The 115,343-nt window shown below is 64.7% G+C and carries 100 protein-coding genes, 1 tRNA gene and 2 pseudogenes (2 of these 103 only partly in view); 50 read left to right on the top strand and 53 right to left on the bottom strand.

Features of this window, described 5'->3' with window-relative positions:
- From LRC39_RS08735 to LRC39_RS08710, 6 genes are all read left to right on the top strand, one after another.
- On the top strand, positions 1 to 569 hold the 3' portion of the coding sequence (locus LRC39_RS08735) for an ABC transporter substrate-binding protein (protein ID WP_234822401.1). The gene continues 646 nt to the left of window position 1, outside the view; the window shows 569 of its 1,215 coding nt (coding positions 647-1,215); the start codon falls outside the window, past its left edge; the stop codon is at positions 567 to 569.
- 207 nt (positions 570 to 776) lie between these two features.
- Positions 777 to 1,652 (top strand): branched-chain amino acid ABC transporter permease, encoded by an 876-nt coding sequence (locus LRC39_RS08730; protein WP_346296969.1) that lies wholly within the window; start codon positions 777 to 779, stop codon positions 1,650 to 1,652.
- 1 nt (position 1,653) lies between these two features.
- On the top strand, positions 1,654 to 2,577 hold the full coding sequence (locus tag LRC39_RS08725) for a branched-chain amino acid ABC transporter permease (RefSeq protein WP_107354908.1): 924 nt from the start codon (positions 1,654 to 1,656) through the stop codon (positions 2,575 to 2,577).
- Positions 2,577 to 4,061 (top strand): ATP-binding cassette domain-containing protein, encoded by a 1,485-nt coding sequence (locus LRC39_RS08720; protein WP_346296968.1) that lies wholly within the window; start codon positions 2,577 to 2,579, stop codon positions 4,059 to 4,061. The genes LRC39_RS08725 and LRC39_RS08720 overlap by 1 nt, the downstream gene beginning before the upstream one ends.
- Before the next feature lie 42 nt (positions 4,062 to 4,103).
- Complete coding sequence (locus tag LRC39_RS08715) at positions 4,104 to 4,883, top strand: SDR family oxidoreductase (protein ID WP_346296967.1); 780 nt, start codon at positions 4,104 to 4,106, stop codon at positions 4,881 to 4,883.
- Between the two features lie 184 nt (positions 4,884 to 5,067).
- Complete coding sequence (locus tag LRC39_RS08710) at positions 5,068 to 6,444, top strand: GH1 family beta-glucosidase (protein WP_346296966.1); 1,377 nt, start codon at positions 5,068 to 5,070, stop codon at positions 6,442 to 6,444.
- 17 nt (positions 6,445 to 6,461) lie between these two features.
- Here LRC39_RS08710 and LRC39_RS08705 read toward each other — a convergent pair whose 3' ends face one another.
- A complete protein-coding gene (locus LRC39_RS08705; RefSeq protein WP_346297486.1) occupies positions 6,462 to 7,574 on the bottom strand; it encodes an SbmA/BacA-like family transporter in 1,113 nt (370 codons plus the stop codon).
- A gap of 137 nt (positions 7,575 to 7,711) precedes the next feature.
- Here LRC39_RS08705 and LRC39_RS08700 point away from each other — a divergent pair, with 137 nt between their 5' ends.
- The 6 genes and pseudogenes from LRC39_RS08700 (at position 7,712) to LRC39_RS08675 (ending at position 13,844) form a co-directional block, all read left to right on the top strand.
- Positions 7,712 to 9,145: an amidase gene (locus LRC39_RS08700; RefSeq protein WP_346296965.1), complete on the top strand. Its 1,434-nt coding sequence runs from the start codon at positions 7,712 to 7,714 to the stop codon at positions 9,143 to 9,145.
- 99 nt (positions 9,146 to 9,244) lie between these two features.
- Complete coding sequence (locus LRC39_RS08695; RefSeq protein ID WP_107343710.1) at positions 9,245 to 9,472, top strand: ferredoxin; 228 nt, start codon at positions 9,245 to 9,247, stop codon at positions 9,470 to 9,472.
- Positions 9,473 to 9,541: 69 nt separating this feature from the next.
- Positions 9,542 to 10,741: a cytochrome P450 gene (locus LRC39_RS08690; RefSeq protein WP_346296964.1), complete on the top strand. Its 1,200-nt coding sequence runs from the start codon at positions 9,542 to 9,544 to the stop codon at positions 10,739 to 10,741.
- Positions 10,742 to 10,763: 22 nt separating this feature from the next.
- Positions 10,764 to 11,429 carry a sulfite oxidase-like oxidoreductase gene (locus tag LRC39_RS08685; RefSeq protein ID WP_346296963.1) on the top strand — a complete coding sequence of 222 codons (666 nt, stop codon included), beginning with the start codon at positions 10,764 to 10,766 and terminating at the stop codon, positions 11,427 to 11,429.
- A gap of 175 nt (positions 11,430 to 11,604) precedes the next feature.
- Entirely contained in the window at positions 11,605 to 12,828 is a 1,224-nt protein-coding gene (locus LRC39_RS08680) for a bifunctional alpha/beta hydrolase/OsmC family protein (protein ID WP_346296962.1), read from the top strand.
- Between the two features lie 53 nt (positions 12,829 to 12,881).
- Positions 12,882 to 13,844: pseudogene (locus LRC39_RS08675) on the top strand (fatty acid desaturase family protein).
- 373 nt (positions 13,845 to 14,217) lie between these two features.
- Here the strand turns inward: LRC39_RS08675 and LRC39_RS08670 are convergent.
- A complete protein-coding gene (locus LRC39_RS08670; protein ID WP_346296961.1) occupies positions 14,218 to 14,955 on the bottom strand; it encodes a hypothetical protein in 738 nt (245 codons plus the stop codon).
- 242 nt (positions 14,956 to 15,197) lie between these two features.
- Positions 15,198 to 16,213: pseudogene (locus LRC39_RS08665) on the bottom strand (quinone oxidoreductase family protein).
- Here LRC39_RS08665 and LRC39_RS08660 point away from each other — a divergent pair.
- Positions 16,116 to 16,325, top strand: coding sequence for a hypothetical protein (locus tag LRC39_RS08660; RefSeq protein WP_346297566.1), 210 nt, complete (start codon positions 16,116 to 16,118; stop codon positions 16,323 to 16,325). The pseudogene LRC39_RS08665 and the gene LRC39_RS08660 overlap by 98 nt on opposite strands.
- Here the strand turns inward: LRC39_RS08660 and paaZ are convergent.
- Positions 16,286 to 18,325, bottom strand: a complete 2,040-nt coding sequence (gene paaZ / locus LRC39_RS08655) for a phenylacetic acid degradation bifunctional protein PaaZ (protein WP_346296960.1) — start codon at positions 18,323 to 18,325, stop codon at positions 16,286 to 16,288. The genes LRC39_RS08660 and paaZ overlap by 40 nt on opposite strands.
- Positions 18,326 to 18,622: 297 nt before the next feature.
- On the opposite strand from paaZ, the gene paaI reads away from it, so the two are divergent.
- Both paaI and paaK read left to right on the top strand, forming a co-directional pair.
- Positions 18,623 to 19,024, top strand: coding sequence for a hydroxyphenylacetyl-CoA thioesterase PaaI (gene paaI, locus LRC39_RS08650; RefSeq protein ID WP_199851826.1), 402 nt, complete (start codon positions 18,623 to 18,625; stop codon positions 19,022 to 19,024).
- A 14-nt stretch (positions 19,025 to 19,038) separates the two neighbouring features.
- On the top strand, positions 19,039 to 20,370 hold the full coding sequence (gene paaK, locus LRC39_RS08645) for a phenylacetate--CoA ligase PaaK (RefSeq protein ID WP_346296959.1): 1,332 nt from the start codon (positions 19,039 to 19,041) through the stop codon (positions 20,368 to 20,370).
- A 6-nt stretch (positions 20,371 to 20,376) separates the two neighbouring features.
- On the opposite strand, the gene alkB is transcribed toward paaK, so the two are convergent.
- Both alkB and LRC39_RS08635 read right to left on the bottom strand, forming a co-directional pair.
- Entirely contained in the window at positions 20,377 to 21,027 is a 651-nt protein-coding gene (alkB, locus tag LRC39_RS08640; protein ID WP_346296958.1) for a DNA oxidative demethylase AlkB, read from the bottom strand.
- Complete coding sequence (locus tag LRC39_RS08635; RefSeq protein ID WP_346296957.1) at positions 21,024 to 21,941, bottom strand: LysR family transcriptional regulator; 918 nt, start codon at positions 21,939 to 21,941, stop codon at positions 21,024 to 21,026. The genes alkB and LRC39_RS08635 overlap by 4 nt, the downstream gene beginning before the upstream one ends.
- 101 nt (positions 21,942 to 22,042) lie before the next feature.
- On the opposite strand from LRC39_RS08635, the gene LRC39_RS08630 reads away from it, so the two are divergent.
- Both LRC39_RS08630 and LRC39_RS08625 read left to right on the top strand, forming a co-directional pair.
- On the top strand, positions 22,043 to 22,663 hold the full coding sequence (locus LRC39_RS08630; protein ID WP_346296956.1) for a pyridoxamine 5'-phosphate oxidase family protein: 621 nt from the start codon (positions 22,043 to 22,045) through the stop codon (positions 22,661 to 22,663).
- A gap of 62 nt (positions 22,664 to 22,725) precedes the next feature.
- Positions 22,726 to 23,058 (top strand): YkgJ family cysteine cluster protein, encoded by a 333-nt coding sequence (locus tag LRC39_RS08625; protein ID WP_346296955.1) that lies wholly within the window; start codon positions 22,726 to 22,728, stop codon positions 23,056 to 23,058.
- Between the two features lie 6 nt (positions 23,059 to 23,064).
- On the opposite strand, the gene LRC39_RS08620 is transcribed toward LRC39_RS08625, so the two are convergent.
- Positions 23,065 to 23,472 (bottom strand): hypothetical protein, encoded by a 408-nt coding sequence (locus LRC39_RS08620; RefSeq protein WP_107343697.1) that lies wholly within the window; start codon positions 23,470 to 23,472, stop codon positions 23,065 to 23,067.
- Positions 23,473 to 23,721: 249 nt separating this feature from the next.
- On the opposite strand from LRC39_RS08620, the gene LRC39_RS08615 reads away from it, so the two are divergent.
- Positions 23,722 to 24,102: a hypothetical protein gene (locus LRC39_RS08615; RefSeq protein ID WP_107343696.1), complete on the top strand. Its 381-nt coding sequence runs from the start codon at positions 23,722 to 23,724 to the stop codon at positions 24,100 to 24,102.
- A gap of 120 nt (positions 24,103 to 24,222) precedes the next feature.
- Here LRC39_RS08615 and LRC39_RS08610 read toward each other — a convergent pair whose 3' ends face one another.
- The 4 genes from LRC39_RS08610 to LRC39_RS08595 form a co-directional block, all read right to left on the bottom strand.
- On the bottom strand, positions 24,223 to 26,433 hold the full coding sequence (locus LRC39_RS08610) for a sensor domain-containing diguanylate cyclase (protein WP_346296954.1): 2,211 nt from the start codon (positions 26,431 to 26,433) through the stop codon (positions 24,223 to 24,225).
- A 271-nt stretch (positions 26,434 to 26,704) separates the two neighbouring features.
- Complete coding sequence (locus LRC39_RS08605; protein ID WP_346296953.1) at positions 26,705 to 27,109, bottom strand: DUF3307 domain-containing protein; 405 nt, start codon at positions 27,107 to 27,109, stop codon at positions 26,705 to 26,707.
- Between the two features lie 250 nt (positions 27,110 to 27,359).
- Positions 27,360 to 28,244: a DUF6537 domain-containing protein gene (locus tag LRC39_RS08600; RefSeq protein ID WP_346296952.1), complete on the bottom strand. Its 885-nt coding sequence runs from the start codon at positions 28,242 to 28,244 to the stop codon at positions 27,360 to 27,362.
- 10 nt (positions 28,245 to 28,254) lie between these two features.
- A complete protein-coding gene (locus LRC39_RS08595; RefSeq protein ID WP_107354885.1) occupies positions 28,255 to 28,929 on the bottom strand; it encodes a Crp/Fnr family transcriptional regulator in 675 nt (224 codons plus the stop codon).
- A 307-nt stretch (positions 28,930 to 29,236) separates the two neighbouring features.
- On the opposite strand from LRC39_RS08595, the gene LRC39_RS08590 reads away from it, so the two are divergent.
- Positions 29,237 to 30,019, top strand: a complete 783-nt coding sequence (locus LRC39_RS08590) for an enoyl-CoA hydratase/isomerase family protein (protein ID WP_346296951.1) — start codon at positions 29,237 to 29,239, stop codon at positions 30,017 to 30,019.
- A 228-nt stretch (positions 30,020 to 30,247) separates the two neighbouring features.
- Here LRC39_RS08590 and LRC39_RS08585 read toward each other — a convergent pair whose 3' ends face one another.
- From LRC39_RS08585 to LRC39_RS08550, 8 genes are all read right to left on the bottom strand, one after another.
- On the bottom strand, positions 30,248 to 30,946 hold the full coding sequence (locus LRC39_RS08585) for a nitroreductase (RefSeq protein ID WP_346296950.1): 699 nt from the start codon (positions 30,944 to 30,946) through the stop codon (positions 30,248 to 30,250).
- 147 nt (positions 30,947 to 31,093) lie between these two features.
- On the bottom strand, positions 31,094 to 32,338 hold the full coding sequence (locus LRC39_RS08580; protein WP_346296949.1) for an acyl-CoA dehydrogenase: 1,245 nt from the start codon (positions 32,336 to 32,338) through the stop codon (positions 31,094 to 31,096).
- Positions 32,339 to 32,466: 128 nt separating this feature from the next.
- On the bottom strand, positions 32,467 to 33,714 hold the full coding sequence (locus LRC39_RS08575) for an acyl-CoA dehydrogenase (protein WP_263991162.1): 1,248 nt from the start codon (positions 33,712 to 33,714) through the stop codon (positions 32,467 to 32,469).
- Between the two features lie 115 nt (positions 33,715 to 33,829).
- Complete coding sequence (locus tag LRC39_RS08570; RefSeq protein WP_107343688.1) at positions 33,830 to 34,957, bottom strand: acyl-CoA dehydrogenase family protein; 1,128 nt, start codon at positions 34,955 to 34,957, stop codon at positions 33,830 to 33,832.
- Between the two features lie 146 nt (positions 34,958 to 35,103).
- Positions 35,104 to 36,978: an AMP-binding protein gene (locus LRC39_RS08565; RefSeq protein WP_346296948.1), complete on the bottom strand. Its 1,875-nt coding sequence runs from the start codon at positions 36,976 to 36,978 to the stop codon at positions 35,104 to 35,106.
- Positions 36,979 to 37,028: 50 nt separating this feature from the next.
- Positions 37,029 to 37,835, bottom strand: a complete 807-nt coding sequence (locus LRC39_RS08560) for an enoyl-CoA hydratase/isomerase family protein (protein ID WP_107354879.1) — start codon at positions 37,833 to 37,835, stop codon at positions 37,029 to 37,031.
- A 220-nt stretch (positions 37,836 to 38,055) separates the two neighbouring features.
- Positions 38,056 to 38,814, bottom strand: a complete 759-nt coding sequence (locus tag LRC39_RS08555; protein WP_013503496.1) for an SDR family NAD(P)-dependent oxidoreductase — start codon at positions 38,812 to 38,814, stop codon at positions 38,056 to 38,058.
- 458 nt (positions 38,815 to 39,272) lie between these two features.
- Complete coding sequence (locus LRC39_RS08550; protein WP_107343685.1) at positions 39,273 to 39,950, bottom strand: TetR family transcriptional regulator; 678 nt, start codon at positions 39,948 to 39,950, stop codon at positions 39,273 to 39,275.
- Positions 39,951 to 40,081: 131 nt separating this feature from the next.
- Here LRC39_RS08550 and LRC39_RS08545 point away from each other — a divergent pair, with 131 nt between their 5' ends.
- The 3 genes from LRC39_RS08545 (at position 40,082) to LRC39_RS08535 (ending at position 44,000) form a co-directional block, all read left to right on the top strand.
- Positions 40,082 to 41,257 carry an acetyl-CoA C-acetyltransferase gene (locus LRC39_RS08545; protein ID WP_107343684.1) on the top strand — a complete coding sequence of 392 codons (1,176 nt, stop codon included), beginning with the start codon at positions 40,082 to 40,084 and terminating at the stop codon, positions 41,255 to 41,257.
- Positions 41,258 to 41,481: 224 nt separating this feature from the next.
- The gene (locus LRC39_RS08540) at positions 41,482 to 43,038 is read left to right on the top strand and encodes an acyl-CoA synthetase (RefSeq protein WP_346296947.1); all 1,557 of its coding nucleotides are present in this window, start codon (positions 41,482 to 41,484) and stop codon (positions 43,036 to 43,038) included.
- Between the two features lie 104 nt (positions 43,039 to 43,142).
- Positions 43,143 to 44,000, top strand: a complete 858-nt coding sequence (locus LRC39_RS08535; RefSeq protein WP_346297485.1) for a hypothetical protein — start codon at positions 43,143 to 43,145, stop codon at positions 43,998 to 44,000.
- A gap of 236 nt (positions 44,001 to 44,236) precedes the next feature.
- On the opposite strand, the gene LRC39_RS08530 is transcribed toward LRC39_RS08535, so the two are convergent.
- Together LRC39_RS08530 and LRC39_RS08525 are read right to left on the bottom strand one after the other, a co-directional pair.
- Positions 44,237 to 45,805 carry a cytochrome C gene (locus LRC39_RS08530; RefSeq protein WP_346296946.1) on the bottom strand — a complete coding sequence of 523 codons (1,569 nt, stop codon included), beginning with the start codon at positions 45,803 to 45,805 and terminating at the stop codon, positions 44,237 to 44,239.
- 197 nt (positions 45,806 to 46,002) lie between these two features.
- The gene (locus LRC39_RS08525; RefSeq protein WP_234820213.1) at positions 46,003 to 46,158 is read right to left on the bottom strand and encodes a high-potential iron-sulfur protein; all 156 of its coding nucleotides are present in this window, start codon (positions 46,156 to 46,158) and stop codon (positions 46,003 to 46,005) included.
- 489 nt (positions 46,159 to 46,647) lie between these two features.
- On the opposite strand from LRC39_RS08525, the gene LRC39_RS08520 reads away from it, so the two are divergent.
- Entirely contained in the window at positions 46,648 to 48,120 is a 1,473-nt protein-coding gene (locus LRC39_RS08520; protein WP_346296945.1) for an amidase, read from the top strand.
- A 121-nt stretch (positions 48,121 to 48,241) separates the two neighbouring features.
- On the opposite strand, the gene LRC39_RS08515 is transcribed toward LRC39_RS08520, so the two are convergent.
- Entirely contained in the window at positions 48,242 to 50,029 is a 1,788-nt protein-coding gene (locus tag LRC39_RS08515) for an acyl-CoA dehydrogenase family protein (RefSeq protein WP_346296944.1), read from the bottom strand.
- Positions 50,030 to 50,174: 145 nt separating this feature from the next.
- Between LRC39_RS08515 and LRC39_RS08510 the strand changes: the two genes are divergently transcribed.
- Both LRC39_RS08510 and LRC39_RS08505 read left to right on the top strand, forming a co-directional pair.
- A complete protein-coding gene (locus LRC39_RS08510; protein WP_346296943.1) occupies positions 50,175 to 50,915 on the top strand; it encodes a sulfite exporter TauE/SafE family protein in 741 nt (246 codons plus the stop codon).
- Between the two features lie 121 nt (positions 50,916 to 51,036).
- Positions 51,037 to 51,519 carry a CinA family protein gene (locus LRC39_RS08505; RefSeq protein ID WP_164572594.1) on the top strand — a complete coding sequence of 161 codons (483 nt, stop codon included), beginning with the start codon at positions 51,037 to 51,039 and terminating at the stop codon, positions 51,517 to 51,519.
- Between the two features lie 100 nt (positions 51,520 to 51,619).
- On the opposite strand, the gene crcB is transcribed toward LRC39_RS08505, so the two are convergent.
- Both crcB and LRC39_RS08495 read right to left on the bottom strand, forming a co-directional pair.
- The gene (gene crcB, locus LRC39_RS08500; protein WP_346296942.1) at positions 51,620 to 51,994 is read right to left on the bottom strand and encodes a fluoride efflux transporter CrcB; all 375 of its coding nucleotides are present in this window, start codon (positions 51,992 to 51,994) and stop codon (positions 51,620 to 51,622) included.
- Between the two features lie 154 nt (positions 51,995 to 52,148).
- Positions 52,149 to 52,745, bottom strand: coding sequence for a superoxide dismutase (locus tag LRC39_RS08495; RefSeq protein WP_107343674.1), 597 nt, complete (start codon positions 52,743 to 52,745; stop codon positions 52,149 to 52,151).
- Between the two features lie 263 nt (positions 52,746 to 53,008).
- Here LRC39_RS08495 and LRC39_RS08490 point away from each other — a divergent pair.
- Positions 53,009 to 53,957, top strand: a protein-coding gene (locus LRC39_RS08490) for an IS630 family transposase (protein WP_346297470.1) whose coding sequence is annotated in 2 segments (ribosomal slippage) — positions 53,009 to 53,344 and positions 53,346 to 53,957 — 948 coding nt in all. Because the reading frame shifts where the segments join, the coding sequence is not laid out codon by codon here.
- 36 nt (positions 53,958 to 53,993) lie between these two features.
- Here LRC39_RS08490 and LRC39_RS08485 read toward each other — a convergent pair.
- Positions 53,994 to 55,229 (bottom strand): MFS transporter, encoded by a 1,236-nt coding sequence (locus tag LRC39_RS08485; RefSeq protein WP_164639413.1) that lies wholly within the window; start codon positions 55,227 to 55,229, stop codon positions 53,994 to 53,996.
- Between the two features lie 272 nt (positions 55,230 to 55,501).
- Between LRC39_RS08485 and LRC39_RS08480 the strand changes: the two genes are divergently transcribed.
- Both LRC39_RS08480 and LRC39_RS08475 read left to right on the top strand, forming a co-directional pair.
- Positions 55,502 to 56,875: an MATE family efflux transporter gene (locus LRC39_RS08480; protein WP_346296941.1), complete on the top strand. Its 1,374-nt coding sequence runs from the start codon at positions 55,502 to 55,504 to the stop codon at positions 56,873 to 56,875.
- Between the two features lie 131 nt (positions 56,876 to 57,006).
- Positions 57,007 to 57,450 carry a DUF2147 domain-containing protein gene (locus tag LRC39_RS08475; RefSeq protein ID WP_107354866.1) on the top strand — a complete coding sequence of 148 codons (444 nt, stop codon included), beginning with the start codon at positions 57,007 to 57,009 and terminating at the stop codon, positions 57,448 to 57,450.
- Here LRC39_RS08475 and LRC39_RS08470 read toward each other — a convergent pair.
- The 3 genes from LRC39_RS08470 to LRC39_RS08460 all read right to left on the bottom strand — a co-directional run bounded on the left by LRC39_RS08470 (position 57,447) and on the right by LRC39_RS08460 (position 59,046).
- Positions 57,447 to 58,610: a DUF3095 domain-containing protein gene (locus LRC39_RS08470; RefSeq protein WP_346296940.1), complete on the bottom strand. Its 1,164-nt coding sequence runs from the start codon at positions 58,608 to 58,610 to the stop codon at positions 57,447 to 57,449. The two genes, LRC39_RS08475 and LRC39_RS08470, sit on opposite strands and share 4 nt — an antisense overlap.
- Positions 58,611 to 58,681: 71 nt before the next feature.
- On the bottom strand, positions 58,682 to 58,816 hold the full coding sequence (locus tag LRC39_RS08465; RefSeq protein WP_013503510.1) for a hypothetical protein: 135 nt from the start codon (positions 58,814 to 58,816) through the stop codon (positions 58,682 to 58,684).
- 153 nt (positions 58,817 to 58,969) lie between these two features.
- Positions 58,970 to 59,046: transfer RNA gene (locus LRC39_RS08460), tRNA-Met, on the bottom strand.
- 288 nt (positions 59,047 to 59,334) lie between these two features.
- On the opposite strand from LRC39_RS08460, the gene LRC39_RS08455 reads away from it, so the two are divergent.
- Positions 59,335 to 60,768, top strand: a complete 1,434-nt coding sequence (locus LRC39_RS08455; RefSeq protein ID WP_346296939.1) for a coniferyl aldehyde dehydrogenase — start codon at positions 59,335 to 59,337, stop codon at positions 60,766 to 60,768.
- 70 nt (positions 60,769 to 60,838) lie between these two features.
- Complete coding sequence (locus LRC39_RS08450; protein ID WP_346296938.1) at positions 60,839 to 62,443, top strand: GMC family oxidoreductase; 1,605 nt, start codon at positions 60,839 to 60,841, stop codon at positions 62,441 to 62,443.
- A 154-nt stretch (positions 62,444 to 62,597) separates the two neighbouring features.
- Here the strand turns inward: LRC39_RS08450 and LRC39_RS08445 are convergent, their stop codons facing one another.
- Positions 62,598 to 66,722 (bottom strand): autotransporter-associated beta strand repeat-containing protein, encoded by a 4,125-nt coding sequence (locus LRC39_RS08445; protein WP_346296937.1) that lies wholly within the window; start codon positions 66,720 to 66,722, stop codon positions 62,598 to 62,600.
- A gap of 470 nt (positions 66,723 to 67,192) precedes the next feature.
- Positions 67,193 to 67,954: an SDR family oxidoreductase gene (locus LRC39_RS08440; RefSeq protein WP_346296936.1), complete on the bottom strand. Its 762-nt coding sequence runs from the start codon at positions 67,952 to 67,954 to the stop codon at positions 67,193 to 67,195.
- Between the two features lie 108 nt (positions 67,955 to 68,062).
- Between LRC39_RS08440 and LRC39_RS08435 the strand changes: the two genes are divergently transcribed.
- Positions 68,063 to 68,845 (top strand): SDR family oxidoreductase, encoded by a 783-nt coding sequence (locus LRC39_RS08435; protein WP_012495252.1) that lies wholly within the window; start codon positions 68,063 to 68,065, stop codon positions 68,843 to 68,845.
- A gap of 47 nt (positions 68,846 to 68,892) precedes the next feature.
- On the opposite strand, the gene LRC39_RS08430 is transcribed toward LRC39_RS08435, so the two are convergent.
- The gene (locus LRC39_RS08430) at positions 68,893 to 69,519 is read right to left on the bottom strand and encodes a response regulator transcription factor (protein ID WP_107354860.1); all 627 of its coding nucleotides are present in this window, start codon (positions 69,517 to 69,519) and stop codon (positions 68,893 to 68,895) included.
- A 422-nt stretch (positions 69,520 to 69,941) separates the two neighbouring features.
- Between LRC39_RS08430 and LRC39_RS08425 the strand changes: the two genes are divergently transcribed.
- Complete coding sequence (locus tag LRC39_RS08425; RefSeq protein ID WP_346296935.1) at positions 69,942 to 72,533, top strand: hybrid sensor histidine kinase/response regulator; 2,592 nt, start codon at positions 69,942 to 69,944, stop codon at positions 72,531 to 72,533.
- A gap of 33 nt (positions 72,534 to 72,566) precedes the next feature.
- Here LRC39_RS08425 and LRC39_RS08420 read toward each other — a convergent pair whose 3' ends face one another.
- The 8 genes from LRC39_RS08420 to LRC39_RS08385 all read right to left on the bottom strand — a co-directional run bounded on the left by LRC39_RS08420 (position 72,567) and on the right by LRC39_RS08385 (position 84,636).
- A complete protein-coding gene (locus LRC39_RS08420) occupies positions 72,567 to 73,817 on the bottom strand; it encodes an EAL domain-containing response regulator (protein WP_346296934.1) in 1,251 nt (416 codons plus the stop codon).
- Positions 73,818 to 74,047: 230 nt separating this feature from the next.
- Positions 74,048 to 74,362 (bottom strand): pilus assembly protein PilZ, encoded by a 315-nt coding sequence (locus LRC39_RS08415; protein WP_107343662.1) that lies wholly within the window; start codon positions 74,360 to 74,362, stop codon positions 74,048 to 74,050.
- Between the two features lie 11 nt (positions 74,363 to 74,373).
- Complete coding sequence (locus LRC39_RS08410; protein ID WP_346296933.1) at positions 74,374 to 75,249, bottom strand: CheR family methyltransferase; 876 nt, start codon at positions 75,247 to 75,249, stop codon at positions 74,374 to 74,376.
- Between the two features lie 53 nt (positions 75,250 to 75,302).
- Positions 75,303 to 75,773 carry a chemotaxis protein CheW gene (locus tag LRC39_RS08405; RefSeq protein ID WP_174270123.1) on the bottom strand — a complete coding sequence of 157 codons (471 nt, stop codon included), beginning with the start codon at positions 75,771 to 75,773 and terminating at the stop codon, positions 75,303 to 75,305.
- Positions 75,774 to 75,799: 26 nt separating this feature from the next.
- Positions 75,800 to 78,622, bottom strand: coding sequence for a hybrid sensor histidine kinase/response regulator (locus tag LRC39_RS08400; protein ID WP_346296932.1), 2,823 nt, complete (start codon positions 78,620 to 78,622; stop codon positions 75,800 to 75,802).
- A 180-nt stretch (positions 78,623 to 78,802) separates the two neighbouring features.
- Positions 78,803 to 80,953, bottom strand: a complete 2,151-nt coding sequence (locus LRC39_RS08395) for a methyl-accepting chemotaxis protein (protein ID WP_346296931.1) — start codon at positions 80,951 to 80,953, stop codon at positions 78,803 to 78,805.
- A gap of 647 nt (positions 80,954 to 81,600) precedes the next feature.
- Positions 81,601 to 82,104: a response regulator gene (locus tag LRC39_RS08390; protein WP_107354853.1), complete on the bottom strand. Its 504-nt coding sequence runs from the start codon at positions 82,102 to 82,104 to the stop codon at positions 81,601 to 81,603.
- A 180-nt stretch (positions 82,105 to 82,284) separates the two neighbouring features.
- Positions 82,285 to 84,636 carry a phosphoketolase family protein gene (locus tag LRC39_RS08385; RefSeq protein ID WP_346296930.1) on the bottom strand — a complete coding sequence of 784 codons (2,352 nt, stop codon included), beginning with the start codon at positions 84,634 to 84,636 and terminating at the stop codon, positions 82,285 to 82,287.
- A 384-nt stretch (positions 84,637 to 85,020) separates the two neighbouring features.
- On the opposite strand from LRC39_RS08385, the gene LRC39_RS08380 reads away from it, so the two are divergent.
- On the top strand, positions 85,021 to 85,671 hold the full coding sequence (locus LRC39_RS08380; RefSeq protein WP_107346508.1) for a BON domain-containing protein: 651 nt from the start codon (positions 85,021 to 85,023) through the stop codon (positions 85,669 to 85,671).
- Between the two features lie 46 nt (positions 85,672 to 85,717).
- Here the strand turns inward: LRC39_RS08380 and LRC39_RS08375 are convergent, their stop codons facing one another.
- Both LRC39_RS08375 and LRC39_RS08370 read right to left on the bottom strand, forming a co-directional pair.
- Positions 85,718 to 87,157 carry a serine/threonine protein kinase gene (locus LRC39_RS08375; protein ID WP_346296929.1) on the bottom strand — a complete coding sequence of 480 codons (1,440 nt, stop codon included), beginning with the start codon at positions 87,155 to 87,157 and terminating at the stop codon, positions 85,718 to 85,720.
- A gap of 3 nt (positions 87,158 to 87,160) precedes the next feature.
- The gene (locus tag LRC39_RS08370; protein ID WP_346296928.1) at positions 87,161 to 87,901 is read right to left on the bottom strand and encodes a metallophosphoesterase family protein; all 741 of its coding nucleotides are present in this window, start codon (positions 87,899 to 87,901) and stop codon (positions 87,161 to 87,163) included.
- Positions 87,902 to 88,122: 221 nt separating this feature from the next.
- On the opposite strand from LRC39_RS08370, the gene LRC39_RS08365 reads away from it, so the two are divergent.
- From LRC39_RS08365 to LRC39_RS08330, 8 genes are all read left to right on the top strand, one after another.
- Positions 88,123 to 88,551: a hypothetical protein gene (locus tag LRC39_RS08365; protein WP_164572331.1), complete on the top strand. Its 429-nt coding sequence runs from the start codon at positions 88,123 to 88,125 to the stop codon at positions 88,549 to 88,551.
- A 156-nt stretch (positions 88,552 to 88,707) separates the two neighbouring features.
- On the top strand, positions 88,708 to 90,405 hold the full coding sequence (bchE, locus tag LRC39_RS08360) for a magnesium-protoporphyrin IX monomethyl ester anaerobic oxidative cyclase (RefSeq protein ID WP_107343654.1): 1,698 nt from the start codon (positions 88,708 to 88,710) through the stop codon (positions 90,403 to 90,405).
- Positions 90,377 to 91,087 carry a bacteriochlorophyll 4-vinyl reductase gene (gene bchJ, locus LRC39_RS08355; RefSeq protein WP_264076039.1) on the top strand — a complete coding sequence of 237 codons (711 nt, stop codon included), beginning with the start codon at positions 90,377 to 90,379 and terminating at the stop codon, positions 91,085 to 91,087. The genes bchE and bchJ overlap by 29 nt, the downstream gene beginning before the upstream one ends.
- A gap of 28 nt (positions 91,088 to 91,115) precedes the next feature.
- A complete protein-coding gene (gene hemN / locus LRC39_RS08350; RefSeq protein ID WP_264076038.1) occupies positions 91,116 to 92,465 on the top strand; it encodes an oxygen-independent coproporphyrinogen III oxidase in 1,350 nt (449 codons plus the stop codon).
- A 255-nt stretch (positions 92,466 to 92,720) separates the two neighbouring features.
- Positions 92,721 to 93,023: a preprotein translocase subunit YajC gene (locus tag LRC39_RS08345; RefSeq protein ID WP_107354848.1), complete on the top strand. Its 303-nt coding sequence runs from the start codon at positions 92,721 to 92,723 to the stop codon at positions 93,021 to 93,023.
- 156 nt (positions 93,024 to 93,179) lie between these two features.
- A complete protein-coding gene (locus tag LRC39_RS08340) occupies positions 93,180 to 93,722 on the top strand; it encodes a VOC family protein (RefSeq protein ID WP_346296927.1) in 543 nt (180 codons plus the stop codon).
- Between the two features lie 26 nt (positions 93,723 to 93,748).
- On the top strand, positions 93,749 to 94,600 hold the full coding sequence (gene hpaD, locus LRC39_RS08335; RefSeq protein WP_346296926.1) for a 3,4-dihydroxyphenylacetate 2,3-dioxygenase: 852 nt from the start codon (positions 93,749 to 93,751) through the stop codon (positions 94,598 to 94,600).
- A gap of 106 nt (positions 94,601 to 94,706) precedes the next feature.
- On the top strand, positions 94,707 to 95,390 hold the full coding sequence (locus tag LRC39_RS08330; protein WP_346296925.1) for a hypothetical protein: 684 nt from the start codon (positions 94,707 to 94,709) through the stop codon (positions 95,388 to 95,390).
- Between the two features lie 30 nt (positions 95,391 to 95,420).
- On the opposite strand, the gene LRC39_RS08325 is transcribed toward LRC39_RS08330, so the two are convergent.
- Positions 95,421 to 95,696 (bottom strand): metal-sensitive transcriptional regulator, encoded by a 276-nt coding sequence (locus LRC39_RS08325; RefSeq protein ID WP_011157220.1) that lies wholly within the window; start codon positions 95,694 to 95,696, stop codon positions 95,421 to 95,423.
- A gap of 51 nt (positions 95,697 to 95,747) precedes the next feature.
- Between LRC39_RS08325 and LRC39_RS08320 the strand changes: the two genes are divergently transcribed.
- Both LRC39_RS08320 and LRC39_RS08315 read left to right on the top strand, forming a co-directional pair.
- The gene (locus LRC39_RS08320; protein ID WP_346296924.1) at positions 95,748 to 98,660 is read left to right on the top strand and encodes a heavy metal translocating P-type ATPase; all 2,913 of its coding nucleotides are present in this window, start codon (positions 95,748 to 95,750) and stop codon (positions 98,658 to 98,660) included.
- A gap of 141 nt (positions 98,661 to 98,801) precedes the next feature.
- Positions 98,802 to 99,392 (top strand): hemerythrin domain-containing protein, encoded by a 591-nt coding sequence (locus LRC39_RS08315; RefSeq protein ID WP_264054857.1) that lies wholly within the window; start codon positions 98,802 to 98,804, stop codon positions 99,390 to 99,392.
- Positions 99,393 to 99,458: 66 nt separating this feature from the next.
- Here LRC39_RS08315 and queD read toward each other — a convergent pair whose 3' ends face one another.
- Together queD and LRC39_RS08305 are read right to left on the bottom strand one after the other, a co-directional pair.
- A complete protein-coding gene (queD, locus tag LRC39_RS08310; protein WP_011157217.1) occupies positions 99,459 to 99,821 on the bottom strand; it encodes a 6-carboxytetrahydropterin synthase QueD in 363 nt (120 codons plus the stop codon).
- Positions 99,822 to 100,031: 210 nt separating this feature from the next.
- A complete protein-coding gene (locus LRC39_RS08305; protein WP_107343646.1) occupies positions 100,032 to 100,220 on the bottom strand; it encodes a histone in 189 nt (62 codons plus the stop codon).
- 17 nt (positions 100,221 to 100,237) lie between these two features.
- On the opposite strand from LRC39_RS08305, the gene LRC39_RS08300 reads away from it, so the two are divergent.
- Positions 100,238 to 100,531: a hypothetical protein gene (locus LRC39_RS08300; RefSeq protein WP_264054855.1), complete on the top strand. Its 294-nt coding sequence runs from the start codon at positions 100,238 to 100,240 to the stop codon at positions 100,529 to 100,531.
- A 61-nt stretch (positions 100,532 to 100,592) separates the two neighbouring features.
- Positions 100,593 to 101,807 carry a GGDEF domain-containing protein gene (locus LRC39_RS08295; protein ID WP_346296923.1) on the top strand — a complete coding sequence of 405 codons (1,215 nt, stop codon included), beginning with the start codon at positions 100,593 to 100,595 and terminating at the stop codon, positions 101,805 to 101,807.
- Between the two features lie 29 nt (positions 101,808 to 101,836).
- Here the strand turns inward: LRC39_RS08295 and LRC39_RS08290 are convergent, their stop codons facing one another.
- Positions 101,837 to 102,532, bottom strand: a complete 696-nt coding sequence (locus LRC39_RS08290; protein WP_346296922.1) for a sulfite exporter TauE/SafE family protein — start codon at positions 102,530 to 102,532, stop codon at positions 101,837 to 101,839.
- Between the two features lie 102 nt (positions 102,533 to 102,634).
- Between LRC39_RS08290 and LRC39_RS08285 the strand changes: the two genes are divergently transcribed.
- The gene (locus LRC39_RS08285) at positions 102,635 to 103,843 is read left to right on the top strand and encodes an ABC transporter substrate-binding protein (RefSeq protein ID WP_346296921.1); all 1,209 of its coding nucleotides are present in this window, start codon (positions 102,635 to 102,637) and stop codon (positions 103,841 to 103,843) included.
- 46 nt (positions 103,844 to 103,889) lie between these two features.
- On the opposite strand, the gene LRC39_RS08280 is transcribed toward LRC39_RS08285, so the two are convergent.
- Positions 103,890 to 104,048, bottom strand: a complete 159-nt coding sequence (locus LRC39_RS08280) for a hypothetical protein (protein WP_346296920.1) — start codon at positions 104,046 to 104,048, stop codon at positions 103,890 to 103,892.
- Between LRC39_RS08280 and LRC39_RS08275 the strand changes: the two genes are divergently transcribed.
- Entirely contained in the window at positions 104,047 to 105,060 is a 1,014-nt protein-coding gene (locus LRC39_RS08275; protein ID WP_346296919.1) for an aldo/keto reductase, read from the top strand. The genes LRC39_RS08280 and LRC39_RS08275 overlap by 2 nt on opposite strands.
- A 133-nt stretch (positions 105,061 to 105,193) precedes the next feature.
- Entirely contained in the window at positions 105,194 to 105,592 is a 399-nt protein-coding gene (locus LRC39_RS08270) for a translational machinery protein (RefSeq protein WP_107354839.1), read from the top strand.
- Between the two features lie 67 nt (positions 105,593 to 105,659).
- Here LRC39_RS08270 and LRC39_RS08265 read toward each other — a convergent pair whose 3' ends face one another.
- The 3 genes from LRC39_RS08265 to LRC39_RS08255 form a co-directional block, all read right to left on the bottom strand.
- Positions 105,660 to 106,046 carry a protein rhiC gene (locus LRC39_RS08265; protein ID WP_263991126.1) on the bottom strand — a complete coding sequence of 129 codons (387 nt, stop codon included), beginning with the start codon at positions 106,044 to 106,046 and terminating at the stop codon, positions 105,660 to 105,662.
- A 93-nt stretch (positions 106,047 to 106,139) separates the two neighbouring features.
- Positions 106,140 to 108,173 (bottom strand): tyrosyl-tRNA deacylase, encoded by a 2,034-nt coding sequence (locus LRC39_RS08260; RefSeq protein ID WP_346296918.1) that lies wholly within the window; start codon positions 108,171 to 108,173, stop codon positions 106,140 to 106,142.
- Positions 108,070 to 109,035, bottom strand: a complete 966-nt coding sequence (locus tag LRC39_RS08255; RefSeq protein ID WP_346296917.1) for a hypothetical protein — start codon at positions 109,033 to 109,035, stop codon at positions 108,070 to 108,072. The genes LRC39_RS08260 and LRC39_RS08255 overlap by 104 nt, the downstream gene beginning before the upstream one ends.
- A gap of 177 nt (positions 109,036 to 109,212) precedes the next feature.
- Here LRC39_RS08255 and LRC39_RS08250 point away from each other — a divergent pair, with 177 nt between their 5' ends.
- A complete protein-coding gene (locus LRC39_RS08250) occupies positions 109,213 to 110,073 on the top strand; it encodes a hypothetical protein (protein WP_346296916.1) in 861 nt (286 codons plus the stop codon).
- 165 nt (positions 110,074 to 110,238) lie between these two features.
- Here LRC39_RS08250 and LRC39_RS08245 read toward each other — a convergent pair whose 3' ends face one another.
- Positions 110,239 to 111,129: a flagellar hook basal-body protein gene (locus LRC39_RS08245; RefSeq protein WP_346296915.1), complete on the bottom strand. Its 891-nt coding sequence runs from the start codon at positions 111,127 to 111,129 to the stop codon at positions 110,239 to 110,241.
- Positions 111,130 to 111,664: 535 nt separating this feature from the next.
- On the opposite strand from LRC39_RS08245, the gene LRC39_RS08240 reads away from it, so the two are divergent.
- Complete coding sequence (locus tag LRC39_RS08240; RefSeq protein ID WP_346296914.1) at positions 111,665 to 112,882, top strand: ABC transporter substrate-binding protein; 1,218 nt, start codon at positions 111,665 to 111,667, stop codon at positions 112,880 to 112,882.
- Positions 112,883 to 112,972: 90 nt separating this feature from the next.
- Here the strand turns inward: LRC39_RS08240 and LRC39_RS08235 are convergent, their stop codons facing one another.
- The 3 genes in view from LRC39_RS08235 to LRC39_RS08225 are tightly spaced (each overlapping or abutting the next) and all read right to left on the bottom strand, a layout consistent with a single transcriptional unit that may run on beyond the window.
- Complete coding sequence (locus LRC39_RS08235; protein ID WP_107354832.1) at positions 112,973 to 113,653, bottom strand: ABC transporter ATP-binding protein; 681 nt, start codon at positions 113,651 to 113,653, stop codon at positions 112,973 to 112,975.
- Positions 113,646 to 114,872: an ABC transporter permease gene (locus tag LRC39_RS08230; RefSeq protein WP_346296913.1), complete on the bottom strand. Its 1,227-nt coding sequence runs from the start codon at positions 114,870 to 114,872 to the stop codon at positions 113,646 to 113,648. Before LRC39_RS08230 ends, LRC39_RS08235 begins: the two co-directional genes overlap by 8 nt.
- Positions 114,869 to 115,343, bottom strand: the final stretch of a protein-coding gene (locus LRC39_RS08225; RefSeq protein WP_346296912.1) for an efflux RND transporter periplasmic adaptor subunit. The gene runs 788 nt beyond the window's last position; 475 of the gene's 1,263 nt are visible here — the last part of the coding sequence; the start codon falls outside the window, past its right edge; its stop codon occupies positions 114,869 to 114,871. Before LRC39_RS08225 ends, LRC39_RS08230 begins: the two co-directional genes overlap by 4 nt.

Here is a 115,343-nt window from a genome sequence, read left to right as displayed (position 1 = left end):
AGATCGAAGGCTCGAAGCCGGACGTGATCATCACCGGCATCTCGCATGTCGGCGTCCAGCCGACGGTGCAGTGGAAGAACCAGCAGGTGCCGATCCCGATGTTCGGCATCGCCTCGCAGGCCACCAACGAAACCTTCGGCAAGGACACCAACAACGCGTCCGACGGCGTGCTGTATCAGGGCGTGTCGGGCCCCGGCGTCGCGGTGACGTCGAAGTCGGTGCCGTTCGCCGAGAACTTCAAGAAGAAGTACGGCAACTATCCGTCCTACGCCGGTTACACCGCCTATGACGAGGTCTATTACATCGCCGAAGCGGTGAAGCGCGCCGGCTCCACCGACGGCGAGAAGCTGGTCGAGGCGCTGGAAAAGACCGATTACGAAGGCACGATCGGCCGCGTCCAGTTCTACGGCAAGGACGAGCCGTTCACCCACGGCCTGAAATACGGCAAGGGCCTGCTCACCGGTCTGATGCTGCAATGGCAGGACGGCAAGCAGGTCGCGGTGTGGCCGCCGGAAGTGGCCAAAGCCAAGATCAAGTTCCCGGCCTTCATCAAGGCTGCCGCGAACTGACGATGAACCCAATGCTCCCGGACGGAAACGCCGGGAGCATTTTTGCATCAACGTCCTCCTCCTCACGTTTGTCATTCCGGGGCGCGGGCGCAGCCCGCGAACCCGGAATCCATAACCACCGCTGGGGTTATGGATTCCGGGCCCGCGCCAAAAGGCGCGTCCCGGAATGACGAACGTGAGATCAGACAGACTGGACATGAATCCGTAATGCTCGCCCTGCAAATCCTGATCGACGGTTTCGCCATCAGCGCGCTGTATGCGCTGGGCGCGACCGGGTTCACGTTGATCTTCGGCGTCTCCGGCGTGCTCAACCTGTCGCATGGCGCCATCATGGTCGCCGCCGCGGTTGCGGCCTGGGCAGCGTCGAGCACGTTCGGCGTCGGCAGCTACGCCGGCGCGCTGATCGGCATCGCCACCGCGCTGGTGATCGCGCTGCTCACCTATTTCGCGGTGGTGCAGCCGATCCAGCGCTCGCGGCGGATCGCCAATGAGGAGAAGGAAATCTTCGTCCTCACCGGCACCCTGCTGTGGGGCATCATGATCCAGGAGGCGATCGCTTACTTCTTCACCAACAACGCCAAGACCGTGCTGCCGATCGTCAACGGCGTGGTCGAGATCTTCGGCGTCCGCACCCCGCGCAACGAGATCTTCACCGCGGTGGTTTGCTGCCTGGTGATCGCGCTGCTGTGGCTCTTGGTGAACCGCACCAAGATCGGCAAGGCGGTGCTGGCAGCATCGATGAACCCGCGCGGCGTCACCCTGCTCGGGCTCGAACTCACCAACATCTATGTCGTGGTGTGGATCATCTACGGCGTGCTCGCCGGCATCGCCGGCGTGCTGCTCGGCATGTTCCTCGGGGTGTCGTCCTACAGTGTCGGACCGCTGACCGCGAGTGCGTTTTCGATCGTGGTGCTCGGCGGGCTCGGCAGCGTCTCCGGCTCGCTGATCGCCGCCTTCGTGGTCGGTTATCTCGAAACCTTCACCGCCTACATGATTTCGCCGGCCTACCGCACCATCCCGGCGCTGCTGCTGTTGGTCACGGTGATGTATCTGCGGCCTCAGGGCCTGCTCGGGAGGCGCTGAGATGGGGTTCTTCACGTCACGATTGTTCTGGATCGCGCTGCTGGTGGTCGCAGTCGCCTCGACACTGCCGCTCTATGTCTCGGGCTACATTCTCGGCCTGCTGACGGTGGCGTTTTATTTCGGCGTATTCGCGATGGCCTGGGACCTGTTGTTCGGCTTCGCCGGCGAGGTCAATTTCGGCCCCACCTTCCTGATCGGCGTCGGCGCCTACACCGCCGGCATCATCAACAATCAATACGGCCTGTCGCCGTATTTCTGCATTTTCATCGGCGCGATGGCCTCGGTGGTCGCCGGCTTCATCCTGGCGCTGCCGGCGCTAAGGGTGCGCGGGCCGTATTTCGGCCTGACCACCCTGGTCGCGGTGCTGATGTTGCAGAACTTCATCGTGGTGTTTGCCGACCTCACCGGTGGTGAGATCGGACTGACCATTCCGGACGTCATCACCATCAACGCCGGCGCCAATTACTGGATCGCGCTCGGCTTCATGACGGTGAGCGGCGCGATCCTCTACGGCCTGTCGCAATCGCCGATCGGCCTGGTGTTGCAGGCCTCGGGCCAGGATCCGGTCCAGGCCGGCGCACTCGGCTTCAACATTGTCAAGCACAAGCTGTTCGCGTTCGTGGTCAGCGCCTTCTTCTCCGGCCTGTCCGGCGCGCTCTTGGTGTTCTACTTCGGCACCGCCTCGGTCGGCACGGTGGTGGACGTCGCAGTCGGCGTGAACGTGATTGTCGCCGCCGTGCTCGGCGGGCGACGCACCGTGATCGGCGCTGCGCTCGGCGCGGTGTTTCTGATCGTCGCCGGCGAATTCCTGCGCCCGACCGGCGAACTCGCCACCTTCATCGTCTCGGCGATCGCTCTGCTCGTCGTGCTGTTCTTCCCCGGCGGCTTCCTCGGAGCGGCCATGTCGCGTGAGGCCAGGACTTGATGGACGCCGTCTCCAGCAACTTCGCTCCCACCCTCGAAGTCCGCGGTCTGACCAAACGGTTCGGCGGCCTGACCGCAGTCAAGAACCTGTCGTTCGACCTGCGCGCCGGCGAGATCTTCGGCCTGATCGGACCGAACGGGTCGGGCAAATCCACCGCGATGAAATCGATCATGGGGATCGAACGCCCGACCTCTGGTGAGGTCGTGTTTCAGGGCGAGAACGTCGCCGGCCTGCCGGCGCACAAGATCGCCCGCAAGGGCTTCGGCATGGTGTTTCAGCATTCCCGGCCGCTGAACCGGCAGACCGTGCTGGAAAACATCATGGTGGCGCTGCTGCCGGACAGCCTGCTGGCGCTGTTTCATGATCGCGCGCTGGTCGAACGCGCCGAGGCGATTGCCGAACGCGTCGGCCTCGGCGCGGTGATGCGGCGGAAGCCGCCGACGCTGCCGTTCGCCGACCTGCGCCGCCTCGAATTGGCCAAAGCGATCGCGCGCGATCCCAAGGTGGTGCTGGTCGACGAGCCGTTCGCCGGCCTGACGCTGGCAGAGGTCGGCACTTTCTCCGAACTGATCGCCGGCTTCCGCGATGAAGGCCGCGCGGTGCTGCTGGTGGACCACAACGTCAAGAGCGTCGCCGCGCTGGTCGACCGCGTGCTGGCGATGTATCTCGGCGAAGAGATCTGCACCGGCGCCGCCGGCGAGGTGATGAAGAACGAGACGGTGCGCCGGGTGTATCTCGGTGGCGCGATCGAGACCTCGGCACGGCCGGAGACCAGTTTCCACGACAAGGTGCCGCTGCTGCAGGTCGAGAACGTCAACGTGTTCTACGGCAAAGCCCAGGCGCTGGAGAACGTCTCGATCCACGTCCACGAGGGCGAGTTCGTCTCGGTAGTCGGCCTCAACGGCGCCGGCAAGACCACGCTGTTCAACACCATCTCCGGGCTGCTGCCCTACACCGGCGCGATCAAGCGCGGCGGCGAAGTCCTGCGCGGCACCTCGGCGGCCAAGATCGCCCGCGACGGCATCGTGCAGTGCCCGGAATCCCGCGAATTGTTCGGCGAAATGACGGTGCGCGAAAATCTCGATCTCGGCGGCTATCACCTCGCCGACGACGTCCGCGACAATCAGATCGAATGGCTGTTCGATCTGTTTCCGATCCTGCGGGAACGCCATGGCCAGCTCGCCCAGACCTTATCCGGTGGCGAGCAGCAGATGCTGGCGATCGGCCGCGCGCTGATGATGCAGCCGAAGATCCTGATCCTGGACGAGCCGACGCTCGGGCTCGCGCCGGTGATCCTTGAGCAGCTGTCGAAGGCGCTGGAGAAGCTGCGCCAGACCTCGTCGATCACCGTGCTGCTCGGCGAACAGAACGTCACCTTCGCGCTGCCGCACGCGGACCGTGTTTATATGCTCGAACATGCCCGCATCGTCTGGGAAGGCGATCCGGCGCGCTTTGCCGCCGAGGCCGGAGAGGGCTATCTGTAACGGCGGCGTCCGGCCGAACCGGACCTCACCGAAGGGCACTCGATGGACCTGCATCTGCGCGGCAAGCGCGTCCTTATCACCGGCGCGTCGAAGGGCATCGGCGCCGCCGCGGCCGAAGCTTTCGCCGAGGAAGGCTGTCACCTGCGGCTAGCCGCCCGCAACAAGGATGCGCTGGAAGCCCTCGCCGCCCGGCTCCGCGACCAGCACGGCGTTGGCGTCGCAGTCCACGTCGCCGACCTGCGCAACAAGACGGACCTGTCGCAGCTCGCCGCTCAGGCGGCGGATATCGACATCCTGGTCAACAACGCGGGCGATATTCCGCGCGGCACGATCGACGCGATCGACGATGCGACCTGGCGCCATGCGTGGGATCTGAAGGTGTTCGGCTTCATCGATCTCACCCGCTTGGTGTACGCGCAGATGAAGGCGCGCGGCGGCGGCGTCATCATCAACGACATCGGCGCGGCCGGCGAACGGCTCGACGCCGGTTATATCTGCGGCTCTGCCGGCAACGCTGCGCTGATGGCGTTTACCCGGGCGCTCGGCAGCCGCAGCCTCGCCGACAACATCCGCGTCGTCGGCATCAACCCCGGCCCGGTCGGTACCGATCGCTATCTGGGGCGGATGAAGGGCCGCGCCAAGGCCGAGCTCGGCGACGAGAGCCGCTACCTCGAATTGCAGAAAAACCTTCCGCTCGGCCGCCCGGCGCAGCCGCGCGAGATCGCCGACCTGATGGCCTATCTGGCCTCCGACCGGTCCGGCTACACCACCGGTGCGATCTTCTCGGTCGATGGCGGTCTCAGCGCCGGCTGGCCGGCCTGAACCACAACGGCCGCGCCGGCTGCAACGCAGCCATGACGGTGCTGCCGCGCAGGCCTTTCACCACAGCCGCGCCGCAACCGATCGTCAACCGCACGGGCGTCACAACGTCGCTGTTTGATTCAACGCAAGCGGCGCCGTCAGCGGCGCGGCGTATCAAATGACACCTGCAATCGGAGATTTCGCCATGGCCTCGTCGCTCACCCCTCCCGCATCTGAGCCCATGCCCGGTTTGCCGATGCTGTCACACATCCGCAAAGACTTCATCTGGGGCGTGTCGACGGCGAGCTTCCAGATCGAAGGCGCCGCCAACGAAGACGGCCGCGGCCAGAGCATCTGGGACGTGTACTGCCGCGCCGGCTACGTCGCCAACAACGACACCGGCGACGTCGCCTGCGATCACTATCATCGCTACCAGGAAGACGTCGCGCTGATGAAGGCGCTCGGGATTCAGGTGTATCGGTTTTCGATCGCCTGGCCGCGGATCTTCCCGCAAGGCACCGGCGCGATCAACGAGCCCGGCCTCGCCTTCTATGATCGCCTGATCGACGCGCTGGAAGCTGCCGGCATCGAGCCGTGGATCTGTCTGTATCACTGGGATCTGCCGCAAGCGCTGGAAGAGCGCGGCGGCTGGATGAACCGCGAGATCGTCGGCTGGTTCGCCGACTATGCCCGGGTGATCGGCGAGCGCTACGGCAAGCGGGTGAAGCACTTCGCGACCTTCAACGAGCCCGGAATCTTCAGCCTGTTCAGCCGCTCATTCGGCGCGCGCGACCGCAGCGCAGATGAGAAGCTGCATCGCTGGATTCATCACGTCAATCTGGCGCACGGCGCCGCCGTCGACATGCTGCGCGAGACCGTCCCCGACGCCAAGATCGGATTGGTCACCAACTATCAGCCGGTGTACCCGTCGAGCGACAAGCCGGAAGACGTCGCCGAGGCCAAGCTGATCAGCGACTATTGGAATCGCGCCTTCGCCGATCCGCAATATCGCGGCGAGTACCCCGACCTGATCCGTGACGCCATCAAGCCGTTTATCCAGCCGGGCGACATGGAGCGCATCCACCGGCCGCTCGACTGGTTCGGCCTGAACCACTACAGCCCCGTCTATATCAACTCAGATCCGAACGCGATCGTCGGACTCGGCTGGGGCCCGAAGCCGGAAGGCATTCCGCGCTCGCCGATCGACTGGACGATCGAGCCGGACGCCTTCCGCGATACGCTGATCGAGATCAGCCGCCGCTACGGCAAGCCGGTCTACGTCACCGAGAACGGCTACGGCAGCAATATCGAGAAACCCGACGCCAACGGCGAGGTGATCGACCCCGGCCGGATCGCCTTCCTGCGCGACTACATCACCGCGCTCGACCAGGCGGTCGCCGCCGGCGCCGACGTCCGCGGCTACATGGTCTGGTCGCTGCTCGACAATTTCGAATGGGAATCCGGCTACAGCGTCCGCTTCGGGCTGATCTACATCGACTATGCGACGCTGCGCCGGATCCCGAAGGCGTCGTTCAACTGGTTCGCCGACGTGATCCGTCACGCCCGCGGCGCGAGCGCCTGAACCAGCAGGCAGGGCTCTTACGACGACGCCAATTCGCGCGACGCCTCGGCTGGCGTCGCCGGCGAGCGGTCCGGCATCGCATCGATCGCGGCCAGCAGAGCCGCGACACGGTTCGCGGACGAGCGCCAGTCCGCCAGCCGCTGATAATTGTCGACCAGCCAGTTCACCGCGCCCTGCACGGTAACGAACGCCGCCGCGCTCTGCGTCACCTCGCCGAGCGTCATCGCGCCGGCGAGATATTTCGGAAAGCACAGGAAATACGCGGCGACCGGCGCGAACAGAAAGTTGCTGTGCGACACCAGCGTCATGTCGACGAGCTGCCAGCACAACTCACGCCACGACCGCAGCACCTCCTGCAGACGCCGCGCCAGCTTCGCCATCCAGGCCTTCTCGTCGGCCTCGCTGGCGGGACGCCCGCCGCGCATCACCTCGGCTGCGGCCCGGAATTCCGCTTCGTTCTGGTTGCGACGCTCGCTGATGCTGGTCATGCGCCGGCCGAACCACAGCATCAGCGCGGTCATCAGGGTGGAATATCCGACGACGCCGACGACGAGGTAACCCGGGATCTCGGCGCGATGACCGAACACGCTGATGTCGATGCTGCCGCCGACGCTCCACAGCACGCTAAAGAAGGTCAGCGCCGTGAGCACCGACGACAGAAACGCCAGGATCAGATCGACCGGTGAGTCGGTGGCGATCCGGACATCCTCGGCGAGGCGATATTCCGGGTTTTCGGCGCCGTGATCTGTACCATCGATTGGGACGTTGTGGTCCTTTCGCGACCAGCGCGCCAGGATTTCACATGTCATGGACTCGCGCCATTTGCGCTGCCCGGTCATGCGGCCCCACACCGAGGTCGCCGCGACCAGCACGCTCGTGGCGGCCAGCATCACGAATATCCCGGTCTGCGTCCACAAGGCGCCGGCATCACGTCGTTCGAGCGCATCGAAGAAATGCCGATTCCACAAATTGAGATAAAACTGAACCAGCAGTTGTGCGAGCACCACGCCGATCAGCACCACGATCAGGCCCGTGACGCGCGGCTTGCCGCTCAGCCAAAATCTGCGGGACAGCAGCCAGAACCCGGTCAGGTTGTGGCCGTTCGAGTCGTTATGTGAGAAGAGTCCCATGACGCGATATAAGGCCCGGACCGGCAGGTTGTGAAGCGGTCCGGGGTACCCATTGCGTCTAGTCTTGGTATCCGGTCCAAAAGCGCTGACGGTGATGTACTGATACCGCCGCGCGATCAACTCAGGGGAGTTACAGGGTGGCGGCAGATCAGGCGCTGGTAAAGGAAACCGCTTGTGCAGTGGTCGACAAGCTCAAGTCCGGCGAGGTGACGCCGATCGAGGTTCTCGACGTGCTCGAAGAGCGGATTGCCGAAGTCGACGGCGCCGTCAATGCTCTCCCCACGCTGTGCTTCGATCGCGCCCGCGCTCACGCCGCCGAGCTGATGAAAAGACCGCCGGCGGAGCGCGGTCTTTTGGCGGGTCTGCCGGTGCCGATCAAGGATCTCACCGCGGTCGCAGGCGTGCTCACCACCCAGGGCTCGCCGATTTACAAGGACAATGTCCCGGCGCGCTCCGACCTGATTGTCGAGCATCTCGAAGGCAATGGCGGCGTGGTGTACGCCAAGTCGAACACGCCGGAATTCGGCGCCGGCGCCAATACGTTCAACGAAGTGTTTGGCGCGACGCGTAACCCGTGGGATCTGTCGCGCTCGGCGGCGGGCTCGTCCGGCGGCGCCGCGGCGGCCCTTGCGTCGGGCACCGCATGGCTGGCCCACGGCTCGGACATGGGCGGCTCGCTGCGCAATCCGGCGAGCTTCTGCGGCATCGTCGGTTTGCGCCCGAGCTTCGGCCGAGTCGCGCACACGCCGGCGGCAAAGATCGACCGCAATCTCGGCGTCCAGGGCCCGATGGCCCGCAATGTCGAGGACGTCGCGCTGCTGCTCGACGCGATGAGCGGTGAATACGCCGCCGACCCACTATCGATCCCCTCGCCCGCCACCTCGTTCCTCGCTGCAGCGCGGTCGCGGCAGAAGCCGCTGCGCGTGGCGTATTCGCCCGATCTTGGCATCACGCCGGTCGATCCGGAAGTCGCCGCCGTCACCCGCAAGGCGGCCGAACGTTTCGCCGAAGCCGGCGTGATCGTCGAACAGGCGCAGCCGGATTTGTCCGAAGCGCATGAGTGCTTCCAGGCACTGCGCGCGTTCGACTTTGCGATCAGCAAGGCCGACCTGCTGCGCACCAAGCGCGATTTGCTCAAGCCCGAAGTGATCTGGAATATCGAACAAGGCCTGAAGCTCAGCGTCGACGATCTCGCCAAGGCCGAGGCGCAGCGGGTGGCGATGGCGGCGCGGGCGATCGAGTTCTTCAAGACCTACGATCTGCTGCTGTGCCCGGCAACGATCACCGCGCCGTTCCCGGTCGAGCAGCGCTACCTCGCCGAATGCAACGGCCACACCTTCGGCAACTATGTCGAATGGCTCGGCATCGTCTATGCGATCACGCTGGTGTGCTGCCCGGCCCTGTCGCTGCCTTGCGGCTTCACCGCAACCGGGCTGCCGATCGGCCTGCAGATGGTGGCAAAACCGCGCAACGAAGCCGGCCTGCTCGCCGGCGCCGCACTGCTCGAGGATATCCTCGGCCTGAAGAGCACCACCCCGATCGACCCGCGCCCGGCGCCTGCCAGCCTGTAGGCGCCCTCGGGACTGGCGGTTGCAACAGGCTGTGCTACTCTCCGGCGTGTTGCAACACCGATAGATCCGCCGACAAAGGCGGACGATAGGGAAACGCCAATGTCCGATCATCTGAGAGCGTCCGAGACGCTGAAAATCCACGTCGACCAGGACAAGTGTCAGGGTCATGCGCGCTGCAAGGCGCTGGCTCCTGAATTGTTCGAGCTCGACGACTACGGAAATGCCCACGAAACCGGCGACGGCACGGTGCCCACCGCGCTGATCGACCAGGCATGGCTGGCCAAGTCCAACTGCCCCGAGAACGCGATCGTCATCGACGAAGCTTGATCACTCCGCCTTCTCCCCGTTCGAGCGGCGCCAAGACCGCACCGACATTCAGCAGAGGAAACGCCAGACATGAGCGAACGCGCACCCGTCACCGACTGGGTCAATGACTTCGACCACACCGATCCGCGCTGGACCGAAAACCCTTATCCAATCTGGGACGAGCTGCGCTCGGCCAGTCCGCTGGTTCACACCGACCGGTTTCTCGGCTGCTACATGCCGACCACGTTTGCGGCGGTGAAAGAAATCTCCTACGACACCGATCACTTCTCGTCGCGGCGGATCATCGTCCGCAACGTCCGCTCGGCATCGCCGCCGCCGGCACCGCCAATCACCTCCGATCCGCCCGAGCACAAACCAGCCAAGCGACTGCTGTTGCCGCCGTTCACGCCCGATGCGGTCGCCAAGCTCGAGCCGCGGGTGCGCGCGATCTGCAATGAACTGATCGATGCCTTCATCGAGGACGACGGCTGTGACGCCGCCACCGCCTACACCAAGCACATTCCGGTGAAGACCATCTGCCACATGCTCGGCATTCCGGAAGACGACAGCGACATCTTCATCCGCTGGATTCATGAAATCCTCGAACTCGGCATCAACGACGACGCCATCCTGATGAAGGCGGTGTTCGAAATGAGCGCCTACTTCCACGGCCATATCGAGCACCGCAAGCAAAGGCCGACCGACGACCTGATCACCACGCTGATGAACGCCCGCGACGACAAGGGCCAGCCGCTGTCGGACGCGCATGTGCTCGGCTCGCTGCGGCTGCTACTGATCGCCGGCATCGACACCACCTGGAGCGCGATCGGCGCAGCGCTGTGGCATCTCGCCACGCATCCGGCCGATCGTGAGCGGCTGCTGGCCGAGCCGGAGCTGATGCCGACCGCGATCGAAGAGTTCCTGCGCGCCTACTCGCCGGTGACGATGGCCCGCGAGGTGATGAAGGAAACCTCGATCGCCGGCTGCCCGGTGAAGCCGGGCAACATGGTGCTGCTCTCGTTCCCCGCCGCTAACCGCGATCCATCGGTGTTTCCCGAGGCCGACCGCGTGATGATCGACCGCAAGGAGAATCCGCATGTTGCGTTCGGCCTCGGCATCCATCGCTGCGTCGGTTCCAATCTGGCGCGGATGGAGATGACGGTTGCGATCGAGGAGTGGCTGAAGCGGATTGCTTCGTTTAGGCTCGACCCGTCACAAAAAGTGCGCTGGTCGGAGGGCACAGTCCGGGGCCCGCGCAGCCTGCCGCTGCTGTTCGGCAAGCCGAGCTGAGTTCACGCCCGAAAGGTTGCCGATGTCCGACGATGCCGAACTGCCGCCGGAGTCTAAACTCACCCGCAGCAAGCAGCGCTGGGCGGCAGAAGGCAAATTTCTCACCGGCCGGCACGTCCGGCCGGATGAGCAACGGCTGCCGCCGGGCCAGCATCTGGTGAAAGACTGGCCGGTGCTCGATCTCGGCCTGACGCCGCAGATCGGCCGCGACCGCTGGCGGCTCGACGTCTATGGCTCGGTGGCGCAGCTGGTGTTTTGGGATTGGGCGCAGTTCATGGCCCAGCCGCAGGCCGACATCGTCTCCGATATCCATTGCGTGACCACCTGGTCGCGCTACGACAATCGCTGGCAGGGGCTCGCGACACGAACGCTGCTCGACGCCTGCCAGCCGACCGATGCCGCCCGCTTCGTCGTGCTGCACAGCTACGACGGCTACACCACTAATCTCACGATCGAAGACTTCGCCGCCGCGGATGCGCTGATCGCCCACAGCTGGTCTGGCACGCCGCTCGATCAGGAGCACGGCGGCCCGGTGCGTCTCGTCGTGCCGCATCTGTATTTCTGGAAGAGCGCGAAGTGGCTGCAGGCCATCGAATTCCGCGACGACGACGCGCCCGGCTATTGGGAAGTCCGCGGCTATCACAACCGCGGCGATCCATGGCAAGAGCAGCGCTATTCGAGCGATTGACGCCGCGCGGGTCATTCCGGGGCGCGCCGACAGGCGCGAACCCGGAATGACGATCTGTGACGAAGAGAGTCCACCCGTCATTGCGAGCGAAGCGAAGCAATCCAGCCTCGTGCACTGAAGTGGATTGCTTCGTCGCTTCGCTCCTCGCAATGACGCGAAACTAGGAGCACGCACAATGCCCACCGAACGTTTCCAGTTTCCAGGCAGCGGCGGGAATCAGCTTGCGGCGGCGCTTGATCTGCCGGATGCGCAGCCGCTCGCCTATGCACTGTTCGCGCATTGCTTCACCTGCAGCAAGGACAACCTCGCGGCACGGCGCATTTCGGCGGCGCTGGCGGCGCGCGGCATCGCTGTCCTTCGCTTCGACTTCACCGGATTGGGCGCCAGCGAGGGAGAGTTCGAGAACGCGACGTTTTCGTCCAATGTCGCCGACCTCGTGCTGGCCGCCGATCATCTGCGGTCGTCGCATCGGGCGCCGTCGCTGCTGATCGGCCACAGCCTCGGCGGCGCTGCGGTGCTGGCGGCCGCGGCGCAGATCCCGGAGGCCAAGGCGGTCGCCACCATTGCGGCGCCGTCCGATCCGTCGCACGTCACCGGACTGTTTGCCGGTCAGGTCGAGACGATCCGCGCTGAAGGACAGGTCGATGTTTCGCTTGCCGGACGGCCGTTCACGATCAAGCGCGAGTTTCTCGACGACATCGCCGATCACAATCTGATGGCCGAGATCGCCAACCTGCACAAAGCCCTGCTGATCCTGCACGCGCCGACCGACGACACCGTCGGCATCGACAACGCCACCAAGATCTTCCTCGCGGCGAGGCATCCGAAGAGCTTCGTCTCGCTCGATCATGCCGACCATCTGCTGAGCGATCGCCGTGATGCGACCTACGCGGCGAGCGTGATCGCCGCATGGGCGCAGCGCTACATCGATGCCGATCCGCCGGCCCCGACCGCCGGCGCCCCCGAAGTGCCGCGCCTCGTCACCGCGCAGGAGACCGGCGACGGCAAGTTCCAGCAGCAGATCAGCGTCGGACCGCATCGGCTGCTGGCCGACGAGCCGGCCAGCGTCGGCGGCCGCGACAGCGGTCCGGGGCCGTACGACCTGCTGCTGTCCGCGCTCGGCGCCTGCACCGCGATGACGATGCGGCTCTATGCCGAACGCAAGGAGCTGCCGCTCGATCGCGTCACGGTGACACTGAGCCACACCAAGATCCACGCCGAGGATTGCGTCGAATGCGAAACCAAGGTCGGGCTGCTCGACCGTATCGAACGGGTGATCGGCATCGAGGGCGATCTCTCCGCCGAGCAGCGCGCCAAGCTGATCGAGATCGCCGACAAGTGCCCGGTGCACCGCACCCTCACCTCGGAAGTCAGTATCGTCACGCGCACCGCCGATTGACGCTGCCGGCCGCTTCCCCGACACTACCAAAAAACAACATCAGGGAGGCGGCGATGCCGGCAGTGGCGCGGATCGATCCGAAGACGATTTTCTCTGCCGACGAATGGGCGCGGCTGACGCATCGCAGCTCGGCTCGCGGCCTGTGGTTGGTGGCGCATGCCTGGGGCTGTATCGCCCTCGCCGTCGCGCTGGTGACGATCTGGCCGAACCCGCTGACCTGGCTGATCGCGGTGATGATCGTCGGCACCAGGCAGCTCGGCCTCGCCATCCTGATGCACGAGGCGGCGCATGGCGGCCTGCATCGCAATCCGAAGCTTAACGAGTGGATCGGGCAATGGCTGTGCGCGGTGCCGGTCGGCGCCGATCTGCCGGCGTATCGCCGCTATCATCTGTAGCATCACAAATACACCCAGCAGCCCGAAGATCCCGATCTGGTGCTGTCGGCGCCGTTCCCGATCAGCAAGGACAGCTTCGCCCGCAAGGCGATCCGCGATCTCACCGGGCAAACGTTCGTCAAGCAGCGGTTGCCGGCGTTGAAGGCGCTGTTCGCGCCGGCGGACAGCGGCGCGCCGAAGCACGACAGCTTCGTCGCCAGCGGCAAGGCGCGCACCCAGCGCTTCCTCGCGGCCAACGCCGTCTTGCTGATGCTGTTCTGGCTGGCCGGCGCCGGCATTTGGTACGTCGGCGTCTGGCTGGTGGCGATGGCGACCTGGCTGCCGCTGGTGACGCGGGTGCGCAACATCGCCGAACACGCCTGCACCTCGACCGGCGCCGATCCGTTCAGCCAGGCCCGCACCACGCTGGCCAATCCGCTGGAGCGCGCGCTGATCGCGCCGTACTGGGTCAATTACCACGCCGAGCATCACCTGTTCATGTACCTGCCCTGCTACAACCTTCCCGAAGCGCATCGGCTGCTGCAGCAAAAGGGCCTGCTCGACCGCGTCACCGTAGCGCCGTCGTATCGCGACGTACTGAAGCTGGCGACGACGCGGCCACGCGCGGTCGCGGCGGAGTAGCTCGCGCGCGGCTGCTCCTCGGATCAGCGCCGGACGCCTCGTCGTCGTCATCCCTCGCCTCCTTCATCACCCTTTCTCCGTCGTCATCCCCCGCGCATGCGGGGGATCTAGTATTGCAGACTGCCCGTGGTGCAACTTTCGCACGGTGCAACGGAAGCTCTGGGATACTGGGTCGTCCGGACAAGCCGGACGATGACGGTGATGGCTGGAGCGAGCGCTCCGCTCTGCCCTGCCGCGACCATAGATTCAAATCCCCAACAGCCATGCCTGCGCGGTCTCGCGGCGCCGACGGCGCCCGAGTTGTGCGCCCCGTCGCTATCGCAGCGAGGGGCGGATCATCGCGTGGTCGCGCGACGAGACGGTCGCCGGCGCTTCAACGCCGCCGGACTCCGATCGTGTAGGACGGCCGCTGTGTGGCTTCGCGCTGGCTTCGGATCAGGCGCAGATCGTCGTCGAGGTAGATGTTCTGCATCATCGGCTTGGCCTGGAACGACTTCGCCAGCCGCTTCGCTGATGCCGCGTCGAGGCGGCTAAGGTCGGGAGCGCCGAGGGTGACGTTCGGAGCTTCGGCGCGATCGAGCTTCTGCTCCAGCACCGCATCGAACCAGGCTTCGGCGTCGTCGATGCTGAGGCCCTTGTCGCGACGGCCGCGCGCGACTTCGATGCCGATGTTCTCGATCAGCCACCGCCCGCCGGTGACCTCGAACCGCTGCACCAGCATCAGATTGCAGGCGAGGCCGAGCGGCGTCAGCCTGTGCAGCAGTGCGTTCTGGTGCCCCGGCGCATGGTGCGCGACGTTGGCGTAGAAGCCGCGGTCACGGAAGATCTGGTAGGACTGCGAGGGAATCCGGCCCGGCAGCGCATGGTGAAACGGGATGGTCGACCATACCGGCGTCCACACCCCGATCACGGCCGCGACCTGATCCTCGGCGCGCGGATGCGGATTGCGCCGCGTCAGCTCGTCGACATAGGGCGCGAGCGGACCGTCCAGCAGTGCGAGCTTTTCGCTCAGCCGCTTGTCGTCCTGCCCGTCGACCAGCTGCAGCAGCCGGGTCTTGAGGGCCTGCGTACTCAGCGTCGCGAGATCGGCGCCGTTCACCTTGTCCAGCATCGGCAGGGGTCTCCGGTCATGAGCGAACGTCGCACTTGCACGACGGACCTCTCTTGCCGGTCCGCCAGGGTGGCCGGGCGCCGCTCGATCGGGGCAGCCGGCGGACCTTCAACCCTCGCCGGAGTAGCGAGGTTCCTGTTTGGAAACAGGTATAATAAGCGGGTGAACCGTGCGGGCGACGTGATGAGTTGGCCGGCGGCGAAACGTCTGGCGGCTTCGACGTGCTACCGAGTCGAAAAGAACTAATCGGGCCTGATGATCACCCGGTCGCGCGACGAGCCTGCCACTGCACGATACGCGACCTGCGCCTGATCGAGCGGGTAGATCGCCCCATCCACGATCGGGAACGACTTGAGATGGCCGCCGGCGAAGCCGTCGCCGAGCGAGCGCAGCACCTCGCCGGTCGCGATCGAGGAGAACGCCAGCGTGTCGATGCCGACGTAAGTGTGCTGACCGCGATAGAAGGCAAGGATATCGAACTCGACGATCCGATGCACGGCAGCGATCAGGATCTGCCGGCCGCGCAGCGCCAGGCACTGGTTCGTCGCCTTGAAGTACGGATCGCCGACGGTGTTGAACACCACGTCGGCGCCCTTGCCGCCGGTGAGCTCACGCACCTTGGCGGCGACGTCCGTGGACGATGAGTCGATGATCTCCACCGGCGCACTGGCATGGCCCGCATAGGGCTCCGCTTTGCGCACCACGCCAATCACCCGCGCGCCGCGCCAGCTCGCGATCTGCGCCGCCGCCTGCCCGACCTTGCCGTTGATGCCCATGATCACCAGCGTCTCGCCGGCCGCGAGCGCAGCGCGGCGCAGGCCTTCGGTCGCGGTGACAAACGGCACGCCGATGCCGGCCGCCTCTTCCCACGACACGCTCGCCGGCTTCTCGACCAGCGCGTCGGCCTCCACGATCAAGTGGCTCGCATGGGTGCCGTCGCGGCGGATGCCGAGATCGCCGGACGAGCCGAACACATCGCGGCCGATCCATTCAGCCGGGCCGTCGATCACCCGGCCGGCGAAATCGCGGCCGGGCGTGCGCGGAAACACCGCGTAAGGCATCAGCCCGGTCGCGGCCTTGACGTCGGACGGATTGACCGCCGCCGCCTTCACCTCGATCAGCACCTCCGAAGCGGCCCCCGCGACAGCCGCAGGGGCTCGATGACCGGCTCGATCGCCGCGACATCAGCGGCCTTGTGGTGCAGGCGAACGCAACGTGCCTCGATCGACATCGCAGCGGTAACAGAGGAATCGGTCATGGTGACGGTCTCGGCAGGAAACGGCGCCGCGCGCGAGCGGCACCGCGTTGTGCCAGATTCCGCCGCGGCGGGCTATGCGGCGGGCCGGGAGCTCATCGTCAACAGATCATAGCGCGCCACCGGTTCGCCATTCTGGTTGACGACCTCGACGTCCCAGCGCACCTCGCCATATTCCGGCCGCCGCGCTGGCGACTTCTGCTTCACGGTGAGCTTCACCTTGATGCTGTCGTCGGGCGAGACGGGTTTCAGGAAGCGCAGATTATCGAGCCCGTAATTGGCGAGAAGCGGGCCCGGCGCAGGATCAACGAACAGGCCGGCGGCGAACGCCAGGATCAGATAGCCGTGGGCGACACGGCCGGGGAAGAATGGATTCGCCTTGGCGGCCGCCTCGTCCATGTGGGCGTAGAAGGTGTCCCCGGTGAAATGCGCGAAGTGCTCGATATCGTCGAGCGTGATCGGCCGGCTCGCGGTCTCGATGCTTTGGCCAATCGCGAGCTGATTGTAGTTCAGCCTAAACGGATGCACCTCGGCGGCCGGCGCCGGAGCGCCGCGGGTCCAGGTGCCGGTGAGGCGCGCCAGACGGCGCGGCGAGCATTGGATCGCGGTGCGCTGCATGTAGTGATGCACGCTGCGCAAGCCACCGAGTTCTTCGCCACCACCGGCGCGGCCGGGCCCGCCGTGCAACAGCGCCGGCAGCGGCGTGCCGTGGCCGGTGGATTCTGCCGCATCGTCGCGATCGACGATCAGCAGGCGGCCGTGGAACGGCGCCAGGCCGAGGATCATCTGCTCGGCGATCGTATCGTCATAAGTGAAGAGCGACGCCACCAGGCTGCCCTCGCCGCGACGGACCAACTCGATCGCCTGGGCGACATCGTCATAGGCCAGCACGGTGGCGACCGGGCCGAACGCCTCGGTGGCGTGAACGCGGCTGGCCTGCATCGGGTCGCGCGCGCGCAGCAACACCGGCGACAGATAAGCGCCAGCCTGTGTATCGATGCCCTCACCTTCGCAAACGTTCGGATCACCGAACACGATCTCGGCCTCGCTCTGCAGCGTCGCGATCGCGGCTCGCACCGCCTCGCGCTGGCCGCGGCTGACCAAGGGGCCCATTGCCTTGTCGTCGCGGCGCGGATCGCCGAGCCTAACCTCGGCGAGCTTCGCCTTCAGCGCCGCGATGACCGCGGCCTCCTGCGCGTGCGGCACCAGCACACGGCGGATCGCGGTGCACTTCTGTCCGGCCTTCGCGGTCATCTCGCGGACGATCTCGCGGACGAACAGATCGAACTCCGGTTCGGCCGGCGTGATATCGGGGCTTAGCACCGCGGCGTTCAGCGAGTCGCGCTCGGCGATGAAGCGGATCGAATGCCGCGCGACGTTCGGATGCGCGCGCAGCTTCTCCGAGGTCTGCAGCGAGCCGGTAAAGGCGATCACGTCCTGGCCGTTCAAATGATCGAGCAGATCGCCAAGGCCGCCGCAGACGAGCTGCAACGCGCCTTGCGGCAGCAGCTTCGACTCGTCGATCAGTCTGACCAGCGCCTCAGCCACATAGGCCGTCGCCGTCGCCGGCTTGGCAATCACCGGCACGCCCGCCAGCAACGCCGGCGCGAGCTTTTCCAAGAGGCCCCAGCACGGGAAGTTGAACGCATTGATATGCACCGCAACGCCGTGCAGCGGGATGAGGATATGCTGACCGACGAAGCTGCCGCGCTTCGACAAAGCCTCGACCTCGCCCTCGGTGATGAAACTCGCATCCGGCAATTCGCGGCGGCCGCGCGACGCGAAAGCCGCGAGCGTGACGAGACCGCCGTCGATGTCGATCGCGTTGTCGCGGCGGTTGGCCCCGGTGTCGGCGGCGAGGGCGTAGAGCTGTTCCTTGCGCTCGCCCAAGTAAGCGCCGAGCGCCTTCAGCATATCGGCGCGCTGGTGAAACGTCATCGCCCGCAGCTTCGGCCCGCCGACCTCGCGGGCATGGCGGACGATGGCCGCGAAATCGAGGCCGGCACTGCACACACGCGCCACCACGCGGCCGTCGATCGCGCTCGGAATATCGACAAGCCCGGCCGCCGGCGTCTCCCAGCGATCGCAGGCGAGGCTTTGCAGGATGGCGGTCATGGCGTCTCTCCCCGACGTGTGGTCCGCGATCGCGGCGCGGTTTGACGTCCGCGCCGGCCGTTGACACGATGATTGCTTGGGCTAATAATTGACTGACCGATCGTTCAATTCAAGAGGCTTTGCGAAAGCCCGCGACGTGAGGGAGAGAAACGTGACCGACCTGATCGCCGATCAGGCGTCGTGGCTTTGCGCCATGTCGCTGTCTTGCGCTTGCAGGAGCCCGCAGTGACCGTGGCGGCTCCGCAGATTCAGGCCGACCTATCGCCGGACCAACTGGCGCGAGCCTGCGCCGACGCGATGTGGACCAACGATCACGCCAGCAAGGCGCTCGGCATGGAGATCGTCGAGATCGGCGCCGGCTTCGCGACGCTGGCGATGACGGTGACCACCGACATGGTCAATGGCCACGGCATCGCCCATGGCGGCTTCATCTTCACCCTCGCCGACTCGGCCTTCGCCTACGCCTGCAACTCCTACAACGACTCGACCGTCGCGGCGCAGGGCGCGATCACCTTCATCCGCCCCGGCAAACTCGGCGCCCGGCTGGTCGCCGCGGCGCGCGAAGTGTCGCGCTCCGGCCGCAGCGGCATCTACGACGTCCGCGTCACCTCGGGTTCGACGGTGATCGCCGAATTCCGCGGCCATTCGCGCTCGATCGGCGGCACGCTGGTGCCCCCGCAACAACCAGACCCACGCTGAGGGAGGAGACGGCGATGGCCGCAACCGTGCACCAGATCAAGCCGGGCAACTACAATCCCGAACTCGACGACGCCGAACGCGCCTCGCGCGATGAGATCGTCGCGCTGCAGACCAAGCGGCTGGCCTGGTCGCTGAAGCACGCCTACGACAACGTCGCGCACTACAAAGCCGCGTTCGACCGCAAGGGCGTGCATCCGTCAGACTTCCGCCAGCTCTTCGATCTGTCGAAGTTTCCGTTCACGGTGAAGACCGATCTGCGCGACAACTACCCGTTCGCGATGTTCGCGGTGCCGCGCGAAAACCTGGTGCGCGTCCACGCCTCGTCGGGCACCACCGGCAAGCCGATCGTGGTCGGCTACACGCAAAAGGACATCGACACCTGGGCCACCGTGATGGCGCGCTCACTGCGCGCCGCCGGCGCGCGGCGAGGCATGATCATTCACAATTCCTACGGCTACGGCCTGTTCACCGGCGGCCTCGGCGCGCACTACGGCGGCGAAAAGCTCGGCTGCACCGTGGTGCCGGTGTCCGGTGGCATGACCGAACGGCAGGTGCAGCTGATCAACGACTTCCGCCCCGACGTCATCACTGTAACGCCGAGCTACATGCTGGCGATCCTCGATGAATTCAAACGCCAGGGCCTCGACCCGCGGCAGTCCTCGCTGAAATACGGCGTGTTCGGCGCCGAGCCGTGGACCAACGCGATGCGCGCCGAGATCGAGCAGGCGTTCGACATGGACGCGACCGATATCTACGGGCTATCGGAAGTAATCGGCCCCGGCGTCGCGCAGGAATGCGTCGAGACCAAGGACGGCTTGCACATCTGGGAGGATCAATTCTATCCGGAAGTGATCGATCCCGAAACCGGCGACGTGCTGCCCGATGGTGAGAAAGGCGAACTGGTGTTCACCTCGCTGACCAAGGAAGCGTTCCCGGTGATCCGCTATCGCACCCGCGACCTGACGCGGCTGCTGCCGGGCACCGCGCGGCCCGGGATGCGGCGGATGGAGAAGATCACCGGCCGCTCCGACGACATGATCATTCTGCGCGGCGTCAACGTGTTTCCGACCCAGATCGAGGAAGTGCTGCTCGGCACCGACTGGTGCGGCGGACACTTCATCATCGAGCTGACGCGCGAAGGCCGGATGGACGAGATGACAGTGCTGGCCGAAGCGCGGCCCGAAAGCTGGGACGGCACCGGCCTGGTGCCGCACGCCGAACGCGTCGCGCACCTGATCAAGAACACCATCGGGATTTCGACCACCATCAAAGTGGTGCCGCCCGACACGCTGGAGCGCTCACTCGGCAAAGCCCGGCGGGTGTTCGACAAACGGCCGAAGGGCTAGCGCGCGCTACAGCGCTTTGCGAAAGGTGAGATTGATCCGCTGCCGGCCGAGCAGCGGATGCTCGCCGTCCTTCAGCGTCAGCACGCCGTGATACACCAGCCGCGACGGGCCGCCCCATACCAGCACATCGCCGTGGCGCAGCTCGTAGCGTCGCGGCTTGTCGCTGCGGGCCATGCCGCCGAATTGAAACACTGCAGGCAGGCCGAGCGACACCGACACGATCGGTGCCGAAAAATCGGTTTCGTCCTTATCCTGATGCAGCGCCATCTTGGCGCCGGGCACGTAGCGATTGATCAGGCAGGCGTCCGGATCGAAGCGGGCGAATCCGACGTCGGCGGCGGCCCGTTGCGCTAGATCGCGGAGCACCGCAGGCATCTCCGGCCACGGCGTCGCGCTGTCCGGATCGGTCGGCGAGTAGCGATAACCGCGGCGGTCGGTGACCCAGCCAACCGAGCCGCAACTCGTCATCGCCACGCTCATCGTGTGACCGCCCGGCGTCATCATGTGCCGGAATGGTGCGCGCTCCACCACCGCGTCGATCGCGGCAAGCAGGTCGCGCTCATTGGCACAGGCGAAGCCGCTTAGTAACGCTGCACCCGGCGCGATGTCGTCTCGCCGCGGTGCGTCGTCGAGACCGTCGAACAGATCCGCCGTCACGCTCCGTCCCTCTTTCCGTCGCCGCCGAAGCGCCAGTCGCTCGTCTCCGCCGCAAGGTCGATAAAGGCCCGGACCTTCGCCGACAACAGGCGCGAGGTTGGATACACGATCGCAATCGGCAGCGGCGGCACTTCGTAGTCCGCCAGCACGATCTGCAGCCGACCCGCGGCGATCGCGTCCGCCGCCTGATAGGCCAGCACGCGGGTCAGGCCGCCGCCCCGCTCGGCATCCAGGATCGCGACGTCGGCGACATTGCTGATAAGGCGCGGTGTGCAGGCGATGCGGACATCGCGACCATCGACGACGAAGTGCCAGCCGACCGGCGCGCCGGTCTGCCCGAAATGGATGACATCGTGCGCCGTGATCTCTGCCGGCGTCGCCGGAATGCCGCGCGCCGCCAGATAGTCCGGGGACGCCACCACAATTCGCCGCATCGCCCCGAGCTGCCGCGCCACCAGACTGGAATCCGACAGATGCCCGATCCGGACCGCGCAATCGACGCCGTCTTCGACCAGACTGATCATCAGGTCGGACAGCCGCAGTTCGCCGGTCACCTCCGGATAACGCCGCAGATAGTCCGACAGAAGCGGCGCGACATGACGCCGGCCGAAACCGACCGGAGCCGAAACCACCAGCCTGCCGGATGGCGTGACGCGCTCGGCCGCGGCCGAGGCATCGGCCTCTTCGAGATCGGCGAGAATCCGCCGCACCCGCTCCAGATAGCGCGCGCCGGTGTCGGTGAGCGCGACCGAGCGGGTGGTCCGCTGCAACAGCCGGGTGCCGAGACGTTCTTCCAGCGCCGCGACCATCCGGGTCACCGCCGAGGGCGACAACCCGAGCTTTCGCGCAGCCGGCGCGAAGCCTTGAAAGTCTGCGACCGCAACGAACGCCGTCATCGTGTCCAATCGGTCCATGCCACCATTTCAGGACGCGCAACAATGAAGTGTCAAATCAACTGATTGTTCTGGCTAGGGGGAAGAACGATCTGTTCGGGGACATCAAGCAGGAGGGTCACATGGCCGAAGCCCAGCACGTCTCCAGCGACATCGCGTTCACACCGACCGTCAAGGCGATCCAGGCACGCAAGGGATCGCGCGACGCCTATGCCCGCGTCGAACGCAACGGCGGCTGGGCGACCACGATCGACGAGAATCTGGCCGCCTTCCTCAGCGCCCAGACCAGCGTGCTGCTCGCCACCGCCAGCGCCGATGGGCAGCCCTACATCCAGCATCGTGGCGGGCCGTCCGGCTTCCTTCACGTGCTCGACGAGCACAGCATCGGTTTCGCCGACTTCAAGGGCAATCAGCAGTTCATCACCCAAGGCAATCTGGCCGAGAACCCGAAGGCCTATCTGTTCGTGATCGACTATGCGCACCGCCGCCGCATCAAGATTTGGGGTCGCGCCAAGGTGGTCGAGGACGATCCCGAGCTGATCGCTCGGCTGATGCCGAAGGGCTACAAGGCAAGGCCCGAACAGGCGATCCTGTTCGAGGTCGCGGCCTGGGACAGCAATTGCCCGCAGCACATCCCGCAGAAGTTCGATGCGGCGGACGTCGCCGCGGCGATCACATCGCGCGACATCCGCATCGCCGAACTGGAGGCGCTGCTCGCGGCGGCCACGAAGGCCCGGGAATAATGCAGGGGCGATCCACCCAAGCGGCGGTTTCCCGCCCGGCCGTGGCGGGATAAAGAGGGGCGATGAGCGCCCCTCCCCCGATCGAAGCCGATAACCCTTGCCAGAGCTGCGGCGCCTGCTGCGGCTATTCGGAAAACTGGCCGCGCTTTACGATCGAGGACGACGCCGCGCTGGACGCGATTCCGGCGTCGCTGGTCAACGAGCGGCTATCGGGAATGCGCTGCGAGGACAATCGCTGTACCGCGCTGAACGGAACCATCGGCCAGGCAACCGCCTGTACGATCTACGCACTGCGGCCCGAGGTCTGCCGCGATTGCCAGCCCGGCGATCCAGAATGCCTGATGGCGCGGCGGAAGTTCCGTCTCCCGCCGCTTCCCGTTGCGATCGTTGGCTGAAGTCGATCAGTTAGGGGCGTCCGGCACCGGCTGATCGTCGAGTTCCACGTCCGCTTCCTGATCGAGTGGCGCGAAACTGGCGAGCGGCGCAGTCGAGAGCGTGATCGATTTGCGCTGCGAGTAGCTGCTGATCGCCGGACGACGCTTTTCGTGCGCCAGGGCATAGAGAACGGAACCTGCTCGGCCACCGGCCTGGATCAGGTCGCGTTCGTCGCAGGTCGCTGCAACGGCCAGCGCCAACGGCTGCAAATGAGCGCGGCGATAGCAAAACAGCGCCAACATCGCCCGAACATCGCCGGATACGCTGTCGACGAGCTGCGACAGCCCGTTCTCATTGGCTCGGTACATCTGGCCCAGCAATTCCTCACGGACCGGGCAAGCGTCGTTCTCGAAAGCTTCACGGCTGGACCACATCGGCCTTCTCCCGAACAGGTTGCGATCGCGAGGATGCGGCCGATTTTGTTAAGGACCTCTTAACTACACAACCTGATACCACTACCAGCCGTTGCACCAGACGCATGGAACTAAACGTCGATCACGATTTGCGACCATCTGCAGTTTCGTCGTGACGCCGCCATCTAATTGGTTAACTATTTCGCTGCCGCGCTTAAAAGCGGCTTTTCGGTTCAGTGAGTTCGTTCATCTTCACGATGGAGAGTACCCATGGCTGATCCGGTCTCGTTGTTCCCCAACCTGTTACAGCCCGCCGCCAAGACCTACGCCCCGATGGGCATCAAGTTCTGGGAAGGCGAAGCAACCGTCCTCGACAGCATGAAAGAGTTTGCCGACGGCTGGTTCGAGCGCCGGCGAATTGGAACCCGCGCCGCTCTCGAAGCGGCCCGGAGGATCGGCGAAGCGACAACGCCGCTCGATGCCTTCCGCGAGTATCAGGACTGGCTCAGCGGCGCGGCGGCTCGCCTGCTCGAAGACGGCATGGCCTGGCAGCATCAATTCATGAAGGCCAACGCCAAGCTCGCCCCGCATCTGCCACCGCAGGATTCGCCGAGCGAGAGTTCGGCGTCGGAGACGCGCCTGAGCGCATAAGCCCGCTGTCATGAGAAGACCTGGATGGCCGGGACAGCCGGCCATCGTCAGTCTGGCAACCAGAGCTGCTTACGAAATCCTGCTAATCCAGGATGAAGCGCTTCTGTGCGCAGCTGGTGCCTACGCCGTCGGTGAAAGCTCGACGACTTCGATCACCGGCAGGCTGAGCTCGACCCGGTTGCGGCCGTTCAACTTGGCCCGATACAGCGCGTTGTCGGCGCGAGCCACCAACGTGTCGGCATGATCGCCGGGCATAACCTGGGCGACGCCGAAGCTCGCGGTGATCGTGCCGACATGCTCGAAGATGGTATGCGCCACCAGCAGGCGCAGCTTCTTGGCTGTCTCATAGGCCGCCGCCGCCTCGGTGTCGGCCAGCAGGATCACAAATTCTTCGCCACCCCAGCGGGCCAGCAGATCACTCTGGCGGACACTCGCTCCGACCGTTCGCGACAGCCGGACCAGCACTTGGTCGCCGACAGGATGGCCGTAGATATCGTTGACTTCCTTGAAGTGATCGATGTCGAAGATGATCAGCGAGAATAGTCTTCCGCTGCGCTGCGACCGCGCCAGTTCCTCATTCAGGCGGGCATCGAACTTCATCCGGTTGGCCAAGCCGGTCAGCGGATCCGTGGCAGCCTGGCGCGCCAGATCTTCGGTCTGTGACAGCAACTCTTCGCGGAGCTTGCGTTCGAAACGGTCTCGCACGCCACGATCCATGCCGAAGAAATAGAACAGCACAGCGATCGCGACCTGAAGCGTGATGATGATGCCGAGCAGCCGGCTGGCAAAGATCCCCTTCACCGGGATGACGAGGACCAGCGACATCTGAGTGCTGTCGATCGGCTGCCTGAGCACGTAGCTGCGTCGCCCGCCGAACTCCACCCAGTCGCCGCCGAAGATCTCGCGGGCCAACATGGTGCGCCCCGATGCCCCGAACTGTTCGGCGATCTGAAGACGCGGCAGATCCGGCCGCGGCCACAGCGTTCGGAACAGCTCGTCCCTGCGGTTCGTGATGATCACCAGCCCACGAGCATCGACGACGAAGAACGCCTGATCGAAGCGGGTCATCAACTCCGCGAGCGTCTCCAGCGAGATCTCGAGCATCGCGATGCCTTGAATCTCTCCTTGCGCATCGCGGATCGGGGACGCGGTCAGATAGGTCCGCACGCGCTGGGGCGGATCGACCCTAATCTGGTGCACCGGCCGGCCGGCGATCGCCTGCTCGAACCAATCCACCGAGCGCAGGTTCGGCATGCCCAGCCAGCTCTGGTCCGACGAATCTGACGATCCGACGATGTCTCCGGCGCGATTGACGATCAGGCCACGCATCGCGTGGATCACTCCGGCGTCGATCTCGAGCATCGACAGATTGGTCACGCGGCCGCTTTCCCTGTCACCGAGCAGCAGTTGAACCGATGGAGACGCCGCGATCGCCTTCACCATCGCGTCGGCGATGGTGGTTTCGCGCTCCAGACCGCTGACCAGCAGAGCAACGTCGCCGGCAGCTTCGCTTTCGACGTCGTCACGATGGATCTCGCCGAGATAGTCGGTCAGCGCCCAGCCCAGCGCTAAGACCAGCAGCAATGTCGTCAGCACACCGACGAACTGCCGTTTCAGGTGCAGCGAATAGCCGGGGTAGTCGAGCGTTTCCATCACCCGGCGGCCCCAGGCCGCCCAGATCAGCGCCGCCAGTGCCACTGCGATCAGCCCGCGCACGAGTTGAATTGGTACGCCGGTGACGCGCTGGAACATCTCCTGATTGAAAGTCCTGGCCGGCCAGAACGGCGCGGTTTCGACAATCATGCCAGCCGCCACCGCGTAAAGTGCGAAGGCGATCGCCACGCCCGCCATCAGCGAGCGGTTCATATGGAGATCGTGATGTCGGCCGGTGAACACCGTGAAGGCCACCAGGATCGCGCCCGGCGCGGCGAGCAGATAGCGGGTCGCCGCCTTCGCGGATTCGATGCCGTCGACGAAGCCGATCGCGCCGATTGCAACCAGGATCGGGATGTAGATCCAAGGTCCAGGCATGGCCAGGTCGCGTGTGATCCCGCCGTTTCGTCCCGCCTCCGCCAGCAGGACGAACGACGCGGTCAGGACGGCCGCGCGCACCACCAAGAATTCACTACTATCGCCCGCGATCAGCGCGAGCATGTCCAGCCATTCATTGGCGCCATGGACGCAGCCGAACAGTCCGATCAAGCGGATCGTTGTTCCACGATCGTCTTCACGGCCGCGCGCCAGCACAAGGCACAGGGCGCCGAGCAGGATGAACGACAGCCCATAGAAAAAGAAGATGAAGTCGAGCTGCGATTCCAAATGGCGGGCCATTGCGCTGAAACTTTGGGTTATCCGCCACGACACCGCGTGCGGTCAGCACCCCTGCTGATCGCATTGACGCTAATCACTCGCAGGTCATGCAGCAGTTAACGTCGTCCTGCGTACAACTACGTGGATCTACCTCGAATCCGCGCATTCCCGCGGATTGAACGGCGCGATTGAGTCTGATCGTGAGTTTTCCGTGCACACCGCGCCGACAAATTGACGGAGTGCGGAACCGGCGGTGCGATATCGGCGTGCTCTCAACTCGCGCTTCAGCGGATCACGGATTTGCCGCGAGGACGATGGCGAGGCCGAAGCCGGTGAGATGATGCAGCGCCTGATCGGTGCCGATCAGCCACCAGAACCAGCGATCCTGATTAGTCACGTCGTAGGTAGCGACGAGGAAGCCCTTGAGACGATCGATCGCGAGATGAATCAGGAAATCGATCACGCCGATGTACCAGTATTGCGGCGCAAGGATCAGCATCAGCAGCGTCGTCATCACCAGATGCACGCTGCAATGCGCCAGCAGCGGCAGCGCCCACCCGGTCTTGGCGTCCTTGCCCATCGCCATCCACTTGTTCTGGAAGATGAAGTCCGCGAACACGTGTTTGATGGTGAGGAGCAGCATCCAATAGATCAGTGCGCCCACCGCAATCGACGACGACAAATCGGGAAGGATCAAGCTCGCACCTTCGCTTGGGCCTTGGGGGCAGTGATGGCGACCGCTGTCGGGGCTCGACAGTCCGATCGCATACCCTCCCGCGCAGAGGCTTCGCATCGCAGCCGGTCGGCATCGACCAGCGCAGTTTTATGACATTTCTCGCGACTGAATGCACGTGGCTGCCAGCGTACGGCCTTCATATGGCTGTGCAATTCACGCCGCGCACGCATCGCACATAAACGGTACCCGGGTGGCACGATCGGCATGGCGATCACGAGGCCGCGGCCTGGATCGGCATCGCATCGCACCTCGCTCGGATGGCCTCGATCGCGCGCTTTAGGCTGGTCTGCTTGCGATCCGGCAGCGCGGCAGCGCGCGCCTCCGCAATCGCCTGCGCCAGATCCGGCAGCGGCAGCGTGCCGTTCACCGCCGGCTTCACCAGCGCGTCGATGATCAACGTCCAATTCGCCATGCCGTAGCGATAGCCATCGCCATAGCCGCGAACCATGGTGGCGCTTTCGAGCACGGCCGTCGCGGCTTCAGGTCGGGCGGCGAGGCAGCGGTCGATCATGTGCAGCCAGCGCTCGACCCATTTGCGCTCGTTGGCGTAGCGAATCGACAGCAACCGCCAACGCCGCAACCAGGAGATGATCCGCAGCTTGCGAATGCCGAGCCAGCCACTGCCGTTGAAGCGCATCTTCACCGGCATGTGCAGCCAGCCGAGATAGTTCAGCACTTTGAGCGTCGGATCGGCCACCACCACGGGCAGCGCCGCCACCACCTCGTCGATTCGAAACCGGCATCTACGGTCGATCCGCGGCATCGAACGGCCTGAGGGCGCGTTCGCCGCTTCCTGCTGCGTGAGCTGGGCAATCCGGATTGGGTCTTCATAGGCCATCCGCATCGCAAGCAGCTCGGCGATCCGCAACACCATCGCGTCGTCGACTTCGCGGCGCCCGACGAATCGGCTGATCCGATCGAGATACAGCCGCGCATAGCGGTGCCCCTGATAATGCACGAGCCGGGCGGCCGCATCCTCCAGAGCCTGCGCAATCGGCGGCGACGCTGCGGCCGGCGCGTTCAGCACGACAATGCGGTCATTCTCGCCGAGCATTTCGGCGAGCGTGAAACGCAGCGCGTCGATGTAGCCGGCCAAGGTCGCAGCCTCAGGCGGGCCGGCCGACAGCGTCGGTCCGCTGCGGCGGCGTAACCGCGGCCAATCGCGCCTGCAGCGATTCAATGTTCTCGAACAGCCGGGCACTGGCCAGGCGCAAGAAATAGAACCCGAATTCCGGATTCTGCACGTACAGCTCCTCGACCTGACGATAGCTGACGCCGAGCACGGTCCCGGCCTCGACGCATTCCAGCGTCTGCGTCCGTGTGTGGGTCGGCGACAGCATGCCGAGCTCACCGACAATGGCGCCCACCGGCAGTTCGATCCCGGATTCGACCAGACGGAAGCGGCCGCTGACGATGTAGAACATCTCTTCGGCGCGCTCGTCCTTGTAGAACAGCTCCTCGCCGGCGGCGCATTTGCGCGCCGTCATAAACGGCTTCAGCCAATCCATCGACAGATCGCTGTTCACCGACTTCCTCACGTCGCGCACCAGCTGCAGCATCTGGTGCAGCCGCCAGGCGTTGAGCGGCAGCAGCACTGCATGCAGCGCCAGCGTCGGATAGTTGTGGGTTGGGATCGACACCGCGATCAGCAGCAGGTTGGTCAGGATGCCGAACACCCGCAGTGGAATCATCGTCCGCATTGTAGCGGTCGCGAGCACGAAGATCGTCGCGAACACGCTGCTCACCATGCCGGCATTCTGGGCGATGAGGGACATATCCATGTGGGACCCACCGTTGTCTTGCAATCGAAGGCGCCGAAGCCGGCGGAAGCGATCTGAGAGATGGCCGCGGGTGTTCGGACCGCAGTTCTCCCTACACGCTGGTGCGGACGGAATTATAAACCAGCGGGCATAGGTTACGCGAGCGGTGGCCGAGGCCCCTCCCGCTTCCCCGCGAGTTGACGGACGCCCGGCCGGCGGGCAGTTTGCCCGGCCCATTTCCCCCGTCCGCCGCGGCGCTGTCCGCGGTCCTTGCAGGGCCCGGCGCCGTTTCGGCAGCCGCCCCGCTTCCGATCAGGAGACCTTATCGATGTCCGATAGCCACACTGCCAGCGCACCGGTGCTGACCATCGACGGCCCGCGCGCCACCATCCGGCTGAACCGGCCCCAGCATCTCAACCGGCTGCAGCCGGACGACCTCGCCACGCTGCTCGATCAGTTCGCGCGGCTCGACGCCGATCCGGCGGTGCGGGTGCTGGTGCTCACCGGCACCGGCCGGGCATTTTCGGCCGGATTCGATCTCGGCGAAGTCGCCGAACGCGCCACTGCGGAGGTCGAGGCCGAATCCCCCGGCTCGGCGTTCGAGGTGGTGGTCAACCGGCTCGAGGATCTGCGGGTGCCGACGATCTGCCGGCTCAACGGTGGCGTCTATGGCGGCTCGACCGATCTGGCGCTCGCCTGTGATTTTCGCATCGGGGTCGATACCGCTGAGATGTTCATGCCTGCCGCCAGGCTGGGACTGCATTACTATCCAGGCGGTATCAAGCGCTACGTCTCCCGTCTCGGCATCGACAACGCCAAGCGGCTGTTCCTGACCGCGCAGCGGATCGACGCCGCCGAGATGCTGCGGATCGGCTATCTCACCGCGATGGTGCCGATGGACCGGCTCGACCGCGAGGTTGATGCGCTGGCGACGACGCTGGCGGGCAACGCCCCGAACGCGGTCGCCGGCATGAAGCGCGCCATCAACGAATTCGCCCGCGCCGCCTTCGACGAACAAGCCGCCGACACCCGCGCCCGCGCCTCGATGCGTAGCGACGAAATCAAAGAAGGCATCGCGGCGTTCACAGAGAAACGCGCGCCGAGGTTTTGAGCGGACGGACAAGCTGCAGCTCCAACTGGCAATGCGCCGCCCCAACACAGAACCTCTCGGTTGTCATTCCGGGGCACGAGCGTGAGCTCGCGAGCCCGGAATCCATATGCCCTGCGCTGTCGATGAGGCCAAGCGCTGGCAACGCTCGCGCAAATAGCAACGTCGGTGGTTATGGATTCCGGGCTCGCGCTACACGCGCCCCGGAATGACGGGTGGAAACTCCGTGCCCTAGGCGTCCACGAACGTCGCGACCTCACCCAACGCAGCGCGGTTGGTGCGATAGCTGTTCGCCTTGTGGTCGGGATCCGCATAGCCGAACGAGATGCCGCAGACGACGCGGCGGTCGTCGCCGAGGCCGAAGTGGTTGCGGACCACACCGGCGTGGAACGCCAGCGCGGCCTGCGGCACCGTGGCGACGCCGAGCGCCTGGGCGGCGAGCATGAACGAGGTGACGTAGCCGCCGCAATCGACCGCGCCATAGACGCCGAGCGCCTCGTCGGTGGTGATGATCGCCACATGCGGCGCGCCGAAGAAGTTGAAATTCTGCAGCGCCTGCTGGGCGGCCGCGGCCTTGTCGCCACGGGCGATGCCGACGGCATTGTAGAGCTGAAAGCCACTCTCGCGGCGGCGGTCGAGATAGACGCCGCGATACTCGCGCGGAAACTCGAAATCGCCCGACATCGGCGCGCCGCTGGCGGCAGCCGGATAGATCACCTCGCGAAACTTCGCCGTCGCCTCGCCCGAGGTGATCACCACCTGCCACGGCTGGCTGTTGCACCACGACGCGGTCTTCTGCGCCGCCCCCAGGATCCGCTCGATGGTTTCGCGCGGCACCGGATCGGCTTTGAACGCCCGGCACGAGTAGCGCGCCGCCATCAGCTGTTCAAGGACGTCGATCGGAGCGGTGGTCGCAGCGGCGTCGGTCATGATGGCCTCATCTCCAGGAACATTCGTCATTCCGGGGCGCGCGTAGCGCGAGCCCGGAATCCATACTCACGACAGGGGTTATGGATTCCGGGCCTGCGCGCAAGGGCGCGCATCCCGGAATGACAGAACCGTGAGGTGGGTGCGCCCTCACCTTCCCTTGGTCGGGATCTTGTTGAACGGCACGTCCTTGTCGACCCGGATATCGCCGGGCAGGCCGAGGACGCGTTCGGCGATGATGTTGCGCAGGATCTCGTCGGTGCCGCCGGCAATGCGCATCGACGGCGAGCCGAGCAGCATCGCCTGGAAGCTGCCGCCGGCTTCGGCCTCGGCCGGATCGGTGAACACGCCCGCGGCGCCTTCGAGATCCATCGCGAACGCGGCGATTTCCTGCAGCATCGGGCCGGCGACCAGCTTGCCGATCGAGTTCTCAGGACCCGGGCGCTGGCCCTTGGACAGCGCCGAGATCGAGCGATACGAGGTGTACTTCAAGCCGCTGGCCTTCACCGCCCAGTTCGCCAGCTTGCTGCGCACCGCCGGATCGTCGATCGCCGGGCCGTTCTCCGTCACCAGATCGTTGCAGAACGCGAAGATCTCCGGGAAGCCGGTGGCGAGCCGCGCGCCGATCGACATGCGCTCGTTCATCAGCGTGGTCAGCGACACGTTCCAGCCGTCGCCGACCGCGCCGAGACGCTGGCTGTCCGGAATCCGCACGTTGGTGAAGAACACCTCGTTGAATTCCTGCATGCCGTTGGCCTGCTTGATCGGCTTCACCTCGACGCCGAGGCTCTTCATGTCCAGGAAGAACATGGTGAGGCCCTTGTGCTTGGGCACATTCGGGTCGGTGCGGGTGATGAGCAGGCCGTAATCCGAGTAGTGCGCGCCGGAGGTCCAGATCTTCTGGCCGTTGATGATCCAGTCGTCGCCATCCTTTTCCGCGCGGGTGCGCAGACCCGCGACGTCGGAGCCGCCGGCCGGCTCGGAGAACAGCTGGCACCAGATCTCTTCGCCGGACGCGAGCTTCGGCAAGTAACGGCGCTTATGCTCCTCGACACCGTAAGCCATCACGGTCGGGCCGCACATGCCCTCGCCGATCTGGAACGGCTGCGTCAGCTTGCCGTAAACGCCCTCTTCCTGCTGCCAGATCACCTTCTCGATCGGCGTGGCGCCGCGGCCGCCATATTCGCTCGGCCAGGTCAGGCAGGCCCAGCCGCCCTCGGCCTTCTTCTTCTGCCACGCCTTGCCGACTTCGACGATGTCGGCGTTCTTCAGGCTGATGCGGCCGAGGCCCGACTTGGTCAGTTCCTCTTCGTACTGCTTCGGCGCGTTGGCATCGATCCACGCGCGAGCCTTGGCGCGGAACTCGGCTTCCTGCGGGGTATCGTCGAAATTCATGGTCGATCTTTCGCTTCAGTTCAGGATGGATTCGTCATTGCGAGCGAAGCGAAGCAATCCAGGGCCACAATAGAAGACTGGATTGCTTCGTCGCTCAGCTCCTCGCAATGACGAAGATGATGTGAGCACTACGCCCGCCCCTTGGTCGGGATCTGGTTGAACGGCACGTCCTTATCGACGCGGATGTCGCCGGGCAGGCCGAGCACGCGCTCGGCGATGATGTTGCGCAGGATCTCGTCGGTGCCGCCTTCGACGCGGGTCGCCGGCGAACGCAGCAGCATCGCCTGGAAACGGCCGGCGACTTCGGCATCCTCCGGCCCGCTCAGCACGCCGGCGGCGCCCTGCAGATCGAGCGCGTACATCGCGACTTCCTGGATCATCGAGCCGGCGACCAGCTTGCCGATCGAGTTCTCCGGACCGGGACGCTGCCCCTTCGACAGCGCCGAGATCGAGCGGAACGAGGTGTAGCGCAGGCCGCTGGCCTTCACCGCCCAGTTCGCCAGCTTGCTGCGCACCGCGCGATCATCGAGCGCCGGCGCGCCGTCGAGCGTCAGCGACGAGCAATAGTCGAACAGCTCCGGGAAGCCGGTCGCGACGTTGGCGCCGATCGACATGCGCTCGTTCATCAGCGTCGTCAGCGACACATTCCAGCCGTCGCCGACCGCGCCGAGGCGCTGGCTGTCCGGAATCCGCACGTTGGTGAAGTACACCTCGTTGAAGTCGGAATTGCCGTTGGCCTGCTTGATCGGCCGCACCTCGACGCCGGGGCTCTTCATGTCGAGGAAGAACATCGTCAGCCCCTTGTGCTTGGGCACGGTCGGGTCTGTGCGGGTGATCAGGATGCCGTAGTCCGAGTAGTGCGCGCCCGAGGTCCAGATCTTCTGGCCGTTGATCACCCAGTCGTCGCCATCCTTCTCGGCGCGCGTGCGCAGACCCGCGACGTCGGAGCCGCCGGCCGGCTCGGAGAACAGCTGGCACCACACCTTCTCGCCGGAGCCGAGCGGCGGCAGGTAGTGCCGCTTCTGTTCTTCCGACGCGTAGGCCATCATGGTCGGTCCGCACATGCCCTGACCGATGATGAACATCGCCGTCAGCTTGCCGAACACGCCTTCTTCCTGCTGCCAGATCACGCGCTCGATCGGCGAGGCGCCGCGGCCGCCATATTCCTTCGGCCAATGCGGAACGGCCCAGCCGGCATCCGCCTTCTTCTTCTGCCAGGCCTTGGCGACCTCGAGAATATTGGCGCCCTTCAGCACCACCCGGCCGAGCGACGCCTTGCGCAGCTCGTCCTCGTATTGCTTCGGCGCGTTGGCGTCGATCCAGGCGCGCGCCTTGGCACGGAATTCGGCTTCCTGCGGGGTATCGTCGAAGTTCATAACTTCATCCTCGAAATCGTCTTCGTAGGATGGGTTGAGCGCAGCGAAACCCATCATTCGACGCGAAAGAGAAGATGGGTTTCGCTGACGCTCAACCCATCCTACGGAGCCGTTGTTACGCCGCGTTCTTCTGGCGCATCCGGTCGATCAGCTGATCTTCCCAATACGACTGGCTGCCGAGGCTGAGCGCCAGCGCGTTGGAGCGGCGATAGTACAGGTGGCAGTCGAACTCCCAGGTGAAGCCCATGCCGCCGTGCACCTGGATGTTCTGCTTGGCGCAGTGCTGGAACGCCTGCGTGGCACTGATCCGCGCCGCAGCAGCGGCCTCAGGCAGCTCGGCCGCGTCGGTCGAGAGCGCCCAGGCGCCGTAGTAGGAATTCGAACGCGCCAGCGTCGCCGAGACATACATGTCGGCCAGGATGTGCTTGATCGCCTGGAACGAGCCGATCGGCCGGCCAAACGCGATGCGGTCGAGCGCGTAGTCGCGGCCCATTTCCAGCGCGCGGTCGGCGCCGCCGACCTGTTCGAACGCGATCAGCACCGCGGCGCGGTCCATCACGCGCGACAGAATGCTCCAGCCTTCATTGGCCGCACCGAGCGGCTCGGCTTTGGCGCCGGCGAAGGTCAGCTCGGCCTGCTGGCGCGACGGATCGACGTTCTGCAGCGGCTTGGCGGTGACGCCACCAGCCTTGAGATCGACCAGGAACAGCGACACATCGGTCTCGCGGCCGCTGTTGCCGGTGCGCGCCGCGACGATGGCGAAATCGGCGATCGCGCCGTCGGCGACCGGCTTCTTGGTGCCGGTCAGCGTGCCGTTCGACACCGCCAGCTTGACGGCGGCCGGCGACGGATTGCCGGTGCCTTCGAACAGCGCCAGCGTGCCGATCGCCTCACCCGACGAGATCTTCGGCAGCCACTTCTGCTTCTGCTCTTCCGAACCCGCCAGCAGCAGCGCTTCGGCGGCGAGATACACGGTCGACGAGAACGGCACCGGGGCGAGCGCGCGGCCGAGTTCCTCGGCGATCACGCAGAGCTCGAGATGGCCCGCACCGGTCCCGCCGTATTCCTCGGGAATCGCGACGCCAAGGAAGCCCATCTCGGCGAGGCCCTTCCACAGGTCACGGTCGTAGTCGGCCTTGCCTTCGAGCACGGCACGCACCGCCTTCGGCGAGCACTTCTCGGCAAGAAACCGCCGCGCCTGATCGCGCAATTGCTTCTGGTCGTCGGAGAAATCGAAATTCATGGCGAGGTCTCGTTGTTGTTAGTTGTTAGTCTTGAATGTCTTCACCGTCATTCCGGGGCTCGCCGGCAGGCGAGAACCCGGAATCTCGAGATTCCGGGTTCGCGCTGCGCGCGCCCCGGAATGACGGAGGGTTAAGTTCGCACCGCTCACTGCAGCACCATCACATCCGAATCCGGATGCTCGGCATACAGACGCTCGACCAGGGCGGCGCGGCGTTCGAGGCCGGCGCGCTGGTTGATGTAGCCCTTGTCGGTGAGTTCGTTGCCGTCAATCGATGGCGGCTCGACCATCAGCATCGCGCGGGCGATCCGCATCGAGCTGGCGCCTTCGACTTCGCGGTTGTGCTTCTGCAGCCCGGCGCGCAGCGCCGCGAGCACGTCGGGATGCTTCACGACGTCCTCGAAGCTCGCATTCGGATCGCCGATCATCACCCGGCAGGCGTTGAGGTTCGGCCAGGCCAGCAGGCCGATATAGGCGCGGTCCTGTCCCGCCACCAAGGCGTCCTGGATCACCGGGCTGGCCGCGGCGATCGCATCCGTGCGCACGGTGCTGACATGCACGAAGGTGCCGGTCATCAGCTTGAAGTCTTCGGCGACGCGACCGGCGAAGATGATGCCCTTCACCGGATCGTTCGGATCGACGAACACGCCGGCGTCGCCGATCTTGTAGAAGCCCTCTTCGTCGAACGCCTTCTCGGTGAGATCCGGCTGGCCGTAGTAACCGGGCATCACGTTGACGCCGCGTAGCCGCAATTCGTACTTGTCGCCGATCGGCAGCATCTTGAGTTCGACGCCCGGGAACGGCAGGCCGATCAGGCCGACGCGCTCGGTGTCCCAATAGGTGCCGGTCGAAGTCGGCGAGGTCTCGGTCGAGCCCCAGCCGGTGTAGAACACCAGCCGATGCCCGGTCGCGCGCACCGCCAGCGCCTGCATCCGCTCGTACAGATCGTCCGGCAGCCGGGCGCCGCCATAGGCCATCAGCTGCATGTCCTTGAAGAACGACCGGCACAGCGCGTCGTCCTTCTCCATCGCGCTCGCCAACGCCGCGTAGCCGGCCGGCACGTTGGCGTAGTAGGTCGGCGAGATTTCGCGCAGGTTGCGCAGCGTCTCTTCGATCTGCCCAGGCACCGGGCGACCGTCGTCGATGTACAGCGTGCCGCCTTCGATCAACAGAGGATTGAACGCCGCGTTGCCGCCCATGGTGTGATTCCACGGCATCCAGTCGAGCTGCACCGGCGGCGGGCCGTTCGGATCGCGCGGCCGCACCTGCATCATCATCGCAGCATTGGCGCACATCATCCGCTGGGTGTTGATCACCGCCTTCGGCATCCCGGTCGAGCCGGAGGTGAACAGGAACTTGGCGACGGTGTCGGGCGAGATCTGCGCGATCGACTGCGCCACCTGGTCGGTCACCGGGGTCGCCACCATGTCGTCGAACGCGATGCTGGCGATGCCGTCGGCCGGATTGGCGACGTGGATCACCTGGACGTCCTTCAGATCGAGCGCGTGCAGCGCCTTGGTGAAGGGAGTGCCTTCCTGCACCATCACCGCAGCCGGTTTCACCAGATCGAACAGGTACTTCAGCTTGAGATGATCGTGGCTCATCAGCGAATAGGCCGGCGAAACCGGCGCGGTCGGAATCCGCGCCTGCATCGCGGCCATCATGATCAGCGCGTGCTCGATCGAATTACCCGACAGCACCGTCAGCGGCCGGCCTTCCGGCAGCTTGAGGTCGAGCAGCGCCTGGGTAAGACCATCGACGATGCGCTTGGCCTCGGCGTAGCTGACCTTGCGCCACTGCCGATCCGGCCCCTTACGCTGCGCCAGCCAGATATGATCCGGCCGCTGCTTGGCCCACTTCGCCAGCGCCATCGGCAGGTTGGGATCGTGATCCATCAGCGGGAAGCGCGACTTCATCACGATGACGCCGTCCTCGCGGCGATCGACGTCGATCTCGCGCGGCAGCCAGTTCACCTTGCGAAACGGCGGCTTGGTCATCACTGCGGCTGCGCTGGCAGTCATCTGGTGTTCTCCCGTTTTCTCGGCCTCTTGCCGGGCCAACGTTGAATTGGTCAGCGGTTGCCGTAGACCGGCTTGCGCTTCTCGAGGAACGCGGCGACGCCTTCCTTGAAATCCTCCGAGCGCGAACACAGCACCTGGTTGCGATCCTCCATCGCGATCACCTGCTCGATCGAGCCGGCGTCCACCGCCATGTTGAGACACTCCTTCGACAGCCGCAAACCGACCGGCGAAGCCGCCATCATCGCATCCACGAACGGCTGCGCCGCGGCTTCGAGCTGATCATCTTCCACCAGTTCGGAAACGAGCCCGGTCATCAGTGCGCGCTCGGCGCCGATGAAGCGGCCGGTGAGGATCAGTTCGGACGCCACCGAGACGCCAACGAGGCGCGGCAAAAAGTAGCTGGTGCCGATGTCGCAGCCGCCAAGACCGAGCTTGATGAAGGCACAGTTCATCCGCGCGCTGCGTCCGGCGATGCGGACGTCGGAAGCCAGCGCCAGCGCAAAGCCGCCGCCGGCCGCGGCACCGCGGATCAGCGAGATGATCGGCTGCGGGCAGCGGCGCATCAGCATCACGATGTCGGCGATCCGGCGCTGCGAATCCAGAGACTCGGTGACGCCGGGCGTGGCGTTCTCACCGGCGCGGCGCGCCATCGCATGTTTGAGGTCGAGGCCGGCGCAGAAATTGGCGCCCGCGCCTTTCAGCACGACGACGCGCGTCGTCCGATCGCGCTGCAGACGGCCAAAATACGCGTTGAGCGCGTCGATCAGGCTGGGATCGAGAGCATTGAGGCTATCCGGCCGATTGAGCGTGACCCAATCGACCCCGTCACGATGATCGACCAGCAAGGCCTCGGTCACGCCATCACTCCCGTCAGTTCTTGTTCTTATACGCCGCTGCTGCGACGTTTAGTCGGATCGCCGTTCGGGCGATAGTCGCTCCCCTCCCAAATACAGGGAAAGAAACAATCCCGCGCTTCGAATTCCGCCGCGCGAGAGATCGTCACTATGTGACGAACTACACGCGGCGGAGATCGAAGGCTCACCCTCTCCCGAAACGGAAAGGGTGAGAAGTGCGCGTTTAGCGCGGCGCCATGCGGATGGCGCCGTCGAGACGGATGGTCTCGCCGTTCAGCATCGGGTTCTCGACGATCTGCACCGCGAGCGACGCATATTCCGACGGATCGCCGAGGCGGGCCGGATGCGGCACCTGGGCGCCGAGGCTCTTGCGGGCGTCTTCCGACAGACCCATCAGCAGCGGCGTGAGGAACAGGCCCGGCGCGATGGTCATGACGCGGATGTTCATCGACGCGAGGTCGCGCGCCACCGGCAGGGTCATGCCGACGATGCCGCCCTTCGACGCGGAGTAAGCAGCCTGCCCGATCTGACCGTCGAACGCCGCCACCGAGGCGGTGTTGATGCAGACGCCGCGCTCTTCGCCGATGGTCGGCGCGCTCTGCATGCGCTCGGCGACAAGCCGGATGCAGTTGAAGCTGCCGATCAGGTTGACGTTGATGATGCGCGAGAAGTGGTCGAGCGGATAGGCGCCGTTCTTGCTGACGGTCTTCACCGCGCCGCCGATGCCGGCACAGTTCACCAGCACGCGGACGATGCCGTGCGCGGCTTCAGCCTTGGCGATCGCCTCCTTGACCGGCGCTTCCTGCGAGACGTCGCCGACGCAGGCAACGCCACCGATCTCGGCGGCGACCTTCTCGGCGTTGTCCTTATTCATGTCGAGCACGGCGACCTTGGCGCCCTTGGCGGCCATCGCCCGCGCGGTCGCGGCGCCGAGCCCCGAACCACCGCCGGTGATGAGAACGGAGACGTCTTTCAACTGCATTGGATATCCCTTTCCTTGGGCGCTTTCTTGAAGCTTGATCTCGGACGACACCGCTCGCCGCCTTTTAAGAGCGGTCGGGCCGACGCGTCCCGCGTGGTTATTGCGCTGTTGGTCCGGGCCTTCAACAGCCCCTTGGGCGTTTCCCCGATCGTTGAGGCCGGCAAAAGGTCGCGACTTGGTCCGCTACCGATCCGGCTCGAGGTCTCTCCTTGGGTGGCGTTTCGTTGAGCTCGCGTTCCGACAGATTGCTTGGGCGTTTCCTGGCGTTTTCTTCTTATAGAGACACGAACAATTTCCCGGGGCTGCCTGAAGCTCCATTCCGCCTACCTTCTTGCGGGCAGGTTCCGTGAACTGGTCCTTGGGCGTTATTGGTTTTTGTTCGGATTTTCCTTGGCTTGTCCCGGTCTTGATTGAAAGGTCTCTGTAGTTGGGTGGGGTCGTTTCTTCTTTTTGTTAGCTCAGGATCCGGCGGCGGAAGGCTGACGCGCTCTGTTCGACAGCAACCCACCGAGGACGATCTTTTCGATATGCGCCACATAGGCGCGGCAGACTTCTTCGGTCACCGGACCGACGCCGGCCGCACGCATCATGGTCTGCCGACCGAAAAACAGATGGTCGCAGGCGCCGATCAGCGTGGTGTAGAACAGCACCGGATCGACTTCGCGGAAGTCGCCGGTGGCGACACCCTCCGCCAGCAGCCGGCGATGAAAATCGAGCAGCGGCCCGACGAAGAACTTGGTGACCTCGTCGGCGGCTTCGCGATTCGAACCGTGCAGCAAGTAGTGGATCAGCCGGTTCAGATACGGAAACTGGTGATACGCCTTGATGATGCCGGCGATGTGCAGCTTCATCTTGGTGGTCGGCGACAGCGGCTGCGTCAGCAGGAAATCGAGATGAGTCATTTCGTTCGACGCATCGCGCTCGAGCAGCGCCAAAAGCAGACCGTCCTTGTTACCGAAGTGGTACTTCACCAGCGCGGCGTTGACGCCGGACTTCTGCGCGATATCGGCCAGCGAGATCTCGACCGAGTTACGCTCGATCATCAGTTCGCCGGCGGCAACCAACAGCTTCTCGGCGGTGGAGTTTTTCGCCGCCGGTACTTTAGTAGCCGCAGAATGGTTGAGATGCGCTGCCATTGCTGTCGGGCTTACAGCATCGTTTGACATGGCTCAAGCGTTAATTGATCGATTGACTAAATCCTTCCCCACCACTTAAATCGCGGCGGTCCGAGACCCGTACCCAACAACCATTTTCAGGGAGAGAACACATGGCCGAGGCCTATATCGTCGCCGCCGCTCGCACTGCCGGCGGCCGCAAGGGAGGCCGTCTGGCCGGCTGGCATCCGGTCGATCTCGCCGCCTCCGTCATCAATGCGCTGGTCGACCGTTCGGGCGCCGCGCCGGATCAGATTGAAGACGTGATCATGGGCTGCGTCGGCCAGGGCGGCGAACAGGCCGTCAATATCGGCCGCAACGCGGTGCTGGCCTCGAAGCTGCCGGAAAGCGTGCCGGGCACGTCGGTCGACCGGCAGTGCGGCTCGTCGCAGCAGGCGCTGCATTTCGCCGCACAGGCGGTGATGGCCGGCACCATGGATATCGTGATCGCCGCCGGCGTCGAATCGATGACCCGCGTGCCGATGGGCTCGCCGAGCATCCTCGCCGCCAAGGCCGGGCTCGGTAACTACAAGAGCCCGAAGATGGAAGAGCGCTACCCGAACATCCAGTTCAGCCAGTTCGTCGGCGCCGAAATGGTGGCGAACAAGTACAACCTGTCGAAAGACGAGCTCGACGAGTTCGCGTTCAACAGCCACCAGCGCGCGATCGCCGCGACTCAGGCCGGCAAGTTCAAGGACGAGATCATCCCGCTAGAGATCACCCGCGCCGACGGCTCGACCGATATCCACCACATCGACGAAGGCATCCGCTTCGACGCCACGCTCGACGGCATCAAGGGCGTCAAGCTGATCAACGAGAACGGCGGCAAGCTGACCGCGGCGACCGCCAGCCAGATCTGCGACGGTGCTTCCGGCGTGGTGGTGGTCAACGAGAAGGGCCTGAAGCAGCTCGGCGTGCAGCCGCTGGCGCGCGTCCACCACATGACGATGCGTGGCGGCGATCCGGTGATCATGCTGGAAGCCCCGCTGCCCGCCACCGAATACGCGCTGAAGAAGGCCGGGATGAAGATCGACGACATCGATCTGTTCGAGGTCAACGAAGCGTTCGCCTCAATCCCGACCGCGTGGCTGAAGGCGACCGGCGCCGATCCGGCGCGGCTCAACGTCAACGGCGGCGCGATCGCGCTCGGCCATCCGCTCGGCGGCTCCGGCACCAAGCTGATGACCACGCTGATCCATGCGCTGAAGCAGAACAACAAGCGCTACGGCCTGCAGACGATGTGCGAAGGCGGCGGCATGGCCAACGTCACCATCGTCGAGCGGCTGTAAGGCCCGACTCCGACGCAGGGACGGAGTCCCCGTCGCACTTCGTCCCTGATCCGCAGCGCCTGACAATCGTCAGTCGCCGAAACGAGAGACTTTCGCCGTCATTGCGAGCGAAGCGAAGCAATCCAGGCCCTTGCACCGGACTCTGGATTGCTTCGTCGCTTCGCTCCTCGCAATGACGAAGTAGAGCGGAGCCAATCCGCCGCATCACCAAAGAGGAAACTGCCATGACCCATCCGTCCATTCACGCCAAGACCAATCCCGACAAAGTCGCCTACCGGATGGCTTCGACCGGCCAGGCCATCACCTATCGGCAGCTCGATGAGCGCTCCAATCAGGGCGCGCATCTGTTCCGGTCGCTGGGGCTGAAGGCCGGCGATCACATCGCACTGCTGATGGAAAACCGGCTGGCGTTCATGGAGATCTGCTGGGCGGCACAGCGCGCGGGCCTGTATTACACCGCGATCAGCCGTTACCTGACCAAGGACGAGATCGGCTACATCGTGCAGGACTGCGGCGCCAAGGTGGTGATCACCTCGGCCCAGGGCAGCGAGACGATGAAGTCGCTGCTGTCGGACGCGCCGGGCGCACCGCTGTACTACATGGTCGATCCGCCGATCACCGGCTTCCGCTCGTGGGAGCAGGAAACCGCGGCACAGCCGACCACGCCGATCGCCGACGAAGTCGCCGGTTACGACATGCTTTATTCCTCCGGCACCACCGGCCGGCCGAAGGGCATCAAGCGCGAATTCGAAGGCAACGCCATCGACGTGCCGAGCCCGTTCCTGCGCCTATTGTGCGAGAAGATGTGCGGCATGAACGCCGAGAGCATCTATCTGTCGCCGGCGCCGCTGTATCACGCCGCTCCCCTGCGCTTCAACATGATGGCGACCACACTCGGCGGCACCTCGATCATCATGGAGCATTTCGACGCCGAGCAGTTCCTGGCGCTGGTCGAGAAGTACAAGGTCACGCAGTCGCAGCTGGTGCCGACGATGTTCGTGCGCATGCTGAAGCTGCCCGACGAGGTCCGCAGCCGCTATGACGTGTCGACGCTGAAGGGCGCGATCCACGCCGCGGCGCCCTGCCCGGTCGACGTCAAAGCCAAAATGATCGAATGGTGGGGACCGATCCTGATCGAGTACTACGCCGGCTCCGAAGGCAACGGCGTCACGGTCTCGACCTCGCAGCAGTGGCTGGCGCATCGCGGCACGGTCGGTAAGGCGGTGGTCGGCACCATCAAGATCCTGGACGATGAAGGCGACGAGCAGCCGATCGGCGAGATCGGCACCGTGTACTTCGCCGACGCGCCGTCGTTCAGCTATCATAACGATCCGGACAAGACCAAGAAGGCCTACAACGAGAAAGGCTGGTCGACGCTCGGCGACGTCGGTTATCTCGACGACGAGGGCTTCCTGTATCTCACCGACCGCAAGAGCTACATGATCATCTCGGGCGGCGTGAACATCTACCCGCAGGAGACCGAGGACGTGCTGCTGACCCATCCGGACGTCGCCGACGTCGCGGTGTTCGGCGTGCCGAACGCAGAGATGGGCGAAGAGGTCAAGGCGGTGGTGCAGCTCCGCGACGGCGCCGCTCCGAGCAGCGAGCGGGCGGCCGAGCTGATCGCTTTCTGCCGCGAGCGGCTGTCGCCGATCAAGTGCCCGCGCTCGGTCGACTTCGAGGCCGAGTTGCCGCGCACCCCGACCGGCAAGCTGGTCAAGCGCCACCTCAAGGACCGCTACTGGCCGTCGCAGCCGAAGGCCGCCGCCGCGACGGCCTGAGCCGCTCCGACCTTCCCACACCTCCGCCGCCTGCCGGCGGGGGTGTGACCTCTGATCCACCACGGGCCGCCAAGAACGACTCCGCTCCGTCGTCCTGCCGCGCTATGCTGGCGGCGATGCGGCCCGGTTCTGATCCCACCTCGTCATCCACCTCGCACCGGGCCGGCGCCGCCGTCTCGGTGCTGGCGCATGTGGTGCTGGTCGGTACGGTCCTGCTGCTCGCCGAGGTTCGCCCGTTCGCCGAAGTGCCGGAGCAGCGGATCGAGGTCGAGGTGGTGACCGCCGACGAAGCCCCGCCGCCGGTCCCGGAGAAAGACCCCGAGCCGAAGCCGGTCGAGCAGCCGACGCCGAATTTCGAGGTGTCGCAACCGCAGACCGAGGAGCCCAAGCCGCAGCAGCAGGCCCCCGCGAAACATCAGCCGGCCGAGACCAAGCCTCCGGCTTCCGCCCCTCAGCCTCCGCAGCAGAGCACCCAAGCGCAGCCGCCGCCGCAACCCCAGCCCGCGCCGCAGCCTCAGCCGGCCCCACAGGCAGCGGCGGCTGCGCCCTATCCGCCGGCGATTCCGCAGGAGCCAGATATCACCGTGAAATACTCCGTGGCGCTCGGGCTGCCGGCCGAAGGCGGCTTCGACGCGCCGGCCGAGACCGTCGCCAATATCAGCGCCGATGCGGTGGCAGCCCTGCGCAAGCGGCTGAAAGCCTGTGCGGCGCTGCCGGCGGGCCTGTCGCCGTCCGACAACGTCAAGATCGTGATCCGGGTGGGCCTGACGCCGGACGGTCGGCTCGCGCAGGAGCCGTTCCTGATCGAGGCCAGCGCCTCGGCCAAAGGCCCAGCGCTGATGAAGGGCGCCATCGCCGCCCTCGAAGCGTGCCAGCCCTACACCATGCTGCCAGCCGACAAGTACCGCGAATGGCGCATCCTCGACATCGGCTTCACGCCGCAGGATTTCCGGGGCGGTTAGCGGTTAGGCCGCTTCGACTTTATATCCTTCAGATGAAGCTCTGGCAGCGGTTCGGGGCACACCGCCGCACTTGCTACGCGTCGCACCAAGATGACGGCCACCAAAAACAAAGGAAGCCCCGGAACCGCCGGAGCTTCAGTCAAGGGAGACTCTACCCGACGTGCCATCCAGCCCAGATGCCGCGCCAACCCGATGCAAGTCACCTGTAGCCGGTCAGTGTCCCGACCAGCGCACCCTCAGAACAAAATCGTCGAGTAGACGATGAAGGTGTTCTTGTCGTGCGACGTGACGGTGTCGCCGCTGTATTTAGTGTAGTAAAAATACTGCAGGCCGATGCGGGTGTTGAACCAGGGCCAGTACGGCGCACGGCTCGAGCCGAACGGCAGGTAGGCAAGCTCCGCCATGAAGCCTGTGGTGTCCGGCACGCTGTCCTGATTTCCCTGGTAAAGATTGGCGTCGGGCGATCCCCAGGTCCGGAAGTATTGGCCGGTCGCAACCACCCGATTGTCGTTACCGATCGCGACGGTCGAGCTGGCCCGCAAAGTGTTCAGCGAGTTGGTCAGGTTCGCCGGAACGATCCCGCCGATATAGCCGGCATCATAGCGCTGCTCCTCGCGGATATACGCGCCCTTCAAGATCACCCAGTAATTGTCGCCGCGATACTGATACTGCGTGTCGAAACCGAAATCGGTGTACTTGTTGGTTGCTCCATATGGCACGTCGGCGAGATTGCCCGTGGTGTCGAGCGGCACAGGGACGCCGCTGACCGACCAGGGCGCGATCTCGAACCGGCTAGCGAAGCCGCCGACCATCAGATTGTGGTCGCCGAACCGCTGTTCCCAGGCAACTCGGCCATAAGGGGCGACGCCGGCGATCTGGCCGAGGCTGGCGAGCGGATCGGCACCGAGCCGGGTCTGCGCCACGACGCCGAGGGTCTTGTAGCCGGTGGCCTCGAGATAGAGCTGATCATTGATGAACAGATAGCCGCCGAGGCCGGCGACGCGTTGCGAATACGCGCCGTCGATCACCGTCGAAGTCGCCGGCCCGGTGAAGCCGAGCTGAGTTGTGAAGTACGGATGCGTCCAGGCCGGCGCGGTGTTCCATACGTCCTGCACGGTCGGATTGTTGTGCGCAGTGATACCGAACAGCACATCGACGCCGCCGACCTGGCCTGACTGCGCATAGCGGACATCGACATTGTCCCAACCCCACTTGCCCGACGCATCCGCGATCGCCGGGAAACTGTAAGTCAGCTGCGCGAACACGCCGACATTGTCGCTCATGGCACCGCCGCCGAACAGGCTCGCCTGCGCCAGACCGGTATTGTCGTTGGCGTTCCAGTGATTGACGCCGGGCATCCAATTCGGATCTGGCGCTTGTGTGTGGGTGTAGCCGCCGAGCAGCATCACGGCCAGCGGCGGAAACCAGCCGGGCTCCTCCTCCGGCTTCTGCACCGCCGCGAACGCATCGGTGATCGCCTGCTCGGGCGTTGCGGCCGGCTTGGCCAGCTTCGCGTCAGACGTTGTCTGCTGGGCATAAGAGCGAAGCTGGGCGACAGCATCCTGAGATGCTGTCCCGGGCACAAGGACCGACTTGAGTTCATCCGCCGTCGGAAACACCTTGCCGGAAGGCGGGATCGGAAACAGCGTCTTGCGGAATGGCCCGCCACCGAGCGTGTAGCCGCCGATTTTGAAGCGACGGCCGAATGGCGTGAGACCGAGAACATCGGTGTGGCAGTTACCACAGGGTTGACCGGTCTGACGGGCGAAGATCGGCAGCGCTTGCGCCGTCGGTGGGGTGACCACCAACGTTACGCCAGTGATGACCGCGCCGCCGGTAAAGGCAACTACACCGTCAAGGAATCGTGTCGCTCGATCGCTGGATCTTCTCAAAGCCCGTCCCCAAACAATCAAATTCTGTTCAAATCCGGACGCAGCCAACGCGGCTGCGTCCGCTCGATGTGTAACGCCTTTCGCCAAGCGTACTCGGCACAACAAACAGATCAGCCTTTCGTGACGAACAGCGAGCACCAGCCGTTCGCACTCACAGGGCCGTCAACGACCTTGCAGCTACTGGAAGCCGCAATGTAGTTTTGACACTTTCCGCAAGACTGCCCGCTGTGCGGCGAAGCTTGATACTGCGCCGCAGATTTGGCCATCTTGTCCGAAGCGAGTGCTTCGCTGGCAGCGAGCCCCACAATGGCGACCGCCCCGGCCGCCCCCGCCGCAACTCGAAGTATGTTGCGGCGCGACAATTCCACTAGACACACGTCACGCGTTGTTTTTGTCACGGTTTCCTCCCGATCAATGTTCAGCTTTTGGGATGCAAGGTTGTTATTGGACGAGCGACGCCAGCTCGATAGGAATAATTAGCAACAACAAATTTCGCGCCGCCGTCGACACGGCTTAGATTACTAAAAGAATCCATAACCGCATACTTGGTAATTAGATCACTTGTTAGTATCCGAATCCGTTGACGCCGATCAAACTAATTTTTCATCACGGGAAATTGTGCCCACAACCACACTTGCTGTCAGCTGCACGTCAGCATTCTTGTCTGCCTCGAAATTTATCGCCATTGAAAACCATTGGCGTATAATGGGGCGCTACGTCAGCAAACTAATTGTCAGCCAACGGAGTTGCACGCCTTGCCCGCCTCGCCCTGGAGCTTTGCCACCGTCACCGATCTTTCCGCCGCCCTGAGGGCCAAGCAGGTTTCTGCCGTCGAACTGGCGCAGGATGCGATCGGCCGGATCGAGCGGTACGACGACAAGGTCAACGCGGTGTGCGTCCGCGACTTCGACCGCGCCCTGCAGAGCGCACGGGCGGCCGATCTGGCGTTCTCGCGCGGCGGACGCGAGCCGCTGCTCGGCATTCCGATGACCGTCAAGGAGAGTTTCAACGTCGCCGGCCTGCCGACCACCTGGGGCTTCGTCCAGCACAAGAACTTCGTCGCCGCCGCCGATGCGCTGGCGGTCGAGCGGGTCAAGGCCGCGGGCGGCGTGGTCCTCGGCAAAACCAATGTGCCGGTCGCACTGGGGGACTGGCAAAGCTACAACGAGATCTACGGCACCACCGGCAATCCGTATGATCTGGGCCGCACGCCGGGCGGATCGTCCGGCGGCTCCTCCGCCGCGCTGGCGGCCGGCTTCGGCGCGCTATCGCTCGGCTCGGATATCGGCGGCTCGCTGCGGGTGCCGGCGCATTACTGCGGCGTCTACGCCCATAAGCCGACCTTCGGCCTATGCCCGGCGCGCGGCCACACCCCGCCGCCGTTTCCGCCGCTGCCCTCCAATCGCGATCTGTCGGTGATCGGCCCGATGGCGCGCTCGGCCGCCGATCTCGCGCTGCTGCTCGACGTCATAGCCGGCACCGATCCGATCTTCGACGGCATCGCATATCAGCTCGATCTACCTGCGGCACGGCACACCGCGCTGCAGGACTTCCGCGTGCTGCTGCTGGATACCCATCCGTTGCTGCCGACCGGCTCCGCGGTGCACGGCGCATTGCAAACGCTGGCGGACGGCCTGACCAAGGCCGGCGTCAGCGTCACCCGCTCCTCGCCGCTGCTGCCTGATCTTGCCGAGACCTCGCGGGTCTATATGCGGATGCTGCTGTCGTTCCTCGCCGCCGGCTTCCCGCCCGACCTCTACGCCGGCGCGCAGGCGATGGCAGCCGGGCTCAGCGCCAGCGACGACAGCCTTGCCGCCGAGCGGCTGCGCGGCATCGTGCTCAGCCACCGCGACTGGGTCGCCGCCGACAGCCGCCGCACCGGCCTGCGCGCGCAGTGGCGCGAGCTATTCAAATCGTTCGATGCGGTGATCTGCCCGGTGATGCCGACCCCGGCCTATCCGCACGATCACCACGAGCCACAGGAAGAGCGCCGCATCGAGATCGACGGCAAGCAGCATCCTTACGTCGACCAACTGGTGTGGCCCGGCATCGCCACCCTGCCCGGCCTGCCGTCAACCGCCCTGCCGATCGCGATGTCGGACGACGGCCTGCCGATCGGCGTGCAGATCGTCGGCCCCTGGCTGGAAGATCGCACGCCGCTGAAGCTCGCCGAACTGATCGAGCGCGAATTCGGCGGCTTCAGACCGCCGAAGGCATTCGTGGATTAATTAGCGACGAACGCCCCCCGTCATTGCGAACGAAGCGAAGCAATCCAGCTCCGAACGCTGGGCTGGATTGCTTCGTCGCTTCGCTCCTCGCAATGACGGGAGAGATTGTGTCGCTCGCATACTACGCCGTCAGCAGCGGCGCGATCTCGTCTATGCCCGCGGCCTGCTCACCCAACAGATGGTCGGCAATCGCGAGCTCGAGCTTGCCGTCCTGATGCGCGAACGGATCAGGCTGGTACAGGCGATGCTCAACCACGAGGCGCGACAGCAGCACGCGCCGGGCATCGCCGCGCATCGCTTCGGTCTTCGCGCCCTCCCAGGCGAGCGCCACCGCGCTGGCAACGTGATACAGCGTGCTGGTCGCGCGGCGAGCATCGGCTTCGTTGTCGGAGTTCTGAGCGACCTCACGCGCAAAGCCGATCGATTTGTCGATCAGCCCGCGCAGCCGGTCGCGCCAGGCCTGCGGCACGCGCGCCGCATCGTCGAGCCGCGCATGCAGATCGGCCCCCAGCGCCGACTCCGCGCCATGCCTGCCGATCGCGCGCTTCAGCGCATCGATCGCCACGATGTTGCCGGTGCCTTCCCAGATCGAGCCGAGATGCGCGTCGCGGAGCAGCCGCGCGGTGGCGAACTCCTCGACGTAGCCGATGCCACCGCGCATCTCGAGCGCATCACCGCAGACCTTGCGCGCGTCGCGGGTCGCGCGGAATTTCAGCGTGGGCGTGAGGATACGCAGCAGCGCAGCCGCGTCCTGGCTGCCGCCTTCGGCGCGGTCGAGCGCATCGGCGGTGAGGAAGCTGACCGACATCCCCTGCTCGGTCGGAACCAGGATCTTCAGGAGCTGCCGGCGCGCCAGCGGCAGATCGACGATGCGGCTGCCGAACACGACGCGGTTCTTCGCCACCGTGATCGCATCGTGCCAGGCGCGCCGCATCAGCGCGGTGGACTTCACGCCGTTGGAGAGCCGCGATGAGTTCACCATCTCGGCCATCTGCACGAAGCCGCGATCAAGCTTGCCGACCGCATAGGCGATCGCACCTTCCAGCTTGATCTCGCCCGACGCCATCGAGCGGGTACCGAGTTTGTCCTTCAGCCGCACGATCCGGTAGTGATTGGGCGAGCCATCGTCGAGGAACCGCGGCATCAGGAACAGGCCGACGCCGCGCGTACCGGGACCGGCGCCTTCGGGACGCGCCAGCAGCATCACCACCTTGGCGTCGGCGTTGGAGCAGAACCACTTCTCGCCATACAGCCGCCAATGATCGCCTTCGGGAACGGCAGTCGACGTCAGCGTGCCGACGTCGGAGCCGCCTTCCTTCTCGGTCATGAACTGGCCGCCTTGCGTCAGCTTGCTCATGTCGGTCTGGGTCAGGCCGTCGAGATACTTGGCCTTCAACGTCTCGTCGCCGAACTTCGACAGCAGCTTGGCGCAGCCGTCGGTGACGTTGATCGGGCAGCCCATGCCGAATTCGGTTTCGTTGAATAAGAGCGTAAAGGCGTGCTTGGCGGTGACCGGATAGACGTCCGGCCAGCCCATGATGCCCTTGCGGTGCGACAGCGCGTGAATGCCGAACTCGCCGAACGCGGCAGCCTCCAGTTCGCGATAGGCCGGGTGATACTCGACATATTGCGCGTCGCGGCCAAAGCGGTCGCGCTGATGCAGGATCGGCGTGTGGCGATCGGCGAGCCGCGCGCACTCGTCGAGCCGGCCGCCGGCCAACGCGCCGAGCCGGTCGAGATGCGGCTCGATGTGATCGACCAGGGATTTCGGCAGATGAATCCGCAAAAGATCGGCGAGCGACGGATCGGCGCGATAGAAGTTCAGCCCCGTGGTGTCGGGCGCGATCAGGTTCGCGGCGTTGCCGGGCTTCGCCGCAGGCGCGGCGTCTCGTTTGTTTCCTGCCAACATCTGCAACTCTTGTTTTGGTTTTCGGAGCCTTGTCCGATGCTATAAGCCCGATCGGCTGGCGGCACAAAGCAAGCTTGCGCCAACACTCCCTCACGGACGCGCGACGGCTTCCGCCCGACGGAATTGAGCAGGCGCATCGAGGCCGATGGAACTAACAACTCTCATCATCCTGATCGCCGGCGCGCTGTGTGGCGGATTCGTTTCCGGCCTGTCCGGCTTCGGTCTGGCGCTGGTGTCGCTCGGGTTCTGGCTCTACGTCTTCCCGCCGACCGTCGCTGTGCCGCTGGTGCTGCTGTGCTCAATGGTCTCTCAGGCGACGATGCGGATGGTGTGGCAGCATATCGATTTCAAACTGGTGACGCCGTTCCTGATCGGCGGACTCGCCGGCGTGATCCCGGGCAGCGTGCTTGTGGCGTATGCCGATCCGTGGGGCTTCAAACTGTTCGTCGGCCTCTTTCTGCTGATCTTCCCGCCCGCGCTTTATTTCACCCCGCCGATGGCGCTGACCTTCGGCGGCCGCTGGATGGATGGCGTGATCGGCTGGATCGGCGGCGTGATGGGCGGCTTCGCCGGATTGTCCGGCCCTCCACCAATTCTATGGGCGAGCGTCCGTGGCTGGGACAAGCATCAGCGCCGCGGCGTGTTTCAAGCATTCAACTCCACCGTGCTGATTGCTGCACTGGCGCTGCAGACCGCGCACGGTCTCGTGACGCGTGAAGTTCTCTCCGCGGCCTTGCTGGCGCTGCCAGCCATCCTGCTGGGTGCCTGGCTCGGCGCGCGGACCTACCACGCGCTGAGCGACCGCTCGTTTCGCAACGTGGTGCTGGCGCTGCTGTTTCTGTCCGGGCTCAGCCTGGTGTGGAGCAGCTTCGCTGGACTGCGCTGAGCGGCCGGGCCCGCTCACATTCGGTTTGCCCGCCGGCACGGCTTCCGATCAAGTACAGCCGATCAAGTGTCGATTCGTCCCGCCAGAGGCGATGTGACAGGCAGCACAGAGGAGATCGGTGATGCGGGAATTGCTGCCAGTGGCCGAAAAGGTCGCGCTCAGGCTGATCGCGCAGAAGCAGACCATCGCAGTCGCAGAATCCTCGGCCGGCGGATTGATCGCGTCCGCGCTGCTCGCCGTGCCTGGCGCCTCGGCGTACTTTCTCGGCTCGGCGGTGGTGTACACCCGCGAAGCGCGGCGCGTGCTGATGGACATTCCGGATCCCGACATGAAAGGACTGCGGTCCTCGTCGGAGCCCTATGCCGAATTGCTGGCGAAGCAGATCCGCTCCCGGCTCGGCGCCGACTGGGCGCTGTCGGAAACCGGTGCCGCCGGCCCCTCGGGCAATCGCTATGGCGACGCTGCAGGCCACACCTGCATCGCGGTGGCCGGGCCGCGGCAGGCAGTGATGACGCTGGAGACGGAAAACGCCGACCGCGTCGACAACATGCACGTGTTCGCCGCGACCGCGCTGACGTTTCTGCTGCACACGATGTCGACCTGAGCGAGGCCTGAGGCCTCGCCCAAACGTCAGCGAATGATGGCGCTCCACATCGCTACGAGGAGCGCGGCGACGAAGCAGTCGAGCGCAATGACGGCGGGTCTTATGTGACGGCGCGGATCAGCGCCATCCCGCCGAACAGGCCGGCGATCGCCAGCACCACCGAGCCGAGCACGTACACCACCGCAAGCCCGATCGCGCCGCGCTCATACAGCAGCGCCGCATCGAGCGAGAACGCCGAGAACGTGGTGTAGCCGCCCAAGATGCCGGTCATCAGGAACAGCCGGAAATGCTGCGACGAGCCGCCCTTGAACGCCAGATAGCCGGCGATCAGCCCCATCACGATCGAGCCGGTCACGTTGATGAAGAAGGTGTGATACGGAAACGCGGTGCCGAGCAGGCGGCCGCTCAGCGTGTTGATGAAGTGGCGAAACATCGCCCCGAGCCCGCCGCCCACGAACACCAGAAGATAGGCCATCCGACAATTGCTCCGTCTGCGAACGTCGCCCCCGCCGTCGTTCTTGCAGCAGGAGAGGTGCGACCGCAAGCCGCATGGTCGGGCTCGATGCCAAAAGAAAAGGCGGCCGCACTGCGACCGCCTTTCCGATTCGATTACGAGCTTGCCGCCCTGATCAGGCCTTGGAGTACAGCTCCTCGACATACTCCCAGTTGATCAGGCTATCGACGAACGCCTTCAGGTAGTCCGGGCGACGGTTGCGATAATCGATGTAGTAGGAGTGCTCCCAAACGTCGACGCCGAGGATCGGCGTGGCGCCGTGCACCAGCGGGTTCTCGCCGTTCGGGGTCTTGGAGATTTCCAGCTTGCCGTTCTTGACCGAGAGCCAGGCCCAGCCCGAGCCGAACTGGCCGGCGCCGGCCGCAGCGAAATCGGCCTTGAACTTCTCGAAGCCGCCGAGGTCTTCGTTGATCTTCTTTTCCAGCGCGCCGGGCAGCTTGCTGCCGCCGCCGTTCGGCTTCATCCACTTCCAGAAGTGGATGTGGTTGTAGTGCTGGGCGGCGTTATTGAACAACGGGGCGTTCTTGTTGAACGAGCCCTTGACCACCTCCTCGAGCGATTTGCCCTCGAATTCGGTGCCCTTCAGCAGGTTGTTGCCGTTGGTGACATACGCCTGATGATGCTTGTCGTGGTGATATTCCAGGGTCTCCTTCGACATGTACGGCTGCAACGCGTCGTAGGCATACGGCAATTCGGGTAGCGTGAAGGTCATGATGCATTTCCACGGTGGTGGGAGACGTCGTCTTTAACGGGAACCCTTATAAAAGGTTCCCCGGCGGGACCCAATATCTATTCTAACTTGCAACAGCATGTCGCAACGGCTCGGCCGAAGCGAATACCGTTGCAACATGAATAGCTTACCGCCAGCGCCCGATCGTACCGTTAGAGCGGTTCATCGCTTGATTGAATCGAGAGGGATTCCGGCGGGCGGGGTTTTGTGATTCAAGATGCTGGCTGGATCGGAGGCCAGCATCGATGGTCCGACCTCTTTCCAATGATCTTCGTGAACGAGCCGTGGCGGCAGTTGAGGCCGGCGAGAGCTGTCATGCTGTAGCGGCCCGGTTTGCTGTCGCGGTGTCGTCCGTCGTGAAGTGGTGCCAGCGTTATCGCGAGACGGGATCGGTGGCGCCGGGCAAGATGGGTGGACACCGCAAGCCTATACTGGAGCCGCATCGCGCGTTCATCGTGGAGCGGATCAGGCAGATGCCACATCTGACGCTGCATGGGCTGAAGGACGAACTCGCCGCGCGAGGCGTGAAGGTGTCCCACAATGCGGTGTGGACCTTCATGAAGCGAGAGGGGCTCAGCTTCAAAAAAAACACTGTTCGCTCTTGAACAGGGCCGTGCCGATGTCGCGTGGCGGCGACAGCGCTGGCGCAGCTTTCAGGACCGCCTCGACCCTGGTCGGCTGGTTTTCCTCGACGAGACCTGGATCAAGACCAACATGGCCCCACTACGCGGCTGGGGACCGAAGGGCGAGCGGGTGCGCAGCTTTGCGCCACACGGCCATTGGCGCACGCTGACTTTTCTCGGCGCCCTGCGCTGCGACCGCCTCACGGCGCCTTGCGTGTTCGACGGCCCGATCAACGGCGAGAGCTTCCGTGCCTATGTCGAACAGCAACTCGTTGGGGTGCTCAAACCCGGCGACATCGTCGTCATGGATAATCTCGGAAGCCACAAGTCTCCAACCGTCCGCCAGATGATCAGAGGAGCCGGCGCCAGGCTGTGGTACCTGCCGCCGTACTCTCCCGACCTCAACCCGATCGAGCAGGTCTTCGCCAAGATCAAGCACTGGATGCGCGTCGCCCAGAAGCGCACCATCGACGCCGCCTGCGACTACATCGGCCACCTCGTGGGCACGATTCCCGCCGCCGAATGCAGCAATTACTTCAACAACGCTGGATACGCTTCCATCAAAACGTGAAACGCTCTAGGCTCGATCGGCCCTTCCCGCTCCGGGTCAGGCGGTTGCGGGGACCGCCAATTCGTCCCGGCGGCGCGGCGGCCGGACGTTCATCAGCATCTGGGCACAACCGGCGATCAGGCCGATCAGCACCGCGGCCTGCCAGGCGCGATCATAGCTGCCGAGATGGTCGTAGATCACGCCGCCACCCCAGGCCCCGAGGAACGAGCCGACCTGGTGGCTGAGGAAGGCGATGCCGGTCAGCGTCGCCATGTAGCGCAGCCCGAACAGCTGGGCGACGAGGCCGTTCACCAGCGGGATCACCCCGAGCCACAGCGATCCCATGATCGCGGCAAACACGATCGTCGAAGTGGCCGACGCCGGGAAATAGAAATATGCCGCCACCGTCAGTGACCGCACGATGTAGATGCCGCCGAGCAAGTACTGCTTCGGAAACCTGCCGCCGAGCCAGCCGAACGCATAAGAGCCGAACACGTTGAACAGCCCGATCACCGCCAGCGCCGAGGCGCCGAGTGACGGATCGAGCCCGCAGATCGCCAGATAGTTCGGCAGATGCGTGGTGATGAACACGAGCTGAAGACCGCAGACGAAGAACGCGATCGCCATCACCAGGAAGCCGGAATGGCCGAGCGCGGTCTGCACCACCTCGCCGGCCGACTGCTGCACGTCGTCCGACTTGTCGATATCGAGCTTGTCGGCACGGCCGGCGAACAGGGCCGACGGCAGCATCGCCGCGGCGAGGCCAAGGAAGCCGATCAGCGCCATCTGCCAGCCGGCGGTCGAGATCAACGTCTGCGCCAGCGGCGAAGCCAGCACCAGGCCGAGCGACCCGGCAGCCGAGACCGCTCCCATCGCAACGCTGCGCTTGGCCGGCGACACCGTGCGCGAGGTCACCGTCATGGTCATGCTGGAGGCGGTGCACGACAGCGCAATGCCGACGCAGACGCCGCAGCCGAGCGTGAACATCAAGGCCGAGTCGGCGACCATCATGAGAACGAGACCGGCCGCATAGACCACGACGCCACCGGCCATCACCCAGCGGGTGCCGTAGCGGTCGGCGATCAGTCCCACCATCGGCTGCGTGACGCCCCAGATGATGTTCTGCAGTGCTGTCGCGAAGGAGAAGTCGGCGCTGGTGATGCCGACGTCGCGGATCACCGAGGGCTGAAACAGCCCGAAGCTCTGCCGCATGCCCATGGCCAGGCTGAGCAGCACCGAAGCGCCGATCAGGATCGACCAGCGCTGAAACGCGCTGAGCTGAGCTGCCTTCATAGGCGGTTTCCTCTCCCGGAGAATATTTATCCCTCTTCATGCTCTGGTTTGGGGGATTTGACCATCCATCCCAGCGGTATTCTGGTTCTGCGCCGAATGCAGGGGTGCCGCGGCCAGGCCGCCGCTCCGGAGCCCTGCACGAAACGCCGTCGCGCCCGCGTACCCTGCAATGCCCCGCCGCTTGTGCCGGACAGCACCTTCCGCTTATTGTATGTTAATCATCATACAAAAGACCGCCATCAATCGCGAGGCGGCATCCGGGGAGCGACCGCATGACCATCGAGGCACCAGCCGACACGCCACTGTCCGCTCCGCCACCGAACCGGCTGCTGACCGCTCCGATCCTGCCGACGCTGGTGCGGCTGGCGATCCCCAACACCATTGCGATGCTCGGCACGGCGTTGGTGGCTGTGGCCGAGACGTCTTATATCGGCCGGCTCGGCACCGAACCTCTGGCGGCGATCGCTTTGGTGTTTCCGTTCGCGATGCTGACGCAGATGATGTCGGCCGGCGCCATGGGCGGCGGTATCTCATCAGCGATCAGCCGCGCCCTCGGCGCCGGTGATACACACCGGGCCGGCGTGCTGGCGCTCCACGCGATCCTGATCGGGATCGGCGGCGGACTGTTGTTCACGCTGGTGATGCAGCTGTTCGGCCGATCCCTGTTCGCGCTGCTCGGCGGACGCGGCGAGGTGCTGGAGCAGGCCTGCAGCTACTCGGTCGTTCTGTTCTCAGGTGCCGTATCGATCTGGCTGGTGAATACCCTCGCCTCGATCCTGCGCGGCACTGGCGACATGGTCCTGCCGGCGGGCGCCCTGCTCGGCGTCGCGGCTTTGCAGGTGGTGATCGGCGGCGCGCTCGGCCTTGGTCTGTTCGGAATGCCGCGGCTCGGCATGCCTGGCGTCGCCTCCGGCCAAGCGATCGCTTTCACGATCGGCGCGCTGTTCCTGCTGATCTATCTCGCCAGCGGCCGCAGTCGGCTGCGGCTGCAACTGCGCGCATTCAGCTTCCAACGCCCGATCTTCGTCGACATCCTGAAGGTCGGCGCGCTCGCCTGTCTCGCGCCGCTGCAGTCGGTGTTGACGATCCTGATCTTCACGAAGGTGCTGGCCAGCTACGGCACCACCACGCTCGCCGGCTATGGCATCGGCTCGCGCTTGGAATTCCTGCTGATCCCGATCGCGTTCGCGGTTGGCGTCGCCTCGATCCCGATGGTCGGGATGGCGATCGGCGCCGGTGATATCGCCCGGGCGCGGCGGGTGGCGTGGACTGCAGGGGTCGTATCCGCTCTGATCGTCGGACTGGTCGGCGTCGTGCTGGCGATCTGGCCGGCGCTCTGGGTGTCGCTGTTCACAGCCGACCCGGCCGTCACCGACGCTGCGCATACCTACTTCCGCTTCGCCGGCCCGGGCTTCGGCTTCTTCGGCCTCGGCGTGACGCTGTATTTCGCTAGCCAGGGTGCCGCCAAGGTTGGCGGACCGGTGCTCGCCGCGACGGGTAGACTGGTGCTGGTGGCCCTCGGCGGATGGGCGCTGGTCGCCTTCGGGGCGCCGGCATCGGCGATGTTCGCGATGGTGGCTCTGGCGATGGTGGTGTACGGCCTCGGCAGCGCCGCCGCGATCTACCTGACACGCTGGGTCAAATGAATCGGAATTATCCCCAGCGTGCAGCAAGGGTCACACGATTGCACGAATCGGACGCTCTGCTATCCAACCGCCCGCCGCACTGCTTCTGAATGCTGTTCGCGGCTCCCGCGAGTATCGTTTGGAGGTATGGAATGGCCGTTCGGTCCGGTTTCGTCGCTGCTGCCCTGGTTGCCCTGGTGTCGCTGTCCCCCGCAGGGGCGATCGCCCAATCGGCCGGGCCGCAGGGCACCTGGTTGACTCAGGCGGGCGACGCCAAGGTCCGGATCAAGAGCTGCGGCAACGCGCTGTGCGGGAGCATCGTCTGGCTGAAGACACCGATCGATCCGAACACCGGCAAGCCCCAGGTCGACGACAAGAACGCCGATCCGCAGCTCGCCTCGCGGCCGATCATCGGCCTGCAGATCTTCGGCGACATGCGCCCGGTGTCGCAGGGCAAATGGAGCGGCCACATCTACAATGCCGACGACGGCAAGACCTATGAGAGCAGCATCTCGCACACCGGCCCGAGCAGCCTGCGGGTCGAAGGCTGCGTCGGCACCCTGTGCGGCGGCGAAACCTGGACGCTGACGCGCTAAGCGATCGCCTTTTCGGGCATCCCCTTCAAAGCCAGGGCGGCGGACGCATAGCCCCCGCCCGCCCCGTCGATGAAGTGGACGTGATCGCTGCGCGTCACCGACGGCGTAAAACACGTCACCATCGCCGACTGCTGCCGCGACACGCCATAGCGCGCAACACCTGCGGCCGCCGCCGTGGCCAGCTTCTGCTCCAGCGCGTCGGCGAGCTCCGGCGCGCAGTCGACCACCATGCGCAGTCCGTCGTCGTATTTACGGAAGTCTGAGTTCTCGACCAGCTCGGTCAAGTAAGCGCGCGGCACGAAACCGTGCACGTTGATGCCGAGCCGCATGATCAGATAGCTGAACAGCGTCTGAACCAACAGCGCCGCGCGGCGCAGCGTCAGCGATCCGCCGCGCTCGGCGCGCGCTTCCAGCTCGAAGCCCTGCGGCGGCCAGCGCAGCCGCGGGCCCTCACTCGGCACCGGCCTGCCCGCCTCCGGGCTGCGCTCGATCAGCGACACGATGTCTTCGATCAAAATGCGGAATGCCGCTGGATCGGCCTGCGCCGTCGGCATGATCAGCACCGACAGAATCAAGCCGCGCCGCGCCGGCATTTCCTCGAACCGGCACGACAGGCCGGAGAGGTCCGGCGCGGTGCCGGGCGGCGCCGGCGGAATCGAAAACTCGCCGCGCTTCATCGCAGCTTCCGCCCAGCCGAGACCGCCACCGGCGAACATCGCGTAGCTGACGTGCGGCGATGGCGCGAAACGGGCGACGCGAACCTCGAGCCCCTTGGCGCGGATCGCCGCGACCGGCACCAGCGCGATCCGCATCGTCAGGCCGAGTTCGTCGCGCACCCAGGCAGCGGTCGCGGCCAGCGCATCGCGGGCGGCGGACAAATCAGCCGGTGCCACCGCAAATCCGGCGCCATCGCCGCCGAACACGAACGGGAATTCGCGCTCTTGAAGCGCGTTGGTCACCGCAGCGATCACGGCCGCGCCAGCCATGTTGACCGACTTGTAGCGCCGCTCGGCGATCGCGCGGGTGGAATCGACGATGTCGGCGACGCCGACGGTCCAATCGTCCGGCAGCGGCGCGTAGAGAGCAGGATCCATCAGGCTGCGGAAGCCGCGAAACACCGCGACACTCTGGTAGAACCCGCCGCTATCGCCCGCACTCATGCCGCCCGGCCCTCCTCGATTGATGCCGATGAGTTACGTCCGCAAACCCGATCGGTTGCGAACGGCCGAGGTCAGTCGCTGCCCGAGCACAGGCCAAGCGCAGCCGTGATCGTCCCGCGCGCACAGCGCGTCAGCGTGATGTCCGAATACAGGCCATAGGCGAACACAGCCAAAGCCAACAGAAAGATGATGCCGAGCGATTTCACGTTCGATGTCCAAGCCGCCGCGGACGTCGCAAGCGCAATGCTCACCGCGGACGGCCGATGTTGCACCTGTTAGATCAGATCGCCGGGTAACGAAACAACCGTGCAGCCGAAACAAAAAACGCCGCCAGATCCTGTGGACCTGACGGCGTAATTTGGTTGCGGGGATAGGATTTGAACCTATGACCTTCAGGTTATGAGCCTGACGAGCTACCGGGCTGCTCCACCCCGCGTTAAACCTTTGCGCGGCTTTCAGAAAACCGATGACCATCAACGCCCAAAGGCGCTGATCGATCCTCCCGGAGGCTTCCTGAGAAGGTGCCCGGGGCGAATGCCCGGGGCGCGAGGGGTGTCTACCAACACCGGGGGGATTTGCAAAGCCCCAAGGGCGGATTTGGGAGAAGATTTTCAAGATTATATGACGAACGGAACCAGGTGTGGTTGCCGGAATCCTCTTCCCCTGCGAGAATTTGGCAAAATCAGCCCGTAACCAAGCAATTGGGCATCGAAGGGAGCGAAAGATGGACCAGCCAGTCGGCGGTTTCGGGGGCAATGCGCTCCACGACAGCTTTCATCGTATGTTCGAAATTTCCCGTGCTGCGCCGCCGCCGACGCTGGAGCAGCGTCAGGACCGGCTCGCGCGGCTGCGCGCGCTGATCAAGGACAACGAGAAACGATTCGAGCAGGCGATCTCTGCCGATTTCGGTCACCGCAGCTCGACCGAGACGCTGATCGCCGAGACGCTCAGCCTGCTCGGCGACATCAAGCACACCTCGCGGCATCTCAAGCGCTGGATGGCCCCGCGCAAGGTGTCGACCCAGCTTCAATTCCTGCCCGGCAAGAACCGGCTGTTGCCGCAGCCGCTCGGCGTGGTCGGGGTGATTGCGCCGTGGAATTATCCCCTGCAGCTCACCGTCGCGCCGGCGATCGGCGCGATCGCCGCCGGCAACCGGGTGATGATCAAGCCGAGCGAACTGTCGCCCCACTTCGCCGCATTGCTGCAGGAGACCGTCGCGGCGAAGTTCGATACGAGCGAGATGATGGTGACCGGGATCGAGCCCGGCGTCGCCGAGGCGTTCGCTCGGCTGCCATTCGATCATCTGATGTTCACGGGTTCGACCCGTGTCGGCCGCATCGTCGCGGCGGAGGCGGGCAAGAACCTCACCCCGGTCACGCTCGAGCTCGGCGGCAAGTCGCCGACCATCGTCGACCGCTCCGCCGATCTCGACGAGGTGGCGCCGCGGATCGCCTATGCCAAGCTGATGAACGCCGGACAGACCTGCATCGCGCCCGACTACGTGCTGGCGCCGCAGGACCGGGTCGAAGCGCTCGCCGGCAAGATCTGGGGCGCGATGCAGCAGATGTGGGGCACAGACCCAGCCAATCCGGACTACACCTCGATCATCGCCGAGCATCACTACGCGCGGCTGAAGAGTTTGGTCGACGATGCCGTCGCACGCGGCGCACGGCTGCTGCAACCCGCAAGCGCGGATGATGCGGCGTGGGCCGGCAAGCGCAAATTCCCGCCGACCCTCGTGCTCGGCGCAACGCCCGAGATGAAGATCATGCAGGAGGAGATCTTCGGTCCGCTGCTGCCGATCCTCGGTTACAGCGAGCCGACCGAGCCGATCAGTTTCATCAACGGCCGCGACCGGCCGCTGGCGCTGTATTGGTTCGGCACTGATGAAGCCGCGCGCGACCAGGTGCTGGAGCGGACCGTCTCGGGCGGCGTCACCATCAACGACTGTCTGGTGCATTTCGCCCAAGCCAACCAGCCGATGGGCGGCGTCGGCGCTTCGGGCACCGGCGCCTATCACGGCGAATGGGGCTTCAACACCTTCACTAAGATGAAGCCGATCTTCTATCGCTCGCCCTACAACCGCTTCGCCGATCTGTATCCGCCTTACGGCGCCAAGATCGCGCGGCTGTCGAAGGTGCTGCGCCTGATGTCGTAACAAGAGACGACCCGCACGGCCGAAGATGCCGGCGGCAATCAACAAAACAATATCCCGGAGGGAAACGCTCGTGAGCGAAACAGTTGATTTCGTCGTGGTCGGCGGCGGCTCTGGCGGCTGCGCCGTAGCTGGACGGCTGTCGGAAGACACCAACACGTCCGTGGCTCTGCTCGAAGCCGGCGGCACGGCCGACAATTGGGTGGTGAAGACGCCTTATGCGCTATCGCTGATGGTGCCGAGCAAGCTCAACAATTGGCACTTCGAGACGGTGCCGCAGCCAGGCCTCAACGGCCGGATCGGCTATCAGCCGCGCGGCAAAGGGCTCGGCGGCTCGTCGGCGATCAACGCCATGGTCTACATCCGCGGCCACAAATGGGACTACGATCATTGGGCCGAACTCGGCAACGCCGGCTGGTCCTACGCCGACGTGCTGCCCTATTTCAAACGCTCGGAGAACAACTCCGACTTCAACGGCGCCTATCACGGCCAGAGCGGCCCGCTCCACGTCAACCGGCTGCGCACCGATAATCCGGCGCACGAGATCTTCCTGCAGGCGGCGCGCGAGGCGCAATTCCGCATCCGCGACGATTTCAACGGCGAGGAGCAGGAAGGCCTCGGCCTGTATCAGCTCACCCAACACAATGGCGAGCGCTGGAGCGCCGCACGGGCCTACGTGCATCCGCACATCGGCACGCGCCGCAATCTCCGTGTCGAGACCGAGGCGCAGGCGACCCGGATTCTGGTCGAAGGCGGACGCGCGGTCGGCGTCGCCTATCGGCAGAACGACCAGATCCGCGAGATTCGCGCGCGCCGCGAAGTCATCCTCGCCTCCGGTGCGTTTCAGTCGCCACAGTTGCTGATGCTGTCCGGCATCGGCGATGCCGCGGCGCTGAAGGCCCATGGCATCGACGTCGTGCACCATCTGCCGGGTGTCGGCCAAAACCTGCAGGATCACCCGGACTTCATCTTCGCCTATCAGTCGGACAGCCCGTATTTCACCGGCACCAGCTTCACCGGCATCGCGCGCCTGCTTTCGACGATCGGTCAGTATCGCCGCGAGGGACGCGGACCGCTGACCACCAACTTCGCCGAATGCGGCGGCTTCCTGAAGACCCGGCCCGACCTCGACGTGCCGGACATCCAGCTGCACTTCGGCATGGCGATGGTCGACGATCACGGCCGCAAGCGACACTGGGGCACGGGCTTCTCCTGCCATTTCTGCCTGCTGCGTCCGAAGAGCCTCGGCAGCGTCGGGCTGAGCAGCGCCGATCCCTTGGCACCGCCGCGGATTGATCCGAACTTCCTCGGCGATCCTGAGGACCTCGAAACCATGGTGGCGGGCTACAAGACCACGCAGCGGCTGATGGAGACGCCGGCGCTACGCGCGCTGCAGCAGAAGGATCTGTTTACCGCCAACGTCCGCACCGACGACGATATCCGCGCCATTCTGCGCGCCCGCGTCGACACCGTGTATCACCCGGTCGGCACCTGCAAGATGGGCAGCGATCCGACGGCGGTGGTCGATCCCCGGCTCAAGGTCCATGGCATCGGGGCCTTGCGCATCGTCGACGCCTCGGTGATGCCGACGTTGATCGGCGGCAACACCAACGCTCCCACCATCATGATCGGCGAGAAGGCCGCCGACATGATCCGCGAGGAGATGCGGGCGAACTGACGTCGTCCGCGATCACGTCAAGCCGACGCTTCCGTACGCACCGCAAGGTGCGCCGGAGCGACCGTATTTGGATTGCGTCCGACGGCTCGATGAGGTGGACGTCGCACATCAGACTTCGCCCGCGCAGTCGTTCAATCCGCTCTCTACGCAATTGTCACCACTGGTAGCTGACGAGTGCGCGGCCGGCGTAGCTGTCGGCGTGCTTCCAGAACTCACCGTCAAATGCCGCCGACACGGTCCAGCCACGACCGAGTCCCAGGCAGGCTCCCAGCGAAACCTGAACGGAGTCGCCAGGTAGCGCAACGCCATACACGTTGAACTGCGCGGCCGGAATTTGCCGCAACGTGGCGGCCGCCTGCCAATCCGTGTTCCAGCCGTGTGCCCAGGCGGCCCGCGCTCTCAACGCCAGCGGCCGCCCATCGATGAAGACCTCGTCGTCGAAACGGGCACCGAGTTCGCTGCGCGTCACCGTCGGCTGGCGCCCGGCGTAATCCAGCGCGAACACACTCGTGCCCGTCTCGCCAAAGGTCGGCAGGAACATTGTGGTGGTCTGCAGCGCGGCATAAGGCGTGACGCCGATGCCGCTGACCTGGAGGCGCTGACCGCCCTCGACTCGCGCCGTCAGAGCCTGCGGATGCATCCGGGCGCGCAGCGCCTCACCGCCGGCAACGGTCACTGTCCGATCGACAGTGGCGTCCTGCCACACATAGCCGAGCGCCGCCGCCAGATATGACGGCCCGATCTGATAGCGACCGTAGAGCGCGGCGTTGAAATTGTCGGAGCTGCCGGAGCCGAGGCCTTGCGCGAGGCTGAAGCTCGAACCGGAACCGCCCAGCGCCAAACCGACGCGGGCCTGCGGCGACAACTGATAGCTTGCGCCCGCGGCCGCACCGGCGACCCGGCTGGTGGTGTCGTGCGAGCCGGTGGACGCATCGCCACCGACGCGCAGCGTGCCGCCGTATCCCACGCCCCAGACGCTCCAGCGCGACGCCGAGGCGGCCGCGGGAGGCAGTGCCGCGCACGCGTCGCGCGGTCCGGCTTGGGACCCAGGCGCCGCGCACTCCCGCCCAGCGGAGCCGTCCACCGGGTCGAGTGCATTGCTGAACACGCTGCGCATGAACAGATCGGCGGAGCCGAACAACGACTGCTGCAGCGCGGCCCCGGCTTCGCCGGAAACCTGGCTCAGCCCGTCCGGCTTCAAAGTACCCAGCGTCGTCGGAATCCCGCCGGCGACGTTGAACGAATTGACGAGCACACCAGCGACCTGCTGTTGATTTCGGCTCAATCCATTGCCGTAGTCCGGCGCAGTGGGAGGAACGAACGCCAACGCCAGATTGAGGTAGGCATTGTTGGCATCGTAGGCCAGCGCCGATGTGAAGTTGGCAGGCAGATTGGTATCGACAAGCGCACCGAATGTGCCGGCAACACCGCCGCCCGCATTGACGATGGTGTAGCGCTTGGAAATGTAGCTCCCGCTCGCATAGCTCGCCTGCACGGTGCCGGCCAGCGTGGCACGGCCCGTGACATTGGTTCGATCCGACGCCGTCGGCGAGACCTCGACTGCATAGCTCGAGCCGGCCGCAAAGCTCAGATCGCCGTTGATCGTGAGGGTCCCGATCGAATTGCCGGGCGCCAGCGTCCCGCCTGATGCAATCGTCGTGGAACCGACGCTGCCGGAGCCGCCGAGCCTGCCGCCGCTCGCCGCTGTCACCGCCGAAGCGATCGACCCGTTCACCGACAATGTGCCGGCATTGATCGTCGTCGGCCCGGTGTACTCATTGGTGCCGGAGAGAATAAGGTTTCCGGTCCCCTGCTTGGTCAGTCCCCCGGTCCCCGACATCATTCCGGAATAATTCGTCGAGCTGTTGTCCGCCCCCGTCGTGAGCATCGCCGCACCGAGCGCGACCGATCCGCCTCCCGCCAACGAACCAATCGTTTGATCGAAGCCGCCAAGATCGAGTGTGGTCCCTGAAGCGACCGTCGCCGCGGTGGTCGCCGACAGCATGTTGCTGTTCGCCAGCTGCAGCGTTCCGGCGTTGATGATAGTGCCGCCCGAAAAGGAATTGCGCCCATTTAGGATCAGCTTGCCACCGCCGTTCTTTTCGATGATGCCTGCAGTGTCTCCGTCGGAGACAGCGCCCGTAATGGTTTGGATGGTGCCAGTCCGGATATCGAAAATGGAGGTGCCGCTGACCACAAAATTGTTGGCGATGGTGTAGTCGGCATTGCCGAACGCCAACGACGCGCCCTGCGTCATTTTCACATCGCCAGCGCCCAAGGCGCTGTTGTTGCCGACTGTGACAGTGCCGCCGCTGATCGTCGTTCCGCCAGTATAGGTGTTCGCCCTCGACAGCGTCAGGTTGCCGGATCCAAGTTGGGCAACCGCGCCGGTGCCGGAGATCAAACCGAAGAAGGTGAGAGCATTGGAGCGATTGAACGCCAATGTTCCGTTGTTAGTGACGTTATTGGCGATACTTCCGGTGGTGCCACCGTCGCCGATCTGCAGCGTGCCATTCGAAATGGTTGTGCCGCCCGTGTAGTTGCTGTTGCCCGTGAGGACCGTGGTCCCTGGACCGAGCTGGCTCACACTTCCCCCACCCGAGATGACGCCGCCGAACGTGTAGGCATCCGAACGATTGAACCACAGCTCGCTGTTGTTGCTCACCTGGCCAGTGATCGATCCGGCCGTACCGCCATCGCCGATCTGCAGCACACCGGACGAAATAGTGGTCACGCCAGTATAAGTATTGGCGCCAGTCAGGATCGTTACGCCGGCGCCGGTCTTACGTACTGATCCCGTACCCGAGATAGCGCCGCCGAATGTGTACGTACCTAAGCGATTGAACACCAGCGAGGCGCGATTGATAACATCGCCGGCGATCGATCCGGTGGAGCCGCCGTTGCCGATCTGCAGTATTCCAGCCGAAATGGTGGTGCCACCGCTGTAGGTGTTGGTGCCGGTCAGGACAACCGTTCCGATGCCGGCTTTGCTCACTCCCCCCGTGCCGGAGATGGCGCCGCCGAAGGCGTACGTACCTGAGCGATTGAACACCAGCGAAGCGTTATTGATGACATCGCCGGTAATCGATCCCGTGTTACTTCCGGTGCCGAGCTGTAGTGTGCCGGCCGAGATGGTGGTGCCGCCCGTGTAGGTGTTGAGGCCGCTGAGCGTCAGCACGCCAGAGCCCGTCTTTGTGACGGAGCCCGCTCCTGTGATCATCTGGTCGAGGATCGAGTTGGCCGACTGTGCGAACGTGAGGGTGGTGCTGCTGGTCGCGAGACCGATCGCACCGAAAAGGCCCGCCCCTGCGTTCATGAACGTCAGCGTATTGTCGCCGCCCGTAAATGTAATCGAGTTGGCTCGCGTTGTGCCATCGCCGGCGAGGCCGCCCTGAATCGACATGGAGTTTATAATGGTCAGGCCGGAGCCGACGATCCCAGCCCCTCCCGCGCCAGCCGCCCCCGCCGCCCCGGCGGTGCCCGTACCGGCGCCTGCTGCGCCTGCGACGCCACCATTGCCACCTTTGATGGCGCCGCGGTTGGTGACCGTCGCCCCCGGTGAGGTCAATAGAAGGCCGGTCCCGCCGTCTCCGCCCGCGCCGCCATTGCCGTTTGCTGCAGCCGCAGATCCTCCGGCACCGCCAGTGCCGCCGGCACCGCCTTGAATCGTCACGTTGAAATTGGTGAAGGAACTGCTGTCCGAAAAGACGAAACCGACGCCCCCGGAGCCGCCGCCGCCGCCACCACCCCCGGTGGAGCCTGAATCTGTGCCTGCCCCGCCGTCACCGCCTTTGCCACCCTTTTGGCCGGTGGAAGTTGCGGTATTTGTGTAGGGGGCATTGACCTCGCCGCCGTTGTTACCGCCGGCGCCTCCTCCACCTCCGCTGGGAGAGGACGCCGTCGTGCCATTGCTGCCGTCTTGCCCCGGCGAGGTGCCGCCCGCGGCACCTCCGACACTGGCTGTATTGCCGCTGGAGCCACCGTTTCCGCCGCCGGCCGCACCACCGCCGCCGCCGCCCGATCCCGCGGTCGTGCTCGGTCCCGAGTTGCCACCGCTCGCCCCGCCAAAGCCAGAACCGCCGATCCCGCCGGCGGCAGAGGGGTCGCCGCCTTGTCCGCCGGCACCGCCGTCGGCCATCGCCGGGACCGCCAGTGTCATGACGACTGTGATCGCGCGCAACAGCGCCGCACTCAGCGCCGCAATGCTCCGTGCACCGATCCGACTGCCACCTGCCAGCAACACCTGGATGTCAGCCGACCGTGTTCGCTTGTACGCCACTAGATTCCAACTCCACCGACCTCGTAAAACTACTAGGTCACGGTAGAGCGAGGCGAAAGCAATCGACGGTAAAAAGTCTCAGTCGTTGCAAGCAAGATACAATTGCGATTGCACCGAGAGACGATCCGACGGCCACAAAGTACTACAACGTACAAAGCCGGCTGCGGTGGGTCCGAGCGGTCGGATCAAATGATAGCGTCGGACGCTTGCTGAACCATGGATCAAAAGATCGCGCGTGATTGATTGGGCCTTGAATACCGCCACGGCGCACCTGAGTCATCCCGGCGACGCGCGCTGGATTGTCGCGGCGGCGAGTCGCGATGCAGCGAGAGGCTCCCACGGCTTGATGTCGACGACGTGCGGACAGACGACGATGCCGGGCTTGCATCGTCATTCCGCGTAGCGCGCAGCGCGATCCCGGCATGACGAACGAGACAGCAAGAAAGAGAGCACGCTGCGAAAGAATCCCCTTACCCCAGCAAGAACCCGCCATCCACCGTGACGACGCTGCCGGTCATGTAGCGCGAGGCGTTGGAGGCGAGCAGCAGGATGGCGCCGTCGAGGTCGGACTCGTGGCCAATGCGGCGTTGTGGGATGCTCTTGAGCAGTTTCTCGCCGGCCGGCGTCGACCACAGCTCGCGATTGATGTCGGTGTCGATGTAGCCCGGCGCCAGCGCGTTGACACGGATGCGGGAGCTTGCGAGCTCCAGCGCCATCGCCTTGGTGGCCTGGATGATGCCGGCCTTGGAGATCGCGTAGGGCGAGACGAATTTCAGCACGCTCTGGCCGAGCACCGAGGCGATGTTGACGATGTTGCCACCCTGCTGCCGCGCGATCATCCGGCGCGCGACTTCGGTGGCGAGGAAGTAAGCGCCTTTCAGATTGGCGCCGATCACCTTGTCCCAATCCGCCTCGCTGGTGTCGACCGCGAGTTTCTCAGTGGCGACGCCGGCATTGTTGATCAGCACGGTGATCGGTCCGATCGCGGCCTCGGCCTGATCGAGCGCCGCGGCCATCCCGCCGAGATCGGTGACATCCATGCGCACCGCGACGGCGCGGCCGCCGCCGTCCTTGATCTCCTGTTCCAGGCTCTGCAACTTGTCGATCTGTCGCGCAGCCAGCACGATCGCGGCGCCGCGCGCGGCGAGCACACGCGCGAATTGCCGGCCCAGCCCTTGCGATGCGCCGGTGACCAGAATGACTTCGTTGCTGACGTCGAACAGTTGATCCATGCCGCGTTTCCCGTTGATGCGTTATGCGTTGCCCTCCCCTTACCATGCCGGACCGGGATGGCTAGAGTGCCGGCCGCATCGACATCGCCATGCATCCGGGAGTGAAACGTGGATCTGGGAATCAAGGGTCGCCGCGCGCTGGTGTGCGCATCGAGCAAGGGACTGGGCCGCGGCTGCGCTGCGGCGCTCGCCGCCGAAGGGGTGCATGTGACGATGACTGCACGCGGCGCCGAAGCGCTGGCGCAGGCTGCAGCGGAGCTGCGCAAGGCCTATCCCGATGTCGAGATCATCGAGGTCGCCGGCGACATCACCACGCCGGAAGGCCGCGCCGCCGCGCTGGCGGCCTGCCCGGAGCCGGACATCCTGATCAACAATGCCGGCGGCCCGCCGCCCGGCGATTTCCGTAACTGGACCCGCGACGACTGGATCAAGGCGCTCGACGCCAACATGCTGACGCCGATCGAGCTGATCAAGGCGACGGTCGACAAGATGATCGAACGGAAGTTCGGCCGCATCGTCAACATCACCTCGGCCGCCGTGAAGGCACCGATCGATGTGCTCGGCCTGTCGAACGGCGCGCGCTCAGGCCTGACCGGTTTCGTCGCCGGCCTGTCGCGCAAGACCGTCCGCCACAACGTGACCATCAACGCGCTGCTGCCCGGCCCGTTCGACACCGATCGGCTGCGCGGCGTCGCGGCCGGCCAGGCCAAGGCGTCCGGCAAGCCGGCAGAGCAGATCCTGGAAGCGCGGAAGAACGAAAACCCGGCAGGACGCTTCGGCACGCCGGACGAATTCGGCGCCGCCTGTGCATTCCTCTGCAGCGTCCACGCCGGCTACATCACCGGCCAGAACCTGCTGCTCGACGGCGGCGCGTTCCCCGGCACGATGTAACGGCCGCCCGACAACGAAGACCGGCGGGGGTGCCGCCGGTCTTCGGCTTACTTCGGCGCCGTCATCACGATGCGCACCAGATCGGTGGCATTGCGCGCACCGAGCTTCTTCATGATATTGGCGCGGTGATACTCGATCGTACGCGGGCTGATCCCGAGCTGGCGGCCGGCTTCCTTGTTGGTATTGCCGGACGAAAACAGCTCGAGCACTTCGCGCTCGCGCAGCGTCAGCGGCTCCTTGCCGGGGAAATTGTAGGACGGCGCCTTACTGGCTTGACCGGCATCGCGCCGTCGCGAGAAGGCCTCGATCGCCTCCTCCACCCGTGACACGATCTCCTTGCCGCGGAACGGCTTCTCGATGAAGTCGAGGGCGCCGTTCTTGATGGCGTTGACGGCCATCGCGATGTCGCCTTTGCCCGAGATCATGAAGATCGGCGCCGGGTAATCCTCAGCGTGCAGTTCCGCCAGGATGTCGAGACCCGACCGGCCGGGAATGTGAACGTCGAGCAGGATGCAAGCCGGGCTGCGGTTACGCGCCACCGCAAGCAATGATTCACCATCGGCAAAGCAGATCACCTGATAGCCCGCCGCCGAGAGCACGATCGACAGTGTCTCGCGCACCGCCGGATCGTCATCGACAACGAAGACTTCTCCTCCCGATGCTTGTTCGTTCATTACACGACCTCCCGGTAAAACCTTGAATGGAACGTACTGTTCAATTGCAGCCCGTAATTCTACGGGGAACCAAGTTAACGCGAAGACAGCACCAAACCGTTATGGTGATCTCAGAAACGTGCGAGGTCGCCGGTGTTATCTGCTTCCCCCTACTAAGTACGCGCTGTCCGGAGCTTCGTGCGCAAAACTCTTGTCTAGTACGAACCAACCGCCCGGGGGTTTCCCGATAGTCTCGATTAGAACCTAGGTTCCCGAATATCACTATGGACCGGATTCGAGCAAGCAAGCGCTATCAAAACCGCAAAGGCCGCGGGGATAAACCCCGTCCGGCGCCGTTGCTGCACCGCCTCTCTCAAGATTCCATCGGCGTGCGGCGGGGCCACGCCCCGGCCTCCGATCACTGACCGGGAGCCATTTTACCAATGCTGCCGCCGACCCGCCCGAACCTCAAGCGATCCCTGGTGGCCCTGCGCGTCACCACCATCGTCCTGATCGCCACCATCGTCGGCACCAACCTGATCTTCCTCGGCAACCTGCGCGAAAGCACGCTGCAGACCGCCGAAACCAACCTCGAACGCTACACGCTGACGCTCGCCGAAGAGGCAGATCGGTCGTTGAAATCGATGGATCTGCTGCTCTCCAGCGTCCGAGATTATGTCAGCCGCGCCGGCGTGACCGACAGTGAATCCTACCGACGGCTGATGTCGCAGCAATCCGTGTACTCGCTGCTCAGCGAGAAGATCACCGGAATGCCACAGGTCGACGCCGTGACCATGATCGATGAGACCGGCAAGCTGATCAATTTCTCGCGCTATTGGCCGATCCCCGACGTCAACATCTCCGACCGCGACTACTTCAGGGCACTCAGCAGCGATTCCACGCTCTCGACCTTCGTCAGCGCCCCGACCAGAAACCGCGGTTCCGGAACCTGGAACATTTACCTCGCGCAGCGTCTGAACGATACGCGCGGCGGCTTTATCGGCCTGCTGCTGGGCGCGATTTCGGTGCAGTATTTCGAGAACTTCTTCGCCGCCACATCGCCAGGGGCCGGCACCGAAATCGCCTTGCTGCGCTCCGACGGAACGCTGCTGGTCAACTATCCTCACTCCGACAAGCTCGGCACGGTCGTGACCGACGCTGGACGCCTCGCGCTGGCGGCAGGCAGTCGGCAGCGCGAGGCGGGGAACTCGAACAAGCAGATTCGCGTCACGCGGATGCTGCCGAACTACCCGATCGTGGTCCGTGTCACCCAGCCCGAAGACAGCGCGCTGCAAAACTGGCAGGACATGGCGGTACTGATGATCGCGATGTCGGTGATCAGCGCACTGGTGATCATCACCGGCAGCGTTGCGATCGCGCGCTGGTGGGGCAAGCAGCATCTCTATGCCGAGGCGGCCGAGGCGGCGAGCGCGGCCAAATCCAGCTTCGTGGCGATGATGAGCCACGAAATCCGCACGCCGATGAACGCCGTGATCGGTCTCGCGACCAACCTGCTCGAGACGCGTCTCGACGCCGAGCAGCGCCAGGCGGTGACCAGCATTCACGATGCCGGCGATAACCTCCTGCAGATCCTCGACGACATCCTCGACTTCTCCAAGCTCGAAGCCGGCCGGCTCAGCCTGGAGCCGATCCCGTTCGCACCGCGCAGCATCGTCGACAACACGCTCAGCGTGATCGGCCCCCGCGCCATCGCCAAGGGCTTGGTCATCCGCCTGGAGGCGCGAGGCGACATTCCCGAAGCACTGACCGGCGACGCCGGGCGGATTCGGCAGGTGCTGCTCAACTTGATCTCCAACGCGGTGAAGTTCACCACGGCGGGCGAGATCGTCATCACGACGGAGTGCATCTCTCGCGATACGACCAACGCCCGGATGCGATGGATCGTCACCGACACCGGCATCGGCATCGCCGCCGACAAGATCGACTCGCTGTTCAAAGATTTCGTCCAGGCCGACAGTTCGATCAGCCGCCGGTTCGGCGGATCGGGCCTCGGCCTGGCGATCAGCAAGCGGCTGATCGAGCAGATGGGCGGCAAGATCGGCGTCAGCTCGGCTCCGGGCCGCGGCTCCGAATTCCACTTCTCGCTGACGCTGCCGATCGCCGACCATGCGGCGCCGCCGGAGCAGGACGATCAGGACGTCTATGCGCAATTCCGCGCCCGGATCGAGGCGGCCGGCCGGCCGCTGCGGATCTTGGTGGTCGACGATAATCCGACCAACCGCGCCATCGCCACACAGATGCTCGGAGAATTCAGGGTCCAGACCAACACCGCTTGCGACGGCACCGAGGCGGTGACCGCCGCGACCCGGTTCGGCTACGACGTCGTGCTGATGGACGTGCGGATGCCCGAAATGGACGGGCTCGATGCCACCCGTGCGATCCGCTCACACGGTGGAGCGCTCGCCAATGTCCCTATCATCGCCTTCACCGCCAATGCTTTCGCCGAGGATGCCGCCGCCTGCCGCGCCGCCGGTATGAACGATCACGTCGCCAAGCCGGTCCGCAAGAAGGCGCTGATCGAAGCCATCCTGCGCGCGCTGCCGCCGTTGCCGGCCGCGGAGTCTCCCCGCATTGTGCCCGCCCCGGCGCCCCTCGCTCCGCCACCAGCCGACAACGCCGACCAGACTGAAGTGCCGTCGGACGTCGCTGGCGCGGGGCAGATCTATGTTGGCCGCAAGGCGTTCGGCCATCTGGTCGAGGAGATCGGCGAGGATGCGACGCTGGCGGTGCTGTCGGTGTTCGCACGCGACACCGAAGCAAGGATCGCGCTGTTCGACACCCTCGACATCGCCAACGAGCGACGCCGGATCGAACGGGAGGCGCATTCGCTCAAGAGCGCGGCGGCCACCTTTGGACTCGACCACCTGTCGGGACTGGCGCGCGAGCTGGAGCACGCAGCGCCGCATCTGACGCAAGCCGAATACGTGGCGATCACCCAGCAGATCAAGGCAGCATTCACCGCCGCACGCCGCGTGCCGGCCGACGACAATCAACTGGTGGAACTGGCGGGCTGACGCTGGATCGAGGTGCGCGCGACGCTTGAGTACTCAAGCCTCGCGCTGCAGCGGCACAACGGCCGCCCGCGTTGCCGGAGGCCGCGCCATCCAGCCGCGATACCACTCGACGAAAGCATCCTGGCGCAACGCTCGCGAGAACTCGAAGCCCTGGCCGATATCGCAGCCGAGCGCATCGAGCGCGTGCCAGGTCGCGGCATCCTCGATGCCTTCGGCCACGACCTTCATGTTGTACTGATGCGCGATCGCGACGGAAGACGACACGATCTTCCACATGTCGGCGTCGGTAAGGCAGTCCTTGACAAACGAACGATCGATCTTCAACTCGCTGAACGGCATCCGCGCCAGCGCCGACAGCGACGAATAGCCGGTGCCGAAATCGTCCATCGAGATGCCGATGCCCTTAAGGCGAAGCCGCAGCAGCACGTCCATGGCGCGGCCGACATCGGCCATAGCGGTGGTCTCGGTGACCTCGATCATCAGCGACCGCGCCGGCACGCCGATCTCGGCGAGCAGGTGCTCGACCTCCTCCGGCAGCGAGGTGTCGGATAGTAGCGAGGCCGAAAGATTGACCGCCACGACGAATTTCGGCTCGGTCGGAAGAAACGCGGCCGCGAACGTCATCGAGTCGCGCAACATCCGCAGCGTCATCGTCTTGATCAGCCCGCTCTGCTCGGCGAGCGGAATGAAAACATCCGGGCCGACCGGACCGAACGTCGCGCTGTCCCAGCGTGCCAGCGCTTCGCAGCCGGTCACCTTGCCGGTGGACAGATCAATCTTCGGCTGAAACGCGGCATAGACTTCACCATCGTCGAGACCGCGGCGAAGATCTTCAACCGTGATCTCGGACAGGCGCGCATCCACTCCGCGCCGCGATGCCGCGGCTTCCCGGAACGGCGCCAGCGCACCGCGTAGCAGCGCCAGATCGATCGGCTTCGGCAGCGAAATGGTGTCGAGCATCCCGACGGCGTGGGCCATCCGCACGGTGGCATTGAGGATGCGCTCTTCGCATCCACTGATTACGATGATCCGACGCGGCTTGGCCTCGGTCTCAGCGATCAGCCGCAGCAGTTCGATGCCGTCGTGATCGCCGAGTGACAGATCGATCGTGATGTAGTCGAACCGGCCGGTCGCGAGCCGCGCGGCCGCTTCGTGATAGGACGAGGCAAAATGTGGGCGGTAGCCGAGCTTGGTGCAGACACCGCTGACGATCGCCCCTTGAACCGGATCATCGTCGACGACGAGAACATCGATCGCCGGATTATGGTTGGTCGGATCTACCATCGCCGTGCTCTCTGTCAGAGCTCCTTGAACGCGTCGCTTGTCGTCTGCGCGTTTTCCTCTCGCGATCCGGCTGACGTAGTCAGGAACGAACTGACTTCCGCCAACCAGAGCGCGAAATGATCCTACCACTCGACCGTTGAAAGAAGCGTTTGCAGAACCAAGACCCGCGTCACCTTCGGATAATCGGTTAGCAGTTCCCTGCTGAATTTGACGCAATTTGTAATTCGGGCTCAGGCCATCCGGTCGTCGCGGCTGGAGGATTTGACGCTCTTGTTGCGGGTGCTGAGGAAGCGCACGTCGATCTCCGAGCCGTTGACTCGGATCAGTTCACAGCGGCGGTAGGCAAGACCGGTCGACGACAGCAGAAGGAAGAACTCCTTCAGATTAAGGCCTTCGATCGATCCTTCGAGCTCGAGCTCGGCGTCGACACTCGACACCGCCTTGAGAACGCAGTTGCGCCGCCAAGTGCCGTCGATGCCCATGATCCAGACGTTGTAGCCACGCCCGAAGGACACCCGTTCCGGTCCGCCACTCTCGGACGCCACTTCGTCCTCCTTTATCGCCCCGTCAGGGCGCCCGCCTTCAAGCCGCCGAGCGCAAGCCCCGGAGCCGTCGAGGCGGCAGAACTGTTCGGCAGGTACACGCCGCGCCGTTTCGGGCAGATGCGGTAGGAGTCGGTGAGACCGACCACAGTCTCGGCGGCGCCGAGAAACAGATAGCCGTCCGGCTCGTTGACCTTCATCAGCCGGTTGAAGATATCAGACTTTGTCGCCTGATCGAAATAGATCAGCACATTGCGGCAGAAGATCACGTCGAATTTGCCAAGCGCCGTGAAGTCCTGCAACAGATTGAACAGACGGTACTGCACCATCGATCGCACGTCGGCATTGAGCTGCCACATCGTACCGACCTGCTTGAAGTACTTCACCAAGAGCTGAATCGGCAGACCGCGCTGCACCTCGAACTGGGTGTAGAGGCCGGCCTTGGACTTCTCCAGCACTTCCGGCGACAGGTCGGTGGCGACGATCTCGATCCGCCAGCCGGCGAGTTCGGCGGCCTTCTCCTTCAGCAGCATCGCCAACGAATACGGCTCCTGGCCGGTCGACGACGCCGCGCACCAGATCCGCAGCGACTTGCGACCCGCGCGCGCCTTGATCAGTTCGGGGATGACGCTGTCCTTGAAGTGATCGAACGGCGTCTTGTCGCGGAAGAAGAACGTCTCGTTTGTGGTCATCGCTTCGACCACGTCGTTGATCAGCGTGTCCGATCCGGCCTTCATCTTCTGCACCAGATCGGTGATGCCAGGCACCCCCGCCTTGCGGGCGAGCGGCAGCAGCCGGCTCTCGAGCAGGTACTTCTTGTCAGCCGACAACACCAGGCCGGAACGGTCCTTGAGCAGCTTTTGCAGGTACTCGTAATCGAGCGGTGTCATGCGTTCCTTCCCGGGAGAATTCGAGGGCGGTGAGCTGGGTTCGGTGCGCTAGGTCAAGCAGCCATACGTTGAGTTGCGATTTCGAGCACTTTGTCGACGTCGAGGACGACCATGAGCTGTCCGTCGAGGCGGTGGACGCCGTTGGCGAAGGAGGCCATGCGGGGATCGAGGTTGACCGGGTTGGTCTCGCGGCCCTCGTCCGGCAGGGTCAGCACTTCGCCGATGGAGTCGATCAACAGGCCGTAGGATTCGCCGCGCAGATCGACACCCATCGCCATCGGCGGCTTGCCGTCCTGGTTCTTGGGCAGGCCGAGCCGGGCCCGCATGTCGATCGCGGTGACGATCCGGCCGCGCAGGTTCAGAACGCCGGCGACGTCATCGGGGGCCAGCGGCACCCGGGTCAGCCGTTCCGGCATGAACACGTCCTGCACCCGGCTGATCGGCAGCCCGAACAGCTGCCCGCCGATCATCGCGGTGGCGAACTGGGTGGTGTTGCCGCTGATCGCGTCGATGGTGCGGCTCATCGCGGGGGTGTCCTTCCTGGTCTCGCTCATGCCGCCTGCTCCAGCACTTCGGGCGTCGCATGCATCGTGGTCTGTTCCTTCAGCGCCGCGATCAGGCCGGGACGGTCGAACTTGGCGATGTAGTCGGTCAGACCGGCCTGGCGGCCGCGCTCGATCGCCGCCGGCGACACCAGCGAACTCAGCGCGATCACCGGCAGGTTCGACATCTTGGTGTCAGAGCGGATCGCCTCGGCGAACTCGAAGCCGTTCATCTCCGGCATCTCGATGTCGGTCAGGATCACGTCGAACTGCGCACCCGAGCGCAGCACGGCGAGGCCCTCGACCGCCGAGGTCGCGACGCGGACCTTGTAGCCCGCCGCCTTCAGCACCGGACCCAGCATGTTGCGGAAGAACGCACTGTCATCGACCAGCAGCACCGAGCGCGTGGTCATCGTCTGCCGCATCTCCTTGCGGGCCAGCCAGTCGGAGAACGCCATCGGCAAGAAGTGCGCGACGTCGATCACCTCGGTGGCCTGGCCCTTGATCACCGCCGAGCCGAGAATGCCCTCGCGGCTGGAGCCGACCTGGATGTGCAGATGCTCCTCGACGATGTCGACGATCTCGTCGACCACAAGGCCCATCGAGCGGTCCTCGTCGGCGAACACCAGGATCGGCTGCACGCCGCTCGTCGCCACATCGACGCCTTCCATCAGCACCAACGGCATCAGCTGGTCGCGGTACTGCACCATGTAGCGGCCGTTCGACCTCTCGATCTTGTCGGCGGCGATCTCTTCCAGGCGCGTCACCAGCGACAGCGGCACCGCCTTGGGCTGGCTCGAACCGGCGCGGAACACCAGAAGCGAGGTGAGCTGTTCGGCCGAGGCGTTGCGGCTCGCCGCCGCCTGGTCGGAGATATCGTGCTGCGCCGACACCGCGGTGCCGAGCGCCTGCGCGATCCCGTTCGGATCGACGATCATGATCACCGCGCCGTCGCCCAGGATGGTGTTGCCCGAGAACATCCCGATGTGACGCAGCTTGGTCGACATCGGTTTGACGACGATTTCTTCGGTGTGGAACACGCCGTCGACCACGATGCCGAAGGTCTGGCTGCCGACCTGGGTCACCACGATGAAGCCGTTCTCCGGCTCGCTGTTGGCGCCCTCGTCGATGCCGAGCAGCTTCTTCAGATGGATCAGCGGCAGCAGCTTGTCGCGCAGACGCAGAACCGGGGTGTCCTTGATCCGCTCGATGCGGTGCTCGGAGTTGGCCCGCGCCCGCACCAATTCGACCACCGCGAGCTGCGGGATCGCGAACCGGTCGCCGCCGGCCTCCACGATCAGCGCCGAGACGATCGCCAGCGTCAGCGGGATCTTGATGGTGATCGCCGAGCCTTCGCCCGCGACCGACTTCACTTCAATCGTGCCGCCGATCTGGTCGATATTGGTCCGCACCACGTCCATGCCGACGCCGCGGCCCGAGACCGAGGTGACGGCGGCAGCGGTCGAGAAGCCCGGCGCGAAGATGAACTTGTGGATCTGCGCCTCGGTCATCTTCTCGAGTTCGGCCTCGGTGACCAGACCGTTGGCCAAGGCCTTGGCCTTGATCCGTTCGGTGTCGAGCCCGCGGCCGTTGTCGGCGATGCAGATCACGATATGGCCGCCCTCGTGATAGGCGGACAGGCGGATGGTGCCCTGCTCGGGCTTGCCGGCGCGCGCCCGGTCCTCGGGCTTCTCCAGCCCGTGGTCGGCGGAGTTGCGCACCATGTGGGTGAGCGGGTCCTTGATCAGGTCGAGCACCTGGCGGTCGAGCTCGGTGTCGGCACCGTGCATCTCCAGCTCGATGTGCTTGCCGAGTTCGGCGGCCAGATCCCGCACGATCCGGGGCAGCTTCTGCCAGGCGTTGCCGATCGGCTGCATCCGGGTCTTCATCACCCCGTCCTGCAGCTCGGCCGTCACCGTCGACAGCCGCTGCAGCGGCACCTTGAACTCGTTGTCCTCGTGGCGCCGGCTGATCTCCAAGAGCTGGTTGCGGGTCAGCACCAGCTCGGACACCATCGTCATCAGGTGTTCGAGGGTATCGACGTTGACGCGGATCGACTGGTTGGCGACGCCGCCGGCGGCACCGCCTTCAGCCGCGCCCTCGCCGTCGCCGCCAGACTTCTTCGCCGCCGGCTTGGCGGCGGGTTTGGCGGGCTTGGCCGGCTTCGGCTCAGGCTGCGCAACCACCTCGGCCACGGCCGCCGGAGCCTCGCTCACGGCCGGCTGCAGCGGCGGGGAAGCCATCTCGATCTCGGTCTCGCGGAAGGCGCGCTCCAGCTCGTCCAGCGACACTTCGCCCGGCCGCAGCGGACGCTCCAGCGTCTGCGCCACCAGGGTGCCTTCGGTCGAATTGGCGTCGGCCGCAACAACTTCGGCAGCAGCTTCGACTTCGGCCACAGCAACCTCGGCGACGTCCGCCGGCGCCGCGCCGCCGAGCTCGGCCGCGATCTCCTCCGGCGAGCGCATCGACAGCCGCTCCAGCTCCCCGATCAGGTCGCCGTCCTCGCCCTCGGGCTCGGCCTGGGTCGCCTCCAGCTGGGTCAGAATGTCCTTGATCCGGTCGATCGTGGTCAGGATCAGCGTCACCGCCTCTCCCGTCACCGGCATCCCGTCCCGGAATTTGCCCATCAGGGTCTCGGCCGCATGCGCAAGCGCTTCAAGCCGCGGCAATCCTAGAAACCCGCACGTCCCCTTGATGGTGTGAACAAGACGAAAAATATTGTCCAATATCTTCGCGTTGTTCGGCTCCTGCTCAAACCGGACCAACTGGTTGTCAACCGTGTCCAGGCTCTCGAAGGTCTCCGTCAAAAACTCACGAAGAAGATCGTCCATACGCGTTACGCCTTTCGCCTACACACCGGTGACCGCAGGACCCGCGGCCCTCCACTCGACGAGCGGAATTTATGTCCATTGCCAGCCATATCCGGCGGTGGCCTACGCTCTCGTTAATTTTGCGGCACGTAGGAGTACGAGCCATTCGCGATCGTGCCTCCAACCGGAGACGGACCGCGCTCACGCGGCCCGTACCGTGCTGAGAAAGCGGCTGACCTCGGTCTTCAGCCGGTTGCTGTCGTGCGACAGCGCCTGGGCGGCTGCCAGCACCTGAGAGGACGCCGATCCGGTTTCGGCAGCGCCCTGGCGGACGCTGGCGATATTCGAGCTGACCTCGATCGTGCCGTGCGCAGCCTGCTGAACGTTGCGGGCGATTTCTTGCGTTGCAGCACCCTGCTGCTCGACCGCCGACGCTACCGTCGACGCGATCTCGGCCATCCGGTCGATCGTCACGCCGATCTGCCGGATCGCCGCGACGGATTCCTCGGTCCCCGCCTGGATGCCGGAGATCTGCTGGCTGATATCGCCGGTCGCCTTCGCGGTCTGCTCGGCGAGGATCTTCACCTCCTGCGCGACGACTGCAAAGCCGCGGCCGGCCTCGCCGGCCCGCGCCGCCTCGATGGTGGCGTTGAGCGCCAGCAGATTGGTCTGACCGGCGATGTTGTTGATCAGTTCGACGACCGCGCCGATCCGCCCCGCAGCCTGCGACAGCTCGCTCACGCGATCATTGGTGTGCCGCGCCTGATTGACGGACTCGACGGCGATCCGCGCCGACTCCTGCACCTGGCGGCTAATCTCGCTCACCGAGGACGACATCTGCTCGGTCGCCGAGGCGACCGACTGCACGTTCGAAGCCGCCTGCTCCGACGCAGCCGCCACCGCGACAGTCAGGTCCTGCGAGCGTTCGGCGGTCGAGGTCAGCGAACTGGCCGAGGCTTCCAATTCGGTCGAGGCCGACGAGACGGTTTCGATGATCTCCCCGACCGCAGCTTCGAACTCGTCGGCCAGCCGCTGCATGTCGCGCTTACGCTGCAAGGCGATCCGCTGCGCGGCATCGTTCTCCTCCTGGCGGCTGAAGAACAACTGGTTCTGCATCGCCTGGATGTTGCGGAGCGCGACGCCGGCCTCGTCGTCACGCTCGATCACCACGCGGCTGTCGAATTTACCCTGCGCGATATTGCCCATCACGGTGTTGAGCCGCTGCAGTGGAACGGTGATCGCGCGGGTCGTGAACATGCCATTCAAGACGCCGAGGATCAGGCCGATCACCAGCAGCGTGACCGAGATCACAAGCATAGTGACGTATTCCCGCTGGCCGCTGGTGTATTCGGCGCGGGCGCCCTGCACCTGCAGCGCCACCAGCTTGTCGAGCTCGGTCTTGGTCGCCTTGAACAGCTCTTCGGCGCGGCCGGTCATCAACTCACCAAGCCGATCGAATTCCCCGGCCGCCACCATGGCGGTGCCGGGGCTGACCACTTCGTTGAAATAGGTCTGCCGCGCCGCTGCGAACTTGCCCGCAAGCGCCTTTTCGTCCGCCGACAGCCGCGTCATCATGTAGTCCGCGAGCAACTCGTCGGAGCGTTCGCGGTTGGCGGCGATGCGACCGGCGACGTCGCGGATTTGCTTGCCGACTTTGGCGCGAACCACCGCACCGCGCAGCGCCATCGCATCGTCAAGGAGACGCTCGTTGATCTCGGCGAGCTGCCCCAGCGGGACGGCGCGATCCTCATAAACCGACTGCAGGCGCTGATCCATATTGTGGACCGCGAAGATGCCGGCAGCGCCGATGATCATCATGATCACCGCCTGCACCGCCACCATCGTGGTGAGACGCGAGCGCAGGGTCCGGGAGAACATGGCGAGCCGGCCGAACCGGGACTGTCGCCGGATGATGCCGTCGTCGATTCTATAGCCGTGCGCCTTGTTGTTTCGCAGCAAGCCATAGACGTGTTCGGCTTCGGCGCGCTGATCGGCCGGCAGCTTGGTCCGCACCGACATGTAGCCGGCGACCTGGCCGTTCTCCCACAGCGGCGTGGCGCTTGCGAGCACCCAATAGAAGCCGCCGGATTTGCGCCGGTTCTTCACGGCACCGACCCACGGCCGCCCCGCCTTGAGCGTATCCCACAGATTCTGGAATGCCTCCGGTGGCATGTCGGGATGGCGCACGATGTTGTGCGGCTGCCCCATCAGCTCCTGCTCGCTGAACCCGGACGCGATGACGAACTGATCGTTGAAATAGGTCAGCTTGCCTTTGACGTCGGTCTTCGAAACGATCAGCGTACCGTCGTCGAGCAAATATTCGTCGTCGGTCACCGGCAAGTTCTTCCGCATTTCAAACTCCAAACGCCACCGAACCTGAGGGCTCGGGCAGACGAGATCATTGTTGTTGAGGTGGGGCTATCGTGGGATCGAGCGCGGCTCGGACGTCGACCGGCATGGCCAGACCGCTCGCGCGGGTCGTACAACCGGCGCGTGAAGCATTCCGAAAACAGGATCCCGGATTTGCCGGCCTCGCATTCAGTCCAATTTCAGACTTCGCGCCAACAGCCGGATCAAACCGTGAATGGCCTCGTGCAATCACCAGGATCGAACACGAAGGCGGCAATCAACTTTTGGATGACAATCGACATTTCACACCTTCGGCTCGACCTGCTCGGCTGCACCGACTGTTCACGACCGGTGATCGAAGCAGGATGCTGTGCGACCGTCCGCAGATATCGCCGGACAGTTACTTGGTATGAGCACGAGGATAGGAACCCAATTCTATCCTATTCGTAAAACTGTCTGAAAATACGATCGATTTGCCGTTTACGGCGGATCGGTGCGGTTGCCGAGCGTCACGATGAGTTAAGCGCAGTCACAAATCGAGCAACAGCCAAGACGAACGTCGTAGTCAGCCCTGACGGCTGTCCGGGAGATGCCTACACCAACGACAATCACCCCAAAAGCCAAAGCGAAGCGAACCGCGGCGGAAGCGCTCAGCCGTTGCGCTCGAAGCGGGGGCCGCAGACCTCGCCCCACGAATGCACGATCGGCAGGCCGGCCACCGTGCTGCGCAGATTGGCGAGCGAGATGCGGAGTGCGGCGAGATCGATCGGCTTCGGGAAGCTCTGCAGCAGCTCCATGCCGAGTGATCGCGCCAGATCGCGCGAGGCACGGCGATGCTGCGAGCTCATGCCGCTGATCACGATCATCGGCCCTTCGTACTTCGCCGCCGCCATCGCCCGCATCACGTCGGCGCCGTCGCCGTCCTCCAGCTTCAGGTCCAGCGTGACACAGTCGAAATGCTTGTCGCGGATCAGGCCGATGCCTTCAGCGCAGGACGCGGCGTGGGTCACCGCGTAGCCGGCCTTCTCCGCCGCACCGGCAATCAGCATGCGCTGCACGGCATCGTCATCGATCACCAGCAGATCGAGCAGGCCGAGCAGCTTGTCGGCGTGGACACCGTCCTGCCCCGCCTCGGTTCGCTCTTCACGACGCATCACTCAGCTCCTACCCCCGTCACACGATCGACGAGCGATAGCGAGGGTGCTGCAACCGTCGGTTAATGCGAAGAGGCAATGCGCCGGGACAGCGCATTGCCATGCACGGGTGGTTGACGGTGCCTTGACCGGACCGGCGCAATTGTTCGGGTCGCGCCGGCCCCTGGCATCGCGCGCGGATCAGGCCGACCAGCGCCAGTCGCGAACCTCCGGCAGATCGTCGCCGTGTTCGCCGATATACAGCTTGTGCCGCTGCATCGTCGCCCAGTAGCGCGAGGTGGCCGCGTCGCGCTGATCGGCCAGCCGCGGAATCCGCAGGATCGCGTCGAGCGCGAGGCGATAGCGATCGAGGTCGTTCAGCACCACCATGTCGAACGGCGTCGTCGTGGTGCCCTCTTCCTTGTAGCCGCGGACGTGGATGTTGACGTGGTTGCGGCGGCGGTAGGTCAGCCGGTGGATCAGCCACGGATAGCCGTGGAAGGCGAAGATCACCGGCTTGTCGGTGGTAAACAGCTCGTCGAAGCGGCGGTCGTCCATGCCGTGCGGATGCTCCGAGCTCGGCTGTAACACCATCAGGTCGACGACGTTGACGACACGGATCTTGATATCCGGCACGTACTCCCGCAGCAGCTTGACCGCAGCCAGCGTCTCGACCGTCGGCACGTCGCCGGCGCAGGCCATCACCACGTCGGGCTCGCCCTCGTCGCTGGCCCAATGCCAGATCCCGGCGCCGGCGGTGCAATGCCGGACCGCGGCGTCGATATCCAGCCACTGCCATTCCGGCTGCTTGCCGGCGACGATCAGGTTGACGTAGTTGCGGCTACGCAGGCAGTGGTCGGCGACCGACAACAGGCAGTTCGCATCCGGCGGCAGATAGATCCGCACCACGTTCGACTTCTTGTTGGCGACGTGGTCGATGAAGCCCGGATCCTGGTGCGAGAAGCCGTTGTGATCCTGGCGCCAGACGTGCGAGGTCAGCAGATAGTTCAGCGAGGCGATCGGCTTCCGCCACGGGATCGTGGCGCAGGCCTTCAGCCACTTGGCGTGCTGATTGAACATCGAGTCGACGATGTGGATGAACGCCTCGTAGCACGAGAAGAATCCGTGCCGGCCGGTCAGCAGATAGCCTTCGAGCCAGCCCTGGCACAGATGCTCGCTGAGCACCTCCATCACCCGGCCGTCGGGGCCGAGATCGGTGTCGACGTCTTCGATCGCCGCCATCCACTCCTTCGGCGAGACTTGCAGCACGGCATCGAGCCGATTCGAGGCGGTCTCGTCCGGCCCGAACAGCCGGAAGTTCTGGCTGTCGAGGCTGTTCTTCATCACGTCGCGCAGGAAGGTGCCGAGCACCCGCGTCGCCTCGGCCTTCAGCGCGCCGGGCCCGGTCAGCGTCACGGCGTAATCGTGGAAATCGGGCAGCGACAGGGGCTCCAGCAGTTCGCCGCCATTGGCGTGCGGATTGGCGCTCATCCGGCGCCGGCCGGTCGGCGCCAGCGCCTGCAAATCGTCACGCAGCTTGCCGGTGGCATCGAACAGCTCTTCCGGCCGGTAGCTGCGCATCCAGTCTTCGAGCAGCGTCAGATGCTCGGGATTCTTGAAGTCCGCGATCGGCACCTGATGGGCGCGCCAGGTGCCTTCGACCGGCTTGCCGTCGACGTGCTTGGGACCGGTCCAGCCCTTCGGGGTTCGCAGCACGATCATCGGCCAGCGCGGCCGCTCGGTGGCGCCGTGGTTGCGCGCCTTATCCTGAATCGAGCGGATCTCGCCGAGCACGCGTTCCAGCGTCGCAGCCAGCGTCTGGTGCACCACCGCCGGATCGTCGCCTTCGACAAAATATGGCTCGTAGCCATAGCCGCGCATCAGATCGGTCAGTTCCTGCGGCGTGATCCGCGCCAGCACGGTCGGGTTGGCGATCTTGAAGCCGTTGAGATGCAGGATCGGCAGCACCGCGCCGTCACGCGCCGGATTGAGGAACTTGTTGGAGTGCCAGCTGGTCGCCAGCGCACCGGTCTCGGCCTCGCCGTCGCCGACCACGCAGGCGACGATCAGATTCGGATTGTCGAACGCCGCGCCATAGGCATGCGCCAGCGAGTAACCGAGCTCGCCGCCCTCGTGGATCGAGCCGGGCGTTTCCGGCGAGACGTGGCTCGGCACGCCATGCGGCCAGGAGAACTGCCGGAACAACCGCTGCATGCCGTTGCGGCTGCGCTCGATCGCCGGATAGCGCTCGGTATAGGTCCCTTCCAGATACGCGTTGGCGACCAGACCCGGCCCGCCGTGGCCGGGGCCGATGATGTAGATCATGTCGAGGTCGTGCGCGGTGATCAGCCGGTTGAGATGCACGTACAGCATGTTGAGGCCGGGAGTCGTGCCCCAGTGCCCCAGCAGGCGCGGCTTGATGTGGTCGAGCTGCAGCTTCTGATCGAGCAGCGGATTGTCCTGCAGATAGATCTGTCCAACCGACAGATAGTTCGCGGCACGCCAATAGGCGTCCATCTTCTGCAACAGATCTTTGGACAACACGTCGGACATCATCATCTCCAGATTATCTATCAGTCGAGGCGCGCCAGGGCGGCGCAGATGCAGGGCCGGTGCCCTGCAGGCGGGTTCACTTCCACGTCACACGGTGCGGCGCGCCCCCGCGCACGGCGATGATGGCTGCAAACAATGTCAGCTTTGCGTGACATAGTCATGCGCGAACGCAACGCAATGTGAGCAATCATGCAGCAATCGAGTGCCGATTGCCGCACACCAGCACGCAGCCGGATCAATGACAGTGCCGCGACGCACCGACCCCGCTGAGGTTTGATGCGGATCAATCGCAAAGGTTGGATCTCGTTGATTCTGATCAATGTGTTTGCAGCGCCAGCAACCAAGATGCCGCGCGTCAGCGTAGCGGTACTCTTGAGGCCACGAATGTCCGAGTCCCAGCTTCGTCAAAACATCCTTGACGAGTTCGAATTCGATCCGAGCTTCAACAGCGGCCACATCAAGGTTGCTGTCGAGGCCGACAGAGTGATCCTCAGTGGTCACGTCATCAGCTACGCCGACAAAGTCGCGGCGATCGCGGCGACGCGCCGTGTCAAAGGCGTGCACGCGATCACCGACCATCTCGAAGTTCGCTCGCCGTTCAACCGCGCCGCCGACGATCAGATCGCGCAGCGCGCCTGCGATCTGCTCGAATGGAACGTGCTGGTTCCGTCGAGTTCGGTCGACGTTCAGGTCGAGAACGGCTGGCTGACGCTGAGCGGCACGGTCGATTGGCACTTCGAGCGCGCCGCCGCCGAGGACGATGTCCGCAAGCTCGCCGGCGTGATGGGCGTCACCAACAACATCGTCATCAACAATCCGCTCGCCGATCATTCCTGCATCCGCGACAAGATCGAGTCGGCGCTGCGCCGCCACGCCGAGATCGGATCGAAGACCATCCGTGTCACGGTGAAGAACGGCAACATCGTGATCCTGGAAGGCCGGGTCGATACCTGGGACGAACGTCGGGCGGCGCAAAATGCCGCATGGTCGACTCCGGGCGTAGCAGCGGTCGATGACCGCTTGATGATCAACTGACCAGCGTTTCCCGAACCTATTGAGCTTTAACGAATCCTGAGCAGGATCACGCATCCTGCGCGGCTGCACGCGGCGCGCTGCGCGGCGGCGCAACTTGCGCTTCGCGCACGATGGTCACCGTGCAGCCGGCTTCGCTGGCGACCTTGGCCGAGACACTGCCGAGCAGCGAACGCAGCACCGAGCTGCGCCGCGCGCCGATCAGGATGTGATCGACACGGCTGGCCTGGGCGAATTCCAGAATCGCCGATGCCGGATCGACCGCCTCGAGCACGTGCACAGTCAGGCGATCGTCGGCGAGCTTCAGCGGTTCGGCCCAATGCCGAAGCTGCACCAGGCGATCGACATGCTTGTTGTGGCCGTGCTCGTCGAGCGTGCGATCGATCGTCATCCGGCCGAGCTTGAGCACGTTGAGGCAGGCGAGCCGCGCCGACGGCAGCGTGGCGAGGATGCGCGATGCCGTGGTGCGGAGCGCATCGTTGAGCGCGCCGGAGCCTTCGGCAACGTCGATCGCCACCGCCACGATCGGCGCCGACGCCAAGTGAGCCGCCATCGTTTCCACAGCGCGGGGCCGGGTCAGCTCCTTGTTGAAGCGGCGGCGCAGCACGGTGCGCAGCGGATCGTGCTTGAGCTTCTCCGAGCGCGTGGTCAGCTTCACCTCGGTCGGATGGGTCAGGTCGAACACCAGTTGCGCGGCGGTCGGATAGCGCCACTCCGGCTGGATCTCCAGGCAGCGCAGCACGATCTCCTGCAGCCAAAGCGGATAGTCGGGACGCAGCTTGCGGGGCGGATGCGGATCGCGCCACAGCCGGCGGCGCATGCCGTACATCGTCTCGGTTTCGCCGAACGGCCGCACGCCCGTAGTGAAGAAATACAGCAGCACGCCGAGCGCAAACAGATCGCTGCGCGGTTCGTCGCGGACGCCGAGCAGCCGCTCCGGCGCCATATAGGGCGCAGTGCCGAACGGCAGGCGAAACTCTTCCTGCATCAGGTCCGGCAACTGATCGCTGCAGGCCAGTCCCATGTCGAGCAGCACCGCCTCGCCGCTCGGGCGGAACATGATGTTGCTCGGCTTGATATCGTGGTGGATGACGTGCTGGCGATGCAGGTCGGCGATCGCGGTCGCGATCTTGGCCGCGATGGCCACGGCCTCCTCATAGGGCAGCGGAAGCTCCGGCAGCCGCGCGAGCAGCGGCTCGCCGGCGATGCGCTCCATCACGATGTACGGCTGAGTGGAGAAATCGCGCATCGCCACGAATTTCGGAACGTGCGGCCCCGACAGCCGCGGCATCAGCATTTGCTCCATCTCGAAGCTGACGATCGCCGCCGGATCCTCGCCCTCGCCCATCCGCGGGGTCTTCATCACCATCGGCATCGGATCGCCGTCGCGCCGCACCTTGAACAGCGTCGCCATGCCGCCGCGATGGATCGCTTCCTCGATGGTGAAACCATCGAGCGTCGAGCCGGGCTCGAGGGAAGGCTGATCCATCCTCTAGCGCCCCACCAGCAATCGGTCGGCGAGCCACAGCGGCAGGCCGTTGTCGCGGATCCGGCGCGCCGCCTCGCTGGCGTCATACGCCACCCGGCAATAGGTCAGCTCGTGCTTGACGGTGTCGTACAGCGCGTAGGCCGCGGCCGGATTGCCGTCGCGCGGCTGCCCGACCGCCCCAAGCACCGCATGCCACTGCCGCCCCGGCAACAGGTGCACCGGCACGTCCGTCGTCGGCACAAAGGTGGTCATCTTGCCGGTGACGGAGAGCGAATACAGCGCCGGCTTGTGGACGTGACCGCAGAAGGTGACGTGCGCCGACACCGCCTGCATGCTGCGGGAGGCGATCGCGGTGTCGGTGACGTAGATCCAGGCCTCCGGACGCGTCGCTTCCGAATGTACGAACAGCAGGCTGTGCTCTTCGTGGCGCATCGGCAGATCGGCCAGGAACTTGCGCTGCGCCGAATCGAGCTGGCCGCGCGTCCATTCGATCGCGGCCTCCGCTTCGGCATTCATCTGCACTTTTGGATTACCGATCGCGGCATCGTGATTGCCGAGCACCGCGACCGCACCGTCGGCGACCAGGTCGCGGACGGTGCTGACGGTCCAGTCCGGGTCGGCGCCGTAGCCCACGTAATCGCCCAATAGAACGACGCGCTCGATGCCGCGCTCGCGCGCATTCGCAAGGCATGCGGTGAACGCCGGCCGATTGGCGTGAATGTCGGCAAAAAGCCCCAGCAGCACCGCGCCCCCTCCTGCTTCCTTTACCGCCCCCGCAGGGGTGTCTTCCCGTCGTCGTTATGGCGCCGGCGCGTATCCGCCTCAGGCGAAAATTCGCACGGCCCGGCCGGAGTTTACGGCCTGTCTTTGATCGATCGCAACCGCGTTGCACTCCTTGATCCAGCGCAATGGGAGGCGCGTGCTTGTATGAGTATATCGCCCGGCAAGTTGCGTTGGAGGCGCTCATGACCGCACCCGGCAAGCCGACAAGAAATGCGCCCGTGACAGAAGCCGTCGCCGACGTCGTCCGAGAGTGGGAAGAGATTGCAGGAAGTCCGAGCGAGCTCGAAGCTTTCGGCCTGGCCATGGCCAACATGGTCAAGGACCTCGGACTGTCGCCAGCCGAAGTTCGCGCGCTCGCGACCAAGGGGACCAGCGCCAAGGAGTTACCTTGCCTACTCGAAGCGCTGCGCATCAGCATCCGCGCGCTCGCCGAAAAGGAGCCGATGCTACTCAACGATCTGCGGCGCACCTGCGCCGTGTGTGAGCACAAGCAGGAGTGCGACGCCGATATCGCGGCCGGTACGCTGATCCCAGGCTATCAGCGCTACTGCTTGAACGTCGATACGCTGGACGCTCTCAGCCACGACGCCAACTTCGTGGCGGAGTCGTGATTCCTTCCGATCTGCGCGGCGCTACTTGCCGCGATTTCTCAGCGGCGAAACGCGGACGCGTCTCGCCGAGTACCAAAGCACCATTCGTTTGATCTGCGTCAACAATCGTTGACATCGCACATGTCATCGTTTCTTGACAATCATGGGAGAAAGTCAGTGCGCATCCTTCTCATTCACCCGAATTATCATTCCGGTGGCGCGGAGATCGCCGGCCACTGGCCGCCGGCATGGGCCCCCTATCTGGCGGGCGCGCTGAAGGCAAACGGCTTCACCGACATCAAATTCGTCGATGCGATGACCGAAGAGATCTCCAATGAGGGTCTCGCCAAGATCATCTCCGACTATCAGCCCGACCTGGTCGGCGCCACATCGATCACCCCCTCGATCTACGCGGCCGAAGAAGCACTGAAGGTCGCCAAGCAGATCAACCCGAAGATCGTCACCATGCTGGGTGGCGTGCACGCGACCTTCATGTATCAGCAGGTGCTGAGCGAAGCGCCGTGGGTCGACGTGATCGTCCGCGGTGAAGGCGAAGAGATCGTCGTCGAGCTGGCGCGCGCCGTTGCCTCGGGCAACTGGCCGGCGAACCGCTCCGAGATCAAGGGCCTCGCCTACACCGAAGGCTCCAATGGCGAGAGCCAGATCGTCGCCACCGCAGCGGCTCCGACGGTCAAGGACCTCGATGCCATCAAGCCCGACTGGGGCGTGCTCAACTGGAATCTGTATCGCTACATTCCGATGAACACCCGCGTGGCGATCCCGAACATGGCGCGCGGCTGTCCGTTCACCTGCTCGTTCTGCTCGCAGTGGAAATTCTGGCGCGACTACCGCGTCCGCGACCCGAAGAAGGTGGTCGACGAGATCCAGGAGCTGGTCGAGAAGTACGACGTCGGCTTCTTCATCCTTGCCGACGAAGAGCCGACCATCAACCGCAAGAAGTTCATCCAGTTCTGCGAAGAACTGATCGCGCGCGGCCTGAACAAGAAGGTGCAGTGGGGCATCAACACCCGCGTTACCGACATCCTGCGCGACGAGCAGCTGCTGAAGTTCTACAACGAAGCCGGCCTGATGCACGTGTCGCTCGGCACCGAAGCGGCGGCTCAGCTCAAGCTCGACCTGTTCAACAAGGAGACCAAGATCTCCGACAACAAGAAGGCGATCCGCCTGCTCCGCGAAGCCGGCATCGTCGTCGAAGCCCAGTTCATCGTCGGTCTCGACTCCGAGACCCCGGAGACGCTGGAAGAAACCTACCGCATGGCGATGGACTGGAAGCCGGACCTCGCCAACTGGTCGATGTACACCCCGTGGCCGTTCACTCCGCTGTTCAAGGAGCTGTCCGACAAGGTCGAGGTGTTCGACTTCGCCAAGTACAACTTCGTCACGCCGATCGTGAAGCCGGCGGCGATGGAGCGCGGTGAACTTCTCGACCGGGTGATGAACAACTATCGCCGGTTCTACATGTACAAGGCGTTCTTCTCGTATCCCTGGTCGGGAACGGGACGCCGGCGCCGCTACCTGCTGGGCTGTCTGAAGGCGTTCCTCAAGGCCGGCTTCGAGCGCAAGTTCTACGACCTCGGCCGCGTCGGCTATTGGGGTCCGCAGTCGAAGAAGAAGGTCGACTTCCAGTTCGACACCACCCGCAAGATCTCGCACGCGCAGATGGCGGACTGGGAAGCCAACGCCGACCGCTCCCGCAAGGCGGCGGCCTCGCAGATGGCCATCGTCTCGGCCTGCGGCGGCGGCACCGAGCAGATGGAGGAGAGCGAAGCCGATGCCAAGGCAGCGCTCGCCAAGACCGTAACCAGCCGCATGGCGGATACCACCCATGACGCAGGTTCGGCCACTCGCCACTGACGTGGAGACGCATTCAGCGGTGTCCGAAATCGGCCCCAATGCCGTCATCCAACTGATCCACGCGCTCGACGCGGCCGGCCTCCAGCCGGCCGCGAAGGAGATCTTCTCCGAGGCGGCGGCGAGCGACTGGCTCGCCGCACCGCCGTCGGCGATGGTCGATGAACGCCCCGTAGCAGCAATCCATCAGGCGGTGCGCCGCGTGCTGCCGCAGCAGCAGGCCGCGGAGGTTCTCGCCGACGCGGGATTGCGCACCGGCGACTACATTCTGGCCAACCGGATTCCGAAGCTCGCGCAGGCGGTGCTGAAGATCATGCCGGCCTCGATCGCAGCCAAGATGCTGACCAAGGCGATCACCGCGCACGCCTGGACCTTTGCGGGTTCCGGCAAATTCTCCGCGCACGCCGGCAAGACCGTGACGTTCGAGATCGCCGCCAATCCGTTGTGCGCTGGCGAACACGCCGATCACAATGTCTGCGTCTGGCACGCCTCCGTATTTCAACGGCTATTCCAGTCGCTGGTGTCGCCCTATACACGAGTGACCGAGACGGCGTGCGGAGCACATGGCGACAATTGCTGTCGCTTCGTGGCGGATTGGACCTCGATCCCCGACGCCGCCAACATTTACGCCAGCAGGCGATCAGAGCCGATCGCAGGCCAATCAGAAACCCTTTCCGCGCGTTGATCCGCGGGCGATCAGAGAGATCACGACGATGTCGTCTGCCCTCGACAAATACGCCAAGAGCTCGGTGCCGCGCTACACCAGCTATCCCACCGCGCCGCATTTCGCGAAGGACTTCCCGGAGTCGATCTATCGCGGCTGGCTCGCCCAGCTCGATACCGACGAGCCGGTCTCGCTGTATCTGCACGTGCCGTTCTGCAAGCAGATGTGCTGGTACTGCGGTTGCAACATGAAGCTTGCGGCGAAGTACGACCCGGTCGCCGACTACGTCGAACACCTGATCGACGAAATCGATCTGGTCGCCGACGCCCTGCCCGGCACAATGCCGGTGCGCCATCTGCATTTTGGCGGCGGCACGCCGACGGTGATCGATCCGCAGGATCTCGGCGCGCTGATGACGCTGCTGCGCGAGCGCTTCGAATTCCTGCCCGACGCTGAGATCGCGATCGAGAGCGATCCCCGTACGCTGACCGAAGACATGGCCGCCAAAATCGGCGAGCTTGGCTTCACCCGCGCCAGCTTCGGCGTGCAGGAATTCGACCCGAAGGTGCAGGAAGCGATCAACCGCGTCCAGCCGCCCGAAATGGTCGCGCGCGCGATGCAGCTGTTCAAATCGGCCGGCGTCAATCGCATCAATTTCGACCTGATCTACGGCCTGCCCTATCAGACCGCCGAAGACCTGCGCCGCACCGTCGAACAATGCGTCGAGATGAAGCCCGACCGTGTCGCGCTGTTCGGCTACGCCCACGTGCCGTGGGTCGCCAAGAACCAGCGGATGATTCCGGACGAGTCGCTGCCGAAGCCGGAGCTGCGCGCGACCCAGGCGGACACCGCTGCGGAAGCGCTGGTCAAGGGTGGCTACGTCCGCATCGGCATCGACCACTTCGCTCTGCCGGGCGACTCGCTGGCGGTCGCCGCTAAGACCGGCGAGCTGCACCGCAACTTCCAGGGCTACACTGCCGATGCGGCGCAGACCCTGATCGGGCTCGGCGCCACCTCGATCGGTCGCACCCCGAGCGGCTACGTGCAGAACATCAGCGAGACCGGCGCCTGGGCGCGCGCGGTCGAAGCCGGCAAGATTCCGGTGGCGCGTGGTCATGCCCTGACCCAGCAGGACAATCTGCGCGCCCACGTGATCGAACGCATCATGTGCGACGGCAAGGTCGATCTGGCCGCCGCCGGCAAGGCGTTCGGCTGTGCCGATGACTGGTACGCGCCGGAGCAGGAGTCGCTCGCCGAACTGCAGCGCGACGGCGCCGTGGTGTGCAATGGCAGCAAGGTGACGCTGACGCCGGAAGGCGTCCGGCTATCGCGCGTGGTGGCGTCGGTGTTCGACACCTACCTGCGCAACTCGTCGGTCCGGCACTCGATCGCGGTCTGACCGACCTTACAGTTTTACCAAATACGAAAACGCGCGCTTCGGCGCGCGTTTGTCGTTTTGATGCAGCTCAATTGCAATTTCGCAGTTGGGTGGATTATTACCGCCGACGGTAATTCTAGCAGTCATCAGTATCCTTACGGAGCTGCATCTTTAACGGAAAATACCACATCTAGCAGCCTAATCGCCGCGTGGTTCTTCCCGTGCGGGTCGGCAACGTCGCAGCCCTCCACGATCGAACCAATCGAGGTACGTGCAATGGCCCACAAACTCAAAGTCACCGACGACATGGTTGCCAAGGCCGCCGCCGCATTCCGCGCCGCCAACGGCAACGAATTGTTCTGCCTCCGTGCCGCGTTGGAAGCCGCACTCGCCAACGAAACATTCTCGGTCGGCGACGAAGTCACGACCCAGGGCGGCGCCACCGGCATCATCCTGTCGATCAACGGTGACGAAGCGCAGATCTCGTGGTCGTGCCGGGGCAAGACCACCACCAAGCTCTCGGAGCTCGAACATATCGAGCACGCCGAGTCGGTGCTGGCGGATAACCGCGCCGCCTAATCCCTCCTGACTGCCTCGCGCCGGCTCCCTGCCGACGCCAAGCTCGCCGGCCGGCGTCTGTTACGCCGGCGGCTGGATCGTTGATCCACGTCAACCTCCCGACAGGCTGGTTTGATCCAATGCGGATCAAATGCACAAAACAATCGGGAGGACATCATGCAAATCCAGCAGATCCATCACGTCGCCTATCGCTGCAAGGACGCCAAGGAAACCGTCGCGTTCTACGGGCGGGTGATGGGAATGGAGCTGATCGGCGCGATCGCCGAGGACAAGGTGCCGTCGACCAAGGCGCCCGATCCCTACATGCACATCTTCCTCGATGCCGGCGCCGGCAACATCCTGGCGTTCTTCGAGCTGCCGAACTCGCCGCCGATGGGCCGCGACCCCAATACGCCGGACTGGGTGCAGCACATCGCGTTTCAGGTCGACGACGTCGATGCGCTGCTAGCAGCGAAGCAGCGCGCCGAAGCCGAAGGGCTCGAGGTCGTCGGTCCGACCGATCACACCATCTTCAAGTCGATCTACTTTCGCGATCCGAGCGGCCATCGGCTCGAAGTTGCCGCCTGGACCGCGACGCCAGAGCAGCTCTCCCAGATGAAGAACGTCGCCCATGCGATGGTCGACGAATGGGCGGTGACCAAGAAGCCGCCGCGCCACACCGCGTGGCTTCACCAGAAAGAATTCGCCGACGCCGAATAGCACCAGCACGACTCGGGAGTTGCAAGATGGGCAAGCTGGTGCTCGCGGCCAAGGTCAGTCACGTCCCCTCACTGATGCTGTCGGAGGCCTCCGACAGTCCGCTGCGGCAGGCGCGCGCGGACGCCGTCGCGGCGCTTCGCGAACTCGGCCGTCGCGCAAGGGAACGCGAAGTCACAACCTTCGTGGTGTTCGACACGCATTGGCTGTCGAACTTCGGCTATCACATCAACGCCAATGTGCAGCACCGCGGCTCGTTCACCAGCCACGAGGCGCCGCACATGATCCAGGACCTGCGCTACGACCTGCCGGGCGATCCGGCGTTGGCGCAGGCGATCGCCGTCGAGGCACAGAGCCGCGGACTGAAAGTCCTGGCGCATCAGGTGCCGACGCTCGGGCTCGAATACGGCACCATCGTGCCGATGCACTATCTCAATCCCGACGGCTGGGCGAAGGTCGTCTCGATCGCTTCGCCATTGTTCACCTCGATCGAGGAGAGCCGCGCGCTCGGTGAAGCCACCCGCCGCGCAATCGATGCCTCCGACGAATGCGTTGCGATCCTTGCTTCGGGCTCGCTGTCGCACCGGCTATGGCCGAACAAGGATCTCGGCCCCGATGCCTGGACCACCATCGCCAGTGAGTTCAACCGTCAGGTCGACCTGCGGGTGCTGCAGCTCTGGCAGGAGCGGCGTTACCGAGAATTCACCGCGATGCTCCCGGACTACGCGATCAAATGTAACGGCGAAGGCGGCATGGCCGATACCGTGATGCTGTTCGCGGCGCTCGGGTGGGACGATTACACCGGCGAAGCCGAGCCATTATGCGATTATTTCCCCTCCAGCGGCTCCGGCCAGGTCAATGTCGAATTTCATGTGAGTTAATTTGCACGTGTATTCAGCCCTCAGCACCGCCCCGGCGCCTTGACAAACCGCCTCGTCCCCGGCGGAATCCGGAATGATACGCCGCTACCCAAGCCGCGGGACAGGCATGACCGGAGTAAGTCATCTCGGAGTGCTTCAGCTCGCGATCCTGATCGGGATCGCGGCACCGGCGACGCGTGCCCAGGCGCAGTGGTGGCCGAACAAAGAGCCGGTCGATTACGAGGACTGCATCGCCAAGGGCGAGACCAAGGCGGCGACCCAGGACACCAAGGCGGCGCTGCAAACTCAGTGCGACGCCAAGTTCGCCGGCCGGCGCAAACCCGGCGGCGGCTACACCTATTTCGACTTCATGCAGAACCGCAGCTTCGATATTGCCGGCCCGAATCCGACGGCCGCCGAGCTACGGAAGATCGACGAGGAGTACACCGCGTTCCTCGACGAGCGCCGGCGGCAGATGATCGTGGCAGCGTTCACCGCCAAACAACAGCAGCTCGCCGCCCTGCAGCAACAGGCGACCACCACCGAGCCGCCGCCGCCACTGCCGAAGCCCCGCGTTGTTGCCGACAAGCCCCGTGCCGCCGCCGACAAGCCCCGTGTCGCGGCCGATAAGTCCCGTCCACGCGCTGAGAAGAAGCGGGCCGATCGGAAACGCGGGGCGGAGACGCAGCGCTACGCCTGCGGCAGCAATGATCCGGTGTCCTGCGGTCTGACCCAGCTCTCGGCCGGCTTCAGCGCAGTGAAGACTTCTCTGTTCGGGACATCGACGACGACCGCCGCGCAGCGTCGCTGAGCGCAGACGACGCCGACGCGCTCCGGCGATTTAGCGGCCGGAGCGCTGGATCACGTCCATCAGTTCCGCGATCTTCTGGCGCTGATCGGCTTTGTCACCGCTGGCGATCGCGTGCTCGACGCAATGCGCGACGTGATCTTTCAGCACTTCCTCCTCCACCCGCCGCAACGCGGCGCGGACCGCTGAGATCTGGGTGACGATGTCGATGCAGTAGCGCCCCTCCTCCACCATCTTGGAGATGCCGCGCACCTGCCCTTCGATCCGCCCCAACCGTTTTTGACACGACGCCTTGATGTCTTTGTGCATGCCGGATATATACCCCTACACGGTATGGGTTACAAGCGCCAGGGTGACGCAATGCGCGACGCGGAACATGCGGGGCAAGACGCCTCTGTCAAGAACACGGGCTGCTGCGGTTCTGCAGGGGCGCATGCGCCGGCCACCTCGTCCTGCTGCGGAGGAACAGCGAGTGCTTCGGCGCCCGCCGCGACAACGGCGACCGATCCGGTCTGCGGCATGACGGTCGACACCGCGACCGCACAGCATCGCTTCGAACACGACGGCCAGACCTACTATTTCTGCTGCGGCGGCTGCCGCGACACCTTCGCGGCCGATCCGGCCGGCGTGCTGGCAAAGGCCGCCCAGCCCTTCACCCTGCCGCCGAAGGCTGCTCCCAAGCTGCATCAACTGACGGAGCTGCCGGCGAAGTCCTCATGCTGCGGCGGTGGCGACCACGCGCATCATCACGCGGCGCCTGAAGCGAAAGCAATCGATCCGGTCTGCGGCATGACCGTCGACGTCGCGACCAGCAAGCACAGCTTCAAACACGACGGCACCACCTATCACTTCTGCTGCGGGGGCTGCCGGACGAAGTTCGCGGCCGATCCGCAGCGCTATCTGGCCAAGGCGGCCAGTTCGTCCTGTTGCGGCGGTGCGCACGACCCCGCCGACCATCATCACGGCGCCCCCGCTGACGACGGCAAGGTGATCGACCCGGTCTGCGGCATGAAGGTCGATCCCGCCACCAGCAAGCATCACTTTGCCTATAAGGGCACGACCTATCACTTCTGCCGCGAAGCCTGCCAAACCAAGTTCGCCGCCGACCCGGTGTCGTATCTGGACAAGAGCAAGGCCAAGCCGGCCGCCGATGTGCCGGAAGGCACCATCTACACCTGCCCGATGGATCCCCAGATCCGCCAGGTCGGCCCGGGCACCTGCCCGATCTGCGGCATGGCGCTGGAGCCGGAGCTGGTGTCGCTCGATGACGCGCCGAACCCCGAACTCGTCGACATGACACGCCGGTTCTGGATCGGCCTTGTGCTGGCGTTGCCGGCTGTTGTGCTCGAGATGGGCGGTCATCTCGTCGGCGGCCACGGCCTGATCGATCCGGCGCTGTCGAACTGGATTCAGCTCGTCTCGGCGACGCCTGTCGTGCTGTGGGCCGGCTGGCCGTTCTTCGTGCGCGGCTGGCAGTCGGTGGTGACGCGCAACCTCAACATGTTCACGCTGGTAGCGATGGGCACCGGGGTGGCGTACATCTACAGTCTGGTTGCGACCGTCGCGCCGCAACTGTTCCCGCCCGCGTTCCGCGGCCATGGTGGCACCGTGCCGGTGTACTTCGAAGCCGCGGCGGTGATCACCGTGCTGGTGCTGCTCGGCCAAGTGCTCGAACTGCGCGCCCGCGAGGCCACCTCCGGCGCCATCAAGGCGCTGCTCGGCCTGGCGCCGAAGACCGCCCGCAAGATCGAGGCCGATGGCAGCGAGCACGAGGTCGAGATCGATAGTCTCAGCGTCGACGACAGGCTGCGTGTGCGTCCCGGCGAAAAGGTGCCGGTCGACGGCACCATTATCGAAGGCCGCGGCACGCTGGATGAGTCGCTGGTCACCGGCGAGTCGATGCCGGTAAGCCGTGAGACCGGCGGCAAAGTGGTAGCCGGCACGCTGAGCCAATCCGGCGGGTTCGTGATGCGCGCCGATCAGGTCGGCCGCGACACCATGCTGTCGCGCATCGTGCAGATGGTGGCGCAGGCGCAGCGCTCGCGCGCCCCGATCCAGCGCGTCGCCGATCTGGTGGCCGGCTGGTTCGTGCCGGCGGTGCTGCTCGCCGCCATCGTCGCCTTTGCGGCCTGGGCGTCGTTCGGTCCGGAACCGCGCCTGACCTTTGCGCTGGTCGCCGCCGTCAGCGTGCTGATCATCGCCTGCCCGTGCGCGCTCGGCCTCGCTACCCCAATGTCGATCATGGTCGGCGTCGGCCGCGGCGCCCAGGCCGGTGTGCTGATCCGCAACGCCGAGGCGCTGGAACGGATGGAGAAAGTCGACACCCTGGTGATCGACAAGACCGGCACGCTCACCGAAGGCCGACCAAGCGTGGTGGCGATCGTGACCGCGGACGGAACGGATGAAACCGAATTGCTGCGACTTGCCGCCAGCGTCGAACGCGCCAGTGAGCATCCGCTCGCCGACGCCATCGTCCGCGCCGCCAAGCAGCGCAACCTCGATCTCGCCGACGTCACCGGTTTCGACGCCCCCACCGGCAAGGGGGCGACCGGCACGGTCGCAGGCCGGACGGTGGTGATCGGTAACCCGGCGTATCTCGCCTCGCTCGGTATCGACACAGCTTCGCTGGCGGCCAAGACCGAGCAGCTGCGCGGCGAAGGCGACACCGTGGTGCATGTCGCGATCGACGGCCGTCTCGCCGGCCTGTTCGCCATTGCCGACGCCGTGAAGCCCTCGACGCCTGAAGCCCTGAAGGCGCTCGCCGCCGACGACATCAAGGTGATCATGCTGACCGGCGACAACCGCGTCACCGCAAACGCGGTCGCCCGCAAGCTCGGGATCGCCGACGTCGAAGCCGAGGTCCTGCCGGATCAGAAGAGCGCGGTTGTCGAGAAGCTGCGGCAGCAGGGCCGCGTGGTGGCGATGGCCGGCGACGGCGTCAACGACGCTCCTGCGCTGGCTGCCGCCGACGTCGGCATCGCGATGGGAACCGGGACCGACGTGGCGATGGAAAGCGCCGGCGTCACGCTGCTCAAGGGCGATCTCGGCGGCATCGTTCGCGCCCGCAAACTATCGCAAGCGACGATGCGCAACATCCGGCAGAATCTGTTCTTTGCCTTCGTGTACAACTCGGCCGGCATTCCGATCGCGGCCGGCATTCTGTACCCGAGCTTCGGCCTGCTGCTGTCGCCGATTATCGCCGCTGCCGCGATGTCGCTGTCGTCGGTCAGCGTGATCGGCAACGCGCTCCGCCTGCGCCGCACCGCGTTGTAACAGCAGCGCGGTTGCGACTGGTAGCCGCGTGCGTCCAGTTGATCTAACGCAAGGATTGGCGATCGATTGGACGTATTTTGCGGTCGCGAAGGTTTGCCGCAAATCGCTGCGTATTTGCGGATAGCGACATCGAGGTCGGCCATGTCACGAATCATTGAATTGCTGAACGACGAGCACCGCAACATCGCGCGCTTGCTCGACGTGCTCGAACAAGAGCTCAGCGTCTTCGATCGCCGCGAGCGACCCGACTACGAAATCTTCCAGGCGATTATTCAGTACTTCAAGGAGTACCCGGAAGCCTGTCACCACCCGAAGGAAGACGTCGTCTATCGCATCCTGAAGGAGCGTAATCCGGCGGTTGCCGGCACGGTCGGGGACATCGAGAAAGAGCATGAGCTGGAAGTCGACCGCCTCGCAAATTTCGCCAAGGTGGTGGACGATGTGCTCGCCGATCAGGAATTGCCGCGCCAGACCTTCCACGCTGCGGCGCGCGACTTCATCGAGCACCAGCGCCGCCACATGCTGAAGGAAGAACAGCTGCTGTTCCCGGCCGCGCTGGAAACGCTGACTCCGGAAGATTGGGCGAAGATCGACGCGCGCATCGACGATCGCAAGGATCCGATGTTCGACGGCGAGACCGCGAGCAAATTCCAGAACCTGTATGCGACCATCCTGCGCTGGGAGCAGGAAACCGCAGCCGACCGCAGCAAGACGGCGGCAGTGCGCGCCTGATCGGCGCCTCGGTCCGCGTCACCCGCGGACCTATCTGTGTGGGCGGCCTCTGAGCCGCCCGTGACGTTAGTCATCCTCGCCGGCGTAATCGGCCCAGCAATCCGAGGTTTCGTACACCCGCACGCCGCAAAGCTGCGGCAGCTCCGGCTTGGTGCGGCGCCAGATCCAGATCGCGATGTTCTCGGCGGTCGGATTTTCCAGCCCCTCGACCTCGTTGAGACAGTAATGGTCGAGCCGCTTCAACAGCGGCCCGAACGCGGCCTCGATCTCGAAAAAGTCCAGCACAAAACCGGTCACCGGATTGATCGGCCCGCTGAGCTGCAGTTCGACCCGATAGGAATGCCCATGCATCCGCTTGCAGCGGTGGGTTTCCGGCACGTTGGGCAAATAATGGGCGGCTTCGAAGCGGAACGCTTGGGTGATCTTCATCGGTCTTGGGGGTTGGGGCGGCGGGGTGCCGGCCGGAACGTCGGCGGGACCCTATAAGAGCGGCAGCCGCATTTGAAGCCGGCTATGCCCCCAAAACTGCGGCCGGGCAAGTCCGCCAGCCGCAGGGCCGCTCTGCCTCGGACTGCCGCTCTGGCCGCCGATGCCGTTGGCGGCCGGCGGAGGCGCCCCGGCGGGGCGCCTCCGTGGCAGTTACTTCTTGGCCTTCTTGGCTTTCTTCGCCGTCTTGGCCTTCTTCACGGTCTTCTTGGTCGCCTTCTTCGTCGCTTTCTTGGCGGCCTTCTTCGTCGCCTTCTTCGTGACCTTCTTGGCGGCCTTCTTCACCGTCTTGGCCTTCTTGGCCTTGGCGACGGTCTTCGCCTTCTTGGCTTTCTTCGCCATCTCGTCCTCTCGAGCTGATGGATACTAACGCCACGCGAGACGGGACCGGGCTCGCCGATCTTGCAACCGCCTCCGTTTTGATCGGAACAGATTCGCTGCCGCTTCTATCGGCTGACGAAGATATTTCGCGTTGTTATCCACAATTGTTCGCTTATTTCGCGCAATTCGCATCGTTAATGGCGAGTGAACAGCCGCTGTCACGCAATGGTGCGGCGCCGTTCACCGTTTCAAAACCAACTCGTATTTTTGCGAAGCATGATCAGATTCCGTTAAACGCTCGCGGCGCACCCTCCGCTCAACTTTGGGAGTAGTCATGGGCAGGCGACAGATAACAATCGGAGGTTGGGTGGCCTCCATCGAGTGGAGGCACGCATGTTGAGCATGCCGACGCTCTGGATCGTCTTCCTGATCAATTTCGTTTCGCTGGGCCTGGTGTGGGTCCACGTCACTCGCAACTATCCGAACTTCACGCCCGCCCGTTACATGACGGCAGCCTGCTTCGTGCTCGCGACGGGTGCGGTCGTCGGCATGCTCCGCCTCGTGATCAATGTCGAACTCTCGCTGATCGGCGGCGGCACACTGGTGGTCTTCGCCTGCTGTTTGTCCGCGATGGGCATGTACGAGTTCTACGGCCGCCGCGTGCCGTGGACGATGGCGTTCATCGTCACCGGTGGAGTCGCGGCTGGGCTGAGCTTCTTCATCTTTGTCGTCGACTCGATGGCGATGCGGATCGTGGTGTACTCGATGGCACAGCTGATCCCGACCGCCATGACGCTGCCGCTGGTGATGTCCAAGGTCGGGCGGCGCAACCCGGGCGCACGGATGGCGGGCGTGATCGCCAGCCTGATCGTAACGGTCTATGTGGTGCGCTCGATCGCGGCGATGATGGGCGTCGGCGGCGAACTCTCGCTGGTTCACTTCAACGACTTCCAGGCCGGACTGGTGCTGGCGCTGGTGTTTCTGTCGATGACATGGAATTTCGCCTTCCTGCTGATGGCGATCGACCGGCTGCGCTCGGAAGTTGAAAATCTGGCACTGCTCGACGACCTCACCGGCGTCTCCAACCGCCGGCATCTGCTGCAGCGGATGTCGGAGCAGTGCACGATCTCGATGAGCACCGGCGAGCCGTTCGCCGTGCTGGCGATCGACCTCGACGGCTTCAAGGCGATCAACGACGGTCATGGCCACGCGGCCGGCGACGAATGCCTGCGTCGGTTCTCGCGGGCCGCGCAGTCGCGGCTGCGCCCCGGCGATCTGCTGGCCCGTGCCGGCGGCGACGAGTTCTGCGTGGTGATGCCGGGGACGACGCTGCGCGAAGGCGCGATGATCGCCCGCTACATCCTGGACGAGAGCCGCGCCGTGTCGGAGCGCGGCGAGGCTGGGATCAAGATCGCCGCATCGATCGGCGTCGCGCAGTGGACCTCGCAGATCGGCCTACATCCCGAACGGCTGATCGCGGCGGCGGATGTCGCCTTGTACAATGCCAAGAAGCTCGGCAAGGATCGCTACGCAGTGTACGAGCCTGCGCCGGAGCCACCGCCCGAGACCCATCTCCCCCCAGCTGAGACGCTCCGCAAAATCGCCTGATGTTGCGCCGCCCTGGCGCTTTGTTGGTTCTAAGCGAGCAGCGTCGTGTGGATGGTGGATAGTCCGATCGCGATCGTGAGGACACCGACCGCGCCCTGGAGCAGGCGGTTAGCGGTCGTCAGCGAGCGCGCCGAGATCACCACCGGCACCGCGATCACGGCCGATAGTGCTCCCATCCCGACCATCGAGCCCAGCCCGAACAGCGCGACGTAAAGCAGCCCCTGTGCCGGGCTCGGCGCCTGCGACACCGCCAGCACCAACAGCGCCGCCGAGCCGGCCATGCCGTGCATCAGCCCGACCAGCAGCGTCCGCCAGCGAAAGCCGTGCTCATGCCGATGCGCAGTGGGCGCGTCATGGCTGAGCCGATCGGCGTGGCTGTGCAGATGGAGGTGCCGGACACCATCGCCGTGCTGATGGACATGGACGTGGACCCGGTCGCGCCACAGCCGCCACAGCAGATGCCCGCCGAGCGCCACCAGCATGAAGCCGACCGCGCCTTCCAGCGGCTCGGCGATCTGCTCCGGGATCGATTGGCCGATCACCAGCGCGATGCCTGCGAACAGGAACAGCGTCAGCGTGTGGCCGAGGCCCCAGGTCAATCCGTGCTTGACGATATCGCCGACGCCGCTGCGCCGCGCTGCGATCGTCGACACCGCGGCGATGTGATCGACCTCGAGGGCATGCTGCATCCCGAGCAGAAACCCCAACCCCAGTATCGCGAACATCGGCCCCTGGTCGTCGCGCCGCCGGTAAATTGCGGTGGCGGCAGAATGGTGTAAGTTTCTTAATCACAACACGGCCGCAGAGCCGGAACAAGGGAGAAACGAATGATCGCCAGATCGATCGCGGCGGCGATGATGACGGCTGCGCTGCTGTCATCGTCCATCGCCCGCGCGCAAGTCTCCGACGACGTCGTCAAGCTTGGCGTCCTCACCGACATGAACGGCCCTGCCTCGACCCCGACCGGCCAGGGCTCCGTCACCGCCGCGCAAATGGCGGTGGACGATTTCGGCGGCACCGTGCTCGGCAAGCCGATCCAGGTGATCGTCGGCGACCATCAGCTCAAGCCCGATATCGGCGCCACGCTGGCGCGGCGCTGGTACGACGTCGAGCAGGTCGACCTGATCCTCGACGTGCCGGTCTCCGCGGTCGGCCTTGCGGTGCAGAACATCGCCAATGAGAAGAAGCGGCTGTTCATCACCCAATCGACCGGCGCGGCGGACTTCCACGGCAAGTTCTGCAGCCCCTACACGATGCAATGGGTGTTCGACACGCACGCCCTCGCGGTCGGCACCGCGCAGGAGGTGGTGAAACGCGGCGGCGACACCTGGTTCTTCATCACTGACGACTACGCCTTCGGCCAATCGCTGGAGAAAGACGCTGCCGCGATGGTCACCAAAACCGGCGGCAAGGTGCTCGGCTCGGTGCGGCCGCCGTTTGCGACCTCCGACGTGTCGTCGTTCGTGCTGCAGGCGCAGGCCTCGAAAGCCAAGATCATCGGCATTGCGGCCGGCCCGCCCAACAACGTCAACGAGATCAAGACCGGCGGCGAGTTCGGCATCTTCAAGGGCGGCCAGCAGATGGCGGCGCTGCTGGCGCTGATCACCGACGTGCATTCGCTGGGCCTGCCCACCGCGCAGGGACTGCTGCTGACGACGTCGTTCTATTGGGACATGGACGACAAGACCCGCGAATGGTCGAAGCGCTATTTCGCCAAGATGAACCGGATGCCGACGATGTGGCAGGCCGGCGTGTATTCGGCGACCATGCATTACCTGCAGGCGATCAAGGACGCCGGGACTGACGATCCCTTGAAGGTCGCGGCCAAGATGCGGGAGAAGCCGGTCAACGACTTCTTTGCCCGCGGCGGCAAGCTGCGCGAGGATGGGCTGATGGTCCACGACCTGATGCTGGTGCAGGTGAAGACCCCGGAGGAGTCGAAATATCCGTGGGACTATTACAAGATCCTGGCTCACATCCCCGGCGAAGCTGCGTTCGGCCCGCCCGATCCTGCCTGCCCGCTGGCGAAGAAGTAGCGGGCACTGACTTCGAAGGTAGCGAGAGTCTCGATGCCTCTCTCCGTCATTGCGAGCGCAGCGAAGCAATCCAGCCCAGTGCTTGGAGGTGGATTGCGTCGTCGCTTCGCTCCTCGCAATGACGGCCTCGGGCGGCTATGATCTGAAATGCGGTGCCCGCCGCCTGCATTGCCGCGTCTAAAATGATCTCGAAGGAAAGCCCCATGGACTATCGTTCGCTCGGCCGTAGCGGCCTGAAGGTTTCGCCGCTGTGCCTCGGCACGATGATGTTCGGCGGCGCCACTGACGAACCGACCTCGGCGCGGATCATTGACAAGGCGCGCGACGCCGGGATCAATTTCATCGACACTGCCGACGTCTATTCGACCGGCGGCTCCGAGCAGGTGGTCGGCCGCGCGATCGCGGCGCATCGGGAGCACTGGATCCTCGCCACCAAGGTCGCCAATCCGATGGGCGACGACCCGAATCGCGCCGGGCTGTCGCGCCGCCGCGTGCTGCAGGCCGCCGACGACAGCTTGAAGCGCCTCGGCACCGACTGGATCGACATCTATTATCTGCACCGCGAAGACCACGCGACGCCGCTCGATGAAACGGTGCGGGCGATCGGCGACCTGATCCGCGCCGGCAAGATCCGCTACTTCGGCGTGTCGAATTATCGCGCCTGGCGCGTCGCCGAGATCTGCAACATCTGCGACCGGCTCGGCATCGACCGCCCCGTGGTCAGCCAGCCGTATTACAACGCCATGAACCGGATGCCGGAGGTCGAGCACATCCCGGCCTGTGGCTTCTATGGCCTCGGGGTCGTCCCCTACTCGCCGCTGGCGCGCGGCGTCCTGACTGGCAAATACGCGCCCGACGCGCAGCCGGACAAAGACAGCCGCGCCGGCCGCGCCGACAAGCGAATGCTGCAGACCGAGTGGCGCCCCGAGTCGCTGAAGCTGGCGCAGCAGATCCGCGCCCATGCCGAAGCCAAGGGCGCCACCGCCACCCAGTTTGCGGTCGGCTGGGTGCTGAACAACGCGCTGGTGACCTCGGTGATCGCCGGCCCACGCACCGAACAGCAATGGGACGACTATGTCCGGGCGCTCGACTACCGCTTCACTGCAGAGGACGAGGCGCTGATCGACAGCCTGGTGGCGAGCGGCCATCCCTCCACGCCCGGCTACAACGACCCGGCCTACCCGATCGAGGGCCGCCGGATACGCCACGCCGGCTGACCGCCGGCCGCGCTTCGGGCCAAAGTTGCGGCCGATCAAGCCGAGACGCCGAGGCGGACCGTAATCTCGGCTTCGCCGTGCGGCCGCGATCGTTGTTGCCTGTGTGCCGCGCCAGAAGCCGGGAGACCGCCCTATGACCAGCCCCCATTTCCACGCCGTGATCTGGATCGACCATCGCGAAGCGCGGGTGTTTCACTTCAACCCGTCCGACGCCGACAAGCTCGTGGTGCACGCCGACAATCCGAACCGGCACGTCCACCATCACCGCGCGGTCGGCTCCGGCCATGAGCCGGTCGACGAGCATTTCCTCCAAGCTGCGATGGAGGCAATCGCCGACGCCGGCATCGTGTTGATCGTCGGCCCGGCGCAGACCAAGCACGCGCTGGAAAAGTACATCGCCGACCACAACCCGGCCCTGAAAGCCAAGATCGCCGCGGTCGAAACCGTCGATCATCCCAGCGACGGCCAGATCGTCGCCCACGCCCGCAAGTATTTCAAAGCCGAAGACCGGACCACGCCGCAGGCGCGGTGAGTGAAATTTCGCAAAGCGAGGCAGGTTGGCGATCCCCACAGGTCGACCGCCAACCTGTGCTTGATTCTCAGCGCTGCACGGCACCGCCGAATCTGCGTTGCGCATCCTTCGGCGTGATCGCCGACAGATCGCAGTGCTCGGGATTGTCGGCGAGAGGCGCTGTGATCAGCCGCGCGCCACCGAGGTCCGCAGCCCTCACCTGGCAATACGCGTTAAACGTTGCCGGCAAATGTGCCAGCACCTCCCTCAAGGTCCCGTCCTTCTTGCACTGGACACTGGCGCCGGTCATGCGCCCGCTCTGATCGACCTCTTCGCGCGAGAAGTCGCAGGTTCGCGGTAGATCGCCGTTCACGCCGCGGACGACAATTCCCGTCTTGACCGGCGTCTGGGCCGCGGCGGCAGTCGCGATGACGGCCATGGTCGCTGCCAGCAACGCAATGCGGATCTTGTTCATGGTGTCTCTCCATCTCGGTTCATGCTCGACGCGCGGGACCGGTGGCAGCGTGAGGCTCGCGCGTCCTGAACCTCATGCTGCACCCTCCGCGGATCAGGCGGTCTTGAGATCACCGCCGGTCGCGTCATCGCGCAGGATCTTGCGATAGTGTTCGAGGTCGACCAGGCGCGCCTGCGCTGCGGCCTGGCGGGCGTCGGCGATCTGCTTGAGCTGCACAGCGGCCTTTTGCAGGTACGCTGCAAGCTGATCGCCGGTGATGTAATTGCCGCTGAGCTCGTTGAGCTTCTTGCGGCCGCCGGCAAAGCTCGCATTGAACGTCTCGGACACCAGCCATGCCGCGTGCCACTCACCGCTCTGGCAGATGAAGAATTCATCCGTCGAACGCACGAGAAGCTCGAGACGATTCTTGCCGATCGTCGAGCTTGCGGCGACCTTGTCGATTAACTCTAGGCGACTGTTCGCTTCCTCGCCGACCTGCTCCATGAAGTCGGCGAACGATTTGAAGAAGAACGCGATCTCTTCGATGATCTCCTTGGTCCGCTTCAGAGCGCTGATGCTGATATTGAGCGACTTGACGGCGAGCTGGATGGTTTCCTCCTGGGTGCGCTTGCCCTTCAGCAGTGCATTGATCTTGACCAGCTTGGCGGCCTGTTCTCGCCGCTCCTTTTCGTAGGCTTCTGCCTTGTCCAGCATCCGCATCTGGGCCTCGCGCAGCCCCGCCGCCTGATCCTTTTGCTCCTGCGACAACTCTCCGAGGCCCGACGCGAGCGCGCTCAGTGACGCCTGCAGACCGGACAGCGCGCCCAGCAGCGTCTGGTATTTCTTTTCGTCCGAGGCCAGCTCGGTCTTGGCCGTCGTCAGCCGCTCTTTCAGAGCTTTGACCTCCTGCCCATCGCCCGGTTGGGTGACAGTCTCTTTCGCCGGATCGGTCTCGGCGGGCTTCCCGTCGGCTTCCTGCGCCTTCTGCAGATCCTTGCGCAGCCCCTCGACCTTTTCTTTGCTTTCCGCGGTCTTCTTCTCGGCGAGGTCGAGCTCTTTCTTCTTCTCCGAGATCTCCGTCTTGGTCTTGATCACTTCAGCGGTGGCATCGGGCTTGGCAGGCTCGCTCGGCTTCGGCGCGGCGGCTCCCAGTGCGGCGCCGGCGATGAGCGACGTGCCGCCGGTCGCCGCGGCGCCGGCAATCATCGCGATCGGCGGAATCGCAGCCGACAGAACCTGAGCACCGATCTTGACGATCTGCATGATGAAGGCGCGCTGTTCGGCCGTGTTGGCGCGGCTCTCGTAGTCGCGCGCCTTGGCCTCGAACTTCCGCGCCTCCTCCTGAAGGTCCTTGACCAGCGAATCCACTTGATCGCGATCGGCCTGGGCTTCGGCAATCTCCTTCTGGATCACTTGTTGGTCCTTGAGTCGGCTGCCGAGCGCCTTCTCACTGTCCTGCGATGCAGCCGCAGTGTCGGCGATGATCTGGTCGTACGTGGCGGCGACCGCCAGCAGCTTCACTTTGATCGCTGTGGCCTTCGCCTTGATGTCATTCGCCAACTCCCGCAGGTCTTTCTCGGCAAATGCTTTGATCGAATCGGCCGCCCCGGCTTCCTTGGCGTCGAGCCAATCGGGGAACGCTGCATTCAAGAGACTGACGACGTTGTCGGCTGTACGCATCGCGTCGCCCATCGTCCTCTCGCTATCGCCCTGCGCGACGATCAGCTTGTCCATGATCCCGGAGATCTTGACGCGGATGGCGCCTTCCTCCTGTGGGGTCGTGTTGTAGGCGATGTAGAGAAGGTCGATCGCGTTGTCGGTATCAACTCTGGCGCGGCTGACGTCGTAGGTCCCCTCGATCTTGTCGACATAGTCTTTGACGAGCGGACTGTTTCGGTCCGGGAGTGAGAGCGGCGTGACGGCGCGCATCTTTTTGACTTTCGATTCGATCGCACCGGCGATGCGAGCGGCACGACTTTCAAAGGCGACCGGATCTGGCATTTCAATCTCCTGACGAGGCGGGTGAATCGATCGTGAGGCAGCACTAGAAGCAGGCGGTGAGCTGGTACTGGGCGAGCGCCGCTTTCGAGCTCGCGAGCAGCGAGTTGGCGCCTTGCAGCGCCGTGACGGCGCGCTTCGCCAAATCACGAACTCTCCGCGCGGTCCTGCCGCGGCCGTCCGCGGTGTCGACGGTTTTGGCTTCGTTCAAGGCATCGGCGAATTCGTCCAGCAGCTTTTTGTTGTCGAGGATGCTCGGCCTCAGAGCTGCGAGTGCTTTGTCGAGCGCGCTGATGGAGGCTTCGGCGGCCTTGATCTCCTTATTGGCCGTCGCCGCGGCAACATCGCCGGCGGCAAATGCAGCTTCGCTTTCGCGGTAGCGCGAAGCTGCCGCATCTCTGGCGGCGGCGGCATCCGCCAGTCGCCGCGACTCCTCCGCGACCAATTTTTCGGTCTCAGGAATCGCACCGATCAACTCAGCGGTCTTCAAGGCCGGGACGCATAGGAAGCCGAGGAAACCGAATTCGGCGGAGCATTTGCGCAGGGCCGCCTGTTTCGCCTCCTCAATCTGTTGAAGCTGGTGAAGCCGGCTTCTCGCTTCACCAAAACGCTGGTTTGCTTGATCGAATTCCGCCTTGTAGCTGTCGTACTCGGCCCTCTGGCGGATCAGCATCGCCTCAACCTCATTCTTGCGCCGGACGAGTTCACCAAGGCGGAGTTGGTCCTGATCGCGTTTGATGACCAGTTGCTGAGCCTGCTGATCCAGGCAGCCCAGTCGCTTGGTCGCATCGGTCTGAGCCTCGCGCGCTTGGGCAAGCTTGGATTCGAAATCTGCGATCTGCTCCGCAGTCAGGGATTCATCGGCCGCCCGCACCGGCACCTGTGAAAACCCAAATGCGATTGCCAGCGCCACGAAGCAGGTCAGTACCGCAGCCCCACGGCGAATACGCGCCCCAACGGTACGGCCTCGCAAACGGTCGGATGACATCAGTTTCAGTGCTGGCTCAGTCATAGGGCGGGATCCTTGTTCTGACGTGCAACGGCAGAGCCGCGCCGAGCGCGATCCGACGATGCCGTTGACACTGAAAGGGTGTGTGAGCGCGGCGGCCGAGGCGGCAGAGCCTTGGACGGCGAGCGCAGCTCCCCCGGGGGGGGCTCGATATGTCCTCTTGAGAAACACAACTTATAGTTGTACTTCTTTCAGACCTCTCGCCCTGATGGGAGTGCAAATATTCAGTCCGAACGCGAAGCTCAGCAAAAGACACCCCGGTTGCCAACGGCGGCGCGTCTCTACGCGCGGCTGCTCCGTACGCCGCAGCTGGATTTGGCTATCGCGGGCTTGCACGCGCAGGAGATGTCGCGTGCGACTACCTATGGACTGCGCTGGCGCGTCTTATCCGATGCTGGGGGCTTTGCGGTCGCCCTGCTGATCGCGGCCGATTGCGGATCGGCCAGAGCCGGGGCGATCGCCGACGCTGCACAGACGCTCGGGCTCGCCAGCCATTGCCGCGTTCATGCGACGATCCAAACCTTGATCCATCTGGGCGGCGTGACCGCCTGTGGAGATCCGCGCGACGGCAGGACACGATTGCTCGCGCCTAACAGTTGGCTCCTGGATTTCCTCGACGACTGGCTTCGCGGACTGCTCAATGCGCTGTTCGAATGCACCTCGATCACCGCCAATCACGACGCCGCACGAGCAGCGCTGGGCGAGGCTGTTCGCGCAGCTCCGGCAACCTTCCTCCGCCTGGGCCCGCTGGATTGGTTGGTCCATGCCGTCGGCGGCGAAGCCTGGTTGCTCAGTGTCTTGACGGAGGCTCGAGAGCACGCCTCCTGTGGGATCGTTTCGACACCGTCACTCAAATTGTTGGCGCGACAGACCCGCATCTCACGCGCGCACTATGCGACCCTCCGGTCAAAAGCAGAACTTCGAGGCCTCCTCCTGCGCAGTCCCGCCACATCCGAGTTGCGTCTCGTCGGACCGTTCTATCTGCAAAGCCGGATGTATTTTGCACGGCGGCTTGCGCTGATCGGCGCGGTCGTTTCGTGAACTAACGAGCGGTGCAAAGCTCCACCGCCCACATAGCACGAGCAATTGCTGAGAACTTGACCGGCCGTTATCACGATCGGCCGGTTGATCAACGGTGATCGTCCGACGCGGCTGGGACGCCAGCGCCAGCAAACGGGCTTAAGTCGACACCGCGTCACCGCCGGCTCAGATGGTGAGGCTGGTCATCGTCAGCATCATCTCATTCGATGCGGTCACGACTCGTGTGCATGCCGAATAGGCCTGCTGCGCTTGAACCATCGTGGTCATCTGATCCGCAATGTCCACATTCGACGCCTCCAGCGCACTTCCCACCACCGTGCCGGAATTGACGTAAAGGGCCGGGCCGGATTGAGGCGTCGGCGAGAATGTTCCGCCGCTGCCCTGCTTCATAAAGCCTTCGCCGGCGAAGCTGGCTATCGAAAGCGATGCAACGTCGACCGTTTGGCCCTTGGAATAGGTGCCTTGCAGCTTGCCGGATGAGCTGACCGACAGGCTCTGCAGAACGCCGAGATTTGGCACTTCCGTACTGGTATCGAACTGAAGCGGCGCCAGGCTGCCCACGGCGCCGGTGACGGGATCAATTTGCGACCCCATCAGGTAGTAACCCGCGCCGTTGACGAGATAGCCGTTCTTGAGATCGAAATCGCCACGTCGCGTATAGGTGGTCTCGCTCGTACTGAACGTCGGCTGGCCGCCTCCGCTCACCCCTGACGGCGCCTCGACCGTGAAATACCCCTCCCCGCCGATCGCCATATGGGTACTCACCGGATCATAGCTGATCGATCCCTGCTGATTGTTGGTCAGAACTGACCGCCATAAGACGGTATCCGAGACCTGCGGCGGATAGATCAGGTCGGAGAACGCCGTATTGGTCGCCTTGAATGCAGTTGTCTGCGAATTGGCGACATTGCCCGAGATGTTCTCAAAAGCGGCGGACTGAGCCTGCAGGCCCGTGGTCGCCGTCCACAATGCACCAAGTGATCCCATGAGGAGCTCCCTGATCGGTGTCTGCGCGTCGATTTCCACGCAACCCAAAGAGCTCTGCAAGGCGCGCACCAGAACCGCACCTCAAGCAAATCAACAACATCGACAAGTGACCCCATTCTTCTACGGGGAAATTTCGTGCGACCGGTCGGAAAGTCTTTCCTCAAAAGCGACCGGAGCTGCACGCCATAAGTAATTCACAACACATGGCTTATCGGAGCCGAACGGTCGAGACAGCTTGGCGCAAGCCCCCCTCAATTAGCAGACTGTCAGTCTGCTATCCGCATCCCGTAACTACCCGCCATTCGCGACAGAGAATTCAGATCGCGGACACCTAGGCGACCAGCTTGGTGGCGGCAGTTCCCATGAAGCTATCAGCGCGAGCGAGACCAGCTTCCTTACTGGCACAAAATGGCCGCCCCCAAATTCCGCACAAAGCAATTCGATGGATCATTCCTCGCATCCTGATTGCATCGTCCTCCCAGAGTGCTCAGTCAGATGCGCTGATCGGTCCACGTGATCGGGATTGCGCGTTCCACCTGCACGCGTCTAGTATCGCCGCCGTGACGATCGAACAGATCGCGCCAAGAAAATGGGATGGAAACAGATGAGACTCTTCGGACTTGCGGCCGTTGTCGCGGCGACGTCGTTGTTCGCACCCGGCGTTGCGCTTGCTCAGAAATCTTACGGCCCCGGCGCCAGTGACACCGAGATCAAGGTCGGGAATTTCGTGCCGTACAGCGGCCCGGCGTCGGCTTACGGCATCGTCGGCCAAGTCCAGAGCGCCTACGTCAAGATGCTGAACGAAAAGGGCGGCATCAACGGCCGCAAGATCAATTTCATTTCGTACGATGACGCCTATTCGCCGCCGAAGGCGGTGGAGCAGACCCGCAAGCTGGTCGAAGGCGACGAGGTGCTGTTCCTCTACCATACGCTGGGCACGCCATCGAACACGGCCGTCATGAAGTATCTGAACCAGAAGAAAGTGCCGCAGCTGATGCTGTCGAGCGGCGGCACCCGGTTCGGCGACGATCCGAAGACCTATCCCTGGACCATGCCGTTCAATCCGCCGTATCAGGCCGAGGGTCGTATCTACGCGAAGTGGATCATGGCGACCTATCCCAACGCCAAAATCGCCGTGCTGGTGGCCAACGACGATTATGGCAAGGACATCTATAAGGGTGTCAAGGACGGGTTCGGCGCCAAGACCTCGATGATCATCTCCGAGGCGACCTACGACATCACCGATCCGACCATCGATTCGCAGATGGCCAAGCTCAAGGCCTCGGGCGCCGATCTGTTCCTCAATCTCTCCACGCCGAAATTCGCCGCGCTGGCGATCCGGAAGATGGGCGAACTCGGCTGGAAGCCGGTGCACGTTGTGAACAACGTCTCGTCGTCGGTCGGTGCGGTGATCAAACCGGCCGGGATGGAATTTGCCCAGGACGCGATCACCGCGAGCTACGTCAAGGATCCGACCGATCCGACCTGGAAGGACGATCCGGGCGTGAAGGAGTGGGACGCATTCCTCGAGAAATACATGCCCGGCTCCGATCGCTCCAACGGTCTGCTGCTGTATTCCTACGGCGCCGCGCAGACGCTGGAATACATCCTAAAGCAGGCCGGCGATAATCTGACGCGTGAGAACATCATGAAGGTCGCGACCAGCCTGAAGGGCTACGCGCCGTCCTCGCTGCTGCCGGGCATCACCATGAACACCTCGCCCACCGATCATTTTCCGATCGAGCAGATGCAGCTGATGCGCTTCAAGGGCGACCGCTGGGAGATGTTCGGCGACGTGCTCGAAGCCCGGGTCACGAACTAACCAAGACTGTAGCGATTGACGGATGCGCGGGCTCGAACCGAGCTCGCGCATCACGCTTTTTGGTTTGCGCCAAGCAACCGATCGATGCCCCTACCCCGCGATCTTGCCATCCACCACCCGGACAATGCGGTCACAGCGTTCGGCGAGGTCGTCATTGTGGGTGACGAGCAGAAAGGTCGTGCCGCGTTCGCGGTTGATCTGGCGCATCAGCTCGAATACGTCGTTGGCGGACTTGGTGTCGAGGTTGCCGGTCGGCTCGTCGGCGAGCACGAGGTCCGGGTCCATCGCCAAAGCCCGCGCAACCGCGACGCGCTGCTGCTGGCCACCGGACATGTTGGTGGCGCTATTGTTGCGCCATTTGGAAAGGCCGACGCGGTCGAGCAGCTCATCGGCGCGCTTTTCCATCGCAGTATCTGGGCGACCGCGATCGACCAGCATCGGCATCATCACGTTCTCTCGCGCGGTGAAGGCCGAGATCAGATAGTGATACTGGAACACGAAGCCGATGGCGTGGCCGCGCAGATGCGTGAGCGCGGAATCGCCGAGCCGGCCGGTGTCTTCCCCGTTGATCAGCAGCCGTCCGCCGGTCGGCCGGTCGAGCAGGCCGATGATGTTCAGCAGCGTTGACTTGCCCGACCCCGACGGCCCCATAAGCGCCAGGAAGTCCCCGCGCTGCATCGTCAGGTCGATGCCGTGCAACACTTCGGTCTCGACCGGCGTGCCGACGTTGTAGGATTTGCGGATCCCGTCGAGGTTGAGAACGTCAGCCACGGATCGCCACCACCGGATCAAGCCTTGCGGCGCGCAGCGCCGGTGCGATCGCCGCAGCAACGCCGGTCGCGGTCGCGAGCACCGAGGCCCAGACGAACAGATCGGGATCCAGGATCAGCGGAAACAGCTCGCTGCCGTCGACCTGCCGGGCCAGTCGATGCCACACGATCAGCGCCAGCGCGCCGAGCCCGGAGCCGATCAGCGAGCCGACGAAGGCGAGCAGCCCGCCCTGGATCAGGAACACCTGCAGGATCTGCTCGCGCCGGGTGCCCATCGCCCGCAGAATGCCGATATCCTTGGAACGCTGGATCACCGACACGATCAGCACGGCAGCGATGCCGAACGCCACCGAAAGCCCGACGAACAGCCGGATCAGCGTGTTGGAGTTCTTCTGCGCCTGCACCGCGGTGAAGAATTGCGCGTTGGTTTTGATCCAGCTGTCGGCCTCCACCGGCAACGTCGCCTGGATCTCCTGGGCGATGTCCTCGGCCGCGTAGATGTCGTTGACGGTGAGGTCGATCGAGGTGACGCCGCCGAGCAGCCCGAGCATGCTCTGGGCGTTGCGCAGCGTGACATAGGTGGTGCGCTGGTTGGCGGCCTTGTTGCCGAAATCGAAGATGCCGTTGATGGTCAGCACGCGATTGCCGGCGAGCGGGGTCGAGACGATGATCTTGTCGCCGAGCGAAGCGCCGAGATCCCGCGCCAGCTCGGTACCGACCACAATGCCCTCGGTGGTGATCATCGCGCTGCCGGCGACGATGTAGTCCGGCACCTTGACGATCTTGAAATAGATCTCCGGCTCGATGCCGTTCAGCGTCACCGCCCGGCTGGTGTCGCCGCGCAGGGCCAGCGCCGAGCCGGACGCGGTGGCGGCGGCGTTGATCACGTCCGGCCTCGCCTGCATCTCGGCGCGGATCTTCGGCCACTGGTTGATCGAAATCACCCGCTGCGTCGGGCGCTGCACAGTTGCGGCCTCGAACGTGCCGGGCGCGTCGCGCAACGGCCGCGCCACCTGGTCGGGCGGGATCAGTTGGATCTGCGGCACCGAAGTCAGCACCCGCTTGATGAAATTGGCCTGCAGCCCGGCCAGCATTGCCGACATGAACACGATGACGCCGACGCCGATCGCGATGCCGCCGACGATCACCAGCGTCTGCACCGCGCCGTCGAGCAGAAACCGCGCCGCGGCGATCCACTCGAACGGCACCCAGCGCTTCACGGCACCACCACCCGGATGCGTTGCCCGGCTTTGACGCCCGCGGTGAGCGGGATCACCGGCTCGCCGGGGCTGAGACCGTCGAGCACTTCGTAGAAGCCGACGCCGCGCAGGCCGAGCTTGACCTTGCGCACCACGGCACGGCCGTTCTCGGTCGTCAGCACGAACGGGGATGTCGCAGCATCATGCACAGCGCGCGCCGGCACGATCACCACGTCGTTGCGCTCTGCGGTGGCAATATCGACCGACACCGTCATGTCCTGCCGCAGATAGTCCGGCGGATCGTCGACCTTGAGTTTGACCTCGACCGAGGCGCGATTGATGTCGACCGACGGATTGATGTAGCTGAGCACGGCGGAGAAGCGCTTGTCCGGATAGGCGTCGGCCGAGGCCACCGCGTGCTGGCCGAGCGCAAGCTGGCCGAGATTCTTCTCGTCGATTTGCACCACGATCTGGACGTCGCCGGCCGGCGCC

The sequence above is a fragment of the Rhodopseudomonas sp. P1 genome (assembly GCF_039642825.1).
Taxonomy (GTDB): domain Bacteria; phylum Pseudomonadota; class Alphaproteobacteria; order Rhizobiales; family Xanthobacteraceae; genus Rhodopseudomonas; species Rhodopseudomonas palustris_H.
Note: the sequence above shows the minus strand (reverse complement) of the source record. Positions and strands in the feature narration are given on the sequence as shown.

Coding starts and splice junctions, on each gene's coding strand:
- LRC39_RS08255 (WP_346296917.1), bottom strand. CDS start 109,035: ATGACTGAGCCAGCACTGAAACTGATGTCATCCGACCGTTTGCGAGGC.
- LRC39_RS08595 (WP_107354885.1), bottom strand. CDS start 28,929: ATGGATATGTCCCTCATCGCCCAGAATGCCGGCATGGTGAGCAGCGTG.
- LRC39_RS08670 (WP_346296961.1), bottom strand. CDS start 14,955: ATGCTGGACAAGGTGAACGGCGCCGATCTCGCGACGCTGAGTACGCAG.
- LRC39_RS08610 (WP_346296954.1), bottom strand. CDS start 26,433: ATGGCCCGCCATTTGGAATCGCAGCTCGACTTCATCTTCTTTTTCTAT.
- LRC39_RS08265 (WP_263991126.1), bottom strand. CDS start 106,046: ATGAACAAGATCCGCATTGCGTTGCTGGCAGCGACCATGGCCGTCATC.
- LRC39_RS08495 (WP_107343674.1), bottom strand. CDS start 52,745: ATGACCTTCACGCTACCCGAATTGCCGTATGCCTACGACGCGTTGCAG.
- LRC39_RS08320 (WP_346296924.1), top strand. CDS start 95,748: ATGCGCGACGCGGAACATGCGGGGCAAGACGCCTCTGTCAAGAACACG.
- LRC39_RS08410 (WP_346296933.1), bottom strand. CDS start 75,249: ATGACACCGCTCGATTACGAGTACCTGCAAAAGCTGCTCAAGGACCGT.
- paaZ (WP_346296960.1), bottom strand. CDS start 18,325: ATGACCGCCATCCTGCAAAGCCTCGCCTGCGATCGCTGGGAGACGCCG.
- LRC39_RS08440 (WP_346296936.1), bottom strand. CDS start 67,954: ATGGATCAACTGTTCGACGTCAGCAACGAAGTCATTCTGGTCACCGGC.
- LRC39_RS08575 (WP_263991162.1), bottom strand. CDS start 33,714: ATGAACTTCGACGATACCCCGCAGGAAGCCGAATTCCGTGCCAAGGCG.
- crcB (WP_346296942.1), bottom strand. CDS start 51,994: ATGGCCTATCTTCTGGTGTTCGTGGGCGGCGGGCTCGGGGCGATGTTT.
- LRC39_RS08340 (WP_346296927.1), top strand. CDS start 93,180: ATGCAAATCCAGCAGATCCATCACGTCGCCTATCGCTGCAAGGACGCC.
- LRC39_RS08535 (WP_346297485.1), top strand. CDS start 43,143: ATGCTGGCGGCGATGCGGCCCGGTTCTGATCCCACCTCGTCATCCACC.
- LRC39_RS08705 (WP_346297486.1), bottom strand. CDS start 7,574: ATGGGACTCTTCTCACATAACGACTCGAACGGCCACAACCTGACCGGG.
- LRC39_RS08695 (WP_107343710.1), top strand. CDS start 9,245: ATGTCCGATCATCTGAGAGCGTCCGAGACGCTGAAAATCCACGTCGAC.
- LRC39_RS08690 (WP_346296964.1), top strand. CDS start 9,542: ATGAGCGAACGCGCACCCGTCACCGACTGGGTCAATGACTTCGACCAC.
- LRC39_RS08555 (WP_013503496.1), bottom strand. CDS start 38,814: ATGCAGTTGAAAGACGTCTCCGTTCTCATCACCGGCGGTGGTTCGGGG.
- LRC39_RS08430 (WP_107354860.1), bottom strand. CDS start 69,519: ATGAACGAACAAGCATCGGGAGGAGAAGTCTTCGTTGTCGATGACGAT.
- LRC39_RS08565 (WP_346296948.1), bottom strand. CDS start 36,978: ATGACTGCCAGCGCAGCCGCAGTGATGACCAAGCCGCCGTTTCGCAAG.
- LRC39_RS08545 (WP_107343684.1), top strand. CDS start 40,082: ATGGCCGAGGCCTATATCGTCGCCGCCGCTCGCACTGCCGGCGGCCGC.
- LRC39_RS08300 (WP_264054855.1), top strand. CDS start 100,238: ATGGATACTAACGCCACGCGAGACGGGACCGGGCTCGCCGATCTTGCA.
- LRC39_RS08725 (WP_107354908.1), top strand. CDS start 1,654: ATGGGGTTCTTCACGTCACGATTGTTCTGGATCGCGCTGCTGGTGGTC.
- queD (WP_011157217.1), bottom strand. CDS start 99,821: ATGAAGATCACCCAAGCGTTCCGCTTCGAAGCCGCCCATTATTTGCCC.
- paaI (WP_199851826.1), top strand. CDS start 18,623: ATGTGGACCAACGATCACGCCAGCAAGGCGCTCGGCATGGAGATCGTC.
- LRC39_RS08730 (WP_346296969.1), top strand. CDS start 777: ATGCTCGCCCTGCAAATCCTGATCGACGGTTTCGCCATCAGCGCGCTG.
- LRC39_RS08590 (WP_346296951.1), top strand. CDS start 29,237: ATGTCCGATAGCCACACTGCCAGCGCACCGGTGCTGACCATCGACGGC.
- LRC39_RS08385 (WP_346296930.1), bottom strand. CDS start 84,636: ATGTCCGACGTGTTGTCCAAAGATCTGTTGCAGAAGATGGACGCCTAT.
- LRC39_RS08550 (WP_107343685.1), bottom strand. CDS start 39,950: ATGGCAGCGCATCTCAACCATTCTGCGGCTACTAAAGTACCGGCGGCG.
- LRC39_RS08345 (WP_107354848.1), top strand. CDS start 92,721: ATGGCCCACAAACTCAAAGTCACCGACGACATGGTTGCCAAGGCCGCC.
- LRC39_RS08240 (WP_346296914.1), top strand. CDS start 111,665: ATGAGACTCTTCGGACTTGCGGCCGTTGTCGCGGCGACGTCGTTGTTC.
- LRC39_RS08585 (WP_346296950.1), bottom strand. CDS start 30,946: ATGACCGACGCCGCTGCGACCACCGCTCCGATCGACGTCCTTGAACAG.
- LRC39_RS08295 (WP_346296923.1), top strand. CDS start 100,593: ATGTTGAGCATGCCGACGCTCTGGATCGTCTTCCTGATCAATTTCGTT.
- LRC39_RS08685 (WP_346296963.1), top strand. CDS start 10,764: ATGTCCGACGATGCCGAACTGCCGCCGGAGTCTAAACTCACCCGCAGC.
- LRC39_RS08395 (WP_346296931.1), bottom strand. CDS start 80,953: ATGCGGAAGAACTTGCCGGTGACCGACGACGAATATTTGCTCGACGAC.
- LRC39_RS08480 (WP_346296941.1), top strand. CDS start 55,502: ATGACCATCGAGGCACCAGCCGACACGCCACTGTCCGCTCCGCCACCG.
- LRC39_RS08325 (WP_011157220.1), bottom strand. CDS start 95,696: ATGCACAAAGACATCAAGGCGTCGTGTCAAAAACGGTTGGGGCGGATC.
- LRC39_RS08270 (WP_107354839.1), top strand. CDS start 105,194: ATGACCAGCCCCCATTTCCACGCCGTGATCTGGATCGACCATCGCGAA.
- LRC39_RS08380 (WP_107346508.1), top strand. CDS start 85,021: ATGTCCGAGTCCCAGCTTCGTCAAAACATCCTTGACGAGTTCGAATTC.
- LRC39_RS08715 (WP_346296967.1), top strand. CDS start 4,104: ATGGACCTGCATCTGCGCGGCAAGCGCGTCCTTATCACCGGCGCGTCG.
- LRC39_RS08375 (WP_346296929.1), bottom strand. CDS start 87,157: ATGGATCAGCCTTCCCTCGAGCCCGGCTCGACGCTCGATGGTTTCACC.
- LRC39_RS08475 (WP_107354866.1), top strand. CDS start 57,007: ATGGCCGTTCGGTCCGGTTTCGTCGCTGCTGCCCTGGTTGCCCTGGTG.
- LRC39_RS08515 (WP_346296944.1), bottom strand. CDS start 50,029: ATGTTGGCAGGAAACAAACGAGACGCCGCGCCTGCGGCGAAGCCCGGC.
- LRC39_RS08315 (WP_264054857.1), top strand. CDS start 98,802: ATGTCACGAATCATTGAATTGCTGAACGACGAGCACCGCAACATCGCG.
- LRC39_RS08710 (WP_346296966.1), top strand. CDS start 5,068: ATGGCCTCGTCGCTCACCCCTCCCGCATCTGAGCCCATGCCCGGTTTG.
- LRC39_RS08615 (WP_107343696.1), top strand. CDS start 23,722: ATGGCTGATCCGGTCTCGTTGTTCCCCAACCTGTTACAGCCCGCCGCC.
- LRC39_RS08275 (WP_346296919.1), top strand. CDS start 104,047: ATGGACTATCGTTCGCTCGGCCGTAGCGGCCTGAAGGTTTCGCCGCTG.
- LRC39_RS08620 (WP_107343697.1), bottom strand. CDS start 23,472: ATGTGGTCCAGCCGTGAAGCTTTCGAGAACGACGCTTGCCCGGTCCGT.
- hemN (WP_264076038.1), top strand. CDS start 91,116: ATGTCGTCTGCCCTCGACAAATACGCCAAGAGCTCGGTGCCGCGCTAC.
- LRC39_RS08540 (WP_346296947.1), top strand. CDS start 41,482: ATGACCCATCCGTCCATTCACGCCAAGACCAATCCCGACAAAGTCGCC.
- LRC39_RS08390 (WP_107354853.1), bottom strand. CDS start 82,104: ATGCGTCGTGAAGAGCGAACCGAGGCGGGGCAGGACGGTGTCCACGCC.
- LRC39_RS08505 (WP_164572594.1), top strand. CDS start 51,037: ATGCGGGAATTGCTGCCAGTGGCCGAAAAGGTCGCGCTCAGGCTGATC.
- LRC39_RS08285 (WP_346296921.1), top strand. CDS start 102,635: ATGATCGCCAGATCGATCGCGGCGGCGATGATGACGGCTGCGCTGCTG.
- LRC39_RS08485 (WP_164639413.1), bottom strand. CDS start 55,229: ATGAAGGCAGCTCAGCTCAGCGCGTTTCAGCGCTGGTCGATCCTGATC.
- LRC39_RS08720 (WP_346296968.1), top strand. CDS start 2,577: ATGGACGCCGTCTCCAGCAACTTCGCTCCCACCCTCGAAGTCCGCGGT.
- LRC39_RS08680 (WP_346296962.1), top strand. CDS start 11,605: ATGCCCACCGAACGTTTCCAGTTTCCAGGCAGCGGCGGGAATCAGCTT.
- LRC39_RS08525 (WP_234820213.1), bottom strand. CDS start 46,158: ATGGCCAAATCTGCGGCGCAGTATCAAGCTTCGCCGCACAGCGGGCAG.
- LRC39_RS08280 (WP_346296920.1), bottom strand. CDS start 104,048: ATGGGGCTTTCCTTCGAGATCATTTTAGACGCGGCAATGCAGGCGGCG.
- LRC39_RS08625 (WP_346296955.1), top strand. CDS start 22,726: ATGAGCGCCCCTCCCCCGATCGAAGCCGATAACCCTTGCCAGAGCTGC.
- LRC39_RS08365 (WP_164572331.1), top strand. CDS start 88,123: ATGACCGCACCCGGCAAGCCGACAAGAAATGCGCCCGTGACAGAAGCC.
- LRC39_RS08400 (WP_346296932.1), bottom strand. CDS start 78,622: ATGGACGATCTTCTTCGTGAGTTTTTGACGGAGACCTTCGAGAGCCTG.
- paaK (WP_346296959.1), top strand. CDS start 19,039: ATGGCCGCAACCGTGCACCAGATCAAGCCGGGCAACTACAATCCCGAA.
- LRC39_RS08660 (WP_346297566.1), top strand. CDS start 16,116: ATGACCGGCTCGATCGCCGCGACATCAGCGGCCTTGTGGTGCAGGCGA.
- LRC39_RS08570 (WP_107343688.1), bottom strand. CDS start 34,957: ATGAATTTCGATTTCTCCGACGACCAGAAGCAATTGCGCGATCAGGCG.
- LRC39_RS08330 (WP_346296925.1), top strand. CDS start 94,707: ATGACCGGAGTAAGTCATCTCGGAGTGCTTCAGCTCGCGATCCTGATC.
- LRC39_RS08405 (WP_174270123.1), bottom strand. CDS start 75,773: ATGAGCCGCACCATCGACGCGATCAGCGGCAACACCACCCAGTTCGCC.
- hpaD (WP_346296926.1), top strand. CDS start 93,749: ATGGGCAAGCTGGTGCTCGCGGCCAAGGTCAGTCACGTCCCCTCACTG.
- LRC39_RS08510 (WP_346296943.1), top strand. CDS start 50,175: ATGGAACTAACAACTCTCATCATCCTGATCGCCGGCGCGCTGTGTGGC.
- LRC39_RS08635 (WP_346296957.1), bottom strand. CDS start 21,941: ATGGACCGATTGGACACGATGACGGCGTTCGTTGCGGTCGCAGACTTT.
- bchJ (WP_264076039.1), top strand. CDS start 90,377: ATGACGCAGGTTCGGCCACTCGCCACTGACGTGGAGACGCATTCAGCG.
- LRC39_RS08470 (WP_346296940.1), bottom strand. CDS start 58,610: ATGAGTGCGGGCGATAGCGGCGGGTTCTACCAGAGTGTCGCGGTGTTT.
- LRC39_RS08290 (WP_346296922.1), bottom strand. CDS start 102,532: ATGTTCGCGATACTGGGGTTGGGGTTTCTGCTCGGGATGCAGCATGCC.
- LRC39_RS08420 (WP_346296934.1), bottom strand. CDS start 73,817: ATGGTAGATCCGACCAACCATAATCCGGCGATCGATGTTCTCGTCGTC.
- LRC39_RS08630 (WP_346296956.1), top strand. CDS start 22,043: ATGGCCGAAGCCCAGCACGTCTCCAGCGACATCGCGTTCACACCGACC.
- LRC39_RS08580 (WP_346296949.1), bottom strand. CDS start 32,338: ATGAATTTCGACGATACCCCGCAGGAAGCCGAGTTCCGCGCCAAGGCT.
- LRC39_RS08425 (WP_346296935.1), top strand. CDS start 69,942: ATGCTGCCGCCGACCCGCCCGAACCTCAAGCGATCCCTGGTGGCCCTG.
- LRC39_RS08305 (WP_107343646.1), bottom strand. CDS start 100,220: ATGGCGAAGAAAGCCAAGAAGGCGAAGACCGTCGCCAAGGCCAAGAAG.
- LRC39_RS08455 (WP_346296939.1), top strand. CDS start 59,335: ATGGACCAGCCAGTCGGCGGTTTCGGGGGCAATGCGCTCCACGACAGC.